Annotated in this window: 101 protein-coding genes (2 of these 101 only partly in view); 49 read left to right on the forward strand and 52 right to left on the reverse strand. The window is 70.4% G+C overall.

The window, feature by feature from the left end; translation table 11 throughout:
* The 3 genes in view from CP983_RS13410 to CP983_RS13420 are tightly spaced (at most 25 nt apart) and all read right to left on the reverse strand, a layout consistent with a single transcriptional unit that may run on beyond the window.
* A protein-coding gene (locus CP983_RS13410) for a sensor histidine kinase (protein ID WP_125527325.1) crosses the window boundary here: on the reverse strand, positions 1-1,163 show its 5' portion. It extends 91 nt beyond the left edge of the window; 1,163 of the gene's 1,254 nt are visible here — the first part of the coding sequence; it begins with the start codon at positions 1,161-1,163; the stop codon falls past the left edge of the window.
* Positions 1,164-1,188: 25 nt separating this feature from the next.
* Positions 1,189-1,923, reverse strand: coding sequence for an ABC transporter permease (locus CP983_RS13415; protein WP_150499726.1), 735 nt, complete (start codon positions 1,921-1,923; stop codon positions 1,189-1,191).
* On the reverse strand, positions 1,920-2,852 hold the full coding sequence (locus CP983_RS13420) for an ABC transporter ATP-binding protein (protein WP_163016811.1): 933 nt from the start codon (positions 2,850-2,852) through the stop codon (positions 1,920-1,922). Before CP983_RS13420 ends, CP983_RS13415 begins: the two co-directional genes overlap by 4 nt.
* 186 nt (positions 2,853-3,038) lie before the next feature.
* Between CP983_RS13420 and CP983_RS13425 the strand changes: the two genes are divergently transcribed.
* The 8 genes from CP983_RS13425 to CP983_RS13460 all read left to right on the forward strand — a co-directional run bounded on the left by CP983_RS13425 (position 3,039) and on the right by CP983_RS13460 (position 17,198).
* Positions 3,039-4,874 carry an ABC transporter ATP-binding protein gene (locus tag CP983_RS13425; RefSeq protein ID WP_150499727.1) on the forward strand — a complete coding sequence of 612 codons (1,836 nt, stop codon included), beginning with the start codon at positions 3,039-3,041 and terminating at the stop codon, positions 4,872-4,874.
* Positions 4,871-6,724, forward strand: a complete 1,854-nt coding sequence (locus tag CP983_RS13430) for an ABC transporter ATP-binding protein (RefSeq protein WP_150499728.1) — start codon at positions 4,871-4,873, stop codon at positions 6,722-6,724. The genes CP983_RS13425 and CP983_RS13430 overlap by 4 nt, the downstream gene beginning before the upstream one ends.
* A gap of 39 nt (positions 6,725-6,763) precedes the next feature.
* On the forward strand, positions 6,764-8,476 hold the full coding sequence (locus CP983_RS13435; protein ID WP_150499729.1) for an ABC transporter transmembrane domain-containing protein: 1,713 nt from the start codon (positions 6,764-6,766) through the stop codon (positions 8,474-8,476).
* 65 nt (positions 8,477-8,541) lie between these two features.
* Complete coding sequence (locus tag CP983_RS13440; RefSeq protein WP_150499730.1) at positions 8,542-10,317, forward strand: ABC transporter ATP-binding protein; 1,776 nt, start codon at positions 8,542-8,544, stop codon at positions 10,315-10,317.
* Between the two features lie 75 nt (positions 10,318-10,392).
* Positions 10,393-12,423 carry an NAD(+) synthase gene (locus CP983_RS13445; protein ID WP_150499731.1) on the forward strand — a complete coding sequence of 677 codons (2,031 nt, stop codon included), beginning with the start codon at positions 10,393-10,395 and terminating at the stop codon, positions 12,421-12,423.
* Positions 12,424-12,695: 272 nt separating this feature from the next.
* Positions 12,696-14,744: a M4 family metallopeptidase gene (locus CP983_RS13450; protein WP_150499732.1), complete on the forward strand. Its 2,049-nt coding sequence runs from the start codon at positions 12,696-12,698 to the stop codon at positions 14,742-14,744.
* A gap of 211 nt (positions 14,745-14,955) precedes the next feature.
* Positions 14,956-16,611, forward strand: a complete 1,656-nt coding sequence (locus tag CP983_RS13455) for a M4 family metallopeptidase (protein WP_150499733.1) — start codon at positions 14,956-14,958, stop codon at positions 16,609-16,611.
* Positions 16,612-16,685: 74 nt separating this feature from the next.
* Positions 16,686-17,198: a DUF1990 domain-containing protein gene (locus tag CP983_RS13460; protein WP_150499734.1), complete on the forward strand. Its 513-nt coding sequence runs from the start codon at positions 16,686-16,688 to the stop codon at positions 17,196-17,198.
* Positions 17,199-17,243: 45 nt separating this feature from the next.
* On the opposite strand, the gene CP983_RS13465 is transcribed toward CP983_RS13460, so the two are convergent.
* Complete coding sequence (locus CP983_RS13465) at positions 17,244-19,868, reverse strand: glycosyltransferase family 1 protein (RefSeq protein ID WP_150499735.1); 2,625 nt, start codon at positions 19,866-19,868, stop codon at positions 17,244-17,246.
* A 320-nt stretch (positions 19,869-20,188) separates the two neighbouring features.
* Between CP983_RS13465 and CP983_RS13470 the strand changes: the two genes are divergently transcribed.
* The 5 genes from CP983_RS13470 to glgB all read left to right on the forward strand — a co-directional run bounded on the left by CP983_RS13470 (position 20,189) and on the right by glgB (position 29,642).
* Positions 20,189-21,391, forward strand: a complete 1,203-nt coding sequence (locus CP983_RS13470) for a S8 family peptidase (RefSeq protein WP_150499736.1) — start codon at positions 20,189-20,191, stop codon at positions 21,389-21,391.
* A gap of 262 nt (positions 21,392-21,653) precedes the next feature.
* Positions 21,654-23,765: an alpha-1,4-glucan--maltose-1-phosphate maltosyltransferase gene (locus CP983_RS13475; protein WP_150499737.1), complete on the forward strand. Its 2,112-nt coding sequence runs from the start codon at positions 21,654-21,656 to the stop codon at positions 23,763-23,765.
* Positions 23,762-25,462, forward strand: a complete 1,701-nt coding sequence (gene treS, locus CP983_RS13480) for a maltose alpha-D-glucosyltransferase (protein ID WP_150499738.1) — start codon at positions 23,762-23,764, stop codon at positions 25,460-25,462. Before CP983_RS13475 ends, treS begins: the two co-directional genes overlap by 4 nt.
* A gap of 83 nt (positions 25,463-25,545) precedes the next feature.
* Positions 25,546-26,994, forward strand: coding sequence for a maltokinase N-terminal cap-like domain-containing protein (locus CP983_RS13485; RefSeq protein WP_150499739.1), 1,449 nt, complete (start codon positions 25,546-25,548; stop codon positions 26,992-26,994).
* Complete coding sequence (gene glgB, locus CP983_RS13490) at positions 26,991-29,642, forward strand: 1,4-alpha-glucan branching enzyme (RefSeq protein ID WP_150499740.1); 2,652 nt, start codon at positions 26,991-26,993, stop codon at positions 29,640-29,642. Before CP983_RS13485 ends, glgB begins: the two co-directional genes overlap by 4 nt.
* A gap of 104 nt (positions 29,643-29,746) precedes the next feature.
* On the opposite strand, the gene CP983_RS13495 is transcribed toward glgB, so the two are convergent.
* From CP983_RS13495 to CP983_RS13510, 4 genes are all read right to left on the reverse strand, one after another.
* Positions 29,747-31,972, reverse strand: coding sequence for a HelD family protein (locus CP983_RS13495; RefSeq protein WP_150499741.1), 2,226 nt, complete (start codon positions 31,970-31,972; stop codon positions 29,747-29,749).
* Positions 31,973-32,140: 168 nt separating this feature from the next.
* Positions 32,141-32,455, reverse strand: coding sequence for a thioredoxin family protein (locus CP983_RS13500; RefSeq protein ID WP_107905173.1), 315 nt, complete (start codon positions 32,453-32,455; stop codon positions 32,141-32,143).
* Positions 32,456-32,469: 14 nt separating this feature from the next.
* Positions 32,470-32,856: a MerR family transcriptional regulator gene (locus CP983_RS13505; RefSeq protein WP_125528147.1), complete on the reverse strand. Its 387-nt coding sequence runs from the start codon at positions 32,854-32,856 to the stop codon at positions 32,470-32,472.
* Positions 32,857-32,885: 29 nt separating this feature from the next.
* Positions 32,886-33,404 (reverse strand): Lrp/AsnC family transcriptional regulator, encoded by a 519-nt coding sequence (locus tag CP983_RS13510; RefSeq protein WP_189748866.1) that lies wholly within the window; start codon positions 33,402-33,404, stop codon positions 32,886-32,888.
* Positions 33,405-33,449: 45 nt separating this feature from the next.
* Between CP983_RS13510 and CP983_RS13515 the strand changes: the two genes are divergently transcribed.
* Positions 33,450-34,379 carry an NAD-dependent epimerase/dehydratase family protein gene (locus CP983_RS13515; RefSeq protein WP_150499742.1) on the forward strand — a complete coding sequence of 310 codons (930 nt, stop codon included), beginning with the start codon at positions 33,450-33,452 and terminating at the stop codon, positions 34,377-34,379.
* Between the two features lies 1 nt (position 34,380).
* The gene (locus CP983_RS13520) at positions 34,381-35,274 is read left to right on the forward strand and encodes an aldo/keto reductase (protein WP_150499743.1); all 894 of its coding nucleotides are present in this window, start codon (positions 34,381-34,383) and stop codon (positions 35,272-35,274) included.
* A gap of 252 nt (positions 35,275-35,526) precedes the next feature.
* On the opposite strand, the gene CP983_RS13525 is transcribed toward CP983_RS13520, so the two are convergent.
* Positions 35,527-36,912, reverse strand: coding sequence for a cation:dicarboxylate symporter family transporter (locus tag CP983_RS13525; protein ID WP_150499744.1), 1,386 nt, complete (start codon positions 36,910-36,912; stop codon positions 35,527-35,529).
* 318 nt (positions 36,913-37,230) lie between these two features.
* Between CP983_RS13525 and CP983_RS13530 the strand changes: the two genes are divergently transcribed.
* The 6 genes from CP983_RS13530 to CP983_RS13555 all read left to right on the forward strand — a co-directional run bounded on the left by CP983_RS13530 (position 37,231) and on the right by CP983_RS13555 (position 44,280).
* Positions 37,231-38,430 (forward strand): RNA-guided endonuclease InsQ/TnpB family protein, encoded by a 1,200-nt coding sequence (locus tag CP983_RS13530; protein WP_150499745.1) that lies wholly within the window; start codon positions 37,231-37,233, stop codon positions 38,428-38,430.
* A 62-nt stretch (positions 38,431-38,492) separates the two neighbouring features.
* Complete coding sequence (locus CP983_RS13535) at positions 38,493-40,247, forward strand: sensor histidine kinase (protein ID WP_150499746.1); 1,755 nt, start codon at positions 38,493-38,495, stop codon at positions 40,245-40,247.
* Positions 40,244-40,936 (forward strand): response regulator, encoded by a 693-nt coding sequence (locus CP983_RS13540; protein WP_093747314.1) that lies wholly within the window; start codon positions 40,244-40,246, stop codon positions 40,934-40,936. The genes CP983_RS13535 and CP983_RS13540 overlap by 4 nt, the downstream gene beginning before the upstream one ends.
* A gap of 143 nt (positions 40,937-41,079) precedes the next feature.
* Entirely contained in the window at positions 41,080-42,456 is a 1,377-nt protein-coding gene (locus CP983_RS13545) for an extracellular solute-binding protein (RefSeq protein WP_150499747.1), read from the forward strand.
* A 22-nt stretch (positions 42,457-42,478) separates the two neighbouring features.
* Positions 42,479-43,435, forward strand: a complete 957-nt coding sequence (locus tag CP983_RS13550) for a carbohydrate ABC transporter permease (RefSeq protein WP_150499748.1) — start codon at positions 42,479-42,481, stop codon at positions 43,433-43,435.
* Between the two features lie 5 nt (positions 43,436-43,440).
* Positions 43,441-44,280 carry a carbohydrate ABC transporter permease gene (locus tag CP983_RS13555; RefSeq protein WP_150499749.1) on the forward strand — a complete coding sequence of 280 codons (840 nt, stop codon included), beginning with the start codon at positions 43,441-43,443 and terminating at the stop codon, positions 44,278-44,280.
* On the opposite strand, the gene CP983_RS13560 is transcribed toward CP983_RS13555, so the two are convergent.
* Complete coding sequence (locus CP983_RS13560; protein WP_125529944.1) at positions 44,270-44,716, reverse strand: PPOX class F420-dependent oxidoreductase; 447 nt, start codon at positions 44,714-44,716, stop codon at positions 44,270-44,272. The two genes, CP983_RS13555 and CP983_RS13560, sit on opposite strands and share 11 nt — an antisense overlap.
* A gap of 177 nt (positions 44,717-44,893) precedes the next feature.
* On the opposite strand from CP983_RS13560, the gene CP983_RS13565 reads away from it, so the two are divergent.
* Complete coding sequence (locus tag CP983_RS13565; protein ID WP_373309841.1) at positions 44,894-45,640, forward strand: helix-turn-helix domain-containing protein; 747 nt, start codon at positions 44,894-44,896, stop codon at positions 45,638-45,640.
* 36 nt (positions 45,641-45,676) lie between these two features.
* Here the strand turns inward: CP983_RS13565 and CP983_RS13570 are convergent, their stop codons facing one another.
* The gene (locus tag CP983_RS13570) at positions 45,677-46,702 is read right to left on the reverse strand and encodes an ATP-dependent 6-phosphofructokinase (protein WP_107902673.1); all 1,026 of its coding nucleotides are present in this window, start codon (positions 46,700-46,702) and stop codon (positions 45,677-45,679) included.
* 222 nt (positions 46,703-46,924) lie between these two features.
* Between CP983_RS13570 and pta the strand changes: the two genes are divergently transcribed.
* From pta to pyk, 3 genes are all read left to right on the forward strand, one after another.
* Positions 46,925-49,033 carry a phosphate acetyltransferase gene (pta, locus tag CP983_RS13575; RefSeq protein WP_150499750.1) on the forward strand — a complete coding sequence of 703 codons (2,109 nt, stop codon included), beginning with the start codon at positions 46,925-46,927 and terminating at the stop codon, positions 49,031-49,033.
* Positions 49,030-50,268: an acetate kinase gene (locus tag CP983_RS13580; protein ID WP_150499751.1), complete on the forward strand. Its 1,239-nt coding sequence runs from the start codon at positions 49,030-49,032 to the stop codon at positions 50,266-50,268. Before pta ends, CP983_RS13580 begins: the two co-directional genes overlap by 4 nt.
* Positions 50,269-50,354: 86 nt before the next feature.
* Positions 50,355-51,785 carry a pyruvate kinase gene (gene pyk / locus CP983_RS13585; RefSeq protein WP_126899567.1) on the forward strand — a complete coding sequence of 477 codons (1,431 nt, stop codon included), beginning with the start codon at positions 50,355-50,357 and terminating at the stop codon, positions 51,783-51,785.
* A 123-nt stretch (positions 51,786-51,908) separates the two neighbouring features.
* Here the strand turns inward: pyk and CP983_RS13590 are convergent, their stop codons facing one another.
* From CP983_RS13590 to CP983_RS13610, 4 genes are all read right to left on the reverse strand, one after another.
* On the reverse strand, positions 51,909-53,273 hold the full coding sequence (locus CP983_RS13590; RefSeq protein ID WP_150499752.1) for a hypothetical protein: 1,365 nt from the start codon (positions 53,271-53,273) through the stop codon (positions 51,909-51,911).
* A complete protein-coding gene (locus tag CP983_RS13595) occupies positions 53,263-53,835 on the reverse strand; it encodes a DUF6114 domain-containing protein (protein ID WP_125524885.1) in 573 nt (190 codons plus the stop codon). The genes CP983_RS13590 and CP983_RS13595 overlap by 11 nt, the downstream gene beginning before the upstream one ends.
* A 149-nt stretch (positions 53,836-53,984) precedes the next feature.
* Positions 53,985-54,623: a DUF6230 family protein gene (locus CP983_RS13600; protein WP_107902683.1), complete on the reverse strand. Its 639-nt coding sequence runs from the start codon at positions 54,621-54,623 to the stop codon at positions 53,985-53,987.
* A gap of 653 nt (positions 54,624-55,276) precedes the next feature.
* Entirely contained in the window at positions 55,277-56,251 is a 975-nt protein-coding gene (locus CP983_RS13610) for a tetratricopeptide repeat protein (protein WP_125524883.1), read from the reverse strand.
* A 211-nt stretch (positions 56,252-56,462) separates the two neighbouring features.
* On the opposite strand from CP983_RS13610, the gene CP983_RS13615 reads away from it, so the two are divergent.
* The gene (locus tag CP983_RS13615) at positions 56,463-57,101 is read left to right on the forward strand and encodes a TetR/AcrR family transcriptional regulator (protein ID WP_107902687.1); all 639 of its coding nucleotides are present in this window, start codon (positions 56,463-56,465) and stop codon (positions 57,099-57,101) included.
* 49 nt (positions 57,102-57,150) lie between these two features.
* Here CP983_RS13615 and icmA read toward each other — a convergent pair whose 3' ends face one another.
* From icmA to CP983_RS13640, 5 genes are all read right to left on the reverse strand, one after another.
* On the reverse strand, positions 57,151-58,851 hold the full coding sequence (gene icmA, locus CP983_RS13620) for a coenzyme B12-dependent isobutyryl-CoA mutase large subunit (protein ID WP_107902689.1): 1,701 nt from the start codon (positions 58,849-58,851) through the stop codon (positions 57,151-57,153).
* 73 nt (positions 58,852-58,924) lie between these two features.
* Entirely contained in the window at positions 58,925-59,257 is a 333-nt protein-coding gene (locus CP983_RS13625; RefSeq protein ID WP_107902692.1) for a DUF3817 domain-containing protein, read from the reverse strand.
* Between the two features lie 43 nt (positions 59,258-59,300).
* Positions 59,301-59,810 carry a MarR family winged helix-turn-helix transcriptional regulator gene (locus tag CP983_RS13630; RefSeq protein WP_107902694.1) on the reverse strand — a complete coding sequence of 170 codons (510 nt, stop codon included), beginning with the start codon at positions 59,808-59,810 and terminating at the stop codon, positions 59,301-59,303.
* Between the two features lie 83 nt (positions 59,811-59,893).
* A complete protein-coding gene (locus CP983_RS13635) occupies positions 59,894-60,220 on the reverse strand; it encodes an antibiotic biosynthesis monooxygenase family protein (protein ID WP_150499753.1) in 327 nt (108 codons plus the stop codon).
* Positions 60,217-61,485 (reverse strand): cytochrome P450 family protein, encoded by a 1,269-nt coding sequence (locus CP983_RS13640; protein ID WP_107902698.1) that lies wholly within the window; start codon positions 61,483-61,485, stop codon positions 60,217-60,219. Before CP983_RS13640 ends, CP983_RS13635 begins: the two co-directional genes overlap by 4 nt.
* Before the next feature lie 113 nt (positions 61,486-61,598).
* On the opposite strand from CP983_RS13640, the gene CP983_RS13645 reads away from it, so the two are divergent.
* Positions 61,599-63,263 carry an FAD-dependent oxidoreductase gene (locus CP983_RS13645; RefSeq protein WP_150499754.1) on the forward strand — a complete coding sequence of 555 codons (1,665 nt, stop codon included), beginning with the start codon at positions 61,599-61,601 and terminating at the stop codon, positions 63,261-63,263.
* 58 nt (positions 63,264-63,321) lie between these two features.
* On the forward strand, positions 63,322-64,287 hold the full coding sequence (locus CP983_RS13650; RefSeq protein WP_107902702.1) for an amidohydrolase family protein: 966 nt from the start codon (positions 63,322-63,324) through the stop codon (positions 64,285-64,287).
* Between the two features lie 62 nt (positions 64,288-64,349).
* Here CP983_RS13650 and CP983_RS13655 read toward each other — a convergent pair whose 3' ends face one another.
* From CP983_RS13655 to CP983_RS13695, 9 genes are all read right to left on the reverse strand, one after another.
* The gene (locus CP983_RS13655; RefSeq protein ID WP_030950667.1) at positions 64,350-64,673 is read right to left on the reverse strand and encodes a TcmI family type II polyketide cyclase; all 324 of its coding nucleotides are present in this window, start codon (positions 64,671-64,673) and stop codon (positions 64,350-64,352) included.
* Positions 64,658-65,113, reverse strand: coding sequence for an SRPBCC family protein (locus CP983_RS13660; protein WP_107902704.1), 456 nt, complete (start codon positions 65,111-65,113; stop codon positions 64,658-64,660). Before CP983_RS13660 ends, CP983_RS13655 begins: the two co-directional genes overlap by 16 nt.
* Before the next feature lies 1 nt (position 65,114).
* Positions 65,115-65,381: an acyl carrier protein gene (locus tag CP983_RS13665; RefSeq protein ID WP_107902706.1), complete on the reverse strand. Its 267-nt coding sequence runs from the start codon at positions 65,379-65,381 to the stop codon at positions 65,115-65,117.
* A 19-nt stretch (positions 65,382-65,400) separates the two neighbouring features.
* Positions 65,401-66,651, reverse strand: a complete 1,251-nt coding sequence (locus tag CP983_RS13670; protein WP_150499755.1) for a ketosynthase chain-length factor — start codon at positions 66,649-66,651, stop codon at positions 65,401-65,403.
* Positions 66,648-67,922: a beta-ketoacyl-[acyl-carrier-protein] synthase family protein gene (locus tag CP983_RS13675; protein ID WP_107902708.1), complete on the reverse strand. Its 1,275-nt coding sequence runs from the start codon at positions 67,920-67,922 to the stop codon at positions 66,648-66,650. Before CP983_RS13675 ends, CP983_RS13670 begins: the two co-directional genes overlap by 4 nt.
* The gene (locus CP983_RS13680) at positions 67,919-68,383 is read right to left on the reverse strand and encodes a cupin domain-containing protein (protein WP_107902711.1); all 465 of its coding nucleotides are present in this window, start codon (positions 68,381-68,383) and stop codon (positions 67,919-67,921) included. The genes CP983_RS13675 and CP983_RS13680 overlap by 4 nt, the downstream gene beginning before the upstream one ends.
* Before the next feature lie 45 nt (positions 68,384-68,428).
* Positions 68,429-69,538, reverse strand: coding sequence for a SchA/CurD-like domain-containing protein (locus CP983_RS13685; RefSeq protein WP_150499756.1), 1,110 nt, complete (start codon positions 69,536-69,538; stop codon positions 68,429-68,431).
* A gap of 293 nt (positions 69,539-69,831) precedes the next feature.
* Positions 69,832-70,125, reverse strand: coding sequence for an MTH1187 family thiamine-binding protein (locus tag CP983_RS13690; protein ID WP_125524876.1), 294 nt, complete (start codon positions 70,123-70,125; stop codon positions 69,832-69,834).
* Positions 70,122-70,466: a DUF3817 domain-containing protein gene (locus CP983_RS13695; RefSeq protein WP_150499757.1), complete on the reverse strand. Its 345-nt coding sequence runs from the start codon at positions 70,464-70,466 to the stop codon at positions 70,122-70,124. Before CP983_RS13695 ends, CP983_RS13690 begins: the two co-directional genes overlap by 4 nt.
* 183 nt (positions 70,467-70,649) lie before the next feature.
* On the opposite strand from CP983_RS13695, the gene CP983_RS13700 reads away from it, so the two are divergent.
* The 5 genes from CP983_RS13700 to CP983_RS13720 all read left to right on the forward strand — a co-directional run bounded on the left by CP983_RS13700 (position 70,650) and on the right by CP983_RS13720 (position 73,721).
* Positions 70,650-70,982, forward strand: coding sequence for a DUF6191 domain-containing protein (locus CP983_RS13700; protein ID WP_107902718.1), 333 nt, complete (start codon positions 70,650-70,652; stop codon positions 70,980-70,982).
* 78 nt (positions 70,983-71,060) lie between these two features.
* On the forward strand, positions 71,061-71,693 hold the full coding sequence (locus CP983_RS13705) for an AIM24 family protein (RefSeq protein ID WP_030950116.1): 633 nt from the start codon (positions 71,061-71,063) through the stop codon (positions 71,691-71,693).
* A gap of 1 nt (position 71,694) precedes the next feature.
* Positions 71,695-72,345: an AIM24 family protein gene (locus CP983_RS13710; RefSeq protein WP_150499758.1), complete on the forward strand. Its 651-nt coding sequence runs from the start codon at positions 71,695-71,697 to the stop codon at positions 72,343-72,345.
* The gene (locus CP983_RS13715; protein ID WP_107902723.1) at positions 72,342-73,142 is read left to right on the forward strand and encodes an AIM24 family protein; all 801 of its coding nucleotides are present in this window, start codon (positions 72,342-72,344) and stop codon (positions 73,140-73,142) included. Before CP983_RS13710 ends, CP983_RS13715 begins: the two co-directional genes overlap by 4 nt.
* A 102-nt stretch (positions 73,143-73,244) precedes the next feature.
* Complete coding sequence (locus tag CP983_RS13720; protein ID WP_107902725.1) at positions 73,245-73,721, forward strand: MarR family winged helix-turn-helix transcriptional regulator; 477 nt, start codon at positions 73,245-73,247, stop codon at positions 73,719-73,721.
* 38 nt (positions 73,722-73,759) lie between these two features.
* Here CP983_RS13720 and CP983_RS13725 read toward each other — a convergent pair whose 3' ends face one another.
* Together CP983_RS13725 and CP983_RS13730 are read right to left on the reverse strand one after the other, a co-directional pair.
* Positions 73,760-75,178: a sensor histidine kinase gene (locus tag CP983_RS13725; protein WP_150499759.1), complete on the reverse strand. Its 1,419-nt coding sequence runs from the start codon at positions 75,176-75,178 to the stop codon at positions 73,760-73,762.
* Positions 75,175-75,843 carry a response regulator transcription factor gene (locus CP983_RS13730; RefSeq protein WP_030950107.1) on the reverse strand — a complete coding sequence of 223 codons (669 nt, stop codon included), beginning with the start codon at positions 75,841-75,843 and terminating at the stop codon, positions 75,175-75,177. Before CP983_RS13730 ends, CP983_RS13725 begins: the two co-directional genes overlap by 4 nt.
* Before the next feature lie 116 nt (positions 75,844-75,959).
* On the opposite strand from CP983_RS13730, the gene CP983_RS13735 reads away from it, so the two are divergent.
* Positions 75,960-76,604, forward strand: a complete 645-nt coding sequence (locus CP983_RS13735; RefSeq protein WP_150499760.1) for a PepSY domain-containing protein — start codon at positions 75,960-75,962, stop codon at positions 76,602-76,604.
* 17 nt (positions 76,605-76,621) lie between these two features.
* On the opposite strand, the gene CP983_RS13740 is transcribed toward CP983_RS13735, so the two are convergent.
* From CP983_RS13740 to CP983_RS13750, 3 genes are all read right to left on the reverse strand, one after another.
* On the reverse strand, positions 76,622-77,869 hold the full coding sequence (locus CP983_RS13740) for an MFS transporter (RefSeq protein ID WP_150499761.1): 1,248 nt from the start codon (positions 77,867-77,869) through the stop codon (positions 76,622-76,624).
* Positions 77,870-78,107: 238 nt separating this feature from the next.
* A complete protein-coding gene (gene meaB / locus CP983_RS13745) occupies positions 78,108-79,064 on the reverse strand; it encodes a methylmalonyl Co-A mutase-associated GTPase MeaB (RefSeq protein ID WP_150499762.1) in 957 nt (318 codons plus the stop codon).
* 39 nt (positions 79,065-79,103) lie between these two features.
* Positions 79,104-80,306, reverse strand: coding sequence for an acetyl-CoA C-acetyltransferase (locus CP983_RS13750; protein WP_030957918.1), 1,203 nt, complete (start codon positions 80,304-80,306; stop codon positions 79,104-79,106).
* 149 nt (positions 80,307-80,455) lie between these two features.
* On the opposite strand from CP983_RS13750, the gene mce reads away from it, so the two are divergent.
* The 7 genes from mce to CP983_RS13785 all read left to right on the forward strand — a co-directional run bounded on the left by mce (position 80,456) and on the right by CP983_RS13785 (position 90,182).
* Entirely contained in the window at positions 80,456-80,896 is a 441-nt protein-coding gene (mce, locus tag CP983_RS13755) for a methylmalonyl-CoA epimerase (protein ID WP_030957920.1), read from the forward strand.
* A 210-nt stretch (positions 80,897-81,106) separates the two neighbouring features.
* On the forward strand, positions 81,107-84,955 hold the full coding sequence (gene scy / locus CP983_RS13760; protein WP_150499763.1) for a polarized growth protein Scy: 3,849 nt from the start codon (positions 81,107-81,109) through the stop codon (positions 84,953-84,955).
* Between the two features lie 184 nt (positions 84,956-85,139).
* Positions 85,140-86,078, forward strand: coding sequence for a coiled-coil domain-containing protein (locus CP983_RS13765; protein ID WP_125524869.1), 939 nt, complete (start codon positions 85,140-85,142; stop codon positions 86,076-86,078).
* Positions 86,079-86,164: 86 nt separating this feature from the next.
* Positions 86,165-87,142 (forward strand): ABC transporter ATP-binding protein, encoded by a 978-nt coding sequence (locus CP983_RS13770; RefSeq protein WP_167537699.1) that lies wholly within the window; start codon positions 86,165-86,167, stop codon positions 87,140-87,142.
* Positions 87,143-87,144: 2 nt separating this feature from the next.
* The gene (locus CP983_RS13775) at positions 87,145-87,915 is read left to right on the forward strand and encodes an ABC transporter permease (protein WP_163016814.1); all 771 of its coding nucleotides are present in this window, start codon (positions 87,145-87,147) and stop codon (positions 87,913-87,915) included.
* A gap of 123 nt (positions 87,916-88,038) precedes the next feature.
* Positions 88,039-89,313: an ABC transporter ATP-binding protein gene (locus CP983_RS13780; protein ID WP_150499764.1), complete on the forward strand. Its 1,275-nt coding sequence runs from the start codon at positions 88,039-88,041 to the stop codon at positions 89,311-89,313.
* Positions 89,310-90,182 carry an ABC transporter permease gene (locus tag CP983_RS13785; protein WP_107902741.1) on the forward strand — a complete coding sequence of 291 codons (873 nt, stop codon included), beginning with the start codon at positions 89,310-89,312 and terminating at the stop codon, positions 90,180-90,182. The genes CP983_RS13780 and CP983_RS13785 overlap by 4 nt, the downstream gene beginning before the upstream one ends.
* 10 nt (positions 90,183-90,192) lie before the next feature.
* On the opposite strand, the gene CP983_RS13790 is transcribed toward CP983_RS13785, so the two are convergent.
* On the reverse strand, positions 90,193-90,525 hold the full coding sequence (locus tag CP983_RS13790) for an ATP/GTP-binding protein (protein ID WP_107902743.1): 333 nt from the start codon (positions 90,523-90,525) through the stop codon (positions 90,193-90,195).
* Between the two features lie 223 nt (positions 90,526-90,748).
* On the opposite strand from CP983_RS13790, the gene CP983_RS13795 reads away from it, so the two are divergent.
* The gene (locus CP983_RS13795) at positions 90,749-91,777 is read left to right on the forward strand and encodes an LLM class flavin-dependent oxidoreductase (protein WP_150499765.1); all 1,029 of its coding nucleotides are present in this window, start codon (positions 90,749-90,751) and stop codon (positions 91,775-91,777) included.
* A 103-nt stretch (positions 91,778-91,880) separates the two neighbouring features.
* Here the strand turns inward: CP983_RS13795 and CP983_RS13800 are convergent, their stop codons facing one another.
* On the reverse strand, positions 91,881-92,273 hold the full coding sequence (locus CP983_RS13800; protein WP_030959211.1) for an SCO5389 family protein: 393 nt from the start codon (positions 92,271-92,273) through the stop codon (positions 91,881-91,883).
* A gap of 265 nt (positions 92,274-92,538) precedes the next feature.
* On the opposite strand from CP983_RS13800, the gene nucS reads away from it, so the two are divergent.
* A complete protein-coding gene (gene nucS, locus CP983_RS13805; protein WP_030959209.1) occupies positions 92,539-93,210 on the forward strand; it encodes an endonuclease NucS in 672 nt (223 codons plus the stop codon).
* 228 nt (positions 93,211-93,438) lie between these two features.
* Here nucS and CP983_RS13810 read toward each other — a convergent pair whose 3' ends face one another.
* The 4 genes from CP983_RS13810 to CP983_RS13825 all read right to left on the reverse strand — a co-directional run bounded on the left by CP983_RS13810 (position 93,439) and on the right by CP983_RS13825 (position 98,428).
* Positions 93,439-95,988 (reverse strand): ATP-binding protein, encoded by a 2,550-nt coding sequence (locus tag CP983_RS13810; protein ID WP_150499766.1) that lies wholly within the window; start codon positions 95,986-95,988, stop codon positions 93,439-93,441.
* A 259-nt stretch (positions 95,989-96,247) separates the two neighbouring features.
* Positions 96,248-96,571 carry an STAS domain-containing protein gene (locus tag CP983_RS13815; RefSeq protein ID WP_019760944.1) on the reverse strand — a complete coding sequence of 108 codons (324 nt, stop codon included), beginning with the start codon at positions 96,569-96,571 and terminating at the stop codon, positions 96,248-96,250.
* Positions 96,572-96,777: 206 nt separating this feature from the next.
* Positions 96,778-97,626, reverse strand: a complete 849-nt coding sequence (locus tag CP983_RS13820) for a 3-hydroxyacyl-CoA dehydrogenase family protein (RefSeq protein WP_107902747.1) — start codon at positions 97,624-97,626, stop codon at positions 96,778-96,780.
* Between the two features lie 160 nt (positions 97,627-97,786).
* A complete protein-coding gene (locus CP983_RS13825) occupies positions 97,787-98,428 on the reverse strand; it encodes a TetR/AcrR family transcriptional regulator (protein WP_150499767.1) in 642 nt (213 codons plus the stop codon).
* An 80-nt stretch (positions 98,429-98,508) separates the two neighbouring features.
* Between CP983_RS13825 and CP983_RS13830 the strand changes: the two genes are divergently transcribed.
* The 3 genes from CP983_RS13830 to CP983_RS13840 are packed head-to-tail and all read left to right on the forward strand — an operon-like array spanning position 98,509 to position 100,640.
* A complete protein-coding gene (locus CP983_RS13830; RefSeq protein ID WP_150499768.1) occupies positions 98,509-99,291 on the forward strand; it encodes an ABC transporter ATP-binding protein in 783 nt (260 codons plus the stop codon).
* Between the two features lie 13 nt (positions 99,292-99,304).
* Entirely contained in the window at positions 99,305-100,054 is a 750-nt protein-coding gene (locus CP983_RS13835; RefSeq protein WP_107902751.1) for an ABC transporter permease, read from the forward strand.
* Positions 100,055-100,067: 13 nt separating this feature from the next.
* On the forward strand, positions 100,068-100,640 hold the full coding sequence (locus CP983_RS13840) for a cob(I)yrinic acid a,c-diamide adenosyltransferase (RefSeq protein ID WP_107902753.1): 573 nt from the start codon (positions 100,068-100,070) through the stop codon (positions 100,638-100,640).
* A gap of 245 nt (positions 100,641-100,885) precedes the next feature.
* Here CP983_RS13840 and CP983_RS13845 read toward each other — a convergent pair whose 3' ends face one another.
* Positions 100,886-101,473, reverse strand: coding sequence for a hypothetical protein (locus CP983_RS13845; RefSeq protein WP_150499769.1), 588 nt, complete (start codon positions 101,471-101,473; stop codon positions 100,886-100,888).
* Positions 101,474-101,625: 152 nt separating this feature from the next.
* Here CP983_RS13845 and CP983_RS13850 point away from each other — a divergent pair, with 152 nt between their 5' ends.
* The 3 genes from CP983_RS13850 (at position 101,626) to CP983_RS13860 (ending at position 105,405) form a co-directional block, all read left to right on the forward strand.
* Complete coding sequence (locus CP983_RS13850; RefSeq protein WP_229914868.1) at positions 101,626-102,804, forward strand: sensor histidine kinase; 1,179 nt, start codon at positions 101,626-101,628, stop codon at positions 102,802-102,804.
* Positions 102,801-103,442, forward strand: coding sequence for a response regulator (locus tag CP983_RS13855; protein WP_030945003.1), 642 nt, complete (start codon positions 102,801-102,803; stop codon positions 103,440-103,442). The genes CP983_RS13850 and CP983_RS13855 overlap by 4 nt, the downstream gene beginning before the upstream one ends.
* 136 nt (positions 103,443-103,578) lie before the next feature.
* Positions 103,579-105,405, forward strand: coding sequence for a glycoside hydrolase family 18 chitinase (locus CP983_RS13860; RefSeq protein ID WP_150499770.1), 1,827 nt, complete (start codon positions 103,579-103,581; stop codon positions 105,403-105,405).
* 8 nt (positions 105,406-105,413) lie between these two features.
* On the opposite strand, the gene CP983_RS13865 is transcribed toward CP983_RS13860, so the two are convergent.
* The 11 genes from CP983_RS13865 to CP983_RS13915 form a co-directional block, all read right to left on the reverse strand.
* Positions 105,414-105,860 (reverse strand): DUF2550 domain-containing protein, encoded by a 447-nt coding sequence (locus CP983_RS13865; RefSeq protein ID WP_030944997.1) that lies wholly within the window; start codon positions 105,858-105,860, stop codon positions 105,414-105,416.
* A gap of 162 nt (positions 105,861-106,022) precedes the next feature.
* Positions 106,023-106,397, reverse strand: coding sequence for a F0F1 ATP synthase subunit epsilon (locus CP983_RS13870; protein ID WP_107902761.1), 375 nt, complete (start codon positions 106,395-106,397; stop codon positions 106,023-106,025).
* A 129-nt stretch (positions 106,398-106,526) separates the two neighbouring features.
* On the reverse strand, positions 106,527-107,963 hold the full coding sequence (gene atpD, locus CP983_RS13875) for a F0F1 ATP synthase subunit beta (RefSeq protein WP_125524924.1): 1,437 nt from the start codon (positions 107,961-107,963) through the stop codon (positions 106,527-106,529).
* The gene (locus CP983_RS13880; RefSeq protein ID WP_150499771.1) at positions 107,963-108,877 is read right to left on the reverse strand and encodes a F0F1 ATP synthase subunit gamma; all 915 of its coding nucleotides are present in this window, start codon (positions 108,875-108,877) and stop codon (positions 107,963-107,965) included. The genes atpD and CP983_RS13880 overlap by 1 nt, the downstream gene beginning before the upstream one ends.
* Before the next feature lie 21 nt (positions 108,878-108,898).
* Positions 108,899-110,488, reverse strand: a complete 1,590-nt coding sequence (gene atpA / locus CP983_RS13885; protein ID WP_107902768.1) for a F0F1 ATP synthase subunit alpha — start codon at positions 110,486-110,488, stop codon at positions 108,899-108,901.
* A 133-nt stretch (positions 110,489-110,621) separates the two neighbouring features.
* Positions 110,622-111,437, reverse strand: a complete 816-nt coding sequence (locus CP983_RS13890; RefSeq protein ID WP_107902770.1) for a F0F1 ATP synthase subunit delta — start codon at positions 111,435-111,437, stop codon at positions 110,622-110,624.
* The gene (locus CP983_RS13895) at positions 111,434-111,976 is read right to left on the reverse strand and encodes a F0F1 ATP synthase subunit B (RefSeq protein ID WP_030944978.1); all 543 of its coding nucleotides are present in this window, start codon (positions 111,974-111,976) and stop codon (positions 111,434-111,436) included. Before CP983_RS13895 ends, CP983_RS13890 begins: the two co-directional genes overlap by 4 nt.
* A 41-nt stretch (positions 111,977-112,017) precedes the next feature.
* Positions 112,018-112,248: an ATP synthase F0 subunit C gene (gene atpE / locus CP983_RS13900; RefSeq protein WP_009321656.1), complete on the reverse strand. Its 231-nt coding sequence runs from the start codon at positions 112,246-112,248 to the stop codon at positions 112,018-112,020.
* A 78-nt stretch (positions 112,249-112,326) separates the two neighbouring features.
* Complete coding sequence (atpB, locus tag CP983_RS13905) at positions 112,327-113,154, reverse strand: F0F1 ATP synthase subunit A (protein WP_107902772.1); 828 nt, start codon at positions 113,152-113,154, stop codon at positions 112,327-112,329.
* A 225-nt stretch (positions 113,155-113,379) separates the two neighbouring features.
* Positions 113,380-113,826: a Cg1360 family ATP-synthase-associated protein gene (locus tag CP983_RS13910; RefSeq protein ID WP_150499772.1), complete on the reverse strand. Its 447-nt coding sequence runs from the start codon at positions 113,824-113,826 to the stop codon at positions 113,380-113,382.
* Positions 113,827-114,143: 317 nt separating this feature from the next.
* Positions 114,144-114,742: the final stretch of an MraY family glycosyltransferase gene (locus CP983_RS13915; RefSeq protein WP_107902777.1), read on the reverse strand. The gene runs 736 nt beyond the window's last position; 599 of the gene's 1,335 nt are visible here — the last part of the coding sequence; its start codon lies off the right edge, out of view; the stop codon is at positions 114,144-114,146.

Genomic DNA, 114,742 nt, shown 5'->3' on the forward strand with positions numbered 1-114,742 from the left:
GCGCGGGCGCGCATGCCGGGCAGGCCGAAGCCGCCCGTGCTGCTGCGCTCGGGCAGGGCGAGCGGGTCGAAGCCTTCGCCGTCGTCGCGGATGTCGAGGATGACCTCGTCGCCGAGGAAGGACAGGGTGACGCCGACGCGGGTGGCGCGGGCGTGCCGGGCGGAGTTGGACAGGGCTTCCTGGGCGATCCTCAGCAGGGTCGCGGAGACCTCGTCGTGGAGGTGTTCCGCGGTGCCGGTGACGGTGAAGTCGGCGCGGACGCCGGTCCGTTCGGACCACTCGGTGACCGTGCCCTTCAGGGCCTGCGGCAGCCCGTCGTTCTCCAGGGCCACGGGGGCGAGGTTGTGCACCGAGCGGCGGGCCTCGCCGAGGCTGTGCCGGGCGAGGTCGGCGGCGCGGTCGAGGTGGGAGCGGGCGGTGGGCAGGTCGGGGGCGTTCGCGACGACCTGGAGCTGGGCGATGATGCCGGTCAGGCCCTGGGCGATGGTGTCGTGGATCTCGGCGGCGAGCCGGCGGCGCTCGTCGGCGACGCCGGCCTCGCGGGCCTGCACGAGGAGCTGGGCGTGCAGGGCCGCGTTCTCCTCCAGGGCCTGGTGCAGGGCCGTGTTGGTGCGTTCGAGCTCGGCGATGGTCTCGGCGCGGGCGCGGGAGCGTTCCTCCTGCTGGCTGGTGAGATGGCCGACGACCGTGAGGATGACGTTGTTCACCACGAGGAGTCCGGCGAACACCGCCCACTGCACCGGCTGGTGGAACGGCAGCCCGCCGGCCTGCGAGCCGGAGACGGCGATGGAGCAGGCGAACGGGCCGAGCCACCGCAGCCGCCGGCCGGGGATCAGCTCGTCGGAGTCGAAGTAGCCGGTGACGGCGTAGAACGCGAAGAACGGGTTCAGCCAGGTCAGTACGAAGGCGAGCGCCCAGCGCAGCGTGTAGTAGACCGTGCCGGCGGTGGAGGGGCCCGGGCGGGTGCGGCTCGCCCGCCCCCACCACAGCTGGAGCGCGAACCCGGCGGCGACCAGCACCGCCACGGCGGTCCGCTCCGCCCGGCCGGGCATCAGTTCGGCGGTGGCGACGGACAGCAGGGTGCCGACCGCGAGCAGCCCGTAGGGCCCCTTGCTGCGGATGAGTTCCCAGCGCCGCTCGAGGTCGGTGTCCGCCGCGGTCATGCCTCCAGTCTGCACGGCCGGCCGCCTACTCCCAGCGGAACCAGCGCGCGGCAGCCGCCGACAGCGCGACGGTCCACACCGCCATCACGGCGAGATGGGACCAGCCGGGCCAGTCGCCCGCCGTGGCCGCGTCCAGGGCCTGCGCGGCGGCGCCGAACGGGGTGAACCCGACGATGTCGGCCATCAGATCGGGCATGGCCCGCACCGGCAGCCACACTCCGGCGGAGAACAGCATCGGGAAGAACACCGCCGTCCCGACGGCACCGGCGATCTTCACCGTGCCGGACACCGCCGAGATCACCGAGCCCAGCGCGAGAGCGAGAAGGACCGCGAGGACCAGCGCGAGCAGATAGCCGTACGGCTGTCCGGGCAGTCGTACGTCGTAGGCGAGCCGTCCGACGGCGAGAGCCAGCAGCGCGGAGAGCAGCGCGGCCGAGCCGTGTACCAGCATGTGGGCGGACAGCAGTGCCGACGGCCGGACCGGGGTGGTGGACATCCGGCGCAGGATGCCCTGTTCCCGGTAGCCGGTCAGGCCCACCGGCATCGCCTGCACTCCGGCGACGATCATGCCGACCAGGACGGTCACGGGTACGTAGGTGTCGACGATGCGCAGGCCGCCGAGGCCGTCCTGGTGCTCGCGGAAGGCGGGGACGGCGCCCAGGATCGCCAGCAGCAGGGGCGGGAAGGCCAGGATCCAGAACAGGCTGCCCGGTTCGCGCGCGAACAGCCGGGCCTCGGTGCGCAGTACGGCGGTGTTCATGGCGTGCTCTCCGTCATGCTCGGGTCCGTCACGGTCGTGTCCGTCAGGTCCAGGAAGGCGTCGTCCAGCGTGGCGTCGCTGACGCGCAGTTGGTGGGCGGTGATGCGGCGGCGGGCGAGGAGCGTGATCACGGCGTTGACCGTCTCGTCGCTGCCGGCCAGGGTGATCCGGCCGTCCTTGTGCTCGACGGAGGCGAGCTCGGGCAGCGCGCCGATCTCGGTCTCGTCGAGCGGCTCGGACGGCGTGAAGGTGATGACCGTGGCGCGGGCGGAGCGGCGGATCAGTCCGGCCGGCGTGTCCAGGGCGGCCACCCGGCCCTGGTCGATCACGGCGATCCGGTCGCAGAGCCGCTGCGCCTCCTCCATGAAGTGGGTGACGAGCAGCACGGTCACGCCGTTCGCGCGGATGTCCTCGATGAGCTGCCAGGTGTCGCGCCGGGCGCGTGGGTCGAGGCCGGTCGTCAGCTCGTCCAGGACGACGATCCGGGGGTTGCCGACGAGGGCGAGCGCGATGAACAGGCGCTGCTTCTGGCCGCCGGAGAGCTTGCCGAACCGGGTGCCGAGCCGCTCGGCCAGACCCAGGCGTTCGGCGAGCGGGCGCCAGTCGGCGGGGTCCGGGTAGAAGGACGCGTAGAGCTGGAGCGCCTCGCGCACGGTCAGTTTCTCCTGGAGGCGGCCCTCCTGGAGCTGGGCGCCGAGGACGCGCGAGACGCGGTCGTGGTCGGCGACGGGATCGAGGCCGGTGACCCGCACCCGCCCGGCGTCCGGGACGCGCAGGCCCTCGACGCACTCGACGGTGGTGGTCTTGCCGGCGCCGTTGGGGCCGAGGACGCCGAAGATCTCGCCCTCCTCGACGGAGAAGGAGACGCCGTCGACGACGGCGCGGCCGCCGTAGGACTTGCGCAGGTCGGTGACTTCGATGACGGACATGGCATCAGGGTCCCGGCGGGGCGGGCCCCGCCACATCGGCCGTCGCGCTCGAACGGGCATCCTCCGATCGGTTGATGGCGGCCGTACGACCCGTCGGACTTCCCCAGGTCGTAGGACCAGCGGCCGATCGCGGACCGGCCAAAACTCGGTGGGCAGTGTCAGTGGCGATCCGTAGGCTCGCTGCTGATGGTGACTACACGTGCAACCCCCGAGGACAGGTCCGGACGATCCGCCGTACGTACGCTGCTGCGCCTGTGGCCGTACGTGCGGCCGGTGCGCGTGCGGCTGTTCACCGCCGCGGGCGTGGCGGTCCTCGCCTCGTGTCTGTCGCTGGTCATCCCGCTCGTCCTGAAGTGGATGGTGGACGGTCCGGTCGCCGACCGGGATCCGGCCGGGGTGTGGCTCGGGGCGCTGTGTCTGCTGCTGCTCGGGTTCGCGGAGGCGTTGCTGTTCGGGCTGCGTAGGTGGCTGGTGGCGCGGCCGCTGGCGGGCGTCGAGGCGGCGATGCGGGCGGATCTGTACGGGCGGCTCCAGCGGCTGCCGGTGGCGTTCCACGACCGGTGGGCGTCGGGGCAGTTGCTGTCACGCGGCACGACGGATCTGATGCTGGTGCGGATGTTCCTCGCCTTCCCGCTGACGTTCCTGCTGGTCAACAGCGTCACGATCCTCGTCGGCGTGATCATCATGCTGCTCCAGGACTGGACGCTGGGGCTGGTGATCCTGATCCCGGCCGTGCCCGTGATGGTCACCTGCGTGATCTTCGAGAAGCGGTACGCCGAGGTGGCGCGGCGCGCTCAGGACCAGGTCGGCGATCTGACGACGGTCGTCGAGGAGAGCGTGCTCGGGATCCGGATCATCAAGGGCTTCGGGCGGCACCGCAGTCAGGCGCGGGCGTTCCGGGAGCTGTCGGGGACGCTGCGCGGCACGGAGCTGCGCAAGGCCCGGCTGCTGGCGACGATCTGGGGCGTCATCGTGACGCTGCCGGAGGTGGCCATCGGGGCGGCGCTGGTGCTGGGTGCCGTGCAGGTGGCGGACGGGGAGCTGTCGGCGGGCACCCTGGTGGCGTTCCTGTCGACCGCGCTCGCGCTCAGATGGCCGGTGGACTCCATCGGGTTCCTGCTGGCGATGAGCCAGGAGGCGGCGACCGCGACGGAGCGGTACTTCGAGGTCATGGATGAATCGCCGGAAACGGAAGCGCCTCTCAGGGGCGCGGGGCTGCGTCAATATGCGGCTCCGCCGCGGGGCGCGACCAGCCCCGACGAACCCGCAGCCGACAACGACGGCCTCCGGTTCCACAACGTCCGTTTCCGCTATCCCGACGCCCCCGAGGACTCCCCTCCCACTCTCGACCGCATCGACCTGCACATCCGCCCCGGCGAGTCCATGGCCCTGGTCGGCACGACGGGCAGCGGCAAGACCACGCTCACGGCCCTGGTGCCCCGTCTCCACGAGCTGACGTCCGGCCGGATCACCCTCGACGGGCAGGACATCACGGCGATGACCCGCGAGGAGCTGCGCGGACTCGTGGCCGTCGCCTTCGAGGAACCCACCCTCTTCTCGGCCAGCGTGGCCGACAACGTTCTCATGGGGGCCGGAGCGGGCGCGGGCGAGCCCGAGTTGGAGCGGGCGCTCGGCGTCGCGCAGGCCGCGTTCGCGCACGACCTGCCGCACGGGACCGGGACACAGGTCGGCGAGCAGGGCCTCAGCCTCTCCGGCGGCCAGCGGCAGCGCCTCGCGCTCGCGCGGGCGGTCGTCGGCCGGCCCCGGTTCCTCGTCCTCGACGACCCGCTGTCCGCCCTCGACGTGCACACCGAGGCCGCGGTCGAGGCGGCCCTGCGGGACGTGCTCGCGCAGACCACGGCCCTCATCGTCGCCCACCGCCCGTCCACCGTGCTGCTGGCGGACCGCGTCGCCCTGCTCTCCGACGGCCGCATCACGGCCGTGGGCACCCACCAAGAACTGCTTCGCGGCAACGCCGAGTACGCCCACCTGATGGCCGGACACGAGGAGACCGACCGATGACGGCGACCACCGCCACCGCACCGGGCAAGGAACAGCCGGCCGAGGAACCCCCGAAGAACGTCGACCCCTTCGACCACGACGTCCTGCCCACTCCCCCGGGCGCCACCATGGCGCTCCTGCGCTCGCTGCTCACCCCGATGAAGGCCCGCGTCGCCCTCACCACGCTGCTGCTGTTGCTCCAGCAGGCGGCGGTGCAGGCGGGGCCGCTGCTGGTGGCGTACGCCATCGACTCGGCCGTGCCGGCATTCCGGCGCGACGACCTCGGGCCGCTGGTCGCGGTCGGCGCCGGCTATCTGGGGTGCGCGGTCGTCTCCGGCGTGCTGCAGTACGCGTTCATCCTGGCCGCCGCCCGCGTCAACCAGGACGTGCTGCTCGACCTGCGCGGCCGGATCTTCCGGCACGCCCAGGCGCTGAGCGTCGACTTCCACGAGCGCTACACGTCGGGGCGGCTCATCTCCCGCTCCACCACGGACGTGGAGTCCCTGCGCGAGCTCCTGAACGAGGGCCTCCAGGAACTCGTCACCGTCATCCTGTCCTTCGTCTACATCTCGGCGATGCTGCTGTGGCTGGACGTCGGCCTCGGCGTGGTCGCCGTGGCCTCCTTCGTGCCGCTGTACCTGCTGGTACGGCTCTACCGGCGGCGTGCCGCCCGCGTGTACACGCTGCGGTCCACCGCCATCGCGTCCGTGATCGTCAAGTTCGTCGAGACGATGAACGGCATCCGCCCGGTGCGCGCCTTCCGGCGCGAGGCCGCAAACGACGCCGACTTCCACGTCCTCAACACCCGGCACGAGCGCACGAACGGCGACGCGCTGCTGGAGATGGCCCGCTATGTCGTCGGCTCCCGGCTCGTCGCCAACACGGCGGTCGCGGGGATCGTGCTGTGGGGCGCCCACCGCGTCGCGGGCGGCACGCTCGCCCTCGGTGTGCTGGCCGCGGCCGTGCTCTATCTGCGGCGGCTGTACGACCCGATCGACCGGCTCGGCATGTTCCTGAACTCCTACCAGTCGGCGGCCGCGTCCCTGGAGAAGATCGCCGGCCTGCTCGCGCAGACGCCGTCGGTCCCCGAGCCGTCCACGCCCCGGCAGCTCCCCGCACCGCGCTCCGAGCTCCCCGGCCGCGAGGTCGTCTTCGACGACGTCCGGTTCGGCTACCGCACCGGCGGCGAGGTGCTGCCCCGCTTCGACCTCACGCTGCCGGCCGGGCAGACCGTCGCGGTCGTCGGCTCCACCGGCGCCGGCAAGTCGACGCTGGCCAAGCTGCTCGCCCGGTTCTACGACCCGTCCGACGGCCGGGTCCTGCTGGACGGCGTCGACCTGCGCGAGCTGCCCGTGGCCGAACTGCGGCGCGGGGTGGTGATGGTGACGCAGGAGGCGTTCCTGTTCTCCGGCACGGTCGCCGAGAACATCGCCATCGGGCGCCCGGACGCCACCCGCGAGGAGATCGAGCAGGCCGCGAAGGCCATCGGCGCGCACGACTTCATCAGCTCCCTGCCCGACGGCTACGACACCGACGTACGCAAGCGCGGCGGCCGTATCTCCGCCGGTCAGCGGCAGCTCGTGGCGTTCGCGCGGGCGCTGCTCGCGGATCCGGCCGTGCTGATCCTCGACGAGGCGACCAGCTCCCTCGACATCCCCGGCGAGCGGGCGGTGCAGCGCGCGATGACGACGGTCCTGCACGGACGTACGGCCGTCGTCATCGCCCACCGCCTGTCCACGGTCGAGATCGCCGACCGCGTGCTGGTCATGGAGCACGGGCGGATCGTGGAGGACGGCTCACCGGACGAACTCATCGCCGGGACGGGCAGGTTCGCGGATCTGCACCGGGCGTGGCGGGACAGCCTGGCGTAGCGGAGCGGCAAGCGGGACGACGAACGGGGCACGGGGACGATGATCGACGCGTACGAGGAGCCGGGCGAGCCCGACTGCCGCGGCGGATGGCGGTATCTGTGGTGGCTGGTCATGCGCCAGAAGACGCGGTCCGTCGTCGGGGCGCTGATCTCCAGTGTGTGGATGGTGCTGCTGGCGGCGACGCCGTACCTGATGTCCCGTGCCGTCGACGACGGGCTGACGACCGGTGACCAGGCCGCGTTGGCGGGGTGGACGGGCGCGCTGTTCGCGGTGGGCATGTTCAACGCCTGGCTGAGCATCATGCGGCACCGCACGATGACGCGGGTGCGGATGGATGCCAACTTCCGCACGGTCAAGGTGCTGATGGGGCAGGCGGTGCGACTGGGCGCCACACTGCCGCGCCGGATCGGGGCCGGGGAGGTCGTCACGATCGGCGTGGGCGACGTTCAGACCATCAGCCAGTCCCTGACGGTCGTCGGCCCCGGGGTCGGGGCGGTCGTCGCCTATCTGGTGATCGCCGGACTGCTGGTGTCGGTGTCGGTGCCGATCGCCGTGGTGGTGCTGCTCGGTATGCCGCTGGTCGGCGTGCTCGTCGGGCCGCTGCTGGGGCGGCTGCAGACGACGGAGACGCGGTACAGGGAGCGGCAGGGCGTGCTGACCGCACGGATCGCCGACCTCGCGGGCGGCCTGCGCGTCCTCAACGGCCTCGGCGGCAAGGGCCTGGTCGCCGACGCCTTCCGCCACGACTCGCAGCGGCTGCGGGCGCAGGGGTACCGGGTCGGGGCGGTGACCAGTTGGGTGCAGGCACTCGGGGTGGGGCTGCCGACCCTGTTCCTGGCCGTGGTGACCTGGCTGGCGGCGCGCCTCGCCGCCCAGGGGGACATCACCGTGGGCGAGTTGGTGTCGGTGTACGGCTATGTCGCGGTGCTGGTGGGGCCGGTGGCGTTCTTCATCGAGTGCGGCTATCAGGTCAGCCGTGGCGTGGTGGCGGCACGGCGGGTCGTACGGTTCCTGCGGCTGGAGCCGATGGCGGACACCGGCACGCGGGACGCGCCGGCCGAACCGGCGGTGCTGCACGACCCCGAGTCCGGCGTGCGGGTGCTGCCGGGCCGCCTGACCGCGCTGGCCGGGGCGCTGCCCGCCGACACCGTGGCCGTCGTCGACCGCCTCGGCAGGTATGTGCCGTCGGCGGCGACCTGGGGCGGGGTGGCGCTCGACGAGATCGCCCTGCCGCAGGTGCGGGAGCGGGTCCTGGTGGCCGACCACGAGTCGGACCTGTTCGCCGGTCCGCTGTGCGAGCTGGTCGGCGGCGCGGGGGAGCCGGACGACGCTGCCGTGGAGCGGGCGGTGCGCGCCGCGGTCGCCGACGACATCGTGCGAGGCCTGCCGGACGGCCTGGACACCCCGATCGACGCCCAGGGCCGCAACCTCTCCGGCGGCCAGCGCCAGCGCGTCCGCCTGGTCCGCGCGTTGCTGGCCGGCCCGGAGGTCCTCCTGGCGATCGAACCGACGTCGGCCCTGGACGCCCACACGGAGGCACGGGTCGCCGAGCGCCTGCACGCCGGGCGCGCCGGCCGCACGACCGTCGTCACGACCACGTCCCCCCTCGTCCTGGACCGCGCGGACACCGTGCACTACCTGGTCGACGGCAAGGTCGCGGCCACGGGCACGCACACGGAACTGCTGGACGGGGAACCCGGCTACCGAGCCCTGGTGGCCCGGGACGAGGACGCCGAGGAGGTCATGAAGTGACTGCACGGCAACGCCCCCCAGGGGCGCGGGGAACTGCGCGACAAGCCACGACGCACCAGCACCCGGTGAACAACACGAAGCCCCGAGCTCTCCCCCGCACAACCCTCCCCATCGCAGAGCCCAAGGCAGTCCGCCGAGCCACCATCCGCCTCGTCCGAGCCGACGCCAAGGCCTTCACCGCCGTACTCGCACTGAACGCCGCCGCGGCGATCACCGGCCTCGCCGCCCCCTGGCTGGTCGGCCGCATCATCGACGAGGTCCGCGCCGGCCACGGCGTGACGACCGTCGACAGGCTGGCCCTGGCGATCCTGGTGGCGGCGGCAGCCCAGTTGCTGCTGGCCCGCTGGGCCCGCTACATCGGCCACCGCTTCGGCGAACGCACCCTCGCCCGCGTCCGCGAGGAGTTCGTGGACCGTACGCTCGCGCTGCCCGCGTCGGTCGTGGAGCGGGCCGGCACCGGGGACCTGACCGCGCGCGGCACCGCCGACGTGGCGGCCGTCGGCACCACGCTGCGCGACGCCGGGCCCGAGCTGCTCATCAACTCCGTGCAGGTCCTGTTCCTGCTGGGCGCGGTCTTCGTGCTGGACCCCCTGCTGGGCGCCTGCGGTCTGATCGGGCTGGCCGGTCTGTGGCCGGTGCTGCGCTGGTATCTGCGCCGCGCCCGCAGCGGGTACCTCGCCGAGGGCGCGGCCACCTCGGACGTCGCGGAGATCCTGGCGGCGACCGCGGGCGGCGCCCGCACGGTGGAGGCACTGCGGCTGGAGCGGCGGCGGGTGGCGGCGAGCCGGGACGCGCTGGAGACGGCGCGCCGGACCCGGCTGCACACCCTCTTCCTGCGCTCGGTGTTCTTCCCGTCGGTGGAGATCGCCTATCTCGTCCCGGTGGCGACGGTCCTGCTCGTCGGCGGGGCGCTGCACGCGCAGGGCACGATCAGCCTGGGCACGGTGGTCGCGGCGGCGCTGTACCAGCAGCAGATGGCGGGTCCGCTGGACGAGATCCTGATGCGGATCGAGCAACTCCAGAGCAGCGGCGCCTCGTTCGCCCGCGTCGAGGGGCTCGCGCAGGCCCCGCGGGCGACGGAGACCGACGCGCCGACGCCCGCGGACGACCGGATCGACGTGACCGGGGTTCGCTACGCCTACGACCGGGGCGGCGAGGTCCTCAGCGATGTCGGCCTGACCGTCCGGCCGGGGGAACGCCTCGCGGTGGTCGGCCCGTCCGGCGCCGGGAAGACGACCCTGAGCCGGCTCCTCGCGGGCGTGGACGCGCCGACCGCCGGCTCGGTGACGGTCGGCGGTGTGCCGGTCGTCGCGCTGGGCCCGGAGCAGCTGCGCCGGCAGGTCGTGCTGGTCACCCAGGAACACCATGTCTTCCTCGGCACGGTCCGCGACAACCTGCGCATCGCCGAGCCGTCCGCCACGGACGAGGACCTGTGGGCCGCCCTGACCGCGGTCGGCGCGGACTCCTGGGTACGGGGGCTGCCCGACGGCCTGGACACGGCGCTGGGCGACGGGGGCCGCGCCACGGACGGCTCGCAGGCCCAGCAGCTCGCGCTGGCCCGGGTGGTGCTGGCCGACCCGCACACCCTGATCCTGGACGAGGCGACGGCCCTGCTCGACCCGACGACCGCCCGGCACACCGAGCGCGCCCTGGCGGCCGTGCTGGAGGGCCGTACCGTCATCGCCATCGCGCACCGGCTGCACACCGCGAGCGACGCGGACCGGGTGGCCGTGATGGAGAACGGCCGCCTGACCGAGCTGGGCACCCATGACGAGCTGGTCGCGGCGGACGGGGCGTACGCGGCGCTGTGGCGGTCCTGGCACGGGGAGCGGCCCGCCTGAACAGGCGATCTATGCTCGTTGCCGTAGGAGATCCCTGGCACGCTGAAGAAAGCCACAGTAGAAAGCCGCAGTGCATTGAACTTCTGGTCGATCTACCAGCACGGCTTCGCGCGGGTCGCCGCGTGTACGGGCCACACCGTCATCGCCGATCCGCTCGCCAACGCGGAGGCGGTGCTGCGGCAGGCGCAGGCGTGCGCGCGTGACGGCGTCGCGGTCGCCGTCTTCCCCGAGCTGGGCCTGACCGGCTACTCGATCGAGGACCTGCTGCTGCAGGACCCGGTGCTCGACGAGGTGGAGCAGGCGCTGCACAACGTGGTGGCCGGGTCGGCGGAACTCCTGCCGGTGCTGGTGGTCGGTGCGCCGCTGCGCCACCGCCACCGGATCTACAACTGCGCGGTGATCGTGCACCGCGGCCGGATCCTCGGCGTCGCGCCGAAGTCGTACCCGCCGAACTACCGCGAGTTCTACGAGCAGCGGCAGATCGCGTCCGGCGACGACGAGCGCGGCGGGACGATCCGGGTCGACGGCACGGAGGTGCCGTTCGGAGTGGATCTGCTCTTCGAGGCGGAGGACGTCCCGGGGTTGGTCCTGCACGCGGAGATCTGCGAGGACATGTGGGTGCCGGTGCCGCCGAGCGCGGAGGCGGCGCTGGCGGGCGCGACCGTGCTCGCCAACCTCTCGGGCAGCCCGATCACGGTGGGCCGGGCCGAGGACCGCCGGCTGCTGTGCCGGTCGGCGTCCTCGCGCTGCCTGGCGGCGTACGTGTACTCGGCGGCGGGTCTGGGCGAGTCGACGACGGACCTGTCGTGGGACGGCCAGACCATGATCTACGAGAACGGTCTGCTGCTGGCCGAGACGGACCGCTTCGCGCTCGGCGACCAGTACGCGGTCGCCGACGTCGATCTGGACCTGCTGCGCCAGGAGCGGCAGCGGATGGGCACGTTCGACGGGAACCGTCGCACGCACGCGGAGCGCACCGGTGACTTCCGGCGGGTGCCGTTCCGGCTCGACGCGCCGACGGCGGACCTGGGGCTGAAGCGCCGGGTGGAGCGCTTCCCGTTCGTGCCGGCCGACGCGGACCGGCTCGCGCTGGACTGCTACGAGGCGTACAACATCCAGGTCGCGGGCCTTCAGCAGCGTCTTGCGGCGATCGGCGGCCCGAAGGTCGTGATCGGTGTGTCGGGCGGCCTGGACTCCACGCACGCGTTGATCGTCGCCGCCCGGGCGATGGACCGCGCCGGGCGCCCGCGCAGCGACATCCTGGCGTTCACGCTGCCCGGCTTCGCCACCAGCGACCACACCAAGGACAACGCCCACAAGCTGATGAACTCGCTCGGCGTGACGGCGGCCGAGCTGGACATCACGCCGACGGCGCGGCTGATGCTGAAGGAGATGGGCCACCCGTTCGCGGCCGGCGAGCCGGTGTACGACGTCACCTTCGAGAACGTGCAGGCGGGCCTGCGCACCGACTACCTGTTCCGGCTCGCGAACCAGCGCGGCGGCATCGTGCTGGGCACCGGTGACCTGTCGGAGCTGGCGCTGGGCTGGTCCACGTACGGCGTGGGCGACCAGATGAGCCACTACAACGTCAACTCCGGTGTGCCGAAGACGCTGATCCAGCATCTGATCCGCTGGGTCATCGGCAGCGAGCAGTTCGACGAGGAGACCGGCAGGACGCTGGCCGCGATCCTCGACACCGAGATCAGCCCCGAGCTGGTGCCGGGCGAGGAGATGCAGTCCACCGAGTCGAAGATCGGGCCGTACGCGCTGCACGACTTCACGCTCTTCCACGTCCTGCGGTACGGCTTCCGGCCGTCGAAGATCGCGTTCCTGGCGTGGCACGCCTGGCACGAGGCGGACGCGGGCGCCTGGCCGCCGGGGTTCCCCGAGGCGAAGCGGGTGGCGTACGACCTGGCCGAGATCCGGCGCTGGCTGGAGGTCTTCTGTCGTCGCTTCTTCGCGTTCGCACAGTTCAAGCGCTCCGCGATGCCGAACGGTCCGAAGGTCTCGGCGGGCGGTTCGCTCTCGCCGCGCGGTGACTGGCGGGCACCGTCCGACGGCAACGCCGCCGCGTGGCTGCGCGACCTCGGCCGTATCGACGTCTGAGTCAACAGGTCCGTTTATCGAACGTGAACTCCCGGACAACGAACGATTTCCGGCCAACTTCCTGACGCGGTCCTGACAGAAACCGCAACCACCTGCCACTCTTCCCACGGCCGCGACACAGCAACCCCACAGCACCGTCGCACGGAGGTGTCCGCGGCCGAGCTCCGCACGCGCACGTCGTTCTGCGTACCACCCCGATCTGCCCGGACGGCCCACCCGCCGGCCGGTCTCCCCTGGCCGTGTGATCCGCGGCCGCGCAGAAGGAGTCAGTGTTGAGAGACAGTTCCTCCCACAGACGCACCCCCCACACCCCCCACCGCCGGGCCGCCGCCGTCGCTCTCGTCGGCGTGTCCGCCCTGATCGCCGCCGCCGTCCAGGCGGGCGCCGCCACCGCAGCCCCGGAGAAGGCACCGTCGGCCGCGGGCAAGGTCATACCGGGCGCCGAGGCCGTCAAGCTGTCCCCCGCCCAGCGCGCCGAGCTGATACGCGACGCCAACGCCACCAAGGCGGACACCGCCCGCGAACTGGGCCTGGGCGCCAAGGAGAAGCTGGTCGTCCGTGATGTCGTCAAGGACGGCAACGGCACGGTCCACACCCGCTACGAGCGGACCTACGACGGCCTGCCCGTCCTCGGCGGCGACCTCGTCGTCGAGACCACGAAGTCCGGCGCGACCAAGGACGTCGTGAAGGCGACCCGCGCCGCCATCAAGCCGGCGACCACGACCGCCGCCGTCCCGGCCGCCAAGGCCGAGAAGCAGGCGCTGGCCGCGGCGAAGGCCGAGGACGCCAAGAGCCCGGACGTCAACAAGGCGCCGCGCAAGGTGATCTGGGCCGCGAACGGCAAGCCCACCCTCGCCTACGAGACCGTCGTCGGCGGCCTCCAGGAGGACGGCACCCCGAACGAGCTGCACGTCGTCACCGACGCCGCCACCGGCGCGAAGCTGTACGAGTACCAGGCCATCGAGACCGGTACCGGCAACACGATGTACAGCGGCACGGTGACGCTCGGCACCACGCAGTCCGGGTCGACGTACAACCTGACCGACGGCGCGCGCGGAAACCACAAGACGTACAACCTCAACCGCGGCACCTCCGGCACCGGCACCCTCTTCTCGGGTCCCGACGACGTGTGGGGCAACGGCGCCGCGTCCAACCTGGAGACCGCGGGCGCGGACGCGCACTACGGTGCCGCGCTGACGTGGGACTACTACAAGAACGTGCACGGCCGCAGCGGCATCCGGGGTGACGGCGTCGGCGCCTACTCCCGCGTCCACTACGGCAACAACTACGTGAACGCGTTCTGGTCCGACAGCTGCTTCTGCATGACCTACGGCGACGGCTCGGGCAACACCAACCCGCTGACGTCGATCGACGTGGCCGGCCACGAGATGACGCACGGCGTCACCTCCAACACCGCGGGCCTCGTCTACAGCGGCGAGTCCGGCGGTCTGAACGAGGCGACCTCCGACATCTTCGGCTCGACCGTCGAGTTCTACGCCAACAACTCCTCCGACGTCGGTGACTACCTCATCGGCGAGGAGATCAACATCAACGGCGACGGCACGCCGCTGCGCTACATGGACAAGCCGAGCAAGGACGGCGCGTCCAAGGACGCCTGGTACTCGGGCATCGGCTCGATCGACGTGCACTACTCCTCGGGCCCGGCGAACCACTTCTTCTACCTGCTGAGCGAGGGCAGCGGCACCAAGGTCATCAACGGTGTCACCTACAACTCGCCCACCTCGGACGGCCTCCCGGTCACCGGCATCGGCCGCGACAAGGCGGAGAAGATCTGGTTCCGCTCGCTGACCACCAAGTTCACCTCGAACACCAACTACGCGGCCGCCCGCACCGGCACCCTCGCGGCCGCCGGTGAGCTGTACGGCACCACGAGCACCGAGTACAAGGCCGTGCAGGACGCCTGGGCGGGCGTCAACGTGGGCACCCGCTCCGACGGCGGTGGCGGCGGCGGTACGTCGTTCGAGAACACCGCCGACGTGGCGATCCCGGACCGCGGCGCGGCGGTCACGTCGCCGATCACCGTCTCCGGACGGACCGGCAACGCGCCGTCCAACCTCCAGGTCGCCGTGGACATCGTCCACACCTACATCGGTGACCTCAAGGTCGATCTGCTCGCCCCCGACGGCACGGTGTACACGCTGAAGGGCTACGGCACCGGCGGCAGCGCGGACAACATCAACACCACCTACACGGTGAACGCCTCGTCCGAGGTCGCCAACGGTGTCTGGACCCTGCGGGTCCAGGACAACGCGGCCATCGACACCGGCTACATCAACAGCTGGAAGCTCACCTTCCCGTAAGCCGGTTCGCGGTCGGTCTCCGACAGGGCGCCGTCTCGGTGGGTTCAACTCCCGCCGGGACGGCGCCCGTTCATATTTCTGAAACGTTCACTCTTCAGTCAAATCTTGGCCAACATCACCGAGCACTCCTGACATGTACGCGTCCCAGGTGACACGCTTCCCTCACCCGCCGCACCAGCACCAATGCACCTCCCCCACAAAAGGAGCTCGTGTGACCCCCCTCTACGCGCGTCGCAAGCGCACCACCCTGGCCATCGCCACCACCGTGGCCGCCGGGGCACTCCTCACCACCGCGCTGACCACCGGTGGTTCGGCCGCAGCGGCCCCCGGCACGCAGGCCGCCCCGCTCGCCGTACCGGTCGCGCTCGCCCCCGCGGCCCGCACCACCCTCATCAAGGACCAGCAGGCCAAGGCCGCCGACACGGCCGACGAGATAGGCCTCGGCGCCCAGGAGAAGCTGGTCGTCAAGGACGTCGTCAAGGACGCCGACGGCAGCGTCCACACCCGCTACGAGCGCACCTACGCGGGCCTGCCGGTCCTCGGCGGCGACCTGGTCGTCCACGAGTCGGCGTCCGGCGCGAGAAAGGGCGTGACCAAGGCGACGAAGGCCACCATCGAGGTCGCCTCGCTGAAGCCGGCCATCACCGCGGCCAAGGCCGAGGGCCAGGCGGTCTCGCTCGCCAAGTCGGCCGGCTCGAAGAAGACCGAGGCGGACAAGGCGCCCCGCAAGGTGATCTGGGCCGCGAACGGCAAGCCCACCCTCGCCTACGAGACCGTCGTCGGCGGCCTCCAGGACGACGGCACCCCGAACGAGCTGCACGTCGTCACCGACGCCGCCACCGGCAAGAAGCTCTTCGAGTACCAGGGCATCGAGACCGGCAGCGGCAAGAGCCTGTACTCGGGCACGGTCACGCTCGGCACGACCAAGTCGGGCTCGACGTACCAGCTCTACGACACCACGCGCGGCGGCCACAAGACGTACAACAAGGCCCGCAGCACCAGCTCGTCCGCCGGAACGCTGTTCACGGACGCGGACGACACCTGGGGCACCGGCACCGCCTCCAGCTCCTCCACCGACCAGACCGCCGCCGTCGACGCGGCCTACGGCGCTCAGGAGACCTGGGACTTCTACAAGAACACCTTCGGCCGCAGCGGCATCAAGAACGACGGCAAGGCCGCCTACTCCCGCGTCCACTACGGCAACGCGTACGTCAACGCGTTCTGGGACGACAGCTGCTTCTGCATGACGTACGGCGACGGCTCGGGCAACACCAACCCGCTGACCTCGCTGGACGTGGCCGGCCACGAGATGACCCACGGCGTCACCTCCAACACCGCGGGCCTGAACTACAGCGGTGAGTCCGGCGGCCTGAACGAGGCCACCTCGGACATCTTCGGCACGGCGGTGGAGTTCTACGCCAACAACTCCAACGACGTCGGTGACTACCTCATCGGCGAGGAGATCGACATCAACGGCGACGGCACCCCGCTGCGCTACATGGACAAGCCGAGCAAGGACGGCGGCTCCAAGGACAGCTGGTCCTCGTCGCTGGGCGGCCTGGACGTGCACTACTCCTCGGGCCCCGCGAACCACTTCTTCTACCTGCTGTCGGAGGGCAGCGGCGCGAAGACGATCAACGGGGTGAGCTACAACTCCCCGACGTCCAACGGCTCGACGGTCGCCGGGATCGGCCGCGCCAAGGCCGCCGCGATCTGGTACAAGGCGCTGACCGAGTACATGACCTCGACCACCAACTACAAGGCCGCCCGCACGGCGACGCTGAGCGCGGCGTCCGCCCTGTACGGCTCCACCAGCACGGAGTACAAGACGGTGGCGGCCGCCTGGTCGGCCATCAACGTGAGCTGACGCACACATAGTTGCGCGCAGGGGCGGCACCCGGGACGAAGGCATCCCCGGGTGCCGCCCTACTCTTGGGACCCATGTCCTTCACGTACGACGACGTCGGCGCGACCCGGGAGACAGGCTTCTGCCCGCCCGGCTTCCACCCCATGAACGTGCGCACCCGCATCGGCGAGGGCGAAGACGTCTTCCGCAGAGCCGCAGAAGCGGTCATGACCTGGGAGATGCACCGCACGATGGGCGTCGGAATGGAGACGGCGGCCGACCGCGCGGCCCCCGACGTCGACGTCACGGTCACCCTCGCCGGCGTCATCAAGGCCCCCTGCCGCGTCGTCTGGACGGTCGAGGAGTCCCGCCGCACCGGCTGGGCCTACGGCACCCTCGCCGGCCACCCGGAGTGCGGCGAGGAGTCCTTCGTCGTGGACCGCACCGGCGACGGCACGGTCTGGCTGACCGTCCACGCCTTCAGCCGCGCGGCCAAGTGGTACGCCCGCGCGGGCGGCCCGGCCACCCGGGGGTTGCAGCACGCGTACGCGCGGCGGTGCGGCAATGTGCTGCGGCAGCTGTGCGAGCGCGAGAACAAGGAGTACTGAGGCACACCGGGTCCCCGCGAGCCCCGCGCCCGCGCTGCCGCCGCGTCACCGCATCAGAACCCCCGCCCCCTCCCCCAGGTCCTCGGCGGGCACCGCCACCAGGCCCAGTTCCGCGCTCGACGCCAGCAGGCGGTGGGACGGGAGGATGCGGACGGTGTAGCCGTAGGGGCCCGTGCGGGCCAGGGACAGGGGGCCCTCGTAGGTCCAGCGGCCGTCGGTGTCGGGGGGGACCACCGGCTTCAGCGGCACCGTGGACGCGTCCGCGATGTGGTCCTCCGGGTCGACGCGGCCCGAGACCACCTGGACCTCCACGTCGTCCGGCGCGAGGTCGCCGAGGCCGACGCGGACGCGGAGGGTGAGGGTCGTGCCGAGTTCGGCCGTGGCGGTCACCGTCGGTACGGACGTCTCCACATGGTCGACGCTCACGTCGTGCCAGGCGGAGCGCACCCGGGCCTTCCAGACGGCGAGTTCACGCGCCGCGTCCGCCGTCATCGCCCGGTGGGCGTGCGCTGCGGGCGTGTAGAGACGCTCCACGTACTCGCGGACCATCCTGCCCGCCAGGACCTTCGGGCCGAGCAGGGTGAGGGTCTGGCGGACCATCTCGATCCAGCGGTCGGGCAGGCCGCTCTCCCCGCGCTCGTAGAAGCGGGGCGTGACGCGTTGTTCCAGCAGGTCGTACAGCGCCGCGGCCTCTATGTCGTCGCGGCGGTCCGGGTCCGTGCCGGTGCCGTCCGCCGTGGGGATCGCCCAGCCGAAGTCGGGCTGGAACCACTCGTCCCACCAGCCGTCCAGGACGGACAGGTTGAGACAGCCGTTCAGCGCCGCCTTCATCCCGGAGGTGCCGCACGCCTCCAGCGGGCGCAGCGGGTTGTTCAGCCAGATGTCGCAGCCGGGGTAGAGCTTCTGGGCCATCGCCATGCCGTAGTCGGGCAGGAAGACGATGCGGTGGCGCACCCGGGGGTCGTCCGTGAACCGGACGAGTTCCTGCACCAGCCGCTTCCCGCCGTCGTCCGCGGGGTGCGCCTTGCCGGCCACCACGATCTGGATCGGCCGCTCGGGGTGCAGGAGCAGGTCCATCAGCCGGTCGCGGTCACGGAGCATGAGCGTCAGACGCTTGTACGACGGGACCCGGCGCGCGAATCCGATCGTGAGGACGTCGGGGTCGAGGACTCCGTCGATCCAGCCCAGCTCGGCCGTCCCTGCGCCCCGCTGGCGCCAGGACGCGCGCAGCCGCTCCCGCACCTCGGTCACCAGTTGCTCGCGCAGCACCCGCCGCAGCTCATGGATGTCCTGGTCCGGGATCTCCCCGACCGCGTCCCAGCGTTCCGAGCCGCCCACCGTCAGCGCGTCCTCGGTGCGCCGGCCGCCGATCTGGCGGGCGCCCAGGCGGAAGACCTCGGGGGCCACCCAGGTCGGGGCGTGGACGCCGTTGGTGACCGAGGTGATCGGCACCTCGTCCGGGTCGAACCCCGGCCACAGGCCCGAGAACATCTCGCGGCTGACGTTGCCGTGCAGCAGCGAGACGCCGTTCGCCCGCTGGCCCAGGCGCAGGCCCATCACGGCCATGTTGAACAGGTTCGGCTCGCCGCCGGGGTAGGTCTCCATGCCGAGCCGGAGGATGCGCTCGACGTCGATGCCGGGGAGCTCGGCGTCGGGGCCGAAGTGGTGGGCGACCAGCTCGCGGTCGAAGCGGTCGATGCCGGCCGGGACGGGGGTGTGGGTGGTGAACACCGTGCCCGCGCGGACGGCCTCCAGCGCGGGGTCGAAGTCCAGCCCCGCGGCGGCCAGTTCCGCGATGCGCTCCAGACCGAGGAAGCCGGCGTGTCCCTCGTTGGTGTGGAAGACCTCGGGCTCGGGGTGGCCGGTCAGCCGGCAGTACGCCCGCACCGCCCGTACCCCTCCTATGCCCAGCAGCATCTCCTGGAGGAGCCGGTGCTCGCTGCCGCCGCCGTAGAGCCGGTCGGTCACCCCGCGTCCGCCGAGGTCGTTCTCCTCGACGTCGGAGTCGAGCATCAGCAGCGGGACCCGGCCGACCTGGGCCAGCCAGACGCGGGCGTGCAGCGACCGGCCGCCGGGCAGGGCGAGCGAGACCTGGGCGGGGGTGCCGTCGGGTTCCTTCAGGAGCACCAGCGGCAGTTCGTTGGGGTCCAGGACGGGATAGTGCTCCTGCTGCCAGCCGTCCCGGGACAGGGTCTGGCGGAAGTAGCCGTGCCGGTACAGCAGCCCGACGCCGATGAGCGGCACGCCGAGGTCGCTGGCCGCCTTGAGGTGGTCCCCGGCGAGGATGCCGAGGCCGCCGGAGTACTGCGGCAGGGCGGCCGTGATGCCGAATTCGGGCGAGAAGTAGGCGATGGCGGCAGGGAGTTCGGCGGACTGGTCCTGGTACCAGCGTCCACCGGTGACGTAGTCGTCGAGGTCACCGGCGACCTCGGCCAGCCGGCGCAGGAAGCGGCGGTCCTCCGCCAGTTCCGCGAGCCGCGCGGGCGGGACGCTGCCCAGCAGCCGCACGGGGTCGTCGCCCGAGGCGGCCCAGCGTTCGGGGTCCACGGACTGGAAGAGGTCACGGGTCTCCGCATGCCAGGACCAGCGCAGATTGCGCGCCAGGTCGCTGAGGGGCCGGAGGGGTTCGGGGAGGACAGGTCGGACGGTGAATCGACGGATCGCCTTCACGGTTCACCTCGGGCAGCACGTGGCAGGGGACACACGGCGGTGTGGGTCCCGTCATCGCCACCGACGGTATCGGTATGCGGGGCTTCGTAACCACAGGGCGTTTTTGCGACGCCCGAGCGAAGCGGACCGAGTACCTCCGTCCGAAATCAAGCGCAACCTTTACACATCCCCCATAGCCGATATGGCCGATTCCGCCCCCGTAGGCGTCCTTGTGGCGACTTCTCACCTCACGAGAGGGTGACAGTGGCGTACCGGCCTCGCCTGGTGCACCCGGCGATTCCCGGCCGCCGTGCGCCGAGTCGAGGAGGGGAACTCGCACCATGGCACGGACGCGCACGCGGCGTCTGCGCCGGGCGGGTGGTCTGACCGCGATGACCTGTGTCGTCGCGCTTTCGGCCACCACCATGCCCGCGCACGCCGCACCGGAGGGGCAGATACTCGGCGCCGGGGACCCCGGCTCCGTCAGCGGCAGTTACGTGGTGACACTCAAGGGGGCAACGAGAGTTCCGTCGGCGGCCGGAAAGAGCCTCGCCGAAAAGTACGGGGCGAAAATAAGCCACACCTACGGCACCGTCCTCAACGGTTACGCCGTCCGGGCCGACGAGAGACAGGCCAAACGGCTCGCTGCCGACCCCCGGGTCGCCTCCGTCGTCCAGGACACCCGGGTGACCTTGGAGCACACGCGGAAGAACCCGCCGTCCTGGGGTCTCGACCGCATCGATCAGGCCAATCTTCCGCTGGACAAGAGCTACACCTGGCCCGAGTCCGCGGGCGGCGGCGTGACGGTCTACGTCATCGACACCGGCATCCGCGTCTCGCACAAGGACTTCGGCGGCCGGGCGAGTTACGGCTGGGACTTCGTCGGCAACGACAGGAGCGCCGGCGACGGCAACGGCCACGGCACCCATGTCGCCGGCACCATCGCGGGCAAGCAGTACGGAGTCGCCAAGAAGGCGAAGGTCGTGGCCGTACGCGTGCTGGACGACGCCGGCGGCGGCACGACCGCCCAGGTCATCGCGGGCATCGACTGGGTGACCAGGCACGCGAGGAAGCCGGCGGTCGCCAACGTGAGCCTCGGCGGCAACCGCAACGCGCAGTTGGACGCCGCCGTACGCAACTCCGTCGCGGCCGGTGTCACCTACACGGTGGCGGCGGGCAACGACGGGCTGCCGGCCGGCCTCTACTCCCCCGCGGCGGTGCGCGAGGCCATCACCGTCGGCGCCACCGACAGGAAGGACGCGCGGGCGGGCTTCTCCAACACCGGGTCGGTTCTGGACGTGTTCGCCCCGGGCGTGTCGATCACCTCAGCGTCGTACGCGAGCGACACCGGCCGGGCCACCTTCTCCGGTACGTCGATGGCATCACCCCACGTCGCGGGCGTGGCCGCGCTGTATCTGGCGGACCACCCCAAGGCGTCCCCGGCACAGGTCTCCAAGGCGCTGGTCGCACGGGCCGCTTCCGGCAAGGTCTCCGGCCGCGGGCTGGGCTCACCGAACAAACTCTTGCAGGTACCGGGCTCGTAGCGGCCACTTCGCGGCGAAGTGCGGACACCGGCCCCGTTCCTCACGAACGGGGCCGGTCTTGTGCGTAGACATACGCGTGAGTAGTTAACAAAGTGCCGGATTGCCCACACGAATAGGGTGGGAAGGCTCCTCCGGTACGCCCCACCCGTACGCCCCCGGGCGTGCACCCCACGCGGCCCAGCCGCACAGCGACAAGTCACCACGCAGGACCCACCTCCCCACAGCCATCCGCCCACCAACGTTGACGCGGACAGGAGCGGTCATGCCCGCCATGCACCACCAGTCGTCCACACCCCCGACGTCTCGCACCGAAGCGCCCCCGGTCCCCCGCACCACCGCCGCCGATCCCGGCCCGCCGGCTCCGGAGCGACCCTCCACGGCCGATGCGACGGGCGGTGTCGGGCGCATACCGGTTCTCGACGTCCGCCCGTTCGTCCAGCGGGGGCGCAGGCCCGCGAAGGCGGTCACAGGCGAGACCTTCGAGATCTCGGCGACCGTGTTCCGCGAGGGACACGACGCCGTCGCCGCCAATGCCGTACTGACCGACCCGGACGGCCGACCGGGCCCCTGGACCCCGATGCGTGAACTCGCCCCCGGCACCGACCGCTGGGGCGCCGACGTCACCGCCGGCGAGCCGGGCCGCTGGACCTACCACGTGGAGGCGTGGGGCGACCCCATCGGCACCTGGCGGCACCACGCCGAGATCAAGATCCCCGCCGGGATGGACACGGACCTGGTCCTGGAGGAGGGCGCGCGACTGTACGAGCGTGCCGCCGCGGCCGTGCCCAAGGGCAAGGGGCGGCGCGTGATCCTCGCGGCCGTCGAGGCCCTGCGGGACGAAAGCCGACCGGCCGCATGGCGGTTGGCGGCCTCGCTGACGCCCGAGGTCGATGCCGTGCTGGGGCGTTATCCGTTGCGGGATCTGGTGACCGCGTCGGATCCGCTGCCGCTGCTGGTGGAGCGGGAGCGGGCCCTGTACGGCTCCTGGTACGAGTTCTTCCCTCGCTCTGAGGGCACGGCCGAGCGCCCGCACGGCACCTTCGAGACCGCGGCCGGTCGGTTGCCGGGGATCGCGGCGATGGGCTTCGACGTCGTCTACCTCCCACCGATCCACCCGATCGGCACGACCTTCCGCAAGGGCCCCGACAACACCCTGTCCGCAGGCGTCGACGACGTCGGCGTGCCCTGGGCGATCGGTTCGCCCGAGGGCGGCCACGACGCCGTCCACCCGGACCTGGGCACGATCGAGGACTTCGACCGGTTCGTCGCCAGGGCGGGGGAACTGGGCCTGGAGGTCGCGCTCGACTTCGCCCTGCAGTGCTCACCGGATCATCCGTGGGTGGACAAGCATCCGGAGTGGTTCCACCACCGCCCGGACGGCACGATCGCCTATGCGGAGAACCCGCCGAAGAAGTACCAGGACATCTACCCGATCGCGTTCGACGCGGACATGGACGGTCTGATCGCCGAGACGCTGCGGGTGCTGCGCCACTGGATGGACCACGGGGTGCGGATCTTCCGGGTCGACAACCCGCACACCAAGCCGGTCGTGTTCTGGCAGAGGGTGATCGCGGACGTGGGCCGCACCGACCCGGACGTGATCTTCCTGGCGGAGGCGTTCACCCGGCCGGCGATGATGCACACCCTGGCCCAGATCGGCTTCCAGCAGTCGTACACGTACTTCACCTGGCGCAACAGCAAGCAGGAACTCACCGAGTACCTGACCGAGCTGTCCGGCGAGGCCGCCGCCTACATGCGGCCGAACTTCTTCGCCAACACCCCCGACATCCTGCACGAGTTCCTCCAGCAGGGCGGCCGTCCCGCCTTCGAGCTGCGCGCCGTCCTCGCCGCCACCCTGTCCCCCACCTGGGGCATCTACAGCGGCTACGAACTGTGCGAGAACACACCCCTGCGCAAGGGCAGCGAGGAATACCTCCACTCCGAGAAGTACCAGCTACGCCCCCGCGACTGGACAGCGGCCGAACGCGAAGGCCGCACCATCACCCCCCTGCTCACCCGCCTCAACGCCGTCCGACGCGAGAATCCGGCCCTGCGGCAGTTGCGTGACCTCCACTTCCACCACGCGGACCAGGACGCGGTGATCGTGTACTCGAAGCGAAGCGGTTCGAACACGGTTCTGGTGGTCGTCAACCTCGACCCCCACCACACCCAGGAGGCCACGGTCTCGTTGGACATGCCGCAACTCGGCCTGGACTGGCACGAGTCGGTGCCGGTGCGCGACGAGCTCACCGGTGAGACCTATCACTGGGGCAGGGCGAACTACGTGCGTCTCGAACCGGGCACTCGTCCCGCGCACATCCTCACCGTCCTGCGACCGTCCACCCCGCAGATCGGAGGGTCACCCACAAAATGATCGTCAACGAGCCCGTTCAGGACACCTTCGAGGACACCCCAGCCAAGGATCGTGACCCCGACTGGTTCAAACGCGCCGTCTTCTACGAGGTCCTGGTCCGCTCCTTCCAGGACAGCAACGGCGACGGCGTCGGCGACCTCAAAGGCCTGACCGCCAAACTCGACTACCTGCAATGGCTCGGCGTCGACTGCCTGTGGCTGCCGCCCTTCTTCAAATCACCCCTCCGCGACGGCGGCTACGACGTCTCCGACTACACCGCCGTCCTCCCCGAATTCGGCGACCTCGCCGACTTCGTGGACTTCGTGGACTCCGCCCACCAGCGCGGCATGCGGGTCATCATCGACTTCGTCATGAACCACACCAGCGACCAGCACCCGTGGTTCCAGGAATCCAGAAAGGACCCCGAAGGACCCTACGGCGACTACTACGTCTGGGCCGACGACGACAAGGCGTACTCCGACGCCCGCATCATCTTCGTCGACACCGAGGCCTCCAACTGGACCTTCGACCCGGTCCGCAAGCAGTACTACTTCCACCGCTTCTTCTCCCACCAACCGGACCTCAACTACGAGAACCCGGCCGTGGTGGAGGAGATCCTCTCGGCGCTGAAGTTCTGGCTGGACCTGGGGATCGACGGCTTCCGCCTGGACGCCGTGCCCTATCTGTACGCGGAGGAGGGCACGAACTGCGAAAACCTTCCGGCAACGCACGAGCTCCTGAAGCGGGTGCGCAAGGAGATCGACGCGCACTACCCGGACACGGTGCTGCTGGCGGAGGCCAATCAGTGGCCGGAGGACGTCGTCGACTACTTCGGCGACTACAGCAGCGGCGGCGACGAATGCCACATGGCGTTTCATTTCCCGGTCATGCCGCGCATCTTCATGGCGGTACGGCGGGAATCCCGCTACCCCGTCTCGGAAATCCTCGCCAAGACGCCGGCCATCCCCTCCAGCTGCCAGTGGGGCATCTTCCTGCGCAACCACGACGAGCTGACCCTCGAAATGGTCACCGACGAGGAACGCGACTACATGTGGGCGGAATACGCCAAGGACCCCCGCATGCGCGCCAACATCGGCATCCGGCGCAGGCTGGCGCCCCTGCTGGACAACGACCGCAACCAGATCGAACTGTTCACCGCGCTGCTGCTGTCGCTGCCCGGCTCGCCGATCCTGTACTACGGCGACGAGATCGGCATGGGCGACAACATCTGGCTCGGCGACCGCGACGCCGTCCGCACCCCCATGCAGTGGACCCCGGACCGCAACGCGGGATTCTCCTCCTGTGATCCGGGACGGCTGTATCTGCCGACGATCATGGACCCGGTCCACGGCTACCAGGTGACGAACGTCGAGGCGTCCATGGCGTCGCCGTCCTCGCTGCTGCACTGGACCCGCCGCATGATCGAGATCCGCAAGCAGAACCCGGCGTTCGGGCTCGGCACCTACACCGAACTCCAGTCGTCGAACCCGGCGGTCCTCGCCTTCCTGCGCGAGTACGAGGACGACCTGGTGCTGTGCGTCCACAACTTCTCGCGGTTCGCGCAGCCGACGGAACTGGATCTGCGACCGTTCGGCGGCCGACATCCCGTCGAGCTGTTCGGCGGGGTGCGATTCCCGGCCATCGGTGAGCTCCCGTACTTGCTGACCCTCGGGGGCCACGGCTTCTACTGGTTCCGGCTGCGCAAGGACGCCGCCTGAGAGCCCGGCGGGGCGGTTTCCACCGCCCCGCCCGGGGCACGCAGAAGTAACACCCCGACCCCCCGGGGAAAGGACGCGACGCCATGTCGGAAGCCGTCACACGTACCGTCACCACTTCGCCCGGCCTCCTTGCGTCACTTGATCCGCTGCTACGGGAGTGGCTGCCACGACAGCGCTGGTTCGCGGGCAAGGGGCGTCCGGTCACCGGGTTCTCGCTGGTCGCCGCCACCGAACTGCTGCCGCCCGGCGGCAAGCTGGGCCTGAACCACCTGCTGGTGCGCGCCCACCAGCCGCTCGCGCCGGTGCCGGGCGCGCCCGAGCAGCCCGCCGACTGCTACCAGCTCCTCATAGGGGACCGCGAGGCACTGCCGCCACGGCTCGCGCCCGCGCTGATCGGGCACGTGGCCGAGGGCCCGCTCGCCGGACGCACGGTGTACGACGCCCTGTGCGACGCCCGCCCCGCCGAACTGCTCCTGGAGGCCCTGCGCACCGGGGCCCGGATCGGCGCGCTGCGCTTCGAACGGGACGGCGACCAGGAGATCCGGTCCGGCCTGGTGCCGCGCCTGGTCACCTCGGAACAGTCCAACTCGTCGGTCGTATACGGCGATACGTTCATCCTGAAGCTGCTCCGCCGGATCGTGCCCGGCGTCAATCCCGACCTGGAACTGCCGCTCGCGCTGGCCCGCGAGGACTGCGACCGGGTGCCCGCGCCGACGGCGTGGTTCCGCTCGGAGCTGGCCGGTGAGTCGTACGTACTCGGCGTGCTCCAGCCCTTCGTGCAGGGCGCGGCGGACGGCTGGGAGCTGGCGCTGCGGGAGCTGGCCAAGGGCGAGGACTTCGCCGCCGAGGCACGGGCGCTGGGGCGCGCGACCGCCGAGGTGCACACCGCTCTCGCCCGCACGCTGCCGACGGTGACCCTCGGGCACGCGCAGGTGCAGCAGCTGGTGGACGGCATGGTCGAGCGGCTGGAGGCGGCCGCGCAGGCGGTGCCGGCGCTGCGGCCGTACGCGCCCGCGCTGCGCTCCGCGTTCGAGGCGCTGGCCGCTCTCGCCGCCGAGGGCTGCACCTGGACCGCCCAGCGCATCCACGGCGATCTGCACCTCGGGCAGTGCCTGCGCTCGCCGGGCGGCCGTTGGTGGCTGATCGACTTCGAGGGCGAGCCGTCGAAGCCGCTGGCCGAACGGCGGATGCCGCAGCCGCCGGTGCGGGACGTGGCGGGCATGCTGCGCTCCTTCGACTACGCGGCCCACTCCGCCGACCTGCCGGTGCCGGGCTGGGCCGAGGCCTGCCGGGCCGCGTACTGCTCCGGGTACGCGCAGGTCAGCGGCGCCGATCCGCGGACCGATCCGGTGCTGCTGCGGGCGTACGAGACCGACAAGGCGATCTACGAGGTCGTCTACGAGGCCCGTCACCGCCCCGACTGGCTCCCGGTGCCGCTGGCCGCCATAGGCCGGCTCGCCGCCGACTCCGGCGCCCCGCCCTCTTCCCTCAGCCCCTCATCCCCACCTTCGCCTAGGAGGCCCCGCCCGTGACCCCCCGCACCACTCCCGCCGGCGGTTCGGAAGCCGAGAGCACGGCCGCGCAGCCGGTCGAGAAGACGAGCGTCGCCAAAAGGGCGACGACCAGGGCCGCCGAGGCCGCGGAGGCCGTGAGGAAGGGGACGGCGAAGAAGGTCACGGCGAAGGCGGCCGGGCAGAAGAAGACCGCCGCGAAGAAGGCCGCCGGGAAGAAGACCGAGGCGAAGAAGGCCGAGGTGCAGAAGCCGGCCGCCAAGAAGGCCACGGCGAAGAAGGCCGTCGCCAAGAAGGCGGTGACGAAGAAGGCGACCGCCAAGACCACGGCGGCGAAGGGCACGGCCGCGAAGAGCACGCCGGCCAAGGCAGCCGCTCCGAAGAAGGCCGCCAAGAAGATCCCCGCGCAGAAGGCGGCGCAGAAGAAGATCCCCGCGCAGAAGGCGGTCCCGAAGCCGGCCCCGCCCGTGGAGGTCGCCGTCTCCCCGGCCCTCGACGCCGTCGACCGCGATCGTCTGCTCACCGGCACCCACCACGCCCCGCACTCCGTCCTCGGCGCGCATCCGGTGCCCGGCGGTGTCGCCTTCCGCGCCTTCCGGCCGTTCGCCCTGTCGGTGACCGTCGTCGTGGGGAACCTGCGGGCCGAACTGCACGACGACGGGGAGGGGTTCTTCTCCGGGCTGCTCCCGCTGCGGGAGGTCCCGGCCGGCTACCGGCTCCTCGTGGCGTACGAGGGGTCCGTGCAGGACACCGAGGACGCGTACCGCTTCCTGCCCGCGCTCGGCGAGCTCGATCTGCATCTGATCGGCGAGGGCCGGCACGAGGAGCTGTGGCGGGCGCTCGGCGCCGAGCCGATGACGCACCAGGGCGTGACCGGCACCCGCTTCACGGTGTGGGCACCGAACGCGCGCGGTGTGTCCCTGGCCGGCACGTTCAACTTCTGGGACGGCACGGGCTATCCGATGCGCTCGCTCGGCGGCACCGGTGTCTGGGAGCTGTTCGTGCCCGGCATCGGCGAGGGCGAGCTGTACAAGTTCGAGATCACCCGGCCCGACGGCTCGAAGACGCTGCGCGCCGACCCGATGGCCCGCCGGACGGAGGCCCCGCCGAACACGTCCTCCATCGTGTACGCCTCCCAGCACGAGTGGGGCGACGCGGCGTGGCTGGAGCGGCGCGGTTCGGTGCCGGTGCACGAGGCGCCGTTCTCGGTGTACGAGGTCCACCTGGCGTCCTGGCGGCCGGGGCTGACGTACCGCCAGCTCGCGGAGCAGCTCCCCGCGTACGTCAAGGACCTGGGCTTCACCCATGTCGAGCTGATGCCGGTGGCCGAGCACCCCTTCGGCGGCTCCTGGGGCTACCAGGTCACCGGCTTCTACGCGCCCACGGCCCGCCTCGGCACGCCCGACGACTTCAAGTACCTGGTCGACGCCCTGCACCGGGCCGGGATCGGCGTGCTGATGGACTGGGTGCCGGCGCACTTCCCGCGCGACGACTGGGCGCTGGCCGAGTTCGACGGGCGTCCGCTGTACGAGCACGAGGATCCGCTGCGTTCGGCGCATCCCGACTGGGGCACGCTGGAGTTCGACTTCGGGCGGCGGGAGGTGCGCAACTTCCTGGTCGCCAACGCCCTGTACTGGTGCGAGGAGTTCCACATCGACGGGCTCCGGGTGGACGCAGTGGCGTCCATGCTCTACCTGGACTACTCGCGCGAGCCGGGCCAGTGGGTGCCGAACGAGCACGGCGGGCGGGAGAACCTCGACGCGGTGGCGTTCCTCCAGGAGATGAACGCGACGGTGTACCGGCGGGTGCCGGGGGTCGTGACGATCGCGGAGGAGTCGACGGCCTGGGACGGCGTGACGCGTCCGACGCATGTGTCGGGGCCCGGTGGGTTCGGGGGCCTGGGGTTCGGCCTGAAGTGGAACATGGGCTGGATGCACGACTCGCTGGAGTACATGGCCAAGGAGCCGGTGCACCGCAGGTACCACCACAACGAGATGACGTTCTCGATGGTGTACGCGTACAGCGAGAACTACGTGCTGCCCATCTCCCACGACGAGGTCGTGCACGGCAAGCGGTCGCTGGTGTCGAAGATGCCGGGCGACTGGTGGCAGCAGCGGGCCAACCACCGTGCCTACCTGGGCTTCATGTGGGCGCACCCGGGCAAGCAACTGCTGTTCATGGGGCAGGAGTTCGCACAGGGCGCCGAGTGGTCGGAGGCGCACGGGCCGGACTGGTGGCTGCTGGACCCGGCGTACGGGGCGGAGCCCGACCATCGCGGGGTGCGGGACCTGATCCGCGATCTCAACACGGTCTACCGCCATACGCCGGCGCTGTGGCAGCGCGACACCGATCCGTCGGGCTTCGAGTGGGTGGTGGGTGACGCCGCCGACGACAACGTGTTCGCGTTCCTGCGTTACGACGCGGAGGGTGTGCCGCTGCTGGCGGTGTCGAACATGTCGCCGGTCGTGCGCGACGAGTACCGGCTCGGTGTCCCGGACGATGTGCCGGCCTGGCACGAGGCGGTGAACAGCGACGCGGCGAAGTACGGCGGCGGCGACGTCACCAACCCGGACCCGATCAAGCCGGAACCCCAGAACTGGCACGGCCGCCCGGCGAGCATCCGCCTGACGTTGCCGCCACTGGCGACGGTCTGGCTGCGGCCGGCCTAGACGGCAGCGCCCCGCAGGGGCGCGGGGAACTGCGCGACCAGCCCCCCGCGGCGGCTGGTCGCGCAGCCCACCTCACCTGCCACGGCGCGGGCGAAGCCCTGCCGTCACTCCGACGCGCCCTCGGCCAGCGCCTGCGGCAGGCGCCCCGTGTGCAGCACCCCCAACCGCTGTGTCGCCCGTGTCAGCGCCACGTACAGGTCGCTCGTGCCGTACAGGCCCGGTTCCACCACCAGTACCGAGTCGAACTCCAGGCCCTTGGACTGACGGGGGTCGAGGAGTACGACGCCACGGGTCAGGTCGGGCTCGGTGTCCGGCGTGATGCCGTCCAGGTGGGCCGCCAGCTTCCGGTGCAGGTGGCGCGGGGCGATGACCGCGAGCCGGCCCTCGGCCGGGGTGAGCTCCTCGACGGCCTTCGCAACGGCGCCGGGCAGGTCGTCGGTGGCGCGCACCCAGGGACGTACACCGGTGGACCGTACGGAACTGGGCGGTTCGAAGTCCGGGTTCTCCGCCCTGACGACCGCCGCCGCGAGGTCCATGATCTCGGCGGGCGTGCGGTAGTTGACGCCCAGGCGGGTGTGCTCCCAGCGGTCCTCGACGTACGGCTGGAGGATCTTCCGCCACGAGCCGACGCCCGCCGCCTCCGCCGTCTGGGCCGGGTCGCCGACCAGGGTCATCGAGCGGGTCGGGCTGCGCCGCATCAGCAGCCGCCACGCCATCGGCGACAGCTCCTGCGCCTCGTCGACGATGATGTGCCCGAACGCCCAGGTCCGGTCGGCCGCCGCGCGCTCGGCGGCGCTGCGGTGGTCGTCCTCCTCGTGGCGCTCGGCGAACCGCTCGGCGTCGATGATGTCGTGCGCGGACAGGACCTCGGAGTCCTCCTCTTCCTTGTCCTCGAACTCGTAGGTGCGCGAGGCGTACGAGACGTCCAGCACGCCCTGTGCGTAGGCGACCTGTGTCTCCCGCTCCCGCTCGGCCAGCGCCCGCCGCAGCCTGTCGTCCTCGCCGAGCAGTTCGGCGGCCTCGTCGAGCAGCGGTACGTCCGACACCGTCCACGCCCGGGTCACGGGCCGGCGGATCGCGGCGACGTCCTCGTCGGGGAGGTAGCCCACGGGGTCGGCGAGGAAGTCCGCGACCAGTCGCTGCGGGGTCAGCCGCGGCCACAGCTGGTCGATGGCGGCCCAGACCTCCGGGTTCTCGGCGATGTCGTCACGGATCTGCGTGATGTCGCTCGGGTCCAGCAGATTCGTACCGTCGAAGGGGTCGGTCCCGACCCGCTCGGCGTACAGCTCGGTGAGGGTGTTGAGGATGTGGCCCTCGAAGTGCTCGCGTGCCGCGTTGTGCGGCAGCCGCGCCGCGCGGGCCTTCTCGCGCGCCACCTTCACCAGGCCGTCGTCGAGCATGAGGATCTCGCGGTCGTGCTCGATGGCGATCACCGGGTCGGGCAGCGCCTGCCAGTCCAGTACGACCTCGGCGAGCACGTCCGCCATGTCGGCGCGCCCCTTCACCGCGGCCGCCTCCCGGGTGTCGGTCGCGGTCGCCCGCACGCCGGGGAACAGTTCGCCGACGGTGGCCAGCAGCACGCCCGTCTCGCCCAGCGCGGGCAGGACCTCGCCGATGTAGCCGAGGAAGGCGGGGTTGGGGCCGACGATCAGGACCGCCCGCTTGGCGAGCAGTTCCCGGTGTTCGTAGAGGAGGTAGGCCGCGCGGTGCAGGGCGACGGCCGTCTTGCCGGTGCCCGGACCGCCCTCCACGACCAGCACCCCGCGGTGCGGCGCCCGGATGATCTCGTCCTGCTCGGCCTGGATGGTCTGCACGATGTCGTTCATCCGGCCGGTGCGCGCGGTGTTCAGCGCGGCGAGCAGGACCGCGTCGCCGGTCGGGTCCTCGTGGCCGGTGCGCTCCCGGTCGCCGAGGTCGAGGATCTCGTCGTGCAGGGCGGTGACCGTACGGCCGCCGGTGGTGATGTGCCGCCGGCGCCTGAGGCCCATCGGGGTGTGGCCGGTGGCCAGGTAGAAGGGCCGGGCGACGTCGGCCCGCCAGTCGACAAGGATCGGCGTGCGCTCGGCGTCGTCGGTGCGCAGGCCGATACGGCCGATGTGGTGGGTGGTGCCGGAGGAGAGGTCGATCCGGCCGAAGCAGAGCGAGCCGTCCACGGCGTTCAGCGCGGCGAGCAGCCCCGAGCGCTCGGCGACCAGGATGTCCCGCTCCAGCCGTGCCTGCATGGGCGTGTTGCCCTGGGCGAGCGCGTCCGTGACGGAGTCCTCGGTGTCACCGCGCAGCGCGTCCACGCGCGCGTACAGGTCGTCGATGAATTCCTGCTCGCGTCGCATTTCACCGTCTTGAAATTCGGTGTTTGACAATTCTGCTCCCGCCCGGATATACTGTGCTCAGTGAACTTCACCGCGACCGAATTCACGCGAAGTCGCGAACCATTGAATATACGCAAAGAAATCCCCCGGGCGCAATTGCCCGGGGGGTTTCTTGTGTTCGGGACGGAATCACAGCACGTCGGCGAGCTCCTCCAGAAGCCGCCGCTTGGGCCGTGCGCCCACCATCGACTTCACCGGTTCACCGGCGCGGAAGACCATGAAGGTCGGCATCGACAGCACCTTGTACGCGTTGGTGGTGTCCGGGTTGGTGTCCACGTCCAGCTGCACCACCTTCAGCCGCTGCCCCTCCTCCGCGGCCAGGGCCGTGAGCACCGGCCCCATCTGCCGGCAGGGCGGGCACCAGTCCGCGGTGAACTCCACCAGCACCGGCAGCTCCGCCCCGATCACCTCCGTCTCGAAGTCCGCGTCCGTCACCTCTGCCACGCCCGCCGCCCTGATCACAGCTCCTGCCCTCCCAGTTCGCACAACGGTGGTTCCCCCTCGGCCATCGACAGCCGCAGGCCGATCTTGGCCCGCACGGCCCGCAGCTCGCCGATCAGCTCGTCGAGTTCGCCGAGCTTGCGCCGGTAGACCTCGAGCGAGGCGGGACACGAGTCGCCCTCGGGGTGCCCGGCCCGCAGACACTCCACGAAGGGCCGGGTCTCCTCCAGGTCGAACCCGAAGTCCTGCAACGTCCTGATCTGCCGCAGCAGCTTCAGATCGGCCTCGTCGTAGGTCCGATAGCCGTTGCCGCCGCGGCGCGCGGGCAGCAGTCCCCGCGACTCGTAGTAGCGCAAGGTGCGCGTCGTGGTCCCGGCCCGCGCGGCCAGCTCGCCGATTCGCATGCGTACGAACGTAATCCTTGACGCCGACGTCAGGGCAACCGCGGCAGGAGCGGCTTTCCCGGCAGCGGCGAGGACAGCACGATCGATGTGGTCGTGCGGCCCAGCGCCGAGGTCTGTTCGAGGATCTCCTCCAGGTGGACGGTGTCCTCGACGGCGACCTTCAGGATCCAGCAGTCCTCCCCGACGACGTGGTGGACCTCGACGATCTCCGGGCGGTCGATCAGCTCCAGGGTGCGGGGGTGGCGCAGGGTGTAGCCGCCGTGCGGGTTGACCCGGATGAAGGCCTGGATGCCGTAGCCGAGCCGGGCGGGGGCGATCCGCGCGCCGTACCCCGTGATCGCGCCCGCCGCCTCCAGTCGCCGCACCCGCTCGGTGACGGCCGCCGGGCTGAGCCGCACCCGCCGGCCCAGCTCGCTGAGCTTGATCCGGCCGTCGGTCTGGAGCAGTTCGAGGATCTGCCGGTCCAGGACGTCGAAGGCCACCGATGTTTCGACGGCGGACGGACGCAGATGCCGAGGTTCTTTTGGCGCGGTGGCCGGATCTCCCATGTCTTCCCCTTCAGAACGCGGTGTGAGGCCGGGAGAATCATGGTCATGCGAAAGGCGCGAGAGGTAAAGGCACGAGAGGTACTCGTCATCGGCGGCAGCCGCTATTTCGGCAAGCGGCTGATCGCCCGGCTGCTGGCCGCCGGGGACCGGGTGACGGTCCTCAATCGCGGATCGTCGGCGCCGCCGCCCGGCGCGGTCCACCTCGTCGCCGACCGGGACGACGAGAAGTCCCTGACGGCGGCGCTGGGTTCACGGACCTTCGACGCCGTGGTCGACCAGGTCTGCTACACCCCGCGCCAGGCGTCGATCGCCCGCCGGGTGTTCGCCGGCCGCACCCGTCGCTATGTGCTGACGTCGACGGTGGAGGTGTACGAGTACGAGGACTCGATCGCCCCCGTGCGCGAGACGGACGTGGACCCGGCGGCCGTACCCGTCGACCTCGGACTCCCCTGGGACGACCCGGAGTTCCTCGACACCCACTACGGCGAGGGCAAGCGGCAGGCGGAGGCCGTGTTCACCGCCGGTCCCGGGTTCCCGTTCACGGCGGTGCGGGTCGCCCATGTGCTGGGCGGGGACGACGACTTCACGGGCCGCGTGGAGCACTACGCGAGCCGGATCCGCGCCGGGACGCCGATCGCCGTGCCGGTGGTGAACCATCCGGCGACGTACATCCATGTCGAGGAGATCGCCGACTTCCTGTTCTGGGCCGTGGGCCAGGACTTCACCGGCCCGGTCAACGCCGCCTCGCACGGGCTGCTCACCACCGAGGAACTGTGCGCCGAGATCGCCGCGCACCACCCGGACGGCCGGACCGTCCTGCGGCCCGTCGAGGTCGGCGAGGTCTCCCCCTTCTCCTTCGCCCGCGCCTACGGCATGGACAACTCCCGCGCCACCCGGCTCGGTTTCCGCTTCACGCACGCCCGGCAGTGGCTCCCGAAGGCCCTCGCCGAGACCCTCGGAAAGGACGGCGGCTGACATGCGCCACCGCACGCTCGGCCCCCTGCGCGTGAGCGCGATCGGCCTCGGCGCGATGCCGCTTTCCATCGAGGGCCGCCCCGACGAACCGCGCGCCCTGGCCACCGTGCACGCCGCACTCGACTCCGGCGTGACACTGCTGGACACGGCGGACTCGTACCATCTGCCGGGCGCCGAGCCGGGGCACAACGAACTCCTCGTCGCCCGCGCGCTGGCCGCGTACGGCGGCGACACCGACGGCGTGCTCGTGGCCACCAAGGGCGGTCGCGGCCGACCCGCCGACGGCGGCTGGACCGTGGACGGCGACCCGCGCCGGCTGAAGTCCGCCGCCGAGGCGTCACTGCGGCGGCTCGGCGTCGAGGCGATCGGGCTCTACCAGCTGCACAAGCCCGACCCCGCCGTGCCGTTCGAGGAGTCGGTCGGCGCGCTGCGCGAGCTGCTCGACGAGGGCAAGATCCGCCTGGCCGGCGTCTCCAACACGGACGCAGACCAGATCCGCGCCGCCCACCGCATCCTCGGCGACCGGCTGGTGTCGGTGCAGAACCGCTACTCGCCCGCCGTACGGGACAGCGAGGCCGAGCTCCGCCTGTGCGCGGAACTCGGGCTCGCGTTCCTGCCGTGGAGCCCGCTCGGCGGCATCTCGCGCAGCTCGCTCGACGGGCCCTCGCAGCCGACGGCCGCCCGGCCGGGCGCCTTCCATGAAGTGGCGCGGGCGCACGGTGTCAGCCCGCAGCGGGTGGCCCTGGCCTGGCTGCTGGCGCGGTCCCCGGCAGCGATCCCGATTCCGGGGGCGAGCCGCCCGGAGACGATCCGGGACTCGGCGGCCGCGGCCGACCTGGCGCTGGACGCACAGGAGCTGGAACTGCTGAACGACGCGGCCGCGCCGGTCGGTTGACACCCGCCGACGGTCAGTGATTTGCGGGGGCGGCGAGAGCCCGGGAAACGCTTGACCGGGCGGCTGAGTGACGGGGGACAACTCAGCCGCCCGGCGCATACGGCCGGACGCCCGGCCCCGGTTCAGGCGGGGCCGGACGTCCGGAGGAGGGAGGGGGCTGCAAGCCCCTCAGGGGCGCGGGGAACTGCGCGACCGGCCACGGACGGACCGCAGCACCCCCGAGCCGCTTTTCCGGCTCTCCCTGCGGAGCGGTTACGCCTTGGCGAGTTCCTTCTCGCCGCCCTGCTCAGGCACCCCGGCCGGCTCGGCGTCGTGGTCGTCCAGGAGGGTCTTCTCGTCGAACGGGATCTCGCCCGCGAGGACCTGGTCGACCCGACCGCGGTCGATCTCCTTCGTCCAGGTGCCGATCAGCACCGTGGCGACGGCGTTGCCCGCGAAGTTCGTCAGGGCGCGGGCCTCGCTCATGAAGCGGTCGATGCCGACGATGAGGCCGATGCCGTCCACCAGCGCGGGCTTGTGCGACTGGAGGCCACCGGCCAGGGTCGCGAGGCCGGCACCGGTGACACCCGCGGCGCCCTTGGAGGCGACCAGCAGGAAGAGCAGCAGCGGGATCTGCTCGCCGATCGACATCGGCGTACCCATGGCGTCGGCGATGAACAGGGACGCCATGGTCATGTAGATCATGGTGCCGTCGAGGTTGAAGGAGTAGCCGGTCGGGACGGTGATGCCGACGACGGGCTTACTGACGCCCAGGTGCTCCATCTTCGCGATGAGGCGCGGCAGCGCCGACTCGGAGGAGGAGGTCGACAGGATCAGCAGGAACTCACGGCCCAGGTACTTGAAGAACGTGAGGATGTTCAGGCCCGCGACGATCCGCAGCAGCGCGCCGAGCACGATGAAGACGAAGAGGAAGCAGGTGACGTAGAAGCCGAGCATCAGCACCGCGAGGCTCTTCAGCGCGTCCAGGCCGGCGGAACCGGTGACGGCGGCGATGGCACCGAAGGCACCGATCGGCGCGGCCCACATGACCATGGCGAGGATGCGGAAGACGAGCCGCTGGATGTGCTGCACACCGCGCAGGATCGGCTCACCGGCGTTGCCCATGGCCTGGAGCGCGAAGCCGGCGAGCAGGGCGACGAGCAGCGTCTGGAGGACGGACTCCGAGGTGAAGGCCGAGACGATCGTGGTCGGGATGATGCCGAGCAGGAACTCGGTGGTGTCCTTGGCCTCGGCGTCGACCTGCGCGTGCCCGGCGTCCTTGATGGCGTCCGTGACGGCGAGGCCGGTGCCCGGCTCCAGGATGTTGCCGACCACGAGGCCGATGGCGAGCGCGACCAGCGACATCGCGAGGAAGTAGACCAGGGCGATACCGCCCACGGCGCCGACCTTGGCGGCCTTGCGTACCGAGCCGATGCCCAGGACGATCGTGCAGAAGATGATCGGCGAGATCATCATCTTGATCAGGGCGACGAAGCCGGTACCGATGGGCTTCAGCTCGACCGCGAAGTCGGGAGCGGCGAGGCCCACGGTGATACCGAGGGCGACCGCGATGATCACCGCGATGTAGAGATAGTGCGTGCGGTCCCGTTTGGCGACGGGTGCGGCAGGTGCCGTATCGGGGGAACTGGCGGCGGCCACGGCTGCCCTCCTTGACGTCTTCGTCGGTTTTGTCACCGGCGTGCGGCTCACGTCCGGGGTGGGGGGTCGCTGATCGGCTGCCGAGCCCCGGGGGAACGGGGTCGTATTTCAGCGATGCGGTGACTATCTCCCGCGGTGTGAGGGCGGTCACCCTTCCGTTCATTTAGTTCACCAGCGCCTTCGGGAAGACCTTGAAGCGAACGCATGTACCCACATTCACCGACCGGGGTGGATGTGATCGCGTTTGGCACACATGAATGGGTGTCGTACGTACGGTCTCAGCAGGGAGAGCCGGGCGACGGAGGGGGGCGACGGCGGATGGCGGCGAGTGAGGCGGGCGGGATCGGACATGTGCGGTACACGTACCGGCTGCGTATGTCGTCCACCGCCCTGTCGGGCCTGCTCGCGGAGTGGGACCGGTGCCGTTGGGTGTGGAACGAATGCGTGGCGCGCTCCAAGAAGGCCCACATCGACGGGGAGGAGTGCGGCCCGGCCCGGTTGGATCGGATGCTGACCGAGGCCCGTGCCGTCACGCCCTGGCTGGCCGAGAGGTCCTCGGTTCCGCAACAGCAGCTCATCCGTGACTTCGGCAGGTGCCGTGCGAAGGCGCTCAAGGACATCAAGGACGGACTGCCCGTACGGCAGCGGGCCGGAATGCCGGGATTCAAGAAGAAGAACGAGGCCGAACCCAGCCTGAACTACACGCGCCGCGGCTTCCGGCTCAGGGACGGGCGCCTGCACCTCGCGGGCTGCATCGTCGTGTCGGTGGTGTGGTCGCGGGAGCTGCCCGCCGAGCCCTCCTCGGTGCGTGTGTACCGCGACAGCGTCGGGCACTGGTACGCCTCGTTCGTCGTCCCCGCCGAAGTCCAGCTGCTCCCTGAGACCGGCGCGGTGATCGGCGTCGACTGGGGCGTGAAGGAGACCGCGACCACCACGTCGGACACCCACGATCTTCCGCACGCCGAACACGGCAAGAAGGCGAGGAAGAAGCTCTCCAGGTATGACCGGATGATGGCCCGCCGCAAGCCGAAGAAGGGCGAGCCGGCCTCCAACGGCTACCGGAAGGCGAAGAGGCTGCGGGCGAAGACGTACCAAAAGATCGCTCGACAGCGGCAGGACACCAGTCGCAAGTGGGCGAAGAAGGTCGTGACCGACCACGACGCCATCGCGGTGGAGGACTTTCGCCCGAAGTTCCTCGCCAAGTCCACCATGGCCCGCAAGGCCGCCGACGCCGCGATCAGCGCCACGAAGAAGGCCCTGCTGGAGATGGGCCGCAAGCATGGGCGGGACGTCCGTCTCGTAGACCCCGCGCACACCACCATGGACTGCGCGTCGTGCGGAGCGAGAGCCAAGCACGCACTTCCTCTTTCAGAACGTACCTACACCTGCACCGCCTGCGGAGCCGTGTCCCCCAGGGACAAGAACTCCGCCCACGTGATGCTCGTCCGGGCTGGTCTGAACCCGGCTGGTGCCGATGGCGGAAGACCTCCTGGAGCGCCGTTCCAGCAGGCTGCCTGAGCCAGGAATCCCCTCGTTCGTCGGGGGAGCAGTCAAAATCAGCCATGGGGCAGACTGACGACATGCGTATCCCCGTCCCGAGACCCCGCAGCCTGGCGGCTCAGCTCTTTGCCATGCAGGCTGTGCTGATAGCGGTGCTCGTCGCCGGGTACGCGGTGTTCACCTACCTCAGTGACACCGGGCAGGCCGAGGACGCCGCCGGGCGTCAGGCCAAGGCCGTGGCCCAGTCGATCGCCGACGCCCCGTCCGTGCGGGAGGCGATCCGCACCCCCGACCCGACGGCCGAACTGCAGCCGTACGCGCTGCGTGTCCAGCACGACGCCGAGGTCGACTTCGTCACGATCATGAACACCAAGGGCATCCGCTGGACGCACCCCGACGAGGAGCAGATCGGCCAGCACTTCCGCGGCCACACCGAGCGCGCCCTGCGCGGGGAGCCGTTCACCGAGACGTACACCGGCACGCTCGGGCCGTCCGTGCGGGCGGTCGTGCCGATCTACGACGGGGGTCGGGATCCGGCCCACATCGTGGGGCTGGTCAGCGCGGGCATCCGCGTCGAGGCCATCAGCGCACGGGTGCAGGACCAGCTGACGGCCCTGATCGGGGTGGCGGCGGGCGCGCTCACGCTGGGCGCGATCGGCACGTACGTCATCAACGCCCGGCTGCGCAGGCACACCCATGGCATGAACGCGGCCGAGCTGAGCCGGATGCACGACTACCACCAGGCGGCGTTGCACGCGGTGCGTGAGGGGCTGCTGATGCTGGACGGGCAGTTCCGGGTGGCGTTGATCAACGACGGCGGGCGGGAGCTGCTCGGCGTGGCCGGTGACGTGGTGGGGCGGTCGGTCGCGGAGCTCGGGCTGCCGGCCCCGCTGACCGGGGCGCTGCTGGCGTCCGGGCCCCGGGTGGACGAGGTGTATCTGACGGCGGAGCGGGTGCTGGTGGTGAACACCTCGCCGGTGTCGGGCGGTGAGCGGCGCGGCACGGTGGTGACGTTGCGGGACGTCACCGAACTCCAGTCCCTGATGGGCGAGCTGGACTCCGAGCGGGGCTTCACCCAGGCGCTGCGGTCCCAGGCGCACGAGGCGGCGAACCGGCTCCACACGGTGGTCTCGCTGATCGAACTGGGCCGTGCCGAGGAGGCGGTGGAGTTCGCGACCGCCGAGCTGGAGCTGGCGCAGGCGCTGACCGACCAGGTCGTCGCCGCGGTCAGCGAGCCTGTGCTGGCGGCGCTGCTGCTGGGCAAGACGGCACAGGCCAACGAGCGGGGCGTGGAGCTCGTCGTGTCGGAGGACAGCCGGCTCGACGACGGTCTGCTGCCGGACACCCTGCCCGCCCGGGACCTGGTGACCATACTGGGCAACCTGATCGACAACGCGGTGGACGCGGCACAGGGAAGCGTGGGGGCACGGGTGACGGTGACGGCGTACGCCGAGGGCGGCGAACTGGTGCTCCGGGTGTCGGACACCGGCGCCGGGGTGGATCCCGCGCTCGGTGAGACGGTGTTCCAGCGCGGGTTCTCCACGAAGCCGGCCGGGCCGGGCGGCCGGGGGCTGGGGCTGGCGCTGGTCCGGCAGGCCGTGAGCCGGCACCAGGGTGTGCTGGCGGTGGCGGAGGCCGACGGCGGCGGGGCGGTGTTCGAGGTGCGGATGCCGTTGGTGGACGGGGCGGGCGGGAGCGCCACAGAGGGCACGGCATCAAGCTCGGGCTCGGGCGAGCGCACCGGCTCGGGTGGCGGCTCCGCTTCCCTCGACGGCTCCGGGCCCGCGGACAGCGCCGCCTCCCAGGGCGCGGCGGTTTCGAGAGGTGACGTATGACGGCGGCGGCCGAGCAGGCGATTCGCGTCCTGGTCGTGGAGGACGACCCGGTGGCGGCGGACGCGCACATGATGTACGTCGGGCGGGTGCCGGGGTTCGTCGCGGTCGGCAAGGCGCACACCGGTGCGGAGGCGCGCCGCGCGCTGGAGCGGACGCCGGTGGACCTGCTGCTGCTCGACCTGCACCTGCCGGATGTGCACGGGCTGCAACTGGCGCGCTCGCTCAGGGCGGCGGGGCATCACGCGGACGTGATCGCGGTGACGTCGGCACGCGATCTGGCGGTGGTGCGCGAGGGGGTGTCGCTGGGGGTCGTGCAGTACGTGCTGAAGCCCTTCACGTTCGCCACACTGCGGGACCGGCTGGTGCGCTATGCCGAGTTCCACGCGGCCGTCGGCGAGGCGAGCGGGCAGGACGAGGTCGACCGGGCGCTGGGCGCGCTGCGTGCGCCGGGGCCGGCGGCGCTGCCGAAGGGGCTGAGCGCGCCGACGCTGGAGCGGGTGACCGGCGCGGTGCGGGACGCCGGCGAGGGGCTGACGGCGGCGGGGGTCGCCGAGGCGGTGGGGATCTCCCGGATCACGGCCCGGCGGTATCTGGAGCATCTGGTGGAGGCGGGCCGGGCCGAACGCAAGCCGGTCTACGGGCAGGTGGGGCGACCGGAGCTGGTGTACCGGTGGGTGCCGGGCCGTTAGGCGCAGCGGACGGGTTGAGCACCTGGCCGGCGAGACGTCCAACACCCAATCCTTCGCACAAGGATTGACCTGACTAGACCACTCAACCTACGTTCACCGGGCAGCCATCCCCGCGCCACGACGAAGTGCGCTTGCAGGAGGTCATGCCCGTGCGCCCCACCGCCTCCCTCCCCACACTCCTCGCCCTCACTCTCGCCGCCGCCGGCACGCTCACCGCGTGCGGCGGCGGTTCCGGCAGTGACCCGGACACCGTCAAGGTCTCCTACAAACAGTCCATGGACAACTCCATCAAGGTGATGGACACGTATCTCGCGGACATCAAGAAGCAGTTCGAGAAGGCGAACCCCGGCAAGAAGGTCGAGTTCGTCCCCATCAAGGCCCCGGACTCGGAGTACTACACCAAGCTCCAGCAGATGCTCCGCTCCCCGAAGACCGCTCCCGACCTGGTCTACGAGGACACCTTCCTCATCAACTCGGACATCACCAGCGGGTACTTGAAGCCTCTGGACAGCTACCTCGCCAAGTGGCAGGACTGGAACCAGTTCATCGACACGGCGCAGGCCGCGGCCGAGGGCGAGGACGGCAAGACGTACGGCGTCCCGGACGGCACCGACACCCGGGGGCTGTGGTTCAGCAAGGACGTCTTCAAGAAGGCCGGTCTGCCCGCCGACTGGCAGCCGAAGACCTGGAACGACGTCCTGGAAGCCGCCCGCACCGTCAAGGAGAAGGTCCCGGGCGTCATCCCGCTCAACGTGTACACGGGCAAGCCCGTCGGTGAGGCCGCCACCATGCAGACCTTCGAGATGCTGCTGTACGGCACGAACGACGGCACGGCGGACCCGCTGTACGACAAGTCCGCCAAGAAGTGGGTGGCCGGCAGCAAGGGCTTCAAGGACTCCCTGTCCTTCGTCGAGACCGTCTACAAGGAGAAGCTCGGCCCGGAGGTCTCCGACGCCCTCGACCCGAACGTCGGTACCCGGATACGCGGCGAGTGGCTGCCGAAGGGCAAGCTCGGCATCGCCCTCGACGGCTCCTGGCTGCCGCAGGACTGGCTGCCGGGCAGCGGTCACGAGTGGCCGGAGTGGTCCGAGGAGCTGGGCCTTGCCGCCATGCCCACGCAGAACGGCCAGGCGCCCGGCAAGGTGAGCATGTCCGGCGGCTGGACGTGGTCCATCCCGGCCAAGGCGGGCAACCCCGACCTCGCCTTCGAGTTCATCAAGACGATGCAGACCAAGGCGAACGCGCAGAAGTGGTACATCGCCAACTCCGGCATCGCCGTACGCAAGGACGTCGCGGACGACCCGTCGTACACGGACGCCCAGCCCGGCATCAAGTTCTTCACGGACCTGGTCGCCAGCACCCACTACCGGCCCGCGTTCCCGGCGTACCCGAAGGTCTCGACCGCGGTGCAGGAGGCGATGGAGGGCGTGACGACGGGTGACATGTCGGTGGAAGACGCGGCCAAGGGGTACGACGAGGAGCTGAAGTCGGCGACGGACGACCAGGTGATCCAGAAGTGAGGGACGGCGAGGACCACCGCCCATGACCGCCGAAGCACCGCACGCGGCGACGGGTCCGACGACGGGCAAGTCCCCGTCGGGCCCGCCGGCTTCCCGGCCGCCGGGCCCGCCGCCCGCCCTGCTGCACCGCAGCCTCGCCCGGGCCCTGCCCGTCTCCCCCGCCGTCGTCCTGCTGCTCCTCTTCCTCGCCGGCCCCATCGCCTACTGCGCCTTCATCGCGTTCACCGACCTCCAGCTCACCGGCCAGGCCGAGGAGTCGTTCGTCGGGTTCGACAACTTCCGTACGGCCTTCGGTGACGAGGCGTTCCTCAACGCGGTCTGGATGACCCTCGTCTTCACCGTCATCTCGGCCCTGATCGGCCAGAACACCCTGGGCCTGGCCCTGGCCGCGCTGATGCAGCGCGCGTCGAAGCCGGTCCGCACCCTGGTGGGCGGCATCGTCGTCACGGCGTGGGTGCTGCCGGAGGTCGTCGCAGGGTTCCTGCTGTACGCCTTCTTCCGTCGCGAGGGCACTCTGAACGCGATCCTGGAGTGGCTCCGGCTGCCCACCCAGAACTGGCTGTTCACGCTGCCGATCCTGGCAGTGTCCTTCGCGAACGTGTGGCGGGGCACGGCGTTCTCGATGCTGGTCTACTCGGCGGCCCTGAACGAGATCCCCAAGGAGATCACCGAGGCGGCGCAGGTCGACGGCGCCGGCGGCTGGCGCCGGATGTGGCACATCACGCTCCCGATGATCCGCCGTTCCATCGGCACCAACCTGATGCTCATCACTCTTCAGACGCTGTCCGTCTTCGGGCTGATCTGGGTGATGACGAGGGGCGGCCCGGGCGGCAAGAGCCAGACCCTGCCGCTGTTCATGTACGAGGAGGCGTTCCAGAAGAGCATGATCGGCTACGGCACCGCGGTCGCCCTGCTGCTCCTGGTGGTGGGCTCGCTGTTCTCGGTGGTCTACCTGCGTCTGCTGCGGACGGAGGTCTGACGCGCATGGCCCGTTCCCTCGCAACCCGCCGGAGCTCGCACCGCCTGGCCGCCGACGCCGGTCTGCTGGTGGTGGCCGCGGCGTTCGTGCTGCCGCTCGTGTGGGTGGTGCTGTCGTCCCTGGACACCGGCGCCGACCTCCGGGTGAAGGTCCCGGACGGCATCACGCTGGACAACTTCGACGCGGTCCTGACCCCGGAGATCACGTTCACCCCGTTGCTCAACAGCCTGCTGCTGTGCGGCGGCGGGACGGCCCTGACGGTGGTGTGCGCGGCGCTCGCCGCCTACCCGCTGTCCCGGTTCCGCTCGCGCTTCAACCGCCCGTTCCTGCTGACGATCCTGTTCGCGACGAGCCTGCCCATCACGGCGATCATGGTTCCGGTGTACGCCCTGTTCGTGCGGGTGAACCTGATCGACACCATGCAGGGCACGATCTTCTTCTTCGCCGCCTCCCAACTGCCGTTCGCCATCTGGCTGATGAAGAACTTCATGGACGGGGTGCCGAAGGAGCTGGAGGAGGCGGCCTGGACGGACGGCGCGTCCTCGCTCCAGTCGCTGGTGCGGATCGTGCTGCCCCTCATGGGCCCCGGAGTGGCCGTGGTGACGGTCTTCTCCTTCGTCATGATGTGGGGCAACTTCTTCGTCCCGTTCATGCTCCTGCTGACGCCGGACCAGATGCCGGCGTCCGTGAGCATCAACGACTTCTTCGGCAACCGCGGGATGGTGGCGTACGGCCAGCTCGCGGCGTTCTCCATCGTCTACTCGACGCCGGTGATCCTGTTGTACGTGCTGATCTCACGCCGGCTGGGCAGCGGCTTCGCGCTGGGCGGCGCGGTCAAGGGGTGACGTCGGGCAGCACTCCCGCCCGGAACGCCTCCACGCCCACGACCCGGCGCACCCGCACCGGCTCGATCAGCAGCATCACGCGCCGCTCCCCCGGCAGCAGCCAGGGGTAGCGGTCCTGCCCGATGTACTTCTGCGCGAGCCGGTCCATCGCCCGTTCCGCCACGTCGCCCTCCACGAACCGGACGACCCGCCCCCGGATCTCGGCGCGGTCGTAGGGGTTCTCCGGGTCGTGGTGGGACAGGGAAACGTTGGGATTGAGCCGCAGGTTGTCCACCTTCACCCGCCCCATGGACGTGTTGACCATGACGTACTCGTCTTCGATGTCCGCCCACATGGGCGAAACCTGCGGCATCCCGTCGGGGTCCACGGTCGCGAGGTGCCAGAAGTTCGGCGCGAGGAGACGCTCGCGAATATGCCCGTTGAGCTTGCCGTTCACCGGTGGTCACCACCTTCCGGGGCCGCCACGGTGACGCCCCGGCGCCATCCTGATCGCCGCCCCACGTCACCGACAGACGATCTTCGGCCAGCGGCGAACCCGTCAGTAGCCGTAGCTTCCTACAATCCGTGATCCTGGCCGAACAGACCGTAGTCACCCCATCTCGGCGGGCCTACGTTGTGGCGCGTGCGTCGACCCCCAGCCCAACCGAACCAGCCCTACAACCGCTCCAGCCACCGCAATCCGCCCACTCCCCCGTTCAACGCCCCTGCCGCCCGCAGACTCCGCGCGGCCCTGAGCATGGGCCCCGGACATGTCGCCTACGGCATGCGCGTCTCGTACGGCCTGCCCTATGTCACCGAGGACCTCGTCATCGCCTGGGAACGCGAACTCGCGGCTCCCACCAGCAACGAGCTGACCGCCCTGGCGGGCGTGCTGTGGTGCTCGCCCGGTGAACTGCTCGGCAAGCCCCGGACGCTGCGCGAGCACCGCATCGCCCGCGGTCTGGCGCCGGAGGACGTGGCCCGTGCCGTCGGGCACGAGGTGCAGGCGTATCTGCGGATGGAGGAGAACGACGACTGGCGCGGCACGGACCGCCAGTCCGCCGCCCTAGCCGAGATCCTCGGTCTGACGATCCCCGACTTCATCACCGTCACCGGCCGCGAGGCCCGCCTCGCCGATCTGCTGCGCAGCGCGGTGACGACGCGCTGGCAGGCGTATGTGCGCCCGGTCGGCAAGATGGTGCCGCTGGACCGGCGCCTGCTGGAGATCACGCTCCAGGAACTGCACCAGCACTACCAGGGCCAGATGACCGCCACCCTCAGCTGGGGCGGCGGCAGCGGTGACTCCAGCGCGGCCGGCCGTGAGTTCATGGACGGGATCGTGGAGCGCTTCTGGACGATGGTCCAGGAGAACAGCCCCTGACTCCGGTGGCCGTTCGCCGGTGGGCGGGGCCTGTGACTAGAAGACGGACTCCGCCTCGTCCATCCGGTCCTTGGGCACCGTCTTCAGCTCGGTGACCGCCTCGGCCAGCGGCACCATCACGATGTCCGTGCCGCGCAGCGCGGTCATCCTCCCGAACTCGCCCTGGTGCGCGGCCTCCACCGCGTGCCAGCCGAATCGGGTGGCGAGCACCCGGTCGTACGCGGTCGGCGTGCCGCCGCGCTGGACGTGGCCGAGAATGACCGGCTTGGCCTCCTTGCCGAGCCGGCGCTCCAGCTCGAAGGCGAGCGCCGTGCCGATGCCCTGGAAGCGCTCGTGGCCGTACTGGTCGATCTCGCCCTTGCCGTAGTCCATGGAGCCGTCGGCGGGGTGCGCGCCCTCGGCGACGCAGATCACCGCGAACTTCTTGCCGCGGGAGAAGCGCTCCTCGACCATCTTGACGAGGTCGGCGGGGTCGAACGGGCGCTCCGGCAGGCAGATGCCGTGCGCGCCGGCCGCCATGCCGGACTCCAGCGCGATCCAGCCCGCGTGGCGGCCCATGACCTCCACGACCATCACACGCTGGTGCGACTCGGCGGTGGTCTTCAGACGGTCCATGGCCTCGGTGGCGACGCCGACGGCGGTGTCGAAGCCGAAGGTGCGGTCCGTGGAGGAGATGTCGTTGTCGATCGTCTTGGGCACGCCGACGACCGGCAGCCCGGCGTCGGACAGCATGCGGGCCGCGGTCAGGGTGCCCTCGCCGCCGATCGGAATGAGGGCGTCGATGCCGAAGTCGCGGGCGATGTCGGGGGCGTTCTCGCAGGCCTCGCGCAGCCGGTTGCGCTCCAGGCGCGACGAGCCGAGGATCGTGCCGCCGCGGGCCAGGATGCCGCTGACGCCCTCCAGGTCGAGGTGGCGGTAATGGCCGTCCAGCAGGCCGGCGAAGCCGTCCTCGAAGCCGATCACCTCGTCGCCGTACTGGGCGACGGCGCGGTGCACGACCGACCGGATCACGGCGTTCAGGCCGGGGCAGTCGCCGCCTGCGGTGAGAACTCCGATACGCATCGTGCTGTGTCTCCTGCTCGCTGTTGACACCGGTGAGCCAGTCCGATTGTTTCACGTCCCCGAGGGCACCGTCCGACCCGGCAACCTGACGGGCGCCTTATCCATCGCCAAAGGTATTGTCAAGAGGGTTTCGCTCACCTCACTGGGCGATTTTGCGACCCTGGAACCGCCACCAGGGGGGACCCGTCCGGAACACATCGCACGACGAAAGGGAGACCACGCGTGACGCGCAGCGTGTACGTGACCGGCATCGACCGCGGCGACGGCCGGCAGGTCGTCGAACTGGGAGTCATGGAGCTCCTGACCCGGCAGGTCGACCGGGTGGGGGTGTTCCGGCCGCTGGTGCATCACTCCCCGGACCGGCTGTTCGAGCTGCTGCGCGCCCGTTATCGCCTCTCCCAGGACCCGGCGACGGTCTACGGCATGGACTACCACGAGGCGTCCGCCCTCCAGGCCGAACGCGGCACGGACGAGCTGGTCTCCACCCTCGTCGACCGGTTCCACGCGGTCGCCCGCGACTACGACGTCGTCCTCGTCCTCGGCACCGACTACGCCGACACCCAGCTCCCGGACGAGCTGTCCCTGAACGCCCGGCTCGCCAACGAGTTCGGCGCGTCGGTGATATCCGTCGTGGGCGGGCGCAAGCAGACGACCGAGTCGGTGCTCGCCGAGACGCGCAACGCCTACCGGGCGTACGAGAACCTCGGCTGCGACGTGCTCGCCATGGTCACCAACCGGGTCGCCCGCGGCGACCGGGACGAGATCGCCCGGCTACTGGACTCCCGGCTGCCGGTGCCCTGCTACGTCGTCCCGGACGAGCCCGCCCTGTCCGCGCCGACGGTGTCGCAGATCGCCCAGTCCCTGGAGGCGAAGGTTCTGCTCGGCGACGACTCGGGGCTCGCGCGCGACGCGCTGGACTTCGTGTTCGGCGGCGCGATGCTGCCGAACTTCCTGAACGCCCTGACCCCGGGCTGCCTGGTCGTCACCCCGGGCGACCGCGCCGACCTGGTCGTCGGCTCGCTGGCCGCGCACAGCGCCGGCACCCCGCCGATCGCCGGTGTGCTGCTCACCCTGGACGAGCGCCCCGGCGACGCGATCCTCACCCTCGCCTCGCGCCTGGCCCCCGGCACCCCGGTGCTGTCGGTGCCCGGCTACAGCTTCCCCACCGCCGAGCAACTCTTCTCCCTGGAGGGCAAGCTGAACGCGGCGACCCCGCGCAAGGCGGAGACCGCGCTCGGCCTCTTCGAGCGGTACGTCGACACCGGGGAGCTGCTGGGGCGGGTCTCGGCACCGAACTCCGACCGGGTCACACCGATGATGTTCGAGCACAAGCTGCTGGAGCAGGCCCGCTCGAACATCCGCCGCATCGTGCTGCCCGAGGGCACCGAGCCGCGCGTGCTGCACGCGGCGGAGGTGCTGCTGCGGCGCGGGGTGTGCGACCTGACCCTGCTCGGCCCGGTCGACCTGATCCGCAAGCGGGCCGCCGACCTCGGCATCGACCTCGGCGACACCCAGCTGATCGACCCGGCCACCAGCGATCTGCGCGACTCCTTCGCCGAGAAGTACGCCCAGTTGCGCGCCCACAAGGGCGTCACCGTCGAGCTGGCCTACGACGTCGTCTCCGACGTGAACTACTTCGGGACCCTGATGGTCGAGGAGGGGCTGGCCGACGGCATGGTGTCGGGGTCCGTCCACTCGACCGCGGCGACCATCCGGCCCGCCTTCGAGATCATCAAGACCCGGCCGGACGCCGGCATCGTCTCGTCGGTCTTCTTCATGTGCCTCGCCGACAAGGTGCTCGTCTACGGCGACTGCGCGGTCAACCCGGACCCGAACGCCGAGCAACTGGCCGACATCGCCATCCAGTCGGCGGCCACCGCCGAGGGGTTCGGTGTCCGGCCGCGCATCGCGATGCTGTCGTACTCGACGGGCACGTCGGGTTCGGGCGCCGACGTCGACAAGGTGCGTGAGGCCACCGAGCTGGTGCGCCGGCGGCGGCCCGACCTGATGATCGAGGGGCCGATCCAGTACGACGCCGCGGTGGAGCCGTCCGTCGCGGCGACGAAGCTGCCGGAGTCCGAAGTGGCCGGGCAGGCGACGATTCTGATCTTCCCCGACCTCAACACGGGCAACAACACCTACAAGGCCGTACAGCGCTCGGCCGGCGCCATCGCCGTCGGCCCGGTGCTCCAGGGCCTGCGCAAGCCGGTCAACGACCTGTCCCGGGGCGCCCTCGTCCAGGACATCGTCACGACCGTCGCCATCACGGCGATCCAGTCCCAGCCCCGGTCCACCGCCCCGTCCCTCCACGAGAAGGCCACCGTCCAGTGACCGCGTCCCGCGTCCTCGTCCTCAACTCCGGCTCCTCGTCGGTGAAGTACCAGCTGCTGGACATGCGTGACAGCAGCCGACTGGCCGTGGGCCTCGTCGAGCGCATCGGCGAGCAGGTCTCCCGGCTCAAGCACACCCCGCTGGCGGCCGGCGGCGGGAGCCGCGAGTGGAGCGGCCCGATCGCCGACCACGACGCCGCCCTGAAGGCCGTGGCGGCGGAGCTGGCCAAGGACGGCCTCGGCCTGGACTCGCCCGAGCTGGCCGCGATCGGCCACCGCGTGGTGCACGGCGGCAAGCACTTCACCGAGCCCACCGTCATCGACGACGCCGTGCTCGCCGAGATCGAGCGGCTCATCCCGGTGGCCCCGCTGCACAACCCGGCCAACCTCACCGGCATACGCACCGCGCAGTCGCTGCGCCCGGACCTGCCCCAGGTCGCCGTCTTCGACACCGCGTTCCACACGACGATGCCGGAGTCGGCCGCCCGCTACGCCATCGACGTGGAGACCGCCGACCGGCACCGCATACGCCGGTACGGCTTCCACGGCACATCGCACGCGTATGTCTCCCGGGCCACCGCGAAGCTGCTGGGCAAGGCTCCCGAGGACGTGAACGTCATCGTGCTGCACCTGGGCAACGGCGCGTCGGCGTCGGCCGTGCGGGGCGGGCGGTGCGTGGACACCTCCATGGGGCTGACCCCCTTGGAGGGGCTCGTGATGGGTACGCGATCGGGTGACATGGATCCCGCCGTCATCTTCCATTTGGCGCGTGTTGGCGATATGTCCATCGCGGAAATCGACACTCTTCTCAACAAGAAGAGTGGATTGATCGGCCTGTGCGGCGACAACGACATGCGGGAGATCCGCCGCCGGATCGACGAAGGTGACGAGCGGGCCCACTTGGCCTTCGACATCTACATTCACCGACTGAAGAAGTACATCGGCGCCTATTACGCCGTGCTCGGCCGGGTGGACGCGATCGCGTTCACGGCCGGCGTCGGCGAGAACGCGGCACCGGTGCGGGAAGCCGCCGTGGCCGGCCTGGACCCGCTTGGCCTCGCGGTGGACCCGGAACTGAACGCCGTACGCGGTGACGAGCCGCGGCTGATCTCGCCCGCGGGCGCGAGGGTGGCGGTCGCCGTGGTACCGACGGACGAGGAACTGGAGATCGCGACACAGACCTACGCACTGGTCGGCGGCACCGATATGCGGGCGCACCGCACGGGCAACGACTGAGTAACACGGCTGAGCAAAGCACAGCTCATTTGTATCTTCCACCAGACGGAATATTCCGCGGCGAAACAAACCGATAGGATCGTCCCATGCGCCGTTCGAAAATCGTTTGTACTCTCGGCCCCGCGGTCGACTCCCATGAACAGCTTGTCTCGCTGATCGAGGCCGGCATGAATGTGGCCCGCTTCAACTTCAGCCACGGCACGCACGACGACCACCAGGGGCGGTACGAGCGCCTGCGGGCCGCCGCCGCGGAGACCGGCCGGGCCATCGGTGTGCTCGCCGACCTCCAGGGGCCGAAGATCCGCCTGGAGACCTTCGCCGAGGGCCCGGTGGAGCTGGAGCGCGGTGACGAGTTCGTCATCACGACCGAGGACGTCCCGGGCGACAAGCAGATCTGCGGGACGACCTACAAGGGCCTGCCCGGTGACGTCGGCAAGGGCGACCAGATCCTCATCAACGACGGCAACGTCGAGCTGAAGGTCACCGAGGTCGAGGGCCCCCGGGTCAGGACGATCGTCATCGAGGGCGGCGTCGTCTCCGACCACAAGGGCATCAACCTGCCCGGCGCGGCCGTGAACGTGCCGGCGCTGTCGGAGAAGGACGTCGAGGACCTCCGCTTCGCGCTGCGCATGGGCTGCGACATGGTCGCCCTGTCCTTCGTGCGGGACGCCAACGACGTGCAGGACGTGCACAAGGTCATGGACGAGGTCGGCCGCCGCGTCCCGGTCATCGCCAAGGTGGAGAAGCCGCAGGCGGTCGCCAACATGGAGGACGTCGTGCTGGCGTTCGACGCCGTGATGGTCGCGCGTGGCGACCTCGCCGTCGAGTACCCGCTCGAGAAGGTCCCGATGGTGCAGAAGCGGCTCATCGAGCTGTGCCGCCGCAACGCCAAGCCGGTGATCGTGGCGACCCAGATGATGGAGTCGATGATCACCAACTCCCGCCCGACCCGCGCCGAGGCCTCCGACGTGGCCAACGCGATCCTGGACGGCGCCGACGCGGTCATGCTGTCCGCCGAGTCGAGCGTGGGCGCGTACCCGATCGAGACCGTCAAGACGATGTCGAAGATCGTCGCCGCGGCCGAGCAGGAGCTGCTCGCCAAGGGCCTCCAGCCGCTCGTGCCGGGCAAGAAGCCCCGTACGCAGGGCGGTTCGGTGGCCCGCGCGGCCTGCGAGATCGCCGACTTCCTCGGCGGCAAGGGCCTGGTCGCCTTCACCCAGTCCGGCGACACCGCCCGTCGGCTGAGCCGCTATCGCGCCGCGCAGCAGATCATCGCGTTCACCACGGACGAGTCCACGCGCAACCAGATGACGCTCAGCTGGGGCGTCGAGCCGCATGTGGTGCCGTTCGTCAACAGCACCGACGAGATGGTCGACCTGGTGGACCAGGAGATCGTCAAGCTCGGTCTGTTCAACGAGGGCGACATCGTGGTCATCACGGCCGGCTCCCCGCCCGGCGTCCCCGGCACCACCAACATGGTCCGGGTGCACCACCTCGGCGGCGGCGCGCGGGACTGACCCCGCAGACCGCCCGCAAGGGCCCTGAACGACGCCGAGGGCGCCTCCTGTGACAGGGGGCGCCCTCGGCGCTTGTGCGGCTCCCGAACGGGCTTGTGGCGGCGTCTGGTCGAGACGCCCGGCTCAGTCGGTGGTGAAGTTGTGCAGCCCCGGCACGTGCAGGGTGCCGCCGAACTGACCGGCCTGCGTGACCTTCACCTTCGTGAAGTAGATCAGCGGGATGTTCAGCGGCGGCGGGTGCTCCGGGTCGAAGGTGACCGGGATCAGACCGAGCAGGTTCCCGGAGATGCTCTCCGTGTACATCACGGTCTTGCCGTTGCGGATGGTCGACGTCGAGCCCTGGGCCGCCTGCACGTGGTACGTCTTGCCGGACTGCTTGTCCTGCACCGTCTGGTGCAGATCGCCGATGTCGGTGCCGTCGGAGATGACGTACTTCAGCACCTTCTTCTTGGTGCCGTTGGCCGTCTTCACCTCGACGATGCCCTGGTAGTCGGCGCCCTTCAGCAGCAGCGAGCTGGCGTTCAGGAACCACGGGTCGTCGGGCAGCGGCACGGTGTTGTCGACGCCGCCCTCCTCGTCCGTGGCGGCCGGGCAGTCGTCCGGGTCCGTGCCGGAGCTGGCGGAGGGGCTCGGCGAGGCGGTGGCCTCGGCCGCGGCGTCCTTCGCCGCCTCGGTGGCGTCCTTCGCCGCCTCGGACGCCTTGTCGGTGGCGTCCCCGACGGTGTTCTCGACGGTGTCGGTGACCTTGTCGGTGGTCTCCTTCACCGGGTCGGACGTCTCCTTGCCGGACGCGTCGGAGGAGTCCGAGGAACCGGACGCCGCCTCTTCGCTCGCGCTCGCGGACGGCGTCGCCGACGGGCTCGCGCTCTCCCCGGCCGAACCGCCGGTGAAGATGCCCTCGATGGCGTCGCCGATGCCCTCCAGCAGGCCGCCGCCGCTCTCGGACGGCGAGGGGGACGCCGTGGCCGTGTCGCCGGACTGGGCCTCGCTCGACTTGCTCGCGGAGGGCGAGGGCGTGGGCTCGGCCGCGTCGTCGGAACCTGAATCCGACGAAGAGGAGTCACCCGCGGAACCCGACGAACCCGAAGAGTCCGAGGAACCCGAGGAGTCGGAGGAATCCGCGGAGTCCTGGCCGTCGGTGGCCGACGGAGTGGGCTCCGCCGTCTCGTCCTTGTCCGTGGACGCACTGGGGCTCGGGGACGCGGACGCCGAGGCCTCGTCCTCCAGTGCCGCCACGCAGTCCTTGTACTCGTCCGCCGTGAGGCTGTTGGACGTCGGCTTGGTGGCGTCGCTGTCGGCCTGGGCGAGCGTCGGTGTGAACCCCATTCCCATGAGGACCGCCGTCGGCATCGCCGCCAGGGCTATCGCCTTGCCGGCCGGCATCTGGAACCTGGTGAACAGCGGCTTCTTGGGCGCCGCGTGTCGCGGCCCGGTTCTCACACGGGACTTGTCCACCTCAGTCCCGTGGGTCACCTCGTCAGCCGGCACTGTGCCTCCCGTTCGCCCCGTTCGCCGGGCTCGTTCCTGACAGATCGTTCGGCTCGCCCACCACGGGCTTGAGGATGGCGGTGTCGGGGTCGGCGGCACCCTGGGGTGCGTCGCCCTCGCCCGTCGTGTCCGTCTTCGCCGGAGTTGCGTCGGCGTCCCCGCCGGGCACCCACGCAACGGCCATCGCCCCGCCCACGAGGGCGAAGAGGAAGCCGATGAGGAAGCCGCCGAGGTTGGACAGCGGGATGGACACCAGTGCCAGCAGGATCGCCGCGATGCCCGCGAAGGTGCGGACGTGCTTCTGGAACCAGAGCGTGAAGCCGAGGACCACGAGCAGCACACCGATGATCAGGGAGCTGGAGCCCCCCGCGGTCTGCATCGCAAGCGTCAGGTGGCCGATCTGGAGGTTCGCGTAAGGGAAGTAGGCGATGGGCAGTCCGCCGAGCATGACGAACAGACCGGCCCAGAAGGGCCGCGTACCGCGCCAGGCGCGGAAGTTGCGCCGATATACCCGGAGGTAGTGCTCGTCATGGCCGGGCGCGGCAGGAGTCTCGGCGCTCATCGAAAACAGCTCCCTGGTACGGCATTGCTGTGGTGGTGGTGCGATGGTGATGCGGTGATGTGTCGCGACCTTGTGGCCACTTGTGAAGAAAGCGGGCGGAGAGTGGACGGGCGGGGGCGCCATCGGCTCCCCCGCCCGTCAGAGAGTGCTTAGTAGCACTCCTTGACACCCGTCGACAGCGACATCTTCAGACCGCTGAGCTTGAAGGTTCCGGCGGTGGTCGCCCACGCCGTCTGCTTCACGCCGGACAGCGTGGCCTTGTCGGCCTGCTGCGCGAACCCGAAGGGGTTGGCCTGCTCGCCGCCACCCTTCATGCCCGGACCCTTGTTGGCGTCCTTGGCGGCAACACCGATGTCGATGTTCTCGAACGTCGCGTCGGCCTCGAGGTCGGCGACGTCGATGTAGAGGTTCTTGGCCTCGACCGGCTTGTTCGGGTCTTCACCGGCCCGCAGGATCAGGCTGACGTTCCCGAGGATCGGGATGTCGGGCGTGACCACGGACTGGCACATGTTGCTGATGGTCGCGGACTTGAAACCCGAGACGGCGACGGGGTGAACCGTCTTCTTGCCGGAGAGCGTGTAGCCCTCGTCAAGAGCGCCGTACTGCGAGAAGCCCGTACCGACCAGCTTGTCGGTCGTGACCTTGAACGACTGGCCGGAGACACTGAACGAAGCAGCGAGAGCGCCCTGCGCGAGGGCGACACCTATCGCAGCCGTGGCGGCGACGCTGGGCACCATGACCACAGCGAACCGCTTCCATCTGGTCCCGCCACGCACCTGGGACTCCATATTTCCTCCTTCTCGGACGTACATCTCCTGACATTGGCTGCCACTGTCGGCTCAGCCGGTCAGGGATGGGAGAAGTGCTACGTCCTCGGGAAGGAGAGCGCCTGCGATCGGTGGCGCGAACTGCGCCCGAACTACCGGCGATCACCCCCGAGCGACAACCACTGGTCGCGCCTGACACGCATCACGCACAACCTTGCCGGACAGGCTTCGCCGGGTGGGCGAAGACCCCCCTGTCCAAGAGCCGGCGCCACTGCCGCCGACTCTGCTCGGTGGGGACCCAGGAACTCCCGCGACCCAACCGGCTGTCGGGGGACGGGAACGGACCGAGCGTGGCCGATCGTGGTGCATTCTCGCCGCCCGCACAAGGGGCTTCGTTACTCGGTAGTAACGGCCGGATAACCGAACAACGACCCGCCGGTCTCGACCGACGACACAGGGTGGCTTCAAGTGACCGGACAAATCCAGGAATCACCAGACAGAAACCGACAGAACGACGGCTGCGACTTACCCGCAGTAACTGCGGCCGCGATTACCAAGATTTGGTAAAGCGCGGCCGCTCTGATGCTCTGTCGACAAATCTTTCACTCGCGCAACACGGGCCCGTGCGTTTAGTGACTGGTCAGAACGGGGCTCCCGCCCCGCTCACGGAACCCTCAGAACAGCGCACGCGCCAACGCCCTGCGAGCGGCCGCGACCCGGGGGTCGTCACCGCCCACGACCTCGAAGAGCTCCAGGAGCCGGAGCCGTACGGTGTCCCGGTCGTCACCCACCGTGCGCTGCACGGTCTCGATGAGCCGGCCGAACGCGTCCTCGACGTGACCGCCCACCAGATCCAGGTCGGCGGCGGCGATCTGCGCCCGGGCGTCGGTGGGCCGATCGGCGGCCTCCTTGCGCACCTGCTGCGGGTCGGCGCCCTGCACGCGCTGGAGCAACTCGGCCTGGGCGAGACCGAGTTTCGCCTCCGAGTTCACCGGGTCCTGGCTCAGAACGCTCTTGTACGCCTGGACGGCACCGGCCAAGTCGCCCGCGTCCAGTGCCTGTACCGCGGCTTCGAGGAGGGCGTCGTAGGGACCGGCCGGCGCGGCGGGGGCGCTCTGGGCGCCGCCCGGCTCGGCGTCCGGGTCGACCGTGAGGCCGGTCAGGCCGAAGCGCTGCTCGGCTACGGCGACGAGCTGGTCGAGCGTCTCGCGGATCTGGGCCTCGCTCGCGGCGCCCTGGAAGAGGGGCAGCGCCTGTCCGGCGACGACCGCGAACACGGCGGGGATCCCCTGCACGCCGAACTGCTGCATCAGCATCTGGTTGGCGTCGACGTCGATCTTGGCGAGGAGGAGGCGGCCGTTGTACTCGACGGTGAGTCGCTCGAGGAGCGGGCTCAGCTGCTTGCAGGGCTCGCACCACTCGGCCCAGAAGTCGATGACGACGGGCACCTCGGCGGAGCGCTGGAGTACCTCGCGCTCGAAGCCCGCCTCATCCACATCGATGACGAGGTCGGCGGGCGACACGGCACCGGCCCCGCCCTGCTGCGCGGTCTGGGCCCGCGCCTGCTCCGCCTTCGCCTTGGCCTCCTGGGCCGCCTTCACCGCGGCGAGGTCGACGACTCCGCTCATGGACATGTTCCGTGGCTGCATGCGTCTATCCTCCCCCGTTCGGCGCGCACTGTGAAAAGCGGTCTGAAAGCCGGGCCCGGCAGGTGCTGTTCGGCGCCGGGTCCCCACCCCACGCCTGTGGTCGTCGCTTTCGCTACGAGTCGTAGCGTAATGGCATCGGGCCCCCGCGGAACACCACCTTCCCGTGATCTCCCTCACGACCGCACACGAACCGCCCGGTTATGGTCATGGGATGCAGAGCCGCACCGCCGCCGCCCGTCCGGGACGCCCGCGCAGCGCCGCCGCTGACGCCGCGATCCTGGCGGCGACGCGTCAGGCGCTGGTCGAGCTGGGCTGGTCCAAGCTCACCCTCGGAGACGTGGCCACGCGCGCGGGGGTTGCGAAGACGACCCTGTATCGCCGCTGGTCGGGGAAGAACGAGCTGGTGGTGGACGCCGTCGCCGAGCTCTTCGACGAGCTGCGCCTGCCCGACCTGGGCAGCCTCGCCGCGGACATCGAGGGCGTGGTGCTCCAGTTCGCGGCGATCCTGGCCCGGCCGGAGGCAAAAAGTGGCCTGATGGCGGTGGTCGCGGAGTCGACCCGGGACGACGCGCTGCGCGAACGCATCCGCGCGTCCATCGTCGACCGTCAGAAGCGGCTGGTGGTGGAGGGGCGGGCCCGGGCCCAGTGCCGGGGCGAACTGCCGCCGGAGACGGACCCCTCGGAGACCGCGCGCACGGTCGACCTCATCTTCGACATGGTCGCGGGCGCGGTGGTGCACCGCACGCTGGTGAGCAGTCACCCGGCGGACGAGGAGTGGGTGCGCGGCTTCACCCAGGTACTGCTGCTGGGGCTCACGGGAGCCGCCGCCGCGGAGTCGGCCGGGGACTGAGAAGAACCGGGACGGGAGGGCGGCCGGACCGCCCTCCCCTCGGCGCGCGTCAGAAGCCCGCCGGCTCGGTGTACACCCCCCACTCGTCGCGCAGCACGTCGCAGATCTCGCCCAGGGTCGCCTCGGCGCGCACGGCCTCCAGCATCGGCTCGATCATGTTGGCGCCGCTGCGGGCGGCGGTCAGCATGGCGTCCAGCGCGGTGCGCACCGCGGCGTCGTCGCGGGCCGCCTTGCGCGTGGCCAGCACCCGGACCTGCTCGCGCTCCACCTCGTGGCTGACGCGGAGGATCTCCAGGTCACCGGTGACCGAACCGTGGTGGACGTTGACGCCGACGACCCGCTTGTCGCCCTTCTCCAGGGACCGCTGGTACTGGAAGGCGGACTCGGCGATCTCGCCGGTGAACCAGCCGTCCTCGATCCCGCGCAGGATGCCGGAGGTGATCGGCCCGATGGGGTGCTGCCCGTCGGGGTGGGCGCGCAGCCCGCGCTCCTTTATCTGCTCGAAGATCTTCTCGGCGTCGGCCTCGATCCGGTCGGTGAGCTGCTCGACGTACCAGGAACCGCCCAGCGGGTCGGCCACGTTGGCGACGCCGGTCTCCTCCATGAGGACCTGCTGGGTGCGCAGGGCGATCTCGGCGGCCTGCTCGGAGGGCAGCGCGAGGGTCTCGTCGAGGGCGTTGGTGTGCAGCGAGTTCGTCCCGCCGAGCACGGCCGCGAGTGCCTCCACGGCCGTACGCACCACGTTGTTGTACGGCTGCTGCGCGGTCAGCGAGACGCCGGCGGTCTGGGTGTGGAAGCGCAGCCACTGGGCCTTGTCGCTCTTCGCCCCGTACACGTCGCGCATCCAGCGCGCCCAGATGCGGCGGGCGGCGCGGAACTTGGCGATCTCCTCGAAGAAGTCGACGTGCGCGTCGAAGAAGAAGGACAGGCCGGGGGCGAAGACATCCACGTCGAGGCCGCGGGAGAGGCCCAGCTCGACGTACCCGAATCCGTCCGCCAGCGTGTACGCCAGCTCCTGCGCTGCCGTCGCCCCGGCCTCGCGGATGTGGTAGCCGGAGACGGAGAGCGGCTTGTAGGCGGGGATGCCGGCCGCGCAGTGCTCCATGAGGTCGCCGATGAGACGGAGGTGCGGCTCGGGCTGGAAGAGCCACTCCTTCTGGGCGATGTACTCCTTGAAGATGTCGGTCTGGAGCGTGCCGTTGAGGACGCCCGGGTCGACGCCCTGGCGCTCCGCCGCCACCAGGTACATGCAGAAGACGGGCACGGCCGGTCCGCTGATGGTCATGGACGTCGTCACATCGCCCAGCGGGATGTCCTTGAACAGGACCTCCATGTCGGCGGCCGAGTCGATGGCGACGCCGCAGTGACCGACCTCGCCGAGCGAGCGCCGGTCGTCGGAGTCGCGGCCCATGAGCGTCGGCATGTCGAAGGCGACCGAGAGACCGCCTCCGCCGTTGCCGAGGATCATCTTGTAGCGCTCGTTGGTCTGCTCGGCGTTCCCGAACCCGGCGAACTGCCGGATGGTCCACGTCCGCCCTCGGTAGCCGGTCGGATACAGCCCGCGGGTATAGGGGTACTCCCCGGGCCATCCGATCCGCTCGAAGCCCTCGTACTCGTCACCCGGTCGGGGCCCGTACACCGGCTCCACGGGGTCCCCGGAGAGCGTGGTGAAGTCACCGTCGCGCTTGCGCGCGGCGTCGTACCGGGCCTGCCAGCGGCGGCGGCCCTCCTCGATGGCGTCAGCGTCCATACCTACGAATTTACTAGGACGTCCAAGTAAATGTCGATGGGGGACCGCCGTACGCGTGCGTACGGCGGTGCGGTCAGGCCTTGGCGACGGCCGGGGCGGGCTCCCCGATCAGGGGTTCCACGTCGTGTGTGACTTTGCGCTCGACGAAGAAGGCGGCCAGCGGGATGGTCCCGGAGAGCAGCACCCACAGCAGCTTGCCGAACGACCACTTCGCCTTGGAACCGAGGTCGAAGGCGAAGACCAGGTAGATGATGTAGAGGAAGCCGTGCACCTGGGAGACGGCGAAGGTGACGTCCTCGCCCATGTCGAAGCCGTACTTGAACACCATGCAGGTGCACAGCACGAGCAGCATGACGGCGGTGACGTAGGCCATCACCCGGTAGCGGGTCAGGACGCTCTTCTTCATGGGGAAGAGCGTAACCACCGGTTCCGGGAGATCTTGCCCCGGGTCAGCTCTCCTCGAAGTCGTGCGCCGAGACCCTGAGGGGGCGCAGCATCGCGAAGATCTCCGCGCACTCCTCGGCGTCGTACGCCCCGAGCCCGAAGTCCATCGCCATCAGGTCGCGGGTGGCCGCCTCGACCACCTCGCGGCCCTTGGCGGTGATCGAGGCGAGCGTGCCGCGCCCGTCGTTGGGGTTGGGCCGCTTGTCCACCAGGCCCGACTTCACCAGCCGGTCCACGGTGTTCGTCACGGACGTGGGGTGCACCATGAGCCGCTCGCCGATCTTGGACATCGGCAGCTCGCCGGCCTTGGAGAAGTTGAGCAGCACCAGCGCCTCGTACCGCGCGAACGTCAGGCCGTAGGGCTTGACCACCGCGTCGACCTCGGCGAGCAGGATCTGCTGGGCGCGCATGATCGACGTGATGGCGGCCATGGAGGGCACGTTCCCCCAGCGCTGCTTCCAGAGCTCGTCGGCGCGGGCGATGGGATCGAAGGGAAGGCTGAGCGGCTTCGGCACGCGACCGACCTTACCGGCCGGTCACATGCTGGTCAGCCCTGTCTCGCCTTTCGGTCGGTATCGGCACCGCCCGGTGCCGTTGTTCACTGCGGGGCCATCTCCTTCACCTGGAAGACGCCGGTCCAGCGGTCGTCGTGCAGGCAGGCGTTCATCGGCTCGACCAGATTCCGGTGGGCATCGGCCGTACGCCAGCGGCCGATGGCGTCGAGGTCGGCCCACTCGCTGGTGAGCAGCCACTGGGCCGGGTCGTCCAGGGAACGGCACAGCTGTTCGCCGAGGTGCCCGGGGAACCGCTCCGCCCCCGCACGCACGTCCTGGTACGACCGTACGAACTCCGCCTCCATCCCGTCGCGCACGCGCAGCAGCCGGATCACCCGTACCCGCGCCGGGGCCGAGGCCGGCGCGGTCATGACGGGTCGAGGACGACGGGCAGCTCCGCCAGTCCGCGGAAGGCGGGGAACGGCACGGTCATCCAGCGCGCGTCCTCGGGGGCGCCGACGAGGGCCATCCGGGGGTGCCGGGCGAAGAGCGTGCCGAGGGCGATCTGCATCTCCAGCCGGGCCAGGGGCGCGCCGACGCAGTAGTGCGGGCCGTAGCCGAAGGCGAGGTGCGTGGCCTGGACGTTCGGGCGCCGGACGTCCAGCTCGTTCGGGGCGGTGAACATCTCCGGGTCGCGGTTGGCCCCGGTGATCGAGATCTGCACGAGCGCGCCCTTGGGGATGAGCGTGTCCCGGATGACGACGTCTTCCTTGGCGTGCCGGAACGTGGAGTTCTCGACCGAGGTCTCGAACCGGAAGATCTCCTCGATCGCCGCGTTCATCGCGCTCGCGTCCCGCAGGGCCAGTTCCTTCTGGTCCGGCCGGCTGAGCAGGTGGTGGACCGCGTTCCCGATCTGGTACGCCGTCGACTTGTGGCCCGCGAAGAGCAGCACCCACGCCGTCGAGACGAGTTCGTGGTCGGTGAGCGAGCCCTCCTGGTCCTGAGCGGTGACCAGCGCGCTGAGCAGACCGCCGTCCGGCTCGCTGCGCTTGCGCGCACACAGGTCCACCAGATAGTCGCGGAGATTTCCCTCGGCGATCTCCAGTTTCGCGCGCGCCTCCGGACCGAATCCGGTCTGTGCGACGGTGGCGGACCATTCCTGCGCCTGTTTCCGCTCGTTCTCCGGGACGCCCAGGAGTTCACAGATCACCTGGAGCGGAAGCGGGAAACAGAATTCCGGGAGGAGATTCACCGGCCCGGTCGTCGGGCACCGGTCGAGCAGTTCGTCGGTGATCTGCTGGACGCGGGTCCGCAGCGATTCCACCCGCTTCGGGGTGAAGGTGTTGCCGACGATCCGGCGGAGCCTGGTGTGCTTCGGCGGGTCCGAGAAGAGCATGTTGTCGTCCAGCGCGATCGACGAGTCACCGAAGATGCGGTGGTAGGCGTCGATGGCGCCGTACATGTCCTTGCTCAGCCGGGGGTCGGCGAGCGCGGCACGGGCGTCGTCATAACGCGTGATCAGGTACGTCTGCACCCCGTGCGGCGGCGACAGCGGGCACACGGGCGCGCTCTCGCGCAGCGCGGCGTAGACGGGGTGCGGGTTGGCGCGGAACTCCCGGCTGCACGACGAGGCCGCTGCCGCGGCCTCTTCGGGCGACAGTGCCTCGGATTCCTCGGATGCGAACGCTTGCGTCATGACTGGTCCCCGGGTCGGCGTGAATTTACGGTCGGTCAGAGCCACCGTTTCCCGGGCCGTACCGCGCCGCAAACGGCGCTGCGCCATATGGGTCGGCTCGCCGCAACACGTATATGTGGCAGCCCGACTTGGTAAACATCGACCTCGTGAGCGGACACCAAGCGGAATCTGTACCAGTTCTCATCGTCGGCGGATCCCTGGTGGGTCTTTCCACTTCGGTTTTCCTGGGCCGCCTCGGTATCGAGCACATGCTCGTGGAACGCCATGCCGCGACATCGACGCACCCACGTGGCCGCGGCAACAACGTGCGCACCATGGAGATCTACCGGACCGCCGGTCTGGAGTCACGCATCCGGGACGCGGCCCGCGTCCTCTCCGGCAACGACGGCATCCTCCAGGTGAACACCCTCGCCGGGGAGCAACGCCGGTGGATCATCGGGGACATCTCCGGCGGCATGGACATCTCCCGGGTGAGTTCCTCGGACTGGTGCCTGTGCAGCCAGAACGATCTCGAACCGGTGCTCCTCGACTACACCCGCGAGCAGGGTGCCGACATCCGCTTCCACTCGGAGCTGCTCTCCTTCGCCGAGCACGGGGACGGCGTCGAGGCCCGGATCAGGAACCGCGACACCGGTGAGACGTACACGGTGAACGCCCAGTACCTGGTGGCCGCCGACGGACCCCGCAGCCCCATCCGGGGTCACCTGGGCATCGGCCAGTCGGGGCCGGGCGAGCTGTTCCACAACGTCAGCGTCACGTTCCGCAGCCGGGCCCTGAAGGACCACGTCGGAAAGAAACGATTCGTCGTCTGCTACGTCACCGACCCCGAGGGCGAGGGCGCCCTGCTGCCGGTGGACAACGAGGAACGCTGGGTGATCCACGTGCCCTGGCGCCCCGACCGGCGCGAGGAGCTGGAGGACTTCACCGACGAACGGCTCGCGGCACACATCCGGGCCGCCGTCGGCGTCCCCGACATCGACGTCGAGATCACCGGCAAGGCACCCTGGCACGCCTCCAAGCGGGTCGCCGACAGCTACGGCGAGGGCCGGGTCTTCCTGGCCGGCGACTCGGCCCACGAGATGCCGCCCACCGGGGCGTTCGGCTCGAACACCGGTATCCAGGACGGTCACAACCTCGCCTGGAAGCTCGCCGCGGTGCTGCACGGCTGGGCCTGCACGTCCCTGCTCGACACCTACGAGCTCGAACGCCGGCCCGTCGCCCTCGCGACCGGCACGCGCGCGTGCGTGCAGGCGGCCGACGAGCAGCACCCGGGCTTCTCCCCCGGCGCCGGACGCAACGACGATCCGGGGGACCTGATGACGGTCGCCCTGTGCTACCGGTACGCGTCCACCGCCGTGGTCGGTGCCCAGCCGGAGCGGCCGATCGTCCCCGACGCCTTCCAGCTCGGCGGCGAGCCGGGAAGCCGCGCGCCCCACATGTGGGTCATGCGAGGCGGCACCAGGATCTCCACGCTCGATCTGTACGAGCGCTCCTTCGTGCTGCTCGCCGGCTCCGGCGGGCAGAAGTGGCGGACCGCCGTGGAGCGGGCCTCCGCGAACCTGGGCGTCCCCATCGAGGCGTACCTGGTGGGAACCGGCCCCGATCACGACCTGGTCCCCGAACCGGACGCCGACTGGGCGGAGCTGCACGGCACGTCCGAGGACGGTGCCGTGCTGATGCGCCCCGACGGCTTCGTCGCCTGGCGGGCGGACGCGGCGATGCCGGACGCCGACCGCGTGCTGACGAACGTGATGCAGGGCGTGCTCTGCCGGGACTGAACCGGGCGCCCCTGAAGTCTTCCCTTCCCTATCGACACCCCACCCCGAGGACGTTGTTATGAGCCTTGCCGGACGCATCGACGTCCACCATCACTTCACCGCCCCGGCCTGGCTGGACTGGGCGGAGGCACGAGGTGCGGTCAGCCGCGACAAGCTGCCCTGGTGGACCCGCTGGGACGTGAACGCGGCACTGGAGGTCATGGACAAGACGGGGATCGGCACCTCCGTCATGACCGTCGCGATGCTGGGCCGGCTGCGGGAGCGCGCCGAGCGCCAGGAGAGCGCCCGGGTCGCCCTGGGGGCGGCGGCCGACGTCGTCGAGGCCCACCCCGGCCGGTTCGCCTTCTTCACGCCCGTCTTCCTCGACGACCTGGAGCTGTCGTCGTGGAGCGTGCGGCACGGCCTCGACGAGCTCGGCGCCATCGGAGTGAGCACCCGCACCAGCATGGACGGCGTCTTCCTCGGCGACGAGTCGCACGACCGGCTGCTCCAGGAGCTGAACGAGCGGCACGCGGTCATCAGCACGCACCCCATGGACGTACCGGCCGGCAAGGACGGCGCCGCGGGGCTGCCGGGGATGCCGCCCTTCGTGTGCGACTTCCTGCTGGACACGACGCGCGCGGCCATCAACCTCATCCGCAACGGCACCCTGGACCGCTATCCGAACCTGAGCTTCATCCTTCCGCACGGCGGGGGCTTCCTCCCCTACATGGCCACCCGGCTCGACCTGTTCGGCGGGCGGATCACTCCCCCGATCGAGCCCGGCCGGGTCCGGGACCATCTGCACCGGTTCTACTTCGACACGGCGGGCCCCATGTCCCCCTCGGCCACGCCCACCCTGCTGGCGACGGTCGACCCGGACCGCATCCTGTTCGGCACGGACTGGCCGCCCACGCCCTCGCACGTCATCGTCGACAGCGTGGTGCCCGCCCTGGACGGCGACGCCTGTCTGTCGGAGGAGCTGCTCCAGGGCATCAACCGGGAGAACGCGCTGCGCCTGATGCCGTCGCTCGCGCGGCGGTAGCTCGCCGGACGTACGAAGGAGGCCGCCGCCCGGGTTCCGGGCGGCGGCCTCCTGGCGTTCGGTCAGTGCTTCTCCCAGTGGTAGAAGCACCGGGCCATCGCGTCCTTCGGGCTCCGCCAGGTCTCCGGGTCGTACGGGCTGACGAAGGGTTCGAGCCGCTTGCTGATGCCGACGAACTCGGGGTGCCCCGCCACCTTGGCGATCGCCGGTCCCGGGTCCTGGTCGGACTCGATGAAGTGCATGTACACATCGCCGAACTGGAACAGGGAGCGCTGCCGCACGCCGACGAGGTGCGGGAGTTCGCCGCTGTCGGAGTCCGCGAAGACACCGGCGATGTCCTTGGCCGAGTGCGGGGACATCCTGGCGACGATCAGGCCGTGGTGCATGCCGCCTCCACACGGTCGCGGATGAGGGCCAGCTGGATGGGCGAGTTGCGGTTGATGATGTCCGTCATCCCGGCGTCGTCGACCGGCGCCTCGGGCTTCATCGCGAAGTCCTGCGTCCAGTGCATCCGGGTGCCGGCCGGCGTCTCCTCGTACTCCCAGACGATGTCCATGAAGGCGAAGGGGCCGGTCTCGACGCGGCGGGCCCGCACGATGCGCTTCTCGCGGTCGGCGGTCCGTTCCGAGACCCAGCTCCAGACCTTGCCGTTCTCGTCGGGGTGCATGGTCAGTCGGAAGGTCACCGTGTCGCCCTCGCGGGACAGCACCTCGCAGGAGGCGTACTCGCTGAACAGCTGCGGCCAGCGGTCCAGGTCGTTCGTCATGTCCCAGACGAGGTCGAAGGGGGCGGCGATGGTGATCTCGTTCTCGGTGTGTCCGGGCACTTCAGGCTCCTGTCGTGAGGGCGCCGTTGACGAGGTCGAGGAAGGCGCGGGGGCTCTTGCAGCGCTCGGCGTCGGTGGGCAGCGCCCGCCCGTGCCGGTTCTCCAGCTCGCCGACGATGCCGAGGAGGCCGAGCGAGTCCAGTCCGAACTCGCCGAAGGGGGCGTCCGCCCGGCTCTCCAGCTCCTTCGGGTCGACGGTCACGCCGGCGCCCTTCTTCATCAGCGCGGCCAGATCTGCGAAGGTCACTTGGTTCACTTCGGTGGTCATGAGGGTTCTCCTTGTCTTTCTAGGCGTCCTGCGCCGGGCCCCGGCGAAGGACCAGTGCCGCGTTGGAGCCCATGAGTCCCCGGCTGAGGACGAGGGCCGTGCGCAGCTCGGCCGGGCGTGCCGTGGCGGTCACCAGGTCGATGTCGTGACAGATGTCGAAGACACCCGGCGTCGGCGGGATCTGCCCGTGCTCCATGGCCTGCACCGCGGCCACGATGTCCAGCAGGGGCGCGCCGCAGTACGACCGCCCGATGCCGGCCTTGGGGGCCGTGACCGGCACGCGGGTGCCGTGCGGGCCGAGGGCGTCGGCGAGGGCGAGCGCCTCGGCGCGGTCGGCCTCGGGGACGCCGAGCGCGTCGGCGAAGACCACGTCGATCTCCTCCGGGGCGCAGCCGGCCTCGTCGAGGGCACCGCGGATGGCGTGCGCGAGCCCCTCCCGCGACCGGTCCCAGCGCGAGGCGCCGGTGAAGGTGGCGGCGTGTCCGGCGACGGTGGCGCGGACCGTCGTGTCCCGGCGCCGGGCCCGCTCCAGGTCCTCCACGACCAGCACGGCACCGCCCTCGGCGGGTACGAAGCCGCAGGCCGCCGAGGTGAAGGGGCGGTAGGCGCGGGCCGGGTCCTCGACGGTGCTGAGCTCGCGGTAGCCGAGCTGGCAGACCCCCGAGTACGGGGCGAGCGGGGCCTCGGCGGCGCCGACGACGACCGCGTCCGTGCCACGGGCGACGAACCGGGCGGCGTGCGCGACGGCGTCCAGGCCGCCCGCCTCGTCGCTGGCCACCACACCACAGGGGCCCTTGAAACCCTTGCGGATGGAGATCTGGCCGGTGCTGGCCGCGTAGAACCAGGCGATGGACTGGTACGGCCCGACGAACCGGGAGCCCTGGCCCCACAGCTTCTGGAGTTCGCGCTGACCGAACTCGCCGCCGCCGGACCCGGCCGCGGTGACGACACCGACGGAGTACGGGGCGTCGGCCCAGGCGTCCTGGGAGAGCCCCGCGTCCTTCAGGGCGGCGTCGGCGGCCGCGAGCGCGAAGTGGGTGAACTTGTCGGTCTGGACGAGGAAGGTCTCCTCGATCAGCGCCGTCGGGTCGAATCCCCGTACCTCGCCGGCGACGCGGAGCGGCAGGTGCTCGCAGCCCTCCCGGGTGACCCGGTCCAGGACGCTCGCGCCCTCCTTGACGTTCTTCCAGTACGTGTCGGCGTGCAGGCCGTTCGGGGCGACCACGCCGATGCCCGTGACGGCTGTCCGCCGGGCGCGTGGACCACTCATCGTCGACTCCTCCCACTCTGCCCCGTCAGGAGCACCGCGGACTGGAACCCGCCGAAGCCGCTGCCCACGGAGAGCACGTTGTCGAGCCGGCGGGAGCGTGCGGTGCGCGGGACGTAGTCCAGGTCGCACTCGGGGTCCGGGGTCTCGTAGTTGGCCGTCGGCGGGACCACCTGCCGGGCCAGCGCGAGGACACAGGCCACGACCTCGATCGCGCCGATCGCGCCGAGCGAGTGGCCCACCATGGACTTGATGGAGCTCATGGGCGTCTCGTAGGCGTGCGAGCCCAGGGACTTCTTCACCGCCGCGGTCTCGTGCCGGTCGTTCTGGCGGGTGCCGGAGCCGTGCGCGTTGACGTAGTCGATCTCCGTCGGGTTCACTCGCGCGTGGTCGAGCGCCTCGTCGATGGCCCTCGCCATCTCCAGGCCCTCACTGGTCAGACCGGTCATGTGGTAGGCGTTGCCGAAGGTGGCGTAGCCGCTGATCTCGCAGTAGACGTGCGCGCCGCGGGCGCGTGCGTGCTCCAGGTCCTCCAGTACGAGGACGGCCGCGCCCTCGCCCATCACGAAGCCGTCGCGGTGGGCGTCGAAGGGGCGGGAGGCGTGCTCCGGGTCGTCGTTGTTGGGCGACGTGGCCTTGATGGCGTCGAAGCAGGCCATGGTGATCGGGGAGATCGGGGAGTCCGAGGCCCCGGCGAGGCAGATGTCGGCGCGGCCCTCCTCGATGGTGTGGAAGGCGTAGCCCACGGCGTCGAGCCCGGAGGTGCAGCCGGTGGACACGGTCTGCACCGGGCCCTGGGCGCCGAACCGTTCGGCGACGTCGGCCGCCAGCGTGCTGGGCGAGAACGCCCGGTGCAACTGGGGCTCGGCGGCGCGATGGTCGACGTCCCAGCGCTGTCCGCCCGCGCTGACCAGGACGTAGTCGTGCTCGAGGCGGGTGGTGCCGCCCACCGCGCTGCCCAGGGACACGGCAACGCGCCAGGGGTCCTCCGCGGCGAAGTCGACACCGCTGTCGGTCACGGCCTCCTGGGCCGCGGCCAGGGCGAACTGTATGTACCGGTCGGCACGTTCGCCGATGTCCGCGTCGAGTCCGTGCGCGAGCGGGTCGAAGTCGCACTCGGCGGCTATCCGCGAGCGCAGGCCCTCGGGGTCGAACAGGGTGATGCCGCGGGTCGCCGTACGGCCGTTGGACAGGAGGTCCCAGAACGCCGGGACCCCGATCCCGCCGGGGGCGACCACACCTATGCCGGTGACCGCCACGCGCCGCCGGGTCATGACAGCACCCCTGGGCGTTCCGGCTGCGCGCCCTCCGCCTGGACGAGCGGGTAGGGCTTGACGTCGTCGCTGATCTCCGGGGCCTCGGTGTCCACGTGGCCGAGCTTCGGGTTGGGCGCCAGCGGGCTCAGATGGAAGATCATCCGGGCTTCCTCGTCACCGACGTTGCGGAAGCGGTGCCGCATGTCGATGGGGATCATGAGGCCCTGGTCGGCACGGAGAGGAAACGTTTCGCCATCCAGGTCGACCTCAAGCCGGCCCTCGACGACGTAGATGAACTCCTCGGAGTACGGGTGGTAGTGCTCGCTGATGCGTTCGCCGGGCCGCATGATGGCCAGGCCCATGAAGCCGCTCGTCGCACCCACCGTGACAGGGGTGAGCAGGGTGCGAAGGTCGCCGCCGCGCTTGCGGTTGGGCTCGATCTCGTTGAGGTCCACGACGCGCGGGCGCATCTTGTCCATGGTCTTGTCTCCAGGTCGTTCGATGAGGTGTCGGTCCCCGCGCCGTCAGGACTGCGCGGCCCAGCGGTCGGTGATCAGCGCCATGCCGGCGTGCGACAGGAGGCGGTTGGCGTCCCGTGCACCGGTGAGCGGTCCGGCGACGCCGAGCGCCTCGCCGTCCAGCAGACGGGCCAGGACGGCGGCCTTCCTGGGGCCTTGGATGCCGAGCGCCATCACCGGATCGGTCTCGGGGTCGCCCTGTACGTCGATGAGGCGGACGACGATGTCCTCGCGCTGGAAGACGGTGCTGCGGTGGACGGGGGACGCGGGGTCGGCCGCGGCCGCCTCGTCCTGCCGGGCGAGCAGCCGGGCCAGCGCCATCCCGCAGCCCTGTTTGGCCGGGTAGTACAGGGCCTCGCGCCTGAGGTCGCCGGGTTCCGGGCCGCCGCGCGCCACGTGGTGGACGGGCGGCATGGCGGCACGGATGAAGAAGTTCCGTGCGGACTCGGGATCGGTCAGGTCCCGGTCCTGCTCCAGATAGGGGTTGATGGCCTCCTCGACGGCCCGCACCTCGGGCTGGCGGGAGACGTGGCGCAGCGCCGCGGTCAGGTCGCCCTCCACCTCGACGGTGCGCACCACCCGGTTGCCGTGCATGAACAAGGTGGTGCGGCGCAGCCGCGTGGCGGCGTCGACGCGGGACTCCGGCGGCGCGTACCCGGCGAGGATCTCGGCGACCTTGGACTCGGAGCCGGGCTTGACGGTGAAGGTCAGTGCATGGCGGATCACGCCGTCGCCCTCGCGCGGCGCCGACTGCAGTGCGCCGGCGCGGGGCCGGTCGACGCCGGTCTCGCGGACGATGCCGTAGCGCATCGAGCGCAGCTCCTTGACGCAGCGCTGCAGCGGCCGGACCGTCTCCAGGTGATCGTCGCTGTTCACCCAGGCGAGGTACGGCGGGGCGGTCTCCCATTCGCTCGTGATGACCCACTGGGAGGGGTTCTCCACGGACTGGCACACCTGGTCACCGAGGTGACCGGGAATGGAGGCGACACGGTCACGCATCTGCTCGTACGCGTCCAGGAACTGTTGCTGGGCACCCTCGTGGAGGTCGACGAGCAGGAGGACGCGCATCCTGGAGCCGTCGAACGCCGACTGGGACGTGTAGGGCGAAGTGGTCATCCGGCAGACCCTTCCTTCGCGGGAGCAAGTGGCGGCCGTCCCTGTCCACCAGCGCGAACGTGGGTTTCGGCCCTGAGCCTTCATCGTGGGTCAGGGCCTTTGGGTCCGCGAGCCACGCGGGCCAATTGAGGGAACTGCCCGCCGGGCAGGCCGGGATGCGGGTCCACGAGCACAGCCGGATGACACGGGACGCCGGCTCCCGACCGGCCCCGGAAACGCCGAAGTCCCCGCACATGGCGGGGACTTGGTGTCAGGCACGGGTCGCGGGGCCGCCGGGCGGCTCCCGCGCCCGCCTACTCGGCGAGGTGGCGCTCGACCGTCTCCACCTTGGAGGTGAGACCGTCCGTCACACCGGGACGGATGTCCGCCTTCAGGACCAGGGACACCCGCGGCGCCCGCGCCTCGACGGCGGCGACGGCACGCCGGACGACGTCCATGACCTCGTCCCAGTCACCCTCGATGGAGGTGAACATCGCGTCGGTGCGGTTGGGCAGACCCGACTCCCGGACCACACGGACGGCGTCGGCGACGTACTCCCCCACGTCCTCGCCGACGCCGAGCGGGGTCACGGAAAACGCGACGATCATGCGCCCACGACCCCTTCCTTGCGGGCGCGGGAGGCGATGACCGCGTCCTCGGCCTCACGCCGGAGCCTGCGGTCGGCGAAGAAGCCGCCGGTCGGCAGGACGGAGAGGACGAAGTAGAGGGCCGCGGTCCTCAGCGGCCACTTGGCGCGGTTCCAGGCGTCCGCCCAGAAGACCACGTACAGGACGAAGAGCACGCCGTGGACCATGCCCATCACGGGCACCGCGTTGAAGTCCGTGGTCCGCTTCAGCACCGAGCAGACGAGCAGGAGCAGGAACGACACCGCCTCGGGGGCCGAGACGAGGCGGAGGCGGCGGAGGGCGGTGGCGGTCTTGATGTCCACGGGTCACCTTCGGTGGGGTCGGTTGGGAGAGACGTCGGTCGGCCCGGCTCAGCTTGTGAACGCAAGCACAAACGCTCGTCCATTGTGGCAAACCCGAAAGGGCGCTCCGGGCCCGGGGTCCGGGAGGGTGACAAGGACTCCCCGCACGGGGGACGCTGGTGCGGACCGACCCGGGGAGTCCACGTGCAGTTCCTCTTCTTCATGACCCTGCCGGGGCTCGTGGTGCTGCTCACCGTGCTGGCCTTCGTCGATCAGCTGCTGATGCGGGCCGGCCGGGCCGGGCGGCTGCCCTGGCGCAACCACGCAAGGCAGGGCCAGATCTCCGCGACCGGCTTCGAGCAGCTGCACGCCTCGTTCTCCCCCGGCAAGCAGAGCGAGCTGGAGGAGCGGCGCAGCGCCCTGGTAATGCGGGACGACGAGGAGGACGGGGCGCCGCCGAGGTCGACGGTGGACCTGCGCGGCGGGACGGCCGTCATCCGACTGCGAACGGACGAAACCCGCCGAGCCGGGACCTAAGGGTCCCGTCAGGGGTGAAAGTCAACCTTTGGGATCTGTCGGTGGCGGGCACCCGCGGTTTACCTTCGCTGCGTGGCGATGTTCCGACTCCAGGGCAGCAAGGTTCTCGCCGTCGACATGACCGGGGACGCCGTGAAGGCGAAGAACGGCTCGATGGTCGCGTACGACGGGCAGATGGCCTTCAAGAAGATGAGCGGCGGCGGTGAGGGTCTGCGCGGCATGGTGACCCGGCGCCTGACCGGTGAGCAGATGACGGTGATGGAGGTGAAGGGGCACGGGACGTGCTGGTTCGCGGACCGCGCCTCCGAGATCAACCTCGTGAACCTCCAGGGCGACAAGCTCTACGTCGAGTCGAGCAACCTGCTCGCGACCGACGCGGGGCTGCGCACCGGCACCTCCTTCACGGGGCTGCGCGGCGCCTCCCAGGGCAACGGCCTGTTCACCACCACCGTCGAGGGGCACGGGCAGGCGGCGCTCATGTCCGACGGACCGGCCGTGGTGCTGCGGGTCAGCGCGCAGTACCCGCTGACCGTCGACCCGGGGGCCTATGTGGCCCACCAGGGGAATCTGCGGCAGTCCTTCCAGTCCGGTGTGACGTTCCGCACGCTCATGGGCGAGGGCGGTGGCGAGGCCTTCCAGATCCGGTTCGAGGGGGACGGCCTTGTGTACGTACAGCCGAGCGAGCGGAACACGATCGCGGGGGACGTGTGACATGGCCTTCCGCGAGATCAACTCCAAGATGGTCGAGGCGACGGTCATGCCCGGCCAGAAGCTGTTCAGCCAGCGCGGCGCGATGCTCGCCTACAAGGGCGAGGTGTCCTTCACCCCCAACATGGCGGGCGGCCAGGGCGGGATCATGTCGATGATCGGGCGTCGGGTGGCGAACGAGGACACCCCGCTGATGGCCGTCGAGGGCAGCGGCACCGTGCTCTTCGGGCACGGCGGCCACCACGTCCAGGTGATCCATCTCACCGGCGACACCCTGTGCGTGGAGGCCGACCGCCTCCTCGCCTTCGAGGGCACCCTCCACCAGGGCACGATGTTCCTCGGCTCACAGGGCGGCGTCATGGGCATGGTGCGCGGCCAGGTCTCCGGGCAGGGACTGTTCACCACCACCCTCAAGGGGCACGGAGCGGTGGCGGTCATGGCGCACGGAGGCGTCTTCGAGATCCCGATCACCCCGCAGCGCCCGGTCCACGTCGACCCCCAGGCCTACGTCGCCCACCACGGCGACGTGCGCAACAAGCTGTCCACCGCGCTCGGCTGGCGCGACATGGTGGGCCGCGGCTCCGGCGAGGCGTTCCAGCTGGAGCTCAGCGGCAACGGTGCCGTCTACGTGCAGGCGTCGGAGGAGAAGCTGTGAGCACCTACGGAACCCCCGGCGGCCCCACCGTCCTCGACCCGGCCTCGCTGCCCGTCGACGACAACGTCAACGCCTACACCTTCTGCGTGGAACTCAAGGGAAGCCAGTGGTTCCTGCAGAAGGGGAAGATGATCGCCTACTACGGCTCGATCGACTTCAACGGCGTCGGGCACGGCCGACTCGACCGACTTGTCCGTACGTCCTTTCATTCGCCACTGCACGCGAGCGACTGGGTCGTGGCGGAGGGCTCCGGGAAGATGCTGCTGGCCGACCGGGCCTTCGACGTGAATTCGTACGACCTCGAAGACGGCAACCTGACCATTCGCTCGGGCAACCTGCTCGCTTTTCAGCCAACTCTTGCACTCAAGCAATCGATCGTGCCGGGTTTTCTGACACTCATCGGAACCGGAAAGTTCGTGGCTGCATCTAACGGGCCGGTGGTGTTCATGGAACCCCCGATCCGGGTGGATCCTCAGGCGCTCGTCGGCTGGGCCGACTGCCCCTCGCCGTGCCACCACTACGACCACGGCTACATGACCGGCCTAATGGGCGGTCTACGTGCACTGACGGGCCTCGGCGGGGCCTCCGGGGAGGAGCATCAGTTCGAGTTCGTGGGGGCCGGCACCGTCCTGCTCCAGTCGTCCGAGACCCTCATGGCCGAGCAGGCCACGGGGGCGGTCCCGCCGGACGCCGGAGTGCCCGGTGGCGGGGGGTCGCACACAGGGCCTTCACAACCGGCCGGGGTACCGCGCCTTCCCGGACAGCTGGGGGACCTCCAGCGTCGCTTCGGGCTGTGAGCGGTAGTCTGCGGAGTGTGACATCGAACGTGTGCACACACGGTCGTGCCACATGAAAACCCTCACTAGTTCGCCTTTCAACTTCTTAGGTAGACTTCATTCATGGAGACCGAGACGGCCACTCGCTGGCTGACCGATGCGGAGCAGTGCGCCTGGCGCACCCACCTGGAGGTCAACAGGCTGTTGACGTACCAGCTCGAGAAGGACCTGCAGCCGTTCGGCCTGACAATGAACGACTACGAGATCCTGGTGAACCTCTCCGAGTCGGACGACGTACGGATGCGGATGAGCGACCTCGCCTCCGCCACCCTGCAGTCCAAGAGCCGGCTCTCCCACCAGATCACCAGGATGGAGAACGCGAACCTGGTCCGGCGTGAGAACTGCGAGTCCGACCGCCGCGGGCTCTACGCGGTCCTCACCGACCACGGCATGGAGACCATGCAGAAGGTCGCGCCGCACCACGTGGCGTCCGTCCGCCGGCACTTCATCGACCTGCTCTCCCCCGACTCCCTGACCGAGCTCGACAAGGCCCTCAAGCCGATCGCGGAGCACCTGCGCGGCCAGCGGGGACGTCCGTAACCCGGGCGGACCCCCACGGACGCCGGCGAACCCGGCGCCTACTGAGCCTGCGGCAGGCGGAGTTCGAACAGGGCTCCGCCCGCCGGCGCCCGGCCCACGGTGAGCGTGCCCCCGTGCCGTACGGCCACGTCACGGGCGATGGCAAGCCCCAGCCCGGCCCCGCCGTCGTCACGGCTGCGGGCCTCGTCGAGCCGGACGAACCGCTCGAAGATCCGCTCCCGGTCGGCCTCGGCCACCCCGTCCCCGTCGTCGGCGACCGCCGCCACGACCCACTCCCCTTCCCGGCGCACGGTCAGGGTGACCGCCGAGCGCGCGTGCCGCGCGGCATTGTCCAGCAGGTTGGTGAGCACCCTCCCCACCTGCCCCCGCGACCCGGCCACCTGCGCGGACCGCGCCTCGACCGTCACCTCCGCCCGCCCCTCGGCCTGCTCACGGGCCAGTGCACCGAGGTCGAACCGCGCGTCACCGGGCCGCTCCCCCGCGTCCAGACGGGCGAGCAGCAGCAGGTCGGCGGCCAGACCCTGGAGCCGTACGGTGTCCTCCACCGCGCCGTCGAGGTCGAGCAGCTCGGGGTGCGCGACGCCGACCTCCAGCTGGGTGCGCAGGGAGGCGATCGGGCTGCGCAGTTCGTGCGAGGCGTCGGCGACGAAGCGGCGCTGGCGCTCCACCGACGTCTGCAGGGCGGCCAGGGTCTCGTTCGTGGTCAGCGCGAGGCGGGCGACCTCGTCGTGGGTGCCCGGCACCGGAACCCGGCGCGCCAGGTCCTCGGACGCGGTGATCGCCGCCATCTCGCCGCGGATGCCCTCGACCGGACGCAGGGCGCGCCGGGTGACCAGCCAGGTGACGCCGGCGACGACGCCGAGCAGCAGCGGGAAGCCGATCAGCATGACGGTGAGCGCGGTGTTCACGGCACTCTGCTCGGCGTCCAGCGAACCACCGGCGTACACCGTCAGCCGCCCTCGGTCGCCGGCCTCCACGGGGACCGCGGCGAAGCGGTAGTCGGCGCTCTCGCCGTCGATGGTCGCCGAGCCGTCGCTGAACTCGGTCCCCTCGCCGATCTCACCGGCCTCGCCGCGGCCGGAGTCGTCGTCGGCGTCGTCATCGTCGTCGCCGGCCCCCGTGCCCGTACCGCCCGACCGCGGCTGCGGCTCGACGGCGTCGGTGGCCGTCCCGCTGATCCGCTCCAGTTCGTCGCTTGCCGCGACCAGCGTGCCATCGGCGTCGACCACCTGGACCGGGCTCTCGTCGTCCAGGTCCAACTGGTCGTAGGGCTTCCCTGCGGCGAGCTCGGCGACGACGTTCTGCGCGGTGCGCTGCGCCTCGTTGCCCGCCTGATCCATCAGGTTGGACCGCAGCGACAGCAGCACCGCCGCCCCCGCCGCGACCAGGGCCACGGCGACGACGAGGGTGGCGCCGAGCGTGGCCCGGGACCGGATCGAGCCGAAGATCCTTCTCATCGTTCCTTCTCCAGCCGGTAGCCGGCGCCGCGCACCGTCCGGATCAGCCCGGGGCGCAGCTTGCGCCGCAGGGTGCTGATGTACACCTCGACGATGTTGGGGTCGCCCTCGTACGCGAAGTCCCAGACGTGCTCCAGGATCCCGGCCTTGGAGACCACCTCGCCGGCCCGCGTCACGAGCTGTTCCAGGACCGCGAACTCCTTCGTGGTGAGGGTCACCTCGGCCTCGCCGAGGAAGACCCGGCGGGCGGCGGTGTCGACCTTCAGGTCGCCGTGGACGTGCACGGGCGAGGCCCCGGCGCCCTGTCCCCCGCGCCGCAGCAGCGCCTTCACCCGCGCCACGAGGACGACGTACGAGAACGGCTTGGTGAGGTAGTCGTCGGCTCCGGTGTCCAGGCCCTCCGCCTCGTCGTACTCGCCGTCCTTGGCGGTGAGCATCAGGATCGGCACCTCGTGGCCGGCGGCGCGCAGGGCGGCGCAGACGCGGTAGCCGTTCATGCCGGGCAGCATGATGTCGAGGATCACGAGGTCGTACGACCCCTCGGAGGCGCGGTACAGCCCCTCGCGGCCGTCGTGGACGACGTCCACGGCGTACCCCTCGGCCGTCAGTCCCTTGGCGAGCGACAGGGCCAGCCGCTTCTCGTCCTCCACGATCAACAGGCGCATGCGTAAAGGTTCGCAAAGCCAAGCTGAAGATCTCTTCAGGGTCCTTCAGGTTCCCCTCAGCGTCGGTTCGGCAGATTGAGCGGTGTCGAAACGACAACGACTCGGGAGGAACCGGAATGAAGCGCAACATCGTCATCGCCACCGTCGCCGCAGCGGCCCTGATCGGGGGCGGCACCGTCGCGGCCTACGCCGCCGCCGGTGACGACGACGGCGCTGCCACGCAGCGGCAGTCGAGCGTCCGGATCAGCGACGACCGGGGCGACAGCGCGGACGACTCCGCCGAGGACCGCGCCGACGACCGGGACGACAAGAGGGACGACGACCGGGACGACGACAGCGTCGAGGTCCGCTCGGACGCCACCGGCGCGAAGGTCACCGCCGCCGACGCCATCGCCGCGGCGCTGAAGCACACGCCGGGCACCGCCGTCGGCGCCGACCTGGACGACGACGGCTCCCGGGCGTGGGAGGTGAGCGTCGTCAAGGGCGACGGCACCGAGCACGACGTCCGGGTCTCCGCGAGCGACGGCAAGGTCCTCGGCGCCCACCGCGACGATGACGACGACGCCCGCGAGGACCTGGCCGCGCTGAAGGGCGCCGACGTCGACGCCCGCGAAGCCGCCGTGGCCGCTGCCGCCAAGGGCACCGTCACCGACGTCGACCTCGACGACGACGGCCCCGCGGCCTGGAGCGTGGAGACCACCAAGGGCGAGTGGAAGGTCGACCTGGGAACGGGCAAGGTCACCCAGGACCTCGACGACTGACGCCGCCTCACCTCACGTCATCGCGTGACCTCAGGGGTACGGGACATCCCGTACCCCTTCTCGCGTCCCGTCGCACCCCGCGCCACGGCCAGTGCCGTCAGCATCATCAGGCCCCCGGTCACCGCGAAGCACACGCCCGCGGGCAGCCACCCGACCAGCACCCCGGCCGCCGCGGCACCGGCCGTACCGCCCGCGTTGACGGCGGTGTTCACCCAGGCGCCGGCCTGCACCCGGGCCTCGGGCGCGGCGGTCTCGTCGGCGATGAGATACGCGGTGGTGATCAGCGGGGACACGAAGACCCCGGCGACCGCGACCGCCACGGCGAGGGTCCCGAGGCCCTGGGCCAGTGCCGCTCCGCACAGCGCAAGACCCAGTCCGGCGGCCTGCGCGGCCAGCCGTGTCCCGGCGGCGGACCGCCATGCCACGGCTCCGTTGAGCAGCCCGCCGACGGCGCTTCCGGCGGACAGGGCGGCGAGCACCCAGGCGGCGCTGCCCGCGCCGTGGCCGCTCGTCTCGGCGAAGGCGACGACCAGCAGATCGAGCACGCCCAGGGCGAGACCGACGCCCGCGGCGGCGATCACCGGCCGCCCGAGGCCGCGCAGCACCCGCCGCCCGGCCGCGCCCGGCCCCGCCTCGCGCTTGCCGGCCGGCACCGCGCGCACCACCGGCGACGACACGAACCCGGCCGTCCCCACCACCATCAGCGCCGCCCCGAGGAGCACGCCGAACGCGGGCGGGGCGAACCCGACGAGCACGCCCACCAGCAGCGGCCCCGAGACGAAGAGCAGTTCCTCGGCGACGGCGTCGAGGCTGTAGGCCCGCTGCATCAGCGCCCGGTCCGGGGCGAGGCGCCCCCACACGGCACGCATGGTGGGCCCGAGCGGCGGAGTGCAGGCACCGGCGAAGGCGGTGACGACGCCGAGGACGAGCGGCGAGGCCGCGCCCGGCCGCCACACGAGCGCCGCGACCAGTACGAGCAGCGCCGAGTAGGCCGCCACCATCGGCACGAGCGCCCGGCGCGGCCCGTGCCGGTCGATCAGGGCCGCCCGCGCGGGCGACAGGAAGACGCTGGTACCGGAGAACAGCGCCATGACGACGCCGGCCACCGCGTACGACCCGGAGGCCCGGGTCACCGAGAGCATCACGGACAGCGGGGCGACACCGTAGGACAGCCGGCCGAGCAGGGCGGCGGCGAAGGTTCGGCGGGCATGGGGGATCCGGAGGACGGCGGCATACGAAGGCCGCGCCACAGGTGTGGAAGACACGGGGATTCCTCGACTCGAGGCGGAAAAGGGGACGCCGAAGCGCCACGCCGGTCACGACCGAGGGGGTCGTGCACCGTACGCGGGCGGGCGTGCCCTATGCCAAGAGGAGGTACATGGAGATCAACCTAGCAGCGCAGCCCCGGAGTTGACCACGCCCTCAGGGGCGCGGGGAACTGCGCGACCAGCCACGACGAACCAGCAGCCGAATGACGACACATCGCGGCGCTTCCAAGCGCTCTCAGGCTTGGGTGAGCCCCGCCACCAGCTCGTCCGCCGCACGGTACGGGTCCAGCTCGCCCGTGACGATCTTCTCCGCCAGCGCCGCGAGGCGGCGGTCGCCGTGCAGGTCGGCGATCCGCTCCCGCAGGGCCGTGACCGCGATCGTCTCGACCTCGCGGGCGGCGCGGGCGCGGCGGCGCTCGGCCAGGACGCCGCGCTCCTCCATCCAGGCCCGGTGCTTCTCCAGGGCCTCCACGACCTCGTCGACGCCCTCGGCACGGGCGGCGACCGTCTTCACGATCGGCGGGCGCCAGTCGCCGGGGCCGCGGGACTCGCCGAGGCCGAGCATGTGGTTGAGCTCGCGGGCGGTGGCGTCGGCCCCGTCGCGGTCGGCCTTGTTGACGACGTACACGTCGCCGATCTCCAGGATTCCGGCCTTCGCCGCCTGGATGCCGTCGCCCATGCCGGGGGCGAGCAGGACGACGGAGGTGTCGGCCTGGGAGGCGATCTCCACCTCCGACTGGCCCACACCCACCGTCTCGACCAGGATCACGTCGCAGCCGGCCGCGTCCAGGACACGGATCGCCTGCGGGGCGGACCAGGCGAGGCCGCCCAGGTGGCCCCGGGTGGCCATCGAGCGGATGTAGACGCCGGGGTCGGAGGCGTGGTCCGACATCCGCACCCGGTCGCCGAGCAGGGCACCGCCCGAGAAGGGCGAGGACGGGTCGACGGCCAGGACGCCGACCCGCTTTCCCTGCTTGCGGTACGCGGTGACCAGGGCGGAGGTGGACGTCGACTTGCCGACGCCCGGGGAGCCGGTCAGGCCCACCACATAGGCGTTGCCCGTCAACGGTGCCAGCGCCGCCATGACCTCCCGCAGCTGCGGGGACGCCCCCTCCACCAGGGAGATCAGCCGGGCCACGGCCCGCGGCCGGCCTTCCCTGGCCTGGGCCACCAGGGTGGAGACGTCCTGCATCACAGCTCCGTTCACAAAGAGGTCCTACTGAAGGAGAACTCAGGCCTTGGGTACCCGCACGATCAGCGCGTCACCCTGGCCGCCGCCACCGCACAGCGCGGCCGCGCCGATGCCGCCGCCCCGCCGCTTCAGCTCCAGCGCCAGGTGCAGGACGAGCCGCGCACCCGACATACCGATCGGGTGACCGAGGGCGATGGCTCCGCCGTTGACGTTCACCCTTTCCGTCGACACGCCGAGGTCCTTCATTGACTGCACGGCCACCGCGGCGAATGCCTCGTTGATCTCGACGAGGTCGAGGTCGGAGACCTCCAGGCCCTCCTTCTTCAGGGCGTGCTGGATGGCGTTGGAGGGCTGGGACTGGAGGGAGTTGTCCGGGCCCGCGACATTGCCGTGCGCGCCGATCTCGGCGATCCAGTCCAGGCCGAGCTCCTGCGCCTTGGCCTTGCTCATGACGACGACCGCGGCGGCGCCGTCGGAGATCTGCGACGCCGAGCCCGCCGTGATCGTGCCGTCCTTCGCGAACGCCGGGCGCAGCTTGCCGAGCGACTCCGCGGTCGTGTCGCCGCGGATGCCCTCGTCCTTGCTGAACAGGACCGGGTCGCCCTTGCGCTGCGGGATCTCGACGGGGGTGATCTCCGCCTCGAACAGACCGTTCTTCTGGGCGGCGGCGGCGCGCTGGTGGGACAGCGCGGCGATCTCGTCCTGCTCGGGGCGCAGGATGCCGAGACGGGTGTTGTGCTTCTCCGTGGACTCGCCCATGGCGATGCCCTCGAAGGAGTCGGTCAGGCCGTCGTGGGCCATCGAGTCGAGCATCTCGATGGCGCCGTACTTGAAGCCCTCACGGGACTTCGGCAGCAGGTGCGGGGCGTTGGTCATGGACTCCTGACCGCCCGCGACGATCACGTCGAACTCACCGGCGCGGATCAGCTGGTCCGCGAGGGCGATGGCGTCGAGGCCGGACAGACACACCTTGTTGACGGTGAGCGCCGGCACGCTCATCGGGATGCCGGCCTTGACCGCGGCCTGGCGTGCCGGGATCTGCCCTGCCCCGGCCTGGAGCACCTGGCCCATGATCACGTACTGCACCTGGTCGCCACCGATACCCGCACGGTCGAGGGCGGCCTTGATCGCGAAGCCGCCGAGGTCGGCTCCGGAGAAGGACTTCAGTGAGCCGAGCAGCCGTCCCATCGGGGTACGGGCACCCGCGACGATCACGGAGGTCGTGCCGTTTCCAGAAGACATGAGGTGCGATCCCCTTCCAGCTTGAGCAGCCGAGGAGTGAACGAGGGTTTACTTCGAATGTACTGAGTGGCACTCCGTGCCGTCACCGGGCTGTAGGTGTGATCGCTGGCACGTTGCGTAACCACCGCGGGAGCGCTGCACTGAATTCCATGCTGACTCGAATCGACCACATCGGGATCGCCTGCTTCGACCTCGACAAGACTGTCGAGTTCTACCGGGCCACGTACGGCTTCGAGGTGTACCACTCGGAGGTCAACGAGGAGCAGGGCGTCCGCGAGGCCATGCTCAAGATCAACGACACCTCCGACGGCGGCGCCTCCTACCTGCAGCTTCTCGAACCCACCCGCCCGGATTCCACCGTCGCCAAGTGGCTCGACAAGAACGGCGAGGGTGTCCACCACATCGCCTTCGGTACGGCGGACGTCGACACGGACGCCGACGACATCCGCTCCAAGGGCGTACGCGTTCTGTACGAAGAGCCCCGACGTGGCTCCATGGGGTCACGAATCACCTTCCTGCACCCCAAGGATTGCCACGGAGTACTGACAGAACTGGTCACTTCGGCGCCTGTTGAGTCACCTGAGCACTGACCCTCGTACATATGGGCCGGTAGGGTTGGGGGCGGTCGCTCCTCGACACGGGGTGGCCGCATGCCGGGGTCCGGGTTTCGGGGGGCGAGCGTCGGGGCAGCAGCCCATGCTCTGCCGTTGATCTGACACCATTCCCCGGGGGCCCCGTTCGGCGGACGGACGGAGCCCGTATGGCCAGACTTGCGACCAGGGGACGGATGGGACCGCGCAGTGCGGGGCTACGAACGCCAGGAGCGAGAGCCGGCGGCTGACGTCGACCACCTCTCTCGGTTCGAGGCCGAGATGGATCGGCTGAAGACCGAGCGAGAGAAGGCGATCCAGCACGCCGAGGACCTCGGCTACCAGGTCGAGGTGCTGCGCGCCAAGCTGCACGAGGCGCGGCGGACCATCATGTCCCGGCCCGCCTTCGACGGCGGGGACATCGGCTATCAGGCCGAGCAGCTGCTGCGCAATGCCCAGGTCCAGGCGGACCAGCTGCGCCAGGACGCCGAGCGCGAGCTCAGCCAGGTCCGGGCACAGACGCAGCGCATCCTCCAGGAGCACGCCGAGCAGGCGGCCCGACTCCAGGCCGAGCTGCACCAGGAGGCGGTCACCCGCCGCCAGCAGCTGGACCAGGAGCTCGCCGAGCGCCGCCAGACCGTCGAGTCGCACGTCAACGAGAACGTGGCGTGGGCCGAGCAGCTGCGCGCCCGCAGCGAGTCGCAGGCCCGCCGTCTCCTCGACGAGTCACGTGCCGAGGCCGACCAGGCCATGTCGGCCGCGCGCGCCGAGGCCGAGCGGCTCACCGGCGAGGCCCGCCAGCGCCTGACGGGCGCGGCCGAGGAGGCCCGCACGGAGGCCGAGCAGATCCTGCTGCGGGCCCGCACGGACGCCGAGCGGCTGCTGAACGCCGCCTCGACGCAGGCCCAGGAGGCCACCGACCACGCCGAGCAGCTGCGTACCTCCACCGCCTCGGAGTCGGACTCCGCCCGCCGGCAGGCCACCGAGCTGAGCCGGGCCGCCGAGCAGCGCATGTCGGAGGCCGAGGAGGCGCTGCGCAAGGCGCAGTCCGAGGCCGAGAAGCTGGTCGCCGAGGCCACGACGGCCGCCGAGAAGGCGCTCACCAGCGCCGAGTCGGCCAACGAACAGCGCATGCGGACGGCCAAGGAGCAGGTCGCCCGGCTGGTCAGCGAGGCCACCAAGGACGCCGAGGCCACCAAGGCGGACGCCGAGCAGGTCGTCGCCGACGCCCGCGCCGAGGCCGAGAAGATCGTCGCCGAGGCCGGCGAGAAGGCCCGCACGATCACCGCCGAGGAGAGCGCGACCCAGCTCTCGAAGGCGGCCAAGACCGCCGAGGACGTCCTCAACAAGGCGCAGGAGGACGCGCAGAACACCACCAAGGCCGCGGCCGAGGAGGCCGAGCGGATCCGCACCGAGGCCGAGGCCGAGGCGGACCGGCTGCGCGCCGAGGCGCACGACATCGCCGAGCAGCTCAAGGGCTCGGCGAAGGACGACACCAAGGAGTACCGCGCCAAGACGGTCGAGCTCCAGGAGGAGGCGCGCCGGCTGCGCGGCGAGGCCGAGCACCTGCGCTCCGAGGCCGTCGCCGAGGGCGAGAAGATCCGCGCGGAGGCCCGCAAGGAGGCCGTCCAGCAGATCGAGGAGGCGGCCAAGACCGCCGAGGAGCTGCTGTCCAAGGCCCGGCAGGACGCTGACGACCTGCGTCAGAAGGCCACGTCGGACAGCGAGAAGGTCCGCACCGAGGCCATCGAGCGCGCCACCACGCTGCGCCGCCAGGCCGAGGAGACCCTCCAGCGCACCCGCCAGGAGGCCGAGCGCCACCGCGACGAGGTCGTCGAGCAGGCCGAGGGCATCAAGGCCGACGCCGAGCAGGCCGCCCGCGAGCTGCGCGAGGAGACCGAGCGCGGCGTCGAGGCCCGCCGGGAGGAGGCCGCCGAGGAGCTGACGCGCCTTCACACCGACGCCGAGCAGCGGCTCGCGGCGGCCGAGCAGGCGCTCGCCGACGCCCGCGAGGAGGCCTCGCGCATCCGCCGTGAGGCCGGCGAGGAGACGGACCGGCTGCGCGGCGAGGCCGCCGAGCGGATCCGCACCCTCCAGCAGCAGGCCGAGGAGGAGGCCGACCGGCTGCGCACCGAGGCCGCGTCGGACGCGTCCGCGTCCCGTGCCGAGGGCGAGGCCATCGCCGTACGCCTCAGGTCGGAGGCCGCGGCCGAGGCCGAGCGGCTGAAGTCCGAGGCTCAGGACACCGCCGACCGGGTGCGTGCCGAGGCGCAGGCCGCCGCCGAGCGGCTCGCGACGGAGGCGTCCGAGACGCTGGCCGCCGCCCAGGAGGAGGCCGTCCGGCGCCGCCGCGAGGCCGAGGAACTCCTCGGCTCCGCCCGCCAGGAGGCCGACCAGGAGCGCGAGCGGGCCCGCGAGCAGAGCGATGAGCTGCTGGCCGCGGCGCGGGGCCGCGTGGAGGAGGCGCAGGCCGAGGCGGTACGGCTGGTCGAGGAGGCCGACCGGCGCGCCACCGAGATGGTGTCGGCGGCCGAGCAGCACGCCCAGCAGGTCCGCGACTCCGTGACCGGGCTGCACGAGCAGGCCCAGGAGGAGATCACCGGGCTGCGCAGCGCGGCCGAGCACGCGGCGGACCGTACGCGCCGGGAGGCCGAGGAGGAGTCGGACCGGGTCCGCGCGGACGCCTACGCCGAGCGGGAGCGGGCGAGCGAGGACGCGGGCCGTGTGCGCCGCGAGGCGAACGAGGAGGCCGCGGCCGCCAAGTCCCTCGCCGAGCGCACCGTCGGGGAGGCCATCGCCGAGGCGGAGCGGCTGCGGTCGGACGCCTCCGAGCACGCCCAGCGCATCCGCACCGAGGCCTCCGACAAGATCGCCGAGGCCGACCAGGCCGCGTCCCGCACCCGGGCGGACGCCCGCGAGGACGCCAACCGGATCCGGTCCGACGCGGCGACGCAGGCCGACACCCTCATCACCGAGGCGCGTTCGGAGGCGGAGCGGCTCCAGTCGGAGACGATCACGGAGGCCGACCGGGTACGCGCCGACGCGCTCGCCAAGGCCGAGAAGCTGGTCGGGGACGCCACGTCGGAGTCGGAGCGGCTGCGCGCCGAGGCCGCCGAGACCGTGGGGTCGGCCCAGCAGCACGCCGAGCGGGTCCGCCGGGACTCCGAGCGCCTCAAGTCCGAGGCCGCCGCGGAGGCGGAGCGGCTGGTGAACGCGGCCCGCGAGGAGGCCGAGCGCACCCTCGACGAGGTCCGCAAGGACGCCAGCAAGCGGCGCCAGGACGTCGCCGAGCAGGTCGACACGCTCATCACGGAGACCACGGCCGAGGCGGACAAGCTCCTCACCGAGGCGCAGCAGCAGGCGCACAAGACGACCGCGGACGCCGAGGGTCAGGCCGACACCATGGTGGGCGCGGCCCGCAAGGAGGCCGACCGGCTGGTCTCCGAGGCGACCGTCGAGGGCAATTCGATGGTGGAGAAGGCCCGCACGGACGCGGACGAGCTGCTCGTCGGCGCCCGCCGGGACGCCACGTCGATAAGGGAGCGCGCCGAGGAGCTGCGCGACCGCATCACCAGCGAGATCGAGAACCTGCACGAGCGGGCCCGCCGTGAGGCGTCGGAGACGATGAAGTCGACCGGCGACCGCTGCGACGCCCTCATCAAGGCCTCCGAGGAGCAGCTCGCCAAGGCCCAGGCGAAGGCCAAGGAGCTGGTGTCGGAGGCCAACTCCGAGGCCGGCAAGGTCCGTATCGCCGCCGTGAAGAAGGCCGAGGGGCTGCTGAAGGAGGCCGAGCAGAAGCGCTCGACCCTCATCAAGGAGGCCGAGGAGCTCAAGGCCGAGGCGATCCGCGAGGCCAAGCGCACGGTCGAGGAGGGCAAGCGCGAGCTGGAGGTCCTCGTGCGGCGCCGTGAGGACATCAACGCCGAGATCTCGCGGGTCCAGGACGTCCTGGAGGCGCTGGAGTCGTTCGAGGCGCCGGGCGGCGCCAAGGACGGCGGGGTCAAGGCGGGTGCGACAGTCGGAGCACCCCGAACGGGTGGCAAGTCGTCAGAGGGCTAGCGGGTCGGGCGGGTTCCGGTGTCTCCTGGGGGCCTTTGACCCGGTTTTTGGCAAGCCGTCCGACGGTTAGCCACTCAAAAGGGGTCTCATTCTCCAGATCAAACACGTATCCGCTCGATGACACACCGCTTCGGCCCCTAGGATTCCACTTATCACCTCACCGGTCTCTTTCGACAGGAACCCCATGAGCGACACTTCCCCCTACGGCTTCGAGCTAGTGCGGCGTGGGTACGACCGCGCTCAGGTGGACGAACGGATCTCCAAGCTCGTCTCCGACCGTGACAGCGCTCTCGCCCGCATCACCGCTCTGGAAAAGCGCATCGAGGAGCTCCACCTCGAGACGCAGAACGCCCAGGCCCAGGTAACCGACGCAGAGCCGTCGTACGCCGGCCTCGGCGCGCGTGTCGAGAAGATCCTCCGCCTCGCCGAGGAAGAGGCCAAGGATCTGCGCGAGGAGGCCCGCCGCGCAGCCGAGCAGCACCGCGAGCTCGCCGAGTCGGCGGCCCAGCAGGTTCGCAACGACGCAGAATCGTTCGCTGCGGAGCGCAAGTCCAAGGCCGAGGACGAAGGCGTCCGGATCGTCGAGAAGGCCAAGAGCGACGCCTCCCAGCTGCGTGCCGAGGCGCAGAAGGACGCTCAGTCCAAGCGCGAGGAGGCCGACGCTCTCTTCGAGGAGACCCGCGCCAAGGCCGCGCAGGCCGCCGCCGACTTCGAGACGAACCTCGCCAAGCGCCGCGAGCAGTCCGAGCGCGACCTGGCCTCACGTCAGGCCAAGGCCGAGAAGCGTCTCGCCGAGATCGAGCACCGCGCCGAGCAGCTGCGCCTGGAGGCCGAGAAGTTGCGCACCGACGCCGAGCGCCGTGCCCGTCAGACGGTGGAGACGGCTCAGCGCCAGGCCGAGGACATCGTGGCCGACGCCAACGCCAAGGCCGACCGGATCCGTTCGGAATCCGAGCGCGAGCTCGCGGCCCTCACCAACCGCCGCGACAGCATCAACGCTCAGCTGACGAACGTCCGCGAGATGCTGGCGACGCTGACCGGTGCCGCGGTGGCCGCGACCGGTGCGCCGGCTGCCGAGGACGAGCCGATCACGCGTGGGGTGCCCGCTCAGCAGTCCCGGTAAAGATCCGGCACACGCCTGCTGAATTTTCGCAAAGCCCTCTGCCACTGGGGTGGCAGAGGGCTTTGTCCCGTTTTAGCGTGGGCGGCATGATCGAGCTCGAGGGGCTGACGAAGCGGTACGGCGACAAGGTGGCGGTCAACAACCTGACGTTCACGGTGAGACCGGGCATCGTGACGGGGTTCCTCGGTCCCAACGGCGCGGGCAAGTCGACCACGATGCGCATGATCCTTGGCCTGGACCGGCCCACCGCCGGTGACGTCCGTATCGACGGCAAGCACTACGACCAGCTGAAGGACCCGCTCACCTATATCGGCGCCCTGCTGGAGGCCAAGGCCTGGCACCCCGGACGCAGCGCCCGCAACCATCTGCTGTGCCTCGCCCAGAGCAACGGCATCCCGGACAGCCGGGTGCGTGAGGTGCTGGACGCGGTCGGGCTGACCGCGGTGGCCAAGAAGAAGACCAAGGGCTTCTCGATGGGCATGGGCCAGCGGCTCGGCATCGCGGGCGCGCTGCTCGGCGATCCCCGGATCCTGATGTTCGACGAGCCGGTCAACGGCCTCGACCCCGAGGGCATCCACTGGATCCGGAACATGATGAAGTCGCTGGCCGCACAGGGCCGGACCGTCTTCGTCTCCTCCCACCTGATGAGCGAGATGGCCCTGACCGCCGACCATCTGGTCGTCATCGGCCAGGGGCGGCTGCTCGCCGACACGTCGATGCCCGAGTTCATCGCACGCAACTCACGGGCGTACGTCCGTATCCGCACCCCGCAGCGCGAGCGGCTGCTCGACGTGTTGCAGCAGGCCGGGATCACCGCCGTGCAGAACGGCAACGGCACGCTGGAGGTGGACGGCGGCAAGTCCGAGCAGATCGGGGAGCTGGCGGCGCGCCACCAGGTCGTGCTGCACGAGCTGAGTCCGCAACAGGCCTCCCTGGAGGAGGCGTTCATGCAGCTGACCGCGGAGTCGGTGGAGTACCACGCGCACGCCGAGGCGCCGCCGCAGGCGCAGGCCCCGGCCCGGGCGCAACAGCAGCAGTGGGGCGCCGACTGGAGGAGGAGCTGAGCATGGTGGTCACCCAGGTCGTCCGCTCCGAATGGACCAAGATCCGGTCCGTCGCCTCCACCGTGTGGACGCTGTCCCTCGCGGTGGTGGTCACCATCGCCCTCGGCATGCTGATCTCGGCGCTGTCGAAGAACGAGTTCGACGACATGAGCCGCAACGACCAGCTGTCCTTCGACCCGACCTTCATCAGCTTCGCCGGGATGGGCCTCGGCCAGCTCGCGCTGATCGTGTTCGGGGTGCTCGTCGTCTCGAACGAGTACAGCACCGGCATGATCCGCACCTCGCTGGCGGCCGTGCCGCAGCGCGGCACCTTCCTGTTCAGCAAGATCGCGGTGGCGACCGGGCTCTCCCTGGTCGTCGGCCTGGCCACCAGCTTCGTCGCCTTCTTCCTCGGGCAGTCGATGCTCGGCGAGTACCGGGCCGAGATCGGCGACCCGGGCGTGCTGCGGGCGGTGATCGGCGGCGGGCTCTACATGGCCCTCATCGCGATGTTCTCGATGGGCGTCGCCGCGATGCTGCGCTCGCCGATGCTGTCGCTGGGCATCCTGATGCCGTTCTTCTTCCTGATCTCCAACATCCTCGGGAACGTCTCGGCCACCGAGAAGATCGGCCGCTATCTGCCCGACCAGGCCGGCAGCAAGATCATGCAGGTGGTCACACCGGTCGACAACGACACTCCCTACGGCCCCTGGGGCGGGCTCGGGATCATGGTGCTGTGGGTGATCGCCGCGCTCGCCGGGGGTTACGCCGCGCTCAAGAGACGGGACGCGTAGCGAGGAGACCACGGTGCGAGGTTTTACTTGCTCTTGAGCGGAACCGTCAGCGCCTCGGTATCCTCCTAACCCTTACGGGGGGCGTGTGCCCCGCTGTCCTGAACCTTTCGATGGGTGCGGAGCATGATCGAGGCAGTCGGCCTGACCAAGCGCTACGGCGACAAGACCGCTGTGTACAACTTGTCCTTCCAGGTGCGGCCCGGCGCCGTCACCGGCTTCCTGGGCCCGAACGGCTCGGGCAAGTCGACGACGATGCGCATGATCCTCGGCCTGGACAATCCGACCTCGGGGCATGTCACGATCGGCGGCTACCCGTACCGCAGGCTGCCGAACGCCCCGCGGCAGGTCGGCGCGCTGCTGGACGCCAAGGCGGTGCACGGCGGACGCGCCGCGCGCGCACACCTGCTGAGCCTGGCCCAGCTGTCCGGCATCCCCGCCCGCCGGGTGGACGAGGTGCTGGGCGTGGTCGGCCTCCAGGACGTGGCGAGACGGCGCTCCAAGGGCTTCTCGCTCGGCATGGGCCAGCGGCTCGGCATCGCCGCCGCGCTGCTCGGCGACCCTCAGGTGCTGCTGTTCGACGAGCCGGTCAACGGCCTCGACCCCGAGGGCATCCTCTGGGTGCGGAACCTGATGAAGTCGCTGGCGGCCGAGGGCCGTACCGTCTTCGTCTCCTCCCACCTGATGAGCGAGATGGCGCTGACCGCCGACCACCTGATCGTCATCGGGCGCGGCCAGCTGCTGTCCGACATGAGCGTCAAGGACTTCATCGCCGCGAACTCCGCGGGCTTCGCCCGGGTCCGTACGCCCGACACCGAGCCGCAGCTGCGCGAGAAGCTGGCCGGCGCGCTCACCGAGGCGGGCGGGCACGTGCTGCCCGAGCAGGACGGCGCGCTCCGGATCACCGGGCTGGCGCTCCCCCGCATCAGCGACATCGCGCACGAGACCGATGTCCGTCTGTGGGAGCTGTCGCCGCACCAGGCCTCGCTGGAGGAGGCGTACATGCGGATGACGCAGGGCGCGGTCGACTACCGCTCGACCATCGACCAGAAGGAAGGGCTCCAGCAGCCGCTGCCGCCGGGCGCGCAGCCGCCGATGCCGGTGCCCGGTCAGGGCCAGCCGGGCTGGTACGCCCCGCCGCCGCCCCAGCAGGGCGGGCAGCCGTACGCCGCCCAGCCGGGTCAGCCCGGGCCGTACGGCGCTCCGGCGGCTCCGGGGGCCGGGACGCCGAACCCGTACGCGCAGGCGGCCCCGCAGGCGCCTCAGACGGCCCCGGGCCCGGCTCCGGCGGCTCCTGTGGCGCAGCCCGCGCCGCCGGTCGCCCAGAACCCCGCCCAGGCGCCCGCGAGCGCTCCTGCCGCCCCGCCCGCCGCCCCGACCCAGCCCGAGGACGCCCGATGAGCACGCCCCAGCCCCCGATGCCGCAGACCGCCGCACCGAACTGGCAGGCGGCGCCCGGCACCCCGTACCCGACGTACACCTCCCCGATCCCCGTGGTGCGCACGCACCTCGGGCACGCGCTCGCCTCGGAGTGGACGAAGATCCGCTCGGTGCGCTCCACGATGTGGACGCTCGGGGTGTTCGTGGTGCTCGTGATCGGCATCGGCCTCTCGGTCGCCGCGCTGATCGCAGGCAACGCCTCGGAGGAGAGCCTCTCCGGCGAGAGCCCGCTGTCGTTCGGCTTCTTCGGACTGCTGCTCGGCAGCATCTGCATCATCACGCTCGGCGTGCTGACCACCGCCTCGGAGTACGGCACCGGCATGATCCGCACCACGATGACCGCGTGCCCGACGCGTGGCCGGGTGCTGGCGGCCAAGTCGATCGTGTTCTTCGTGGTCGCGTTCGTGGTGACGCTGGCGTCGGCCGTCCTGGTCGCCCTCGCGGACGTGGCGTTCCTGGAGGGTTCCCGGGAGCCGACCGGCGAGGAGTGGCTGAAGGGCACCGTCGGCATCTCGTTCTACATCGCGCTGCTCGGGCTGCTCTCGCTCGTCGTCGGCTCGATCATCCGGCACTCGGCGGGCGCGATCACGATCATGATCGGTGTCCTGCTGGCCCCGCTGGTCATCGCGCTCTTCATGTTCGCGGAGTCGCTGAAGGACCTTCAGCAGGCGCTGTTCGAGTACTCCATCCCGAACCAGCTGAGCGTCTTCTACGCCCAGTCCCTCTCCGAGTCCGGCCCGTCCGGCTGGGACCCGCTGTGGATCATGCTCGGCGTCACGGCCGCCGCGTTCGCCGGCGCCTGGGCGCTGCTGGAGAAGCGCGACGTGTGAGACCGGCCGGCTAGAACCTCGGCGCGTTCCTGGACCGCTGCACCCGTGTGGTGCGGCGGTCCTTCGCGTTCCAGCACGCCTTGTGCCAGTGGCGCCGGTCGTCCACGCCCGCGTGGTCGGGCCAGGCGACGACGTGCGGGACGCCGTCCGGGATCATCTGCTCGCAGCCCGGGCAGCGGTACGCCTTGCCCTGCGCACTCGCACCCGCCACATGCCGTACGTTCCACTCCTCGCCGTCCCAGCTCTCCGCGGACTGCCAGCCGCCGTAGCGGCCGGGACGGTCGTCCTCGGCGCTGTGGCCGGACGGGCCGGAGTCCTTGGGTCGATTGCGACGCGGGGACACGGAACACCTCACGGGGCTATACAGGATGCACGGGTCGCATCCAGCCTACGCGGCACGGACAGGGGTAGTCGTACGGCACCAACCCCCACAAGTCCCTCACGCCGGCCATTGATTCTGCAGACAATCCGCAAATCTCTTCGCCAAGCCGTGTCCTCGGCACGTGTCAGACGGTTATGCCCGGTGGGGGAGCTCCGCGTCGGAGCCAAGGAAGCAGGAAACAGCAATGCGCGTAGGAAGTTTCGTACTCGCGGCCCGGTTCCCGGGCCAGGGTGATGGGGAGGCGCTGCACCGCGCGGTCCGCTCCGCCGAGGTCGCCGAGGAGGCGGGGCTCGACTCGGTCTGGCTGGCCGAGCACCACTTCGTGCCGTACGGCACCTGTCCGTCCGCGATCACCCTGGCCGCCATGCTGCTCGGCCGCACCAGCCGGCTGCGTGTCGGCACCGCGGTGAGCGTACTGCCCACCGCCCACCCGGTGGCCCTCGGCGAGCAGGCGGCACTGCTGCACATCGCCTCCGGCGGGCGGTTCTCGCTGGGCGTGGGGCGCGGCGGGCCCTGGGTCGACCTGGAGGTGTTCGGGCAGGGCCTCAAGGCGTACGAGAAAGGGTTCCCGGAGTCGCTCGATCTGTTGATGCGCTGGCTGCGCGAGCCCTCGGTCGCGGCCGCCGGCGAGCGGTTCGGCTTCCGCGAGGTCGCCGTCGTACCGCGTCCCTCGGAGTGCCTCACGGACGTCGAGGGCCCCGAGGTCGTCGTCGCGTGCACCTCGCCGCGCAGTGTGCGGCTCGCGGCCGAGCGCGGGCTGCCGATGCTGCTCGGGATGCACGTGGGCGACGAGGAGAAGGCCGAGATGGTCGCACTGTGGCGGGAGCACGCCCGCGCGGCCGGGCGGCCGGTGGACGAGATCCGTGGCGCGGCCCATGTGTCGGCCGGCGTCTGCCAGATCGCGGACCGGCGCACGGACGCGGTGGAGACCCTCACGAAGGCGATGCCCGGCTGGCTGCGCCAGGGCCTGGACGCCCATGTGACGGTCGACGGCCGCAGGCGCTCGATGCGCGACCCGCTGGCGTACACCGAACTCCTCTGCGGGCTGCACCCGGTGGGCACGCCGCGCCTGTGCGCCGACCGCCTGGCGGCGACCAGTGAGCGGACCGGGATCTCCCGCTTCGCCCTGCTGGTCGAGGGCTCCGGCGACCTGGCGGCGACCGAGGAGAACGTACGACGGCTGGGCACCGAAGTGCTGCCGCACCTCGGCTGAGCCGGCCGGTGCGCACCGAACACCCCGGACCGCCAGAGGGCTTGCCGCCCCAGTACTGAATGCACCTCCCGCGTATGGAGCGGCAAGCAAGCGACTCAATGCGTCAGCAGTCCCTGAACTCCGGGGACTGGTTCAGCACCTGGCTGCGCACCGAGGTGAAGCGGGACAGCGTCTCGTCGACCGAGGAGTCAAGCGGGAACACCGCCACCCGGTGGCAGTTCTGGAATGCCAGTCGCACCCCGAAGTGCCGCTGCAGCGCGCCGCGTATCGCGTCACTCGCAAGCGCACGCAGCAGCTGGCCACGTGCCTGCTCGTCCGGCGGGGGCGTCTGGTTGTCGGCGAACGAGCCACCGTCGACCTTCAGCTGGGCCACCAGGGAGCTGATCATCTCCCATGCATAGGGCAGGGAGGTCCGGACGCAGTCGACGAAGGCGGCTTCGTCGACCTCGCCTCGCTCGGCCTGTTCGAGTAGGGCCGGTGAGACGTCGAGCGACATGGGTTCTCCTCTCGCACCCCCGCAGCAGCAGGGGTTGCCGGACAGATGAGGGAGTTCGCGATACCGGACACTCTGTGTACACGCCTCGCGACCTCCCGTTTAATACGGTAGGCAACAGACGGTGACGGCACCAGGAGAATGCGTACATGGGCGGGCCCCGTTGGGCTCACAATCGGCCAGAAATGAACAGGGGCAGTCCGGGGTCTTACGGACTCCCCCAGGGCGAATCGCGTCGACAGGGACCCGTCGAGTAGCGTTGCCGACCATGCGTCTCGTCATTGCCCGATGCTCCGTCGACTACGCGGGCCGGCTCACCGCCCATCTGCCCTCGGCGCCCCGTCTGATCCTGGTCAAGGCGGACGGCAGCGTCTCGATCCACGCGGACGACCGGGCCTACAAGCCCCTCAACTGGATGTCGCCGCCCTGCACTCTGAAGGAGGGGGACGGCGAGCAGCAGGACGTCTGGACGGTCACCAACAAAGCGGGCGAGAAGCTGATCATCACGATGGAGGAAATCCTCCACGATTCGTCCCACGAACTGGGTGTGGACCCCGGTCTGATCAAGGACGGCGTGGAAGCGCACCTCCAGGAACTCCTCGCCGACCGCATCGAGACGCTGGGCGAGGGCTACACGCTCATCCGCCGCGAGTACATGACGGCCATCGGGCCGGTCGACATCCTGTGCCGGGACGCGGAGGGCGCGACGGTCGCGGTCGAGATCAAGCGGCGCGGTGAGATCGACGGTGTGGAACAGCTCACGCGCTACCTGGAGTTGCTGAACCGCGACCCGCATCTCGCCCCGGTGCGCGGCATCTTCGCGGCCCAGGAGATCAAGCCCCAGGCCCGAGTGCTCGCCACGGACCGCGGCATCGGCTGCCAGGTCCTGGACTACGACGCGATGCGCGGCATCGAGGACGACAAGCTGCGGCTGTTCTAGGTCCGCGACCCGACCCCGAGGCCGGTTGGCACCGCCGAAACGGGCCATAGGGGCTGAGCGCCGTTGCGGCGGAGAAGTTTTGGCCGGGGACGGGTGCCGGGGCACGACGGATCGTCGCACCCCGGACGATGGCCCTGCTCACCAGCGGTGAGCCCGCTCACCAACCACCACTCGGATCACGTGCGGTGGGCTCTGTTCGCCCACCGCCGCCCGGGTCCGACCCGAAGGTCAGATCAGTGCGTCCGGGCCCGTGCTCGGGGGGTCGACTCGCGTGGACGCCGGGGCGCCCGCCGAGGTGGTCTCCGCCGGGCTGGAGGAGGCCGGGCCGCTGGCCGAGGTCGAGGAGGTCGGGGTCTCCGTCGGAGAGGTCGGGGTCTCCGTCGGTTCCTCCGTCGGCTCGTCCGTGGGGTCCTCGGTCGTCGGGTCGTCCGTCGGCGTATGGCTGGGCGGCTTGGTCGGCGAGGACGGCGGCTTCGTCGGGGACGACGGCGGCTTCGTCGGCGAGTGCGTGGAGCCGCCGCCCGAACCCTGCGTCCCGGTCGGGTCGTCCGACGGGTCCGTCGGATCGTCCGTCGGGGTCGGGTCGTCCGCCGTGCCGAGGGTGCCGTCGGGACCCGGATCCGTGGGCCGGCTGGTGGCCGTACCGGTGTCGCCCTTGTCGTCGTCGCTCTCCACCTTGTCCGCGCCCAGACTGTCGTCACCGGGGCCCTGGCTGGCGGACGGGTTGACGCCGACCTGGTTGGCCGGGGCGTTGGGGTCGTTGTCGGACGTGGCGCCGAGCGTCACGACCGTGCCGAGCACCGCCACGAGCAGCGCGCCCGCGCCTGCCGCGACGAGGTTGCGGCGCGCGAAGTTCCGGATGCCGCCACGACCCTTGTGCGAGGCCATCGGGGCGGACGGCGCGGACGCCCGGTGGGTGACCAGCGTCCCGGTGTCGCCGACGGGCGGGAACGGGGTCGGCACTCCGCCGGGAGGCGACTGCGACTCCTCGTAGCGCGCGTCCGGCACCTCCTCGCCCGCGGTCGCGCCGAACGCGGCCAGTCCCGGTGCCGTACCGGAGCGGTCCGAGACCAGCGCGAGGGCACGGCGCCCGGCGACGGTCCCGCGCTTGTCGGCGAGGGCGCCGCGCAGGCCGATGGAGGTCTCCAGCTCGGTGCGGGCCCGGTCCAGCTGGTCGCCGCAGAGCGCGAGGATGCCCAACTCGTGGTGGAAGTAGGCCTGTTCGGACACATCGCCGGCGAGGCGGGCGGCCTCGGCGCCGGCGCGCAGGGCCCGTTCCCAGGCGTTCCAGTGCAGTCCCGCCGCGAACGCGGGCGCCGCCGTGCGGGCCAGCTGCACGGTCGGGCTCTCCTCGCCCTCGGGTGGCGGTGTCGTCGCCGGCACGAGCACGCCCAGCGCGGCGAGCACGGCGTCGGCCTCGGCGGAGACCCGCTCCGGCGTGACCGAGGGGTGCCCGGCCCACCAGGCGTAGTGCTGCACGGCGGTGCGGGCGTCGTCCTGGGCGCCGTCGGCGTACCCGGCGGCCTCCAGCTGGACCTGCACCCCGGCGGCGAGCCGGTAGCGGGAGCCGACGGGCGAGACCAGCCCGCAGTCGGCCAGCTCGCCCAGCGCGGCGTCCGCGTGGGTGTCTCCGACGAGCGCGGGCAGATGCGCCTGGTGCGGCACCTCGCCGCCGAGCGCGACGGCGAACCTGAGGGTGGTCCGGGCGGAGGTGCTGAGCCGCGAGGCGAGCAGCTGTGCCGGTCCCGCGGCCTCTCCGAGCGACGGCAGCGGTGTCTCCTCGCCGCCCTCGGCCTCGACCGGGGTGTCGAAGGGCGCGTCGGACGGCGGGGCGTCCTCGAAGACGCCGTACTCGTCGACGGCGTCCGCGCCGGCCCGCAGCCGGTCGCGCTGCCGCAGCAGCGCCCCGGCCTGGACGAACCTCAGCGGCAGGCCCTCGGACTCGAACCACAGGTCGCCGGCCCAGTTCGCCTCGTCCTCGGTGAGGACCCGGCCGATGCCGCGCTCCAGGAGGTCGACGCTCGCGGCACGGTCGAGCCCTTCGAGGGCGACCTCCTCGATGCCGGAGTCGGCGGACGGCGCGGGCACCTGGGGCGTGGCGGACAGCAGGAAGGCGCACTCGGGGGTCGCGTCGAGCAGCTCCTCGAGCGCGGCGCCGCCGAACTCGATGTCGTCCAGGACGACGACCGCGCCGATCTCACGCACGCACGAGAGCAGTTCGTCCCGCTCGGGGCGGTACAGGGGGGCGCCGTACACGGAGTAGAAGAGGTCGTACAGCAGATCGGCGGGCGCGCGGTGGAAGCCGGTGAGGCGGACGACGCCGTCGGGGGCGAGGTCCACGCAGTCCTCGGCGACGAGGTCGAGCAGGCTGGTGCGGCCCGCGCCACGGGCGCCGACCAGGCGTACGGAGCGGCCGCGGGCCAGCATCCGTACCAGCTGTTCGCGCTCGTCCTGGCGGGCCAGGAGCGGTTCGGCGGGACGGGTCGGACCGGGTGGGACCGGCGGCTTTGCGGCTCGGTCCGCCTCGGCGCGTTCGGCCGGGGTCAGCTTCTCGGGCCGCCCGGGACGCTCCGCCGGCGGGCAGATCTCGATCTCGCTGCCGTCGACGGGGTTGACGGTGAGCAGGTAGTCACCGGAGACCAGTTGCACCGTGCGGGCGAGTGCGGGCGAGTGCTGGCCGAAGTCGGGCGTGAGGGGGTCCCTGGGCGGGCGCGGACGCGACGACTGGCCGTCGGCGTCATGGCCGTACTCCTCGGGTCCCCGGGTGTTCGGGTCCATAGGTTTCAAGCCCCCCAAAAGCGTCGTGTGCAGTTCGCGGCCCCTCCCGGCCTTTGCACACCGCGCTGTCGCTTCTGGTCCGGGCCCGCTCGAAGGGGTTTGTCTAGGCAGCGGGCAGCCGAACCCTAAACCTTCGCACAGTATCTACGACAGGTCGGGGTACCGCGCCGTCCGAGACATCACAGTCTCGTGAGGATTGGGCGCGACGTGCACTTCGCAACCGGAACGCCCTACTGTCCCGCCCCACCCGTGCCGGGTGTCACACCCGGGGCAGGGACTCCACCCCGATGCCGCCCTCGATCGCCAGGATCCGGTGCAGCCGGGTGGCCACCAGCAGGCGCTGCATCTGCGGCGGCACGCCGCGCAGCACCAGGCGCCGGCCGCAGCGGCCGGCCCGCCGATGGGCCCCCATGATCACCCCGAGTCCGGTGGCGTCCCAGAACTCCAGCTCGGACAGGTCGAGCACCAGATCGCCGACTCCGTCGTCGACGGCCGAGTGCAGGACCGTACGGGCGTCCGCCGCGCTGCGGACGTCGAGGCGGCCCCCGACGACCAGTTCGGCGTGGTCGCCCCTGATGTGCATATCGCTCCCCTAAGCGTGCGTTCGTGCTCCGCGTGTGTGGTCTGCGTAGGTGCCTGTGTCTGTGTTTGCTATGAGTCTTCGCTGTGGCCGGTGATGCAACCTCTGACTGCGTTGAGCGGCCAGAGGTTGCCGTCTGTAAGCGAACCGATACCGAATTCACCCCATCGCGTGATGCGTGAGAGGGCTGTGCGGTGGTCTACGAAACCTCAGTAGCTGTAAAAGCCTTGCCCGCTCTTGCGGCCGATGTCACCCGCGTCCACCATCCGGCGCATCAGCTCCGGCGGTGCGAACTTCTCGTCCTGGGACTCGGTGTAGATGTTGCCGGTGGCGTGCAGCAGGATGTCGACGCCGGTGAGGTCGGCCGTGGCGAGCGGGCCCATGGCGTGACCGAAGCCCAGCTTGCAGGCGAGGTCGATGTCCTCGGCGGTGGCGACACCCGACTCGTAGAGCTTGGTGGCCTCGACGACGAGCGCCGAGATCAGCCGGGTGGTGACGAAGCCGGCGACGTCGCGGTTCACCACGATGCAGGTCTTGCCGACGGACTCGGCGAACTCGCGCGCGGTGGCGAGGGTTTCGTCGCTCGTCTTGTAGCCGCGGACCAGTTCGACGAGCTGCATCATCGGCACCGGCGAGAAGAAGTGCACACCGACGACCCGCTCGGGGTGCGCGGTGGCCGCCGCGATCTTGGTGATCGGGATGGCGGAGGTGTTGGAGGCGAGCACGGCGTCCTCGCGCACGATCTTGTCGAGCGCACGGAAGATCTCGTGCTTGACCTCGAGCTTCTCGAAGACGGCCTCGACGACGACGTCCGCGTCGGCGACCGCGTCCAGGTCGGTGGTGGCGGTGATGCGGGCGAGGGCCGCGTCGGCGTCGTGCGCCTCTAGCTTGCCCTTGCCGACGAACTTGTCGTACGACGCCTTGATGCCGTCGGTGCCGCGCGTGAGGGCCTCGTCGGTGACGTCGCGCAGGACCACGTCCCAACCCGCCTGAGCAGAGACCTGGGCGATACCGGAACCCATGAGACCGGCCCCGATGACGGCGAGCTTGCGTGCCACTGACGACTCCCCTTTGAATCACGGCAGCAGTACCGCGAGTGTGCGCTTACACGCTGCTTACGATTGGCTTCTGCGGCGGACCTTAGCGCTCGCCGGGGACTGTGTGAGCGGTTAGTAACGCGAGTCACGTCTCATCTGACGGACATCACACCGGCGCCGGTCATTCCACGGCTCGGACGGCGTAGTTGAGCACGTTCGGGCTCAACAGCTCCTCGATGTCGTCGAGAAGCACGAGCGCCTCTCGTGACACTTTGCCCGGATTGCGCCCGGCCACCATCTCCCGTCCGATGTGGACGAACACGGCCTGGTGGATCCAGGCGATCTGACCGGCGATCAGCCCCGGCAGCGGGTCGGCGGCGTCCGCGCCGGCCTCCTCGCGCAGGGTCGCCTCCAGGTGGTCGTGGATCTCCTGCTGCATGCTCCACAGCCGGGAGCGCAGCGGCGGCGCCTCCTGGATGCAGCGCATGAAGCGGTCGTAGCCCTCGATCAGGCCGACCCTGGGCGAGACCGACTCGACGTCGGCGCGCAGTTCGCGCAGCACCGCCCCGGCTGCCGACTCCCCCTTCGCCCGGCCGCGCACCCAGCGGGAGAGCTGCTCGACGACGCCGGCGGAGCGGTCGAAGAAGAGGTCCTCCTTCGCCGGGAAGTAGTTGTAGACGGTGTTCACGGAGACGTCGGCGGCCTCCGCCACCTCCGCGATGGTCACGGTCACGAAGCCGTGCTCCAGGAACAGCCCGGTGGCGATGTCCGAGATCCGCTGTCTCGTCTCGCGCTTCTTCCGCTCCCTGAGCCCTTCCGCCATGGTCCTCATCCTAACTTCAGTGGGCTCTCTTAAAATTTGGGGTCATTGCAAAATTTAAGAGACTCTGTTTTTCTGTGGCCATGACCATCATCAGTACGGCCGGACTGGCCCGTACCTTCCGGACGAAACTCGGCCCGGTGGAGGCCGTCCGCGGTATCGACCTGACCGTGCGCGAGAGCGAGATCCTCGGCTTCCTGGGCCCGAACGGCGCGGGCAAGACGACGACCCTGCGCATGCTCACGACCCTGCTGGCGCCCACCGGCGGCGCGGCCACCGTCGCCGGCCACGACCTCGCGACCGACCCCGCGGGGGTGCGCCGGGTCTGCGGGTACGTGGCCCAGTCGGGCGGGGTGGACACGCAGATCACCGTGCGGGAGGAGCTGATCACCCAGGGCCGCCTCTACCGCCTGACCAAGGCGCAGGCCGCCGGGCGGGCCGAGGAGTTGGCCCACGACCTGGATCTGACCGAGCTCCTGGACCGCAGGACCGGCACGCTCTCCGGCGGCCGGCGGCGCCGCCTCGACATCGCGCTGGCGCTCACGCACCGCCCGAAGGTGCTGTTCCTCGACGAGCCGACGACGGGTCTGGACCCCGGCGGCCGGGCCGACCTGTGGGACCTGATCCGGCGTCTGCGCGACGAGCACCGCACCACGGTGTTCCTGACCACCCACTACCTCGACGAGGCCGACGCCCTCTCCGACCGGCTCGTCGTCGTCGACAAGGGCGTGGTCGTCGCCGAGGGCACACCGAGCGCGCTGAAGCTGCGCCACGGCGGCTCGATCGACGCCTCGCTCCAGGACACCTTCCTCGCCATCACCGGCCGTAGCGCCACCCCGGCCGACGCCGCCCCCGTAGCCGTATAGGAATCCCCAGAAGATGCTGCTGCACGACACGGCCCTCATCTACGGCCGCTATCTCCGCCAGTCCCTGCGCTCCAGGTTCGCCCTGCTCTTCGGCGTGCTGATGCCGCTGCTGTACCTGCTGTTCTTCGGTCCGCTGCTGACGGATCTGCCGCTGGGCGGCCGGGGCAGCTCCTGGCAGGTGCTGGTCCCCGGGCTGCTGCTCCAACTCGGCCTGTTCGGGGCGTCGTTCGCCGGGTTCTCGATCATCATCGAGAAGGGCCAGGGGGTGGTGGAGCGGATGCGGGTGACGCCGGTCAGCCGCCTCGCCCTGCTGCTGGGACGCGTGCTGCGGGACGCCACGGTGTTCGTCTTCCAGGCGGTGCTGCTGGTCCTGGCCGCGCTGGCGATGGGCCTGAGAGCCCCGCTGCCGGGCGTCCTGATCGGCTTCGCGTTCGTCGCACTGCTGACGGTGTCACTGGCCTCGCTGTCGTACGCGCTCGCCATGAAGGTCCGCACCCCGCAGGAGTTCGGGCCGGCGATCAACGCCATGACGATGCCGATGATGCTGCTGTCGGGCCTGATGCTCCCGATGACACTAGGACCGAGGTGGCTTGACGTCCTGTCCCACTTCATACCGTTCCGCTATCTGGTGGACGCGGTGCGGGACGCGTACGTCGGCTCCTACGCCACGGCGCACATGCTGTACGGCGCCCTGGTCGCCGTCGCCTTCGCCGCGCTCGCCGTGACGGTCGGCACACGCGTCTTCCGAACGGCCGGTGCGTAACTAGGCTGGCCTCATGGTCAATCTGACACGCATCTACACCAGGACCGGCGACCAGGGCACCACCGCCCTCGGCGACATGAGCCGCGTCGCCAAGACCGACCTGCGGATCTCGGCGTACGCCGACGCCAACGAGGCGAACGCGGTGATCGGCACGGCGATCGCGCTGGGCGGCTTGGACGAGGAGATCGTCAAGGTCCTCACCCGCGTCCAGAACGACCTGTTCGACGTGGGTGCGGACCTGTCGACGCCGGTGGTGGAGAACCCGGAGTTCCCGCCGCTGCGCGTCGAGCAGTTCTACATCGACAAGCTGGAGGCGGACTGCGACCGCTTCAACGAGGAGCTGGAGAAGCTGCGCTCCTTCATCCTCCCCGGCGGTACCGCGGGCGCGGCCCTGCTGCACCAGGCCTGCACGGTCGTCCGCCGCGCGGAGCGCTCGACCTGGTCGGCCCTGGAGGCCCACGGCGAAACCATGAACCCCCTGACCGCGACCTACCTCAACCGCCTGTCCGACCTCCTGTTCATCCTGGCGAGGACGGCCAACAAGTCCGAGGGCGACATCCTGTGGGTCCCGGGCGGAGAACGCTGACCCGGTCCTCCGGCCCGATCCAGGTTCCATGTGCGACGGACGGCGACAATGCCGACCTCCGGCCGGGGGTCCGGGGGTCGCCCCCCGGAAAATGCAGCATCCTGGCGAGGACGGCCAACAAGTCCGAGGGCGACATCCTGTGGGTCCCCGGCGGAGAACGCTGAACGTCCTGGCGCGGACGCGCCCCGAAAGGGGCGCGGGGAACTGCGCGACCGGCCACGACGGGCCCGCGGACGACCGACGACCTATCCGGCCCGCTCCTTCGACGTGACGAACCGGTCGGCGGGCTCGGACCCCGCCCCGCCCTTCGGCTGCTTCGGCCAGATCAGGTACGCCAGCGCGACCAGGCCATGGATGCCCGCGGCGCGCAGTGCCACCCACTGGAAGGACCGCAGGGACGAGGTGTCACCGTCCCCGACGTACCAGACGGCGCCCTGGAGGAGTGCACAGGCCACGGCCGCCCCGAGCAGCGTACGAAGCCACAGGCCGCCCTCGTGCCGGGCGCGTGCCATGCCGTACTGCGGAGGCCTGGGCGGGCGCGGGGCACCGGCCAGGCGGTGCGCGGCGTGGCCGTCCAGCCAGCGGATCGTGTAGTGGCCGTACGCCACGGTGTAGCCGATGTAGAGCGCGGCCAGCCCGTGCTCCCAGCCCGGCTCGGCGCCGTTCTTCAGGTCCACCGCGGTCGCCACGAAGAGCACCAGCTCAAGGAGCGGCTCGCACAGCAGCAGCACCACACTCGTACGGCGCCACTTCAGCAGGTAGCGGACGGCCAGGCCCAGCGCCAGCAGCACCCAGAAGCCGACCTCGCAGGCGATGATGAGGGCGACGATCACAACATGCTCCCTTCGGTCACCCTTCCAGGCTCCCGTCGGGACCGGCCGCTTTCGTCGTCGGCACTGACGAACTCGCGGTACATCGAAAGATGCAGTCCAGGACCCTTCCCCGGAATCACGCGCGGGCGGAGCCCACCGTGTTGGATGAAGCCATGGCCCTTCCCCGCCCGCACCGCTTCGACGTGTACGTCGCCGTCGGCGGGCTGCTCGGCGGTCTGCTGCTGGTGGGCATCGGTCTGGCCACGCGGCCCTCCCGCGACCCCATCACGCTCTTCGACGGCCCCTGGCCGATCCTGCTGCCGCTCGTCGTGATGGCCGGCTGCGAGCTGATGCGCCGGACGGCCCCGCGCACGGCCCTGCTGATCGGCACGGTCGCGATCTGCGCGGACGTCTTCACCCAGGGCAACCTGGCCACGGTCCTGATGTTCACCGACATCGTCTACGCGGCCGTGCTGTACGGCCCCCTCCCCTCCGCCCGCCGCATCCAGTGGATCACCGGCCTGCTCACGGTGGCCGCGACCCTGGTGCCGTTCGCGGTGTGGCGCACCCCGGAGGCGCTGCTGATCGGCGTGGTCGTCGGCATCGTGGCGTACGGGCCGGCCGGCACGGGCTGGATCGTGCGCAACCACCGTGACGCCGCCGAGGCCGCCCGGCTGCGGGCCGAACAGACCGCGCTGCTCGCCGAGATGGACCGCTCCCAGGCCGTCGCCGCGGAGCGTGCCCGCATGGCACGCGAGCTGCACGACATGGTCGCCAACCATCTCTCCGCGATCGCCATCCACTCCACGGCCGCGCTCTCCATCGACGACCCGAAGACCTCCCAGGAGGCGCTGTCGGTCATCCGCGAGAACAGCGTCGAGGGGCTCGCCGAGATGCGCCGGCTCATCGGCATCCTGCGGGACGCCGGCGGCGACACCGCGCCGGTGGCCGCCCCCACGCTCGACGGCCTCGACGCCCTGGCCGAGGGCGCCCGCACCAACGGTCTCGACGTCCACCTCGATTCCGCGCCCGGCACCGTCCCGGCCCCCGTCGAGCTCGCCGCCTACCGCATCGTCCAGGAGTCCCTGACCAACGCCCTCAAGCACGCCTCCCCCGGCCGGGTCACGGTCGCTCTCGCCCAGCGGGACGGCTGTCTGACCGTCGCCGTGACCAGCCCGTTCGGCGACCGCGACGGGCCGCGGGCGCCCGGTTCCGGCGCCGGCCTGGTCGGTATGCGGGAGCGGGTCGCGCTGCTGGGCGGCGAGTTCGAGGCCGGGCCCGAGGGCTCGGCCGGCGGCAAGATGTGGGTCGTACGCGCCAGGCTTCCGCTGACCGAAGGAGACCCCGCATGATCCGTGTGCTCGTCGCCGAGGACCAGTCCGCCGTCCGGGCCGGGCTGGTCCTCATTCTGCGCAGCGCGCCCGACATCGAGGTGGTCGGCGAGGCGGCGGACGGTGAGCAGGCGGTGGAGCGGGCCCGGGAACTGCGGCCCGACCTGGTGCTGATGGACATTCAGATGCCGCGTCTGGACGGGGTTTCGGCCACCCGCAAGGTCGTCGAGGAACGGCTCGCGGACGTCCTCGTGCTGACCACCTTCGACCTCGACGAGTACGTCTTCGGAGCGCTGCGGGCGGGCGCCTGTGGGTTCCTGCTCAAGAACACCGAGGCCCGTGACCTGCTGGAGGCGGTGCGCACGGTGGCGCGCGGCGAGGGCATCGTCGCCCCGGCCGTGACCCGGCGCCTGATCGCCGAGTTCGCCGCGAAGCCGGTACGGGAGACGACGGCCGACCCGTCGGTCCTGGACAGTCTCACCCGCCGTGAACGCGAGGTGCTGTCCTGCCTCGGCGAGGGACTGTCGAACGCCGGTATCGCGGCCCGGCTGGACATGGCCGAGGCGACCGTGAAGACACATGTCAGCCGTCTGCTGGGCAAGCTGGAGCTGCGCAGCCGCGTGCAAGCGGCTGTACTGGCACAGGAGTTGGGGATCTAGCCGACCGGCCCAGCGGGCCGATGAGCAACTGGTCCAGACCTATTGACCTGTGGTCCAGACCTTTCTATTCTCACCGCACCATGAGTGGGCGTGAGGCTCAGTCATGCCCCCTGACTTCCCAACAAGGAGGCGCAGCATGCGCTTCAGACACAGAGCCGTGGCGGGGTTCGCGACCCTGCTGCTTCCGCTGGCGGGCCTGGTCGGCCTCGCGAGCCCGGCCGAAGCCGCGACATCCGCCACCGCCACCTACGCCAAGACCCAGGACTGGGGCTCCGGCTTCGAGGGCAAGTGGACGGTGAAGAACACCGGCACCACGTCCCTCAGCTCCTGGACGGTCGAGTGGGACTTCCCCTCCGGCACTTCCGTCACCTCCGCCTGGGACGCCGACGTCACCTCGTCCGGCACCCACTGGACCGCCAAGAACAAGTCCTGGAACGGCACCCTCGCCCCCGGCGCGACCGTCTCCTTCGGCTTCAACGGCGCCGGCTCCGGCTCCCCCGCCAACTGCAAGCTGAACGGCGGCAGTTGTGACGGCGGCACCACGGAGCCCGGCGACAGCGCCCCGAGCGCCCCCGGCACGCCGAGCGCCTCCGACATCACCAACACCTCGGTGAAGCTGTCCTGGAGCGCCGCCACCGACGACAAGGGCGTCAAGAACTACGACGTCCTGCGCGACGGCGCCAAGGTCGCCACCGTGACCACGACGTCGTACTCCGACACCGGACTGACCGCCGGCACCGACTACTCCTACACCGTCCAGGCCCGCGACACCGCCGACCAGACCGGCCCGGTCAGCGGCGCCCGCGCGGTGCGCACCACCGGCGGCACCACCGACCCGCCGCCCACCGGCGACAAGGTCAAGCTCGGCTACTTCACCGAGTGGGGCGTCTACGGCCGCAACTACCACGTCAAGAACCTGGTGAGCTCCGGCTCCGCGTCGAAGATCACGCACATCAACTACGCGTTCGGCAACGTCAAGAACGGTCAGTGCACCGTCGACGACACCTACGCCGCCTACGACAAGGCCTACACCGCCGACCAGTCCGTCAGCGGCACCGCCGACACCTGGGACCAGCCGCTGCGCGGCAACTTCAACCAGCTGCGTCAGCTGAAGGCCAAGTACCCGCACATCAAGATCCTGTACTCCTTCGGCGGCTGGACCTACTCCGGCGGCTTCGGCCAGGCGGCGCAGAACGCGGCCGCGTTCGCCAAGTCCTGCAAGTCCGTGGTCGAGGACCCGCGCTGGGCCGATGTCTTCGACGGCATCGACATCGACTGGGAGTACCCCAACGCCTGCGGCCTGACCTGCGACACCTCCGGCCCCGCGGCCTTCAAGAACCTGATGTCCGCGCTGCGCACGGAGTTCGGCCCGAACTACCTGGTCACCGCGGCCATCACCGCCGACGGCTCCTCCGGCGGCAAGATCGACGCGGCCGACTACGGCGGCGCCTCCCAGTACCTCGACTGGTACAACGTGATGACGTACGACTACTTCGGCGCCTTCAACGCGCAGGGCCCGACGGCGCCGCACTCGCCGCTCACGTCGTACGCCGGCATCCCGCAGGCGGGCTTCAACTCCGCCGACGCCATCGCCAAGCTCAAGTCCAAGGGCGTCGCGTCGAAGAAGCTGCTGCTCGGCATCGGCTTCTACGGCCGCGGCTGGACCGGCGTCACCCAGGCCGCCCCCGGTGGCACGGCGACCGGAGCCGCGCCCGGCACCTACGAGGCCGGCATCGAGGACTACAAGGTCCTGAAGAACTCCTGCCCGGCCAACGGCACCATCGCCGGCACCGCGTACGCCTACTGCGGCAACAACTGGTGGTCCTACGACACCCCGTCGACGATCGCCGGGAAGATGTCGTGGGCCAAGAACCAGGGCCTGGGCGGCGCGTTCTTCTGGGAGTTCAGCGGCGACACCACCAACGGTGAGCTGGTGACCGCCATCAACAACGGGCTCAACTAGCAGGCAAGTCAAGCGACATTGACGCGCTGACCGGGCGGGGCTGCCTCAAGCCACGCGAGGAAACCGGTCAGCGCGTCTTCGCTCATGGCGAGTTCGAGACGCGTGCCCCGGTGCAGACAGGTGAGGATCACTGCGTCGGAGAGCAGCGCCAGTTCCTCCTCGCCGTCGGGCAGACGCCGGCCGGCCACCTCGATCGCGGAGCGCTCCAGGACGCGGCGCGGGCGGTAGGCGTAGGAGAAGACGCGATACCACTCGATACGGTCGCCGTTGTAGCGGGCGACGCCGTAGCTCCAGCCCTTGCCGCTCGTGTCGGTCTTCTCCGGCACGTCCCAGCGCAGCGAACAGTCGAAAGTGCCGCCCGAGCGCTGGATGAGTCTGCGGCGCAGGCCGAAGACGAACAACCCCAGCACCACAAGGGCGACGACGATTCCGCACACAGTCAGAGCGAGGACCATCGGCACCGACCTCCTCGTCTCCTAGGTAACGGAACGGAAAAAACTTCCATATCTGCCACAGCCGCGACCGGCACCGGATTGCTCCGGTCCCAGCCGCGGCTGAGTGACGTCATCGCGTGCGCTCCCCCAGAGCCTAGACGGCCCGGAAGGTGACCTCGGGGGTCAGCGCGCCGTCGCCGCCCGCAGGCGGACCTCCGCGCGGCGCTCGGCGGACGCGTCGTCGTCGCCCTTCGCGCGCTCGAGCGCCCGCTCCGCGCGCTGGACGTCGATCTCGTCCGACAGTTCGGCGATCTCGGCCAGCAGCGACAGCTTGTCGTCCGCGAACGAGATGAAACCGCCGTGCACCGCGGCGATGACGGTCCCGCCATCACTCGTACGGATGGTCACCGGGCCCGACTCCAGCACACCGAGCAGCGGCTGGTGACCGGGCATGACGCCGATGTCGCCGGACGTGGTGCGCGCGACGACCAAGGTGGCCTGGCCGGACCAGACCTCACGGTCGGCCGCGACCATCGCGACGTGCAGCTCAGCAGCCAAGGTGGCTCCTCGGGTCACCACCCGGCGGTTGTGCCGGGTGTTGGTTACAAGTCTAGTAGGCATGGAAGAGGGGGCGGGACGTGCCCCGCCCCCTCATCAAGAGCTCAATGGCTCACGAAGACCGGTGCGTCAGGAGACGCCCAGCTCCTTCGCGTTCTTCTTCAGGTCCTCGATACCACCGCAGAGGAAGAAGGCCTGCTCCGGGAAGTGGTCGAAGTCACCGTCAATGATCGCGTTGAACGCGGTGATCGACTCGTCCAGCGGCACGTCCGAACCGTCCACGCCGGTGAACTGCTTGGCGACGTGGGTGTTCTGGGACAGGAAGCGCTCGACGCGGCGGGCACGCTGGACGACCAGCTTGTCCTCCTCGCTGAGCTCGTCGATACCGAGGATCGCGATGATGTCCTGGAGGTCCTTGTACTTCTGAAGGATCCCCTTGACGCGCATGGCGGTGTTGTAGTGGTCCGCCGCGATGTAGCGCGGGTCCAGGATCCGGGACGTGGAGTCCAGCGGGTCCACGGCCGGGTAGATGCCCTTCTCCGAGATCGGACGGGAGAGAACCGTCGTCGCGTCGAGGTGGGCGAAGGTGGTGGCCGGGGCCGGGTCGGTCAGGTCGTCCGCGGGGACGTAGATCGCCTGCATCGAGGTGATCGAGTGACCACGGGTCGAGGTGATGCGCTCCTGGAGGAGACCCATCTCGTCGGCCAGGTTCGGCTGGTAGCCCACCGCGGAGGGCATACGGCCGAGCAGGGTCGACACCTCGGAACCGGCCTGCGTGAAGCGGAAGATGTTGTCGATGAAGAACAGCACGTCCTGCTTCTGCACATCGCGGAAGTACTCCGCCATGGTCAGACCGGCGAGGGCCACGCGCAGACGGGTGCCCGGGGGCTCGTCCATCTGACCGAAGACCAGCGCGGTCTTGTCGATGACGCCCGACTCGCTCATCTCGTCGATGAGGTCGTTGCCCTCACGGGTGCGCTCACCGACACCGGCGAACACGGAGACACCGTCGTGGTTGTTGGCGACGCGGTAGATCATCTCCTGGATGAGCACCGTCTTGCCGACGCCGGCACCGCCGAACAGACCGATCTTTCCACCCTTGACGTACGGGGTGAGAAGGTCGATGACCTTGACGCCGGTCTCGAACATCTCGGTCTTCGACTCGAGCTCGTCGAAGTTCGGCGCCTTGCGGTGGATGCCCCAGCGCTCGCCGTCGTACGTCTCGTCGACGTTCAGCACCTCACCGAGGGTGTTGAACACCTTGCCCTTGGTGAAGTCGCCGACGGGGACCGTGATGGAGGCACCGGTGTCGGTGACCGGGGCCTGACGGACCAGACCGTCGGTGGGCTGCATCGAGATGGTGCGGACCAGGCCGTCACCCAGGTGCTGGGCGACCTCCAGGGTCAGCGTCTTCTTCTCGCCGTCCTTGGCCGGGTCGGCCACCTCGACGTGAAGGGCGTTGTAGATCTCCGGCATGGCGTCGACGGGGAATTCCACGTCGACGACCGGGCCGATGACCCGGGCGACGCGGCCCGTGGCAACGGCCGTCTCAACTGTCGTCGTCATTACCTGTCACTCCCCGCGGTCGCGTCGGCCAGGGCTGCGGAGCCACCGACGATCTCGCTGATTTCCTGGGTGATTTCGGCCTGGCGGGCCGCGTTGGCAAGCCGCGAGAGCGTCTCGATGAGCTCTCCCGCGTTGTCGGTTGCCGACTTCATCGCCCGCCGCGTGGCGGCGTGCTTGGAGGCGGCCGACTGGAGCAGCGCGTTGTAGATACGGCTCTCCACGTAGCGCGGCAGCAGGGCGTCGAGGACGTCCTCCGCCGAGGGCTCGAAGTCGAACAGCGGAAGGATCTCGCCCTTCGGCGTCTCCTCCGCGATCTCTTCGAGGCTGAGCGGCAGCATGCGGGCGTCGAGGGCCTGCTGCGTCATCATCGACACGAACTCGGTGTAGACGATGTGGAGCTCGTCCACGCCGCCCTCGGCCGTGTCCTTCTCGATGGCCTCGATCAGCGGGCCCGCGACCTTCTTCGCGTCCGCGTACGTGGGCTCGTCGGTGAAGCCCGACCACGACTCCACGACCTTGCGCTCGCGGAAGTTGTAGTGAGCCAGACCGCGGCGGCCGACGATGTACGTGTCGACCGCCTTGCCCTCGGCCTCCAGACGCTCGGTCAGCAGCTCCGCCGCCTTGATGGCGTTGGAGTTGAAGGCGCCGGCGAGACCACGGTCGCTCGTCAGGAGCAGCACCGCGGACCGCGTGACCGTCTCGGCCTGCGTGGTCAGCGGGTGCTTGGTGTTCGAGCCGGTACCGACCGCCGTGACCGCGCGGGTGAGCTCGGTCGCGTACGGCGTGGAGGCCGCCACCTTGCGCTGCGCCTTGACGACGCGCGAGGCGGCGATCATCTCCATCGCCTTGGTGATCTTCTTGGTCGCGGTGACGGATCGGATGCGACGCTTGTAGACCCGGAGCTGGGCTCCCATGAGTCAGGTCCCTTCCTTACGTCACTTGGCGGCGGCCGGAGCGTCCTCGCCGAGAAGCTTGCCGTCCGAGGTCTCGAACTGCTTCTTGAAGTCGGCGATCGCGTCGGCAACAGCGGTGAGGGTGTCGTCCGACATCTTGCCGCCCTCCTTGATGGAGGTCATGAGGCCCTGCTCCTTGCGGTGCAGGTACTCCAGGAGCTCCTTCTCGAAGCGGCGGATGTCAGTGACCGGAACGTCGTCCATCTTGCCGGTGGTGGCACCCCAGACCGAGACGACCTGGTCCTCGGTGGCCATCGGCTGGTACTGAGCCTGCTTGAGCAGCTCGACCAGACGCGAACCACGCTCCAGCTGCGCCTTCGACGCGGCGTCCAGGTCGGAACCGAAGGCGGCGAACGCCTCCAGCTCGCGGTACTGGGCCAGGTCCAGACGCAGACGGCCGGAGACCTGCTTCATCGCCTTGTGCTGCGCGGAACCACCGACTCGGGAGACGGAGATACCGACGTTCAGCGCGGGGCGCTGACCGGCGTTGAACAGGTCCGACTCCAGGAAGCACTGGCCGTCGGTGATGGAGATGACGTTGGTCGGGATGAACGCCGAGACGTCGTTGGCCTTGGTCTCGACGATCGGCAGACCCGTCATCGAACCGGCGCCCATGTCGTCGGAGAGCTTCGCGCAGCGCTCCAGCAGACGGGAGTGCAGGTAGAAGACGTCACCCGGGTAGGCCTCACGGCCCGGCGGGCGGCGCAGCAGCAGGGACACGGCGCGGTAGGCGTCGGCCTGCTTCGAGAGGTCGTCGAAGATGATGAGGACGTGCTTGCCCTCGTACATCCACTGCTGGCCGATGGCCGAACCGGTGTACGGCGCCAGGTACTTGAAGCCGGCCGGGTCGGACGCCGGGGCGGCGACGATGGTCGTGTACTCCAGCGCGCCGTTCTCCTCCAGCGCGCCACGGACCGACGCGATCGTCGAGCCCTTCTGGCCGATGGCGACGTAGACGCAGCGGACCTGCTTGTTCGGGTCGCCGGTGCGCCAGTTGTCGCGCTGGTTGATGATCGTGTCGACGGCCAGGGCGGTCTTGCCGGTCTGACGGTCACCGATGATCAGCTGACGCTGGCCACGGCCGATCGGGGTCATCGCGTCGACGGCCTTGTAGCCGGTCTCCATCGGCTCGTGCACCGACTTACGGGCCATGACGCCCGGAGCCTGAAGCTCGAGGGCGCGGCGGCCGGACGTCTCGATCTCGCCGAGGCCGTCGATCGGGTTGCCGAGCGGGTCGACGACTCGGCCGAGGTAGCCCTCGCCGACGGCCACGGAGAGGACCTCACCGGTACGGGAGACCGGCTGACCCTCCTCGATGCCGCTGAACTCACCGAGGATGACGGCGCCGATCTCGCGCTCTTCCAGGTTGAGCGCGAGGCCGAGGGTGCCGTCCTCGAACTTCAGCAGTTCGTTGGCCATGGCCGAGGGAAGACCCTCGACCTTCGCGATGCCGTCGCCGGCAAGGGTGACCGTACCGACCTCCTCGCGCGAGGCCGCGTCCGGCTTGTACGACTGGACGAAGTTCTCCAGCGCGTCCCGGATCTCCTCCGGCCGGATCGTGAGCTCCGCCATCTGGGTTCCCTGCTCTCCTTGTTGGGCCCGAAGTTTCACTTTGGGGGGATGGGGACTCCCCCCTGAACGAGGTGAATCCTCTGCACGGCCCAACATGGGCCGTCGTAAGTACGTACTGCTATGAAGTTTGGTGCTAGCTCGCCAGTCGGCGGCCGGCGTCCTCGATGCGGTCCGCGAGGGAGCCGTTGATGACCTCGTCACCGACCTGCACCCGGATACCGCCGACGACCTCGGGGTCCACGTCGATGTTCAGGTGCATCGTGTGGCCGTAGAGCTTCCCGAGGGCGGCGCCCAGGCGCCGCCGCTGCGCGTCGCTCAGCGGAACCGCCGTGGTCACGACCGCCACCAGGCGCTGCCGGCGCTCGGCGGCGAGCTTGGACAGGGACTCCAGTCCCGACTCCAGGCTACGTCCACGCGGCGCGGTCACAAGGCGCGTCACCAGACGCTCCGTGGTCGCCTTGGCACGGCCGCCGAGCAGGCTGCGCAGCAGCGCGCTCTTGGCCGAGGTGGTGGCGGCGCGGTCGGTCAGCGCGGCGCGCAGCTCGGTGTTCGAGGAGACGATCCGGCCGAACCGGAACAGCTCGTCCTCGACGTCGTCGAGCGTGCCCGCCTTCTGCGCGGCCGTGAGGTCGGCGGTGTCCGCCAGCTCCTCCAGCGCGTCCACCAGGTCGCGGGACTGCGACCAGCGGGAGCGCACCATGCCGGCCAGGAGGTCGGCGGTCTCGCCGCCGACCTGGCCGCCGAGCAGGCGCTGGGCCAGCTCGGCCTTGGCCTCGCCGGCCTGCGCCGGGTCGGTCAGGACCCGACGCAGCGACACCTCGCGGTCGAGCAGCGCGGTGACGGCGGCCAGCTCGTCGGCGAGCCGTCCGGCGTCGACGGACGTGTTGTCCGTCAGCGCGTCGAGTCGCTCGCGTGCGGCTGCCAGGGCCTCGCGGCTCGCTCCGTTCATCGTCCGGCCTCGGCCTTCTCCTCGAGCTCGTCGAGGAAGCGGTCGATGACGCGGCTCTGCCGGGCGTGGTCCTCGAGGGACTCGCCGACGAGCTTGCCGGCCAGGTCGGTGGCAAGCTTGCCGACGTCCTGACGCAGCGCGGACGCGGCGGCCTTGCGGTCGGCCTCGATCTGGGCGTGACCGGCGGCGACGATCTCCTCGCGCTGCCGCTGGCCTTCCGCGCGCATCTCCGCGATGAGCGTGGCGCCCTGCTCCTGCGCCTCCTGGCGCAGACGCGCGGCCTCGTGCCGGGCCTCGGCGAGCTGGGCCTTGTACTGCTCCAGAACGCTCTGTGCCTCGGTCTGGGCGGCCTCGGCCTTCTCGATACCGCCCTCGATGGCCTCGCGGCGCTCTTCCAGAACCTTGTTGATGTTCGGGAGGAGCTTCTTGGCGAGGAAGCCGAAGACGATGACGAAGGCGAGCAGGCCGATGACAAGCTCAGGGACCGGCGGGATGAGAGGGTTCTCCCCCTCACTCGCCGCGATGAGCAGCTGGCTCATGTGAGTGCCTTTCGTCTAGTCGGCTGGACTGGTGTGGTGGATCAGTAGCCGTAGACGAACGGCATGACCAGACCGATCAGCGCGAGCGCCTCACAGAAGGCGAAGCCGAGGATCTGGTTGGCACGGATCAGGCCGGCGGCCTCGGGCTGACGGGCAAGCGCCTGGGTGCCGTTACCGAAGATGATGCCGACGCCGACGCCGGGGCCGATCGCGGCGAGGCCGTAACCGATGGAGCCGAGGGAGCCTTCGACAGCAGCAAGGGTCTGGGACATGCCAGTTCTTCCTTTTCTTTACGGACCGGTGGGGGTTGGCCACCGGACGAATTGTGGAGGTGAAAAAGGGGCGGTGGCTCAGTGGTGCTCGGCGAGAGCGCCCTGGATGTAGGTGCACGTCAGCAGGACGAACACGTACGCCTGAAGGGCCTGGATGAAGAGCTCGAAGGCCGTCATCACGATGACCATCACGAACGAGACACCCGCGTAGGCGATACCGAAGCCGTTCAGCATGTACCAGCTGGCGATCGTGAAGAGCAGCAGCAGGGTGTGACCGGCGAACATGTTCGCGAAGAGTCGCACGGCGTGGGTGAACGGCCGGATCAGCAGGTTCGAGAAGAGCTCGATCAGCATGGCCAGCGGGAGCACGGCGCCGAGCGACTTGTCGTAGCCGGTGACGTTCTTCCAGAAGCCGACGAAGCCGTGCCGCTTGAAGGTCAGGGAGACCCACAGGACGTAGACGATCAGCGCCAGGACCAGCGGGTACGAGATGATCGCGGTGACCGGGAACTGGGCGATCGGAATGATCGACCAGAGGTTCAGCATCCAGACGAAGAAGAAGAGCGAGACGACGAGCGGTACGTACTTCTCGCCTTCCTTCTTGCCGATGGTCTCGTAGACGACACCGCGCCGGATGAAGTCGTAGCCCGCCTCGGCGACCATCTGGAGCTTGCCGGGGACCACCTGCGGCCTGCGGAACGCGGCCCAGAAGAAGCCCACGATGATGATCGAGCCGAGCAGCGCCAGCAGCATCGTCTTGTTGAAGTACAGGTTGCTGTCGCCGTCACCCCACAGGGGCTGGAACATGAACGAGTGCAGGCCCGGAGAGACCTCGGCGAAGCCACACCCGTCGAAAAGGTGGCAGTCGGTCTCGAAGGCGAGCACCTGCGTCGGGTCAGCACTCACCGCGGGCTCCTTCAGCGTGGCGCATAGGTACGGCAACCTCGTTGTGTCGGCGCGGCGCGCAGCCGCGGTTCGGCACGGGACTGGTGTTACGGATGTGGGGGCGGCTGTGGGGCATCTCGCCTCGCGATTGAGCAGGCGTCAGCTCAGATGCCCGCGCCCGCGATGCCGCAGTTGGCACCGGACGATAGCAGGACTTCTTCCGCCCCTTTATCCCGCCCCTACCTCTCACGACGAGTGCCCCGTCTTTTCGGACTTCCCGCCCTTGGAGGGGCTGTCCGAATCGGGCTCGACGTAGAGGATCTTGGCCTTCATGTGGGCACGCGTCTGCATGGCGATCCACACAAGGGTGGTGCCGAGCAGTGTGAACGCGAAGACCCGGGGGTTGAACAGCGTCGTGTTCTTGAACGCGGCCATGAAGATGAACAGCAGCAGGATCTGCGCCGCGTACAGCATCAGACCCATTGCCTGGAACAGATGCGGAAGCGATTTGGCAGTGCGCTGAAGTACGTAGAGACCGAGCCCCATGAAAAGGATCACGACCAGCGTCGCGACGACGGCCCCGATCGCTCCCTTGCCACCGGCGACCACGCCACTGACGACGACGGCAACAGCGCCGGCGACGGCTGTGGGCACAGCGGCCTGGAGCAGGGTGCGGGCGTCATTGGACGGCATGGCGGCAACTCCGCTTTCACGGTGGGGGCAGGGTGTCGTCATGGACGAGCGTAGTCCCGGGCTGAGAGAGAACCTCACGCCGGGTGGACCGTCGCACTTCGGTCCTTCGGCTCTGTCCCGGGTTCTCGTGAACCGTATCACAAACTATTTGATGAGGTCTTTACCTGGGAGGTGTGCCCGCTGTCACACATGAGAGTGAAGGTGCGCGTCTGTGCAGGAACGCTGCCGACTTGTCTGGTATTGGGATGCTTCGCTCCCCCATGACTTGGCAATGCTCTAGTCAGATTCTTACCTTGGGCCTTCTCTTACCTTGACCGTCAGCGGGACGTTCCGGCTTTACGCCTGTCCAGGGGCCGCGAACGAGCGCCCAGCGCGGTAGCTCCGTTGACGCGGCCGGCCCCGGCGGCGACCGGGGTGCGCGGCTGCTCCTCGGACTCGGCGATCGCGGTCTGCGGTGTGCCGGCCGCGGGCTCGGCGACGGCCCCGCCCCGGCGGTAGCGCGGCGGCACGAAGGCCTCGGCCCAGCGCGGGGCACGCGGCGTGAAGCGCGGCAGGAGCAGCAGGACCAGGCCGATGAAGCTCAGGAACACCACGCCGAGCACGATCCACATCGACGCCGAGTTCACGGAGTAGGCGAGCGCGCCGAAGGCGATCAGCGCCGACCAGAAGTACATGATCAGCACCGCGCGGCTGTGGGAGTGGCCGATCTCCAGCAGCCGGTGGTGCAGATGGCCGCGGTCGGCGGCGAACGGCGACTGACCGCGCCAGGTGCGGCGCACGATCGCCAGCACCAGGTCGGCGGCCGGGATCGCGATGATCGTCAGCGGCAGCAGCAGCGGGATGTAGACCGGCACCGTCTGGTGCACGGCCGCCTTCTCGGAGCCGGCGAACAGCTTCAGCGCGTCCGGGTCGACCT

This window comes from Streptomyces chartreusis (assembly GCF_008704715.1).
GTDB classification, from domain to species: Bacteria; Actinomycetota; Actinomycetes; order Streptomycetales; family Streptomycetaceae; genus Streptomyces; species Streptomyces chartreusis.

What these genes read in the sequence shown, in the direction of transcription:
- CP983_RS13415 (WP_150499726.1), bottom strand. Translation starts at nt 1,923, where the DNA reads ATGAACACCGCCGTACTGCGCACCGAGGCCCGGCTGTTCGCGCGCGAA.
- CP983_RS13420 (WP_163016811.1), bottom strand. Translation starts at nt 2,852, where the DNA reads ATGTCCGTCATCGAAGTCACCGACCTGCGCAAGTCCTACGGCGGCCGC.
- CP983_RS13425 (WP_150499727.1), top strand. Translation starts at nt 3,039, where the DNA reads ATGGTGACTACACGTGCAACCCCCGAGGACAGGTCCGGACGATCCGCC.
- CP983_RS13430 (WP_150499728.1), top strand. Translation starts at nt 4,871, where the DNA reads ATGACGGCGACCACCGCCACCGCACCGGGCAAGGAACAGCCGGCCGAG.
- CP983_RS13435 (WP_150499729.1), top strand. Translation starts at nt 6,764, where the DNA reads ATGATCGACGCGTACGAGGAGCCGGGCGAGCCCGACTGCCGCGGCGGA.
- CP983_RS13460 (WP_150499734.1), top strand. Translation starts at nt 16,686, where the DNA reads ATGTCCTTCACGTACGACGACGTCGGCGCGACCCGGGAGACAGGCTTC.
- CP983_RS13470 (WP_150499736.1), top strand. Translation starts at nt 20,189, where the DNA reads ATGGCACGGACGCGCACGCGGCGTCTGCGCCGGGCGGGTGGTCTGACC.
- CP983_RS13475 (WP_150499737.1), top strand. Translation starts at nt 21,654, where the DNA reads ATGCCCGCCATGCACCACCAGTCGTCCACACCCCCGACGTCTCGCACC.
- treS (WP_150499738.1), top strand. Translation starts at nt 23,762, where the DNA reads ATGATCGTCAACGAGCCCGTTCAGGACACCTTCGAGGACACCCCAGCC.
- CP983_RS13485 (WP_150499739.1), top strand. Translation starts at nt 25,546, where the DNA reads ATGTCGGAAGCCGTCACACGTACCGTCACCACTTCGCCCGGCCTCCTT.
- CP983_RS13495 (WP_150499741.1), bottom strand. Translation starts at nt 31,972, where the DNA reads ATGCGACGCGAGCAGGAATTCATCGACGACCTGTACGCGCGCGTGGAC.
- CP983_RS13505 (WP_125528147.1), bottom strand. Translation starts at nt 32,856, where the DNA reads ATGCGAATCGGCGAGCTGGCCGCGCGGGCCGGGACCACGACGCGCACC.
- CP983_RS13510 (WP_189748866.1), bottom strand. Translation starts at nt 33,404, where the DNA reads ATGGGAGATCCGGCCACCGCGCCAAAAGAACCTCGGCATCTGCGTCCG.
- CP983_RS13515 (WP_150499742.1), top strand. Translation starts at nt 33,450, where the DNA reads ATGCGAAAGGCGCGAGAGGTAAAGGCACGAGAGGTACTCGTCATCGGC.
- CP983_RS13520 (WP_150499743.1), top strand. Translation starts at nt 34,381, where the DNA reads ATGCGCCACCGCACGCTCGGCCCCCTGCGCGTGAGCGCGATCGGCCTC.
- CP983_RS13530 (WP_150499745.1), top strand. Translation starts at nt 37,231, where the DNA reads ATGGCGGCGAGTGAGGCGGGCGGGATCGGACATGTGCGGTACACGTAC.
- CP983_RS13535 (WP_150499746.1), top strand. Translation starts at nt 38,493, where the DNA reads ATGCGTATCCCCGTCCCGAGACCCCGCAGCCTGGCGGCTCAGCTCTTT.
- CP983_RS13540 (WP_093747314.1), top strand. Translation starts at nt 40,244, where the DNA reads ATGACGGCGGCGGCCGAGCAGGCGATTCGCGTCCTGGTCGTGGAGGAC.
- CP983_RS13545 (WP_150499747.1), top strand. Translation starts at nt 41,080, where the DNA reads ATGCCCGTGCGCCCCACCGCCTCCCTCCCCACACTCCTCGCCCTCACT.
- CP983_RS13550 (WP_150499748.1), top strand. Translation starts at nt 42,479, where the DNA reads ATGACCGCCGAAGCACCGCACGCGGCGACGGGTCCGACGACGGGCAAG.
- CP983_RS13555 (WP_150499749.1), top strand. Translation starts at nt 43,441, where the DNA reads ATGGCCCGTTCCCTCGCAACCCGCCGGAGCTCGCACCGCCTGGCCGCC.
- CP983_RS13570 (WP_107902673.1), bottom strand. Translation starts at nt 46,702, where the DNA reads ATGCGTATCGGAGTTCTCACCGCAGGCGGCGACTGCCCCGGCCTGAAC.
- pyk (WP_126899567.1), top strand. Translation starts at nt 50,355, where the DNA reads ATGCGCCGTTCGAAAATCGTTTGTACTCTCGGCCCCGCGGTCGACTCC.
- CP983_RS13595 (WP_125524885.1), bottom strand. Translation starts at nt 53,835, where the DNA reads ATGAGCGCCGAGACTCCTGCCGCGCCCGGCCATGACGAGCACTACCTC.
- CP983_RS13600 (WP_107902683.1), bottom strand. Translation starts at nt 54,623, where the DNA reads ATGGAGTCCCAGGTGCGTGGCGGGACCAGATGGAAGCGGTTCGCTGTG.
- CP983_RS13610 (WP_125524883.1), bottom strand. Translation starts at nt 56,251, where the DNA reads ATGCAGCCACGGAACATGTCCATGAGCGGAGTCGTCGACCTCGCCGCG.
- CP983_RS13615 (WP_107902687.1), top strand. Translation starts at nt 56,463, where the DNA reads ATGCAGAGCCGCACCGCCGCCGCCCGTCCGGGACGCCCGCGCAGCGCC.
- icmA (WP_107902689.1), bottom strand. Translation starts at nt 58,851, where the DNA reads ATGGACGCTGACGCCATCGAGGAGGGCCGCCGCCGCTGGCAGGCCCGG.
- CP983_RS13625 (WP_107902692.1), bottom strand. Translation starts at nt 59,257, where the DNA reads ATGAAGAAGAGCGTCCTGACCCGCTACCGGGTGATGGCCTACGTCACC.
- CP983_RS13635 (WP_150499753.1), bottom strand. Translation starts at nt 60,220, where the DNA reads ATGACCGCGCCGGCCTCGGCCCCGGCGCGGGTACGGGTGATCCGGCTG.
- CP983_RS13640 (WP_107902698.1), bottom strand. Translation starts at nt 61,485, where the DNA reads ATGACGCAAGCGTTCGCATCCGAGGAATCCGAGGCACTGTCGCCCGAA.
- CP983_RS13645 (WP_150499754.1), top strand. Translation starts at nt 61,599, where the DNA reads ATGTGGCAGCCCGACTTGGTAAACATCGACCTCGTGAGCGGACACCAA.
- CP983_RS13650 (WP_107902702.1), top strand. Translation starts at nt 63,322, where the DNA reads ATGAGCCTTGCCGGACGCATCGACGTCCACCATCACTTCACCGCCCCG.
- CP983_RS13655 (WP_030950667.1), bottom strand. Translation starts at nt 64,673, where the DNA reads ATGCACCACGGCCTGATCGTCGCCAGGATGTCCCCGCACTCGGCCAAG.
- CP983_RS13665 (WP_107902706.1), bottom strand. Translation starts at nt 65,381, where the DNA reads ATGACCACCGAAGTGAACCAAGTGACCTTCGCAGATCTGGCCGCGCTG.
- CP983_RS13670 (WP_150499755.1), bottom strand. Translation starts at nt 66,651, where the DNA reads ATGAGTGGTCCACGCGCCCGGCGGACAGCCGTCACGGGCATCGGCGTG.
- CP983_RS13675 (WP_107902708.1), bottom strand. Translation starts at nt 67,922, where the DNA reads ATGACCCGGCGGCGCGTGGCGGTCACCGGCATAGGTGTGGTCGCCCCC.
- CP983_RS13680 (WP_107902711.1), bottom strand. Translation starts at nt 68,383, where the DNA reads ATGGACAAGATGCGCCCGCGCGTCGTGGACCTCAACGAGATCGAGCCC.
- CP983_RS13685 (WP_150499756.1), bottom strand. Translation starts at nt 69,538, where the DNA reads ATGACCACTTCGCCCTACACGTCCCAGTCGGCGTTCGACGGCTCCAGG.
- CP983_RS13690 (WP_125524876.1), bottom strand. Translation starts at nt 70,125, where the DNA reads ATGATCGTCGCGTTTTCCGTGACCCCGCTCGGCGTCGGCGAGGACGTG.
- CP983_RS13705 (WP_030950116.1), top strand. Translation starts at nt 71,061, where the DNA reads ATGTTCCGACTCCAGGGCAGCAAGGTTCTCGCCGTCGACATGACCGGG.
- CP983_RS13710 (WP_150499758.1), top strand. Translation starts at nt 71,695, where the DNA reads ATGGCCTTCCGCGAGATCAACTCCAAGATGGTCGAGGCGACGGTCATG.
- CP983_RS13720 (WP_107902725.1), top strand. Translation starts at nt 73,245, where the DNA reads ATGGAGACCGAGACGGCCACTCGCTGGCTGACCGATGCGGAGCAGTGC.
- CP983_RS13725 (WP_150499759.1), bottom strand. Translation starts at nt 75,178, where the DNA reads ATGAGAAGGATCTTCGGCTCGATCCGGTCCCGGGCCACGCTCGGCGCC.
- CP983_RS13730 (WP_030950107.1), bottom strand. Translation starts at nt 75,843, where the DNA reads ATGCGCCTGTTGATCGTGGAGGACGAGAAGCGGCTGGCCCTGTCGCTC.
- CP983_RS13735 (WP_150499760.1), top strand. Translation starts at nt 75,960, where the DNA reads ATGAAGCGCAACATCGTCATCGCCACCGTCGCCGCAGCGGCCCTGATC.
- meaB (WP_150499762.1), bottom strand. Translation starts at nt 79,064, where the DNA reads ATGCAGGACGTCTCCACCCTGGTGGCCCAGGCCAGGGAAGGCCGGCCG.
- CP983_RS13750 (WP_030957918.1), bottom strand. Translation starts at nt 80,306, where the DNA reads ATGTCTTCTGGAAACGGCACGACCTCCGTGATCGTCGCGGGTGCCCGT.
- mce (WP_030957920.1), top strand. Translation starts at nt 80,456, where the DNA reads ATGCTGACTCGAATCGACCACATCGGGATCGCCTGCTTCGACCTCGAC.
- CP983_RS13765 (WP_125524869.1), top strand. Translation starts at nt 85,140, where the DNA reads ATGAGCGACACTTCCCCCTACGGCTTCGAGCTAGTGCGGCGTGGGTAC.
- CP983_RS13770 (WP_167537699.1), top strand. Translation starts at nt 86,165, where the DNA reads ATGATCGAGCTCGAGGGGCTGACGAAGCGGTACGGCGACAAGGTGGCG.
- CP983_RS13775 (WP_163016814.1), top strand. Translation starts at nt 87,145, where the DNA reads ATGGTGGTCACCCAGGTCGTCCGCTCCGAATGGACCAAGATCCGGTCC.
- CP983_RS13780 (WP_150499764.1), top strand. Translation starts at nt 88,039, where the DNA reads ATGATCGAGGCAGTCGGCCTGACCAAGCGCTACGGCGACAAGACCGCT.
- CP983_RS13785 (WP_107902741.1), top strand. Translation starts at nt 89,310, where the DNA reads ATGAGCACGCCCCAGCCCCCGATGCCGCAGACCGCCGCACCGAACTGG.
- CP983_RS13795 (WP_150499765.1), top strand. Translation starts at nt 90,749, where the DNA reads ATGCGCGTAGGAAGTTTCGTACTCGCGGCCCGGTTCCCGGGCCAGGGT.
- CP983_RS13800 (WP_030959211.1), bottom strand. Translation starts at nt 92,273, where the DNA reads ATGTCGCTCGACGTCTCACCGGCCCTACTCGAACAGGCCGAGCGAGGC.
- nucS (WP_030959209.1), top strand. Translation starts at nt 92,539, where the DNA reads ATGCGTCTCGTCATTGCCCGATGCTCCGTCGACTACGCGGGCCGGCTC.
- CP983_RS13810 (WP_150499766.1), bottom strand. Translation starts at nt 95,988, where the DNA reads ATGGACCCGAACACCCGGGGACCCGAGGAGTACGGCCATGACGCCGAC.
- CP983_RS13815 (WP_019760944.1), bottom strand. Translation starts at nt 96,571, where the DNA reads ATGCACATCAGGGGCGACCACGCCGAACTGGTCGTCGGGGGCCGCCTC.
- CP983_RS13825 (WP_150499767.1), bottom strand. Translation starts at nt 98,428, where the DNA reads ATGGCGGAAGGGCTCAGGGAGCGGAAGAAGCGCGAGACGAGACAGCGG.
- CP983_RS13830 (WP_150499768.1), top strand. Translation starts at nt 98,509, where the DNA reads ATGACCATCATCAGTACGGCCGGACTGGCCCGTACCTTCCGGACGAAA.
- CP983_RS13835 (WP_107902751.1), top strand. Translation starts at nt 99,305, where the DNA reads ATGCTGCTGCACGACACGGCCCTCATCTACGGCCGCTATCTCCGCCAG.
- CP983_RS13840 (WP_107902753.1), top strand. Translation starts at nt 100,068, where the DNA reads ATGGTCAATCTGACACGCATCTACACCAGGACCGGCGACCAGGGCACC.
- CP983_RS13850 (WP_229914868.1), top strand. Translation starts at nt 101,626, where the DNA reads ATGGCCCTTCCCCGCCCGCACCGCTTCGACGTGTACGTCGCCGTCGGC.
- CP983_RS13855 (WP_030945003.1), top strand. Translation starts at nt 102,801, where the DNA reads ATGATCCGTGTGCTCGTCGCCGAGGACCAGTCCGCCGTCCGGGCCGGG.
- CP983_RS13860 (WP_150499770.1), top strand. Translation starts at nt 103,579, where the DNA reads ATGCGCTTCAGACACAGAGCCGTGGCGGGGTTCGCGACCCTGCTGCTT.
- CP983_RS13865 (WP_030944997.1), bottom strand. Translation starts at nt 105,860, where the DNA reads ATGGTCCTCGCTCTGACTGTGTGCGGAATCGTCGTCGCCCTTGTGGTG.
- atpD (WP_125524924.1), bottom strand. Translation starts at nt 107,963, where the DNA reads ATGACGACGACAGTTGAGACGGCCGTTGCCACGGGCCGCGTCGCCCGG.
- CP983_RS13880 (WP_150499771.1), bottom strand. Translation starts at nt 108,877, where the DNA reads ATGGGAGCCCAGCTCCGGGTCTACAAGCGTCGCATCCGATCCGTCACC.
- atpA (WP_107902768.1), bottom strand. Translation starts at nt 110,488, where the DNA reads ATGGCGGAGCTCACGATCCGGCCGGAGGAGATCCGGGACGCGCTGGAG.
- CP983_RS13890 (WP_107902770.1), bottom strand. Translation starts at nt 111,437, where the DNA reads ATGAACGGAGCGAGCCGCGAGGCCCTGGCAGCCGCACGCGAGCGACTC.
- CP983_RS13895 (WP_030944978.1), bottom strand. Translation starts at nt 111,976, where the DNA reads ATGAGCCAGCTGCTCATCGCGGCGAGTGAGGGGGAGAACCCTCTCATC.
- atpE (WP_009321656.1), bottom strand. Translation starts at nt 112,248, where the DNA reads ATGTCCCAGACCCTTGCTGCTGTCGAAGGCTCCCTCGGCTCCATCGGT.
- CP983_RS13910 (WP_150499772.1), bottom strand. Translation starts at nt 113,826, where the DNA reads ATGCCGTCCAATGACGCCCGCACCCTGCTCCAGGCCGCTGTGCCCACA.